The 103,121-nt window shown below is 56.3% G+C and carries 79 protein-coding genes and 3 tRNA genes; 44 read left to right on the top strand and 38 right to left on the bottom strand.

The genetic code is table 11. The features are described from left to right. From ACFE7X_RS07925 to accC, 9 genes are all read left to right on the top strand, one after another. On the top strand, positions 1-683 hold a 683-nt coding region (locus ACFE7X_RS07925), incomplete at its 5' end, for a PdxA family protein (protein ID WP_375435136.1). 335 nt (positions 684-1,018) lie between these two features. Continuing rightward, positions 1,019-1,387 carry a helix-turn-helix domain-containing protein gene (locus ACFE7X_RS07930; protein ID WP_375435137.1) on the top strand — a complete coding sequence of 123 codons (369 nt, stop codon included), beginning with the start codon at positions 1,019-1,021 and terminating at the stop codon, positions 1,385-1,387. Between the two features lie 77 nt (positions 1,388-1,464). Further along, positions 1,465-1,998, top strand: coding sequence for a DUF177 domain-containing protein (locus tag ACFE7X_RS07935; RefSeq protein ID WP_375435138.1), 534 nt, complete (start codon positions 1,465-1,467; stop codon positions 1,996-1,998). A 58-nt stretch (positions 1,999-2,056) separates the two neighbouring features. Beyond that, positions 2,057-2,284, top strand: a complete 228-nt coding sequence (rpmF, locus tag ACFE7X_RS07940; RefSeq protein WP_375435139.1) for a 50S ribosomal protein L32 — start codon at positions 2,057-2,059, stop codon at positions 2,282-2,284. Positions 2,285-2,395: 111 nt separating this feature from the next. Next, on the top strand, positions 2,396-3,337 hold the full coding sequence (gene plsX, locus ACFE7X_RS07945; RefSeq protein WP_375435140.1) for a phosphate acyltransferase PlsX: 942 nt from the start codon (positions 2,396-2,398) through the stop codon (positions 3,335-3,337). Positions 3,338-3,394: 57 nt separating this feature from the next. Continuing rightward, positions 3,395-4,408 carry a beta-ketoacyl-ACP synthase III gene (locus ACFE7X_RS07950; protein WP_375435141.1) on the top strand — a complete coding sequence of 338 codons (1,014 nt, stop codon included), beginning with the start codon at positions 3,395-3,397 and terminating at the stop codon, positions 4,406-4,408. A 191-nt stretch (positions 4,409-4,599) separates the two neighbouring features. Then, positions 4,600-5,163, top strand: a complete 564-nt coding sequence (efp, locus tag ACFE7X_RS07955) for an elongation factor P (protein ID WP_375435142.1) — start codon at positions 4,600-4,602, stop codon at positions 5,161-5,163. 25 nt (positions 5,164-5,188) lie between these two features. Then, a complete protein-coding gene (gene accB, locus ACFE7X_RS07960) occupies positions 5,189-5,668 on the top strand; it encodes an acetyl-CoA carboxylase biotin carboxyl carrier protein (RefSeq protein WP_375435211.1) in 480 nt (159 codons plus the stop codon). A 114-nt stretch (positions 5,669-5,782) separates the two neighbouring features. Beyond that, positions 5,783-7,129 (top strand): acetyl-CoA carboxylase biotin carboxylase subunit, encoded by a 1,347-nt coding sequence (accC, locus tag ACFE7X_RS07965; protein WP_375435143.1) that lies wholly within the window; start codon positions 5,783-5,785, stop codon positions 7,127-7,129. A gap of 110 nt (positions 7,130-7,239) precedes the next feature. Here accC and ACFE7X_RS07970 read toward each other — a convergent pair whose 3' ends face one another. Continuing rightward, entirely contained in the window at positions 7,240-7,815 is a 576-nt protein-coding gene (locus tag ACFE7X_RS07970; RefSeq protein WP_375435144.1) for a DUF3109 family protein, read from the bottom strand. Positions 7,816-7,935: 120 nt separating this feature from the next. Then, on the bottom strand, positions 7,936-9,159 hold the full coding sequence (locus ACFE7X_RS07975; RefSeq protein WP_375435145.1) for a glycosyltransferase family 4 protein: 1,224 nt from the start codon (positions 9,157-9,159) through the stop codon (positions 7,936-7,938). 215 nt (positions 9,160-9,374) lie between these two features. Here ACFE7X_RS07975 and ACFE7X_RS07980 point away from each other — a divergent pair, with 215 nt between their 5' ends. The 3 genes from ACFE7X_RS07980 to murA all read left to right on the top strand — a co-directional run bounded on the left by ACFE7X_RS07980 (position 9,375) and on the right by murA (position 14,041). Then, positions 9,375-11,627, top strand: coding sequence for an ATP-dependent helicase (locus tag ACFE7X_RS07980; protein ID WP_375435212.1), 2,253 nt, complete (start codon positions 9,375-9,377; stop codon positions 11,625-11,627). A 201-nt stretch (positions 11,628-11,828) separates the two neighbouring features. Next, positions 11,829-12,560 (top strand): DUF4290 domain-containing protein, encoded by a 732-nt coding sequence (locus ACFE7X_RS07985; protein ID WP_375435146.1) that lies wholly within the window; start codon positions 11,829-11,831, stop codon positions 12,558-12,560. A 176-nt stretch (positions 12,561-12,736) separates the two neighbouring features. After that, complete coding sequence (gene murA / locus ACFE7X_RS07990) at positions 12,737-14,041, top strand: UDP-N-acetylglucosamine 1-carboxyvinyltransferase (protein WP_375435147.1); 1,305 nt, start codon at positions 12,737-12,739, stop codon at positions 14,039-14,041. Between the two features lie 47 nt (positions 14,042-14,088). On the opposite strand, the gene ACFE7X_RS07995 is transcribed toward murA, so the two are convergent. After that, positions 14,089-14,631: a GAF domain-containing protein gene (locus ACFE7X_RS07995; protein WP_375435148.1), complete on the bottom strand. Its 543-nt coding sequence runs from the start codon at positions 14,629-14,631 to the stop codon at positions 14,089-14,091. Between the two features lie 96 nt (positions 14,632-14,727). On the opposite strand from ACFE7X_RS07995, the gene ACFE7X_RS08000 reads away from it, so the two are divergent. Next, positions 14,728-15,108 (top strand): hypothetical protein, encoded by a 381-nt coding sequence (locus ACFE7X_RS08000; protein ID WP_375435149.1) that lies wholly within the window; start codon positions 14,728-14,730, stop codon positions 15,106-15,108. On the opposite strand, the gene ACFE7X_RS08005 is transcribed toward ACFE7X_RS08000, so the two are convergent. From ACFE7X_RS08005 to ACFE7X_RS08040, 8 genes are all read right to left on the bottom strand, one after another. Then, positions 15,109-15,444: a phage holin family protein gene (locus ACFE7X_RS08005; protein WP_375435150.1), complete on the bottom strand. Its 336-nt coding sequence runs from the start codon at positions 15,442-15,444 to the stop codon at positions 15,109-15,111. It lies immediately after the preceding gene. A 204-nt stretch (positions 15,445-15,648) separates the two neighbouring features. Further along, positions 15,649-16,743 (bottom strand): agmatinase family protein, encoded by a 1,095-nt coding sequence (locus ACFE7X_RS08010; RefSeq protein WP_375435151.1) that lies wholly within the window; start codon positions 16,741-16,743, stop codon positions 15,649-15,651. Between the two features lie 131 nt (positions 16,744-16,874). After that, positions 16,875-17,543, bottom strand: a complete 669-nt coding sequence (locus tag ACFE7X_RS08015; protein WP_375435152.1) for a chemotaxis protein CheC — start codon at positions 17,541-17,543, stop codon at positions 16,875-16,877. A gap of 29 nt (positions 17,544-17,572) precedes the next feature. Next, positions 17,573-19,201 carry a chemotaxis protein CheA gene (locus tag ACFE7X_RS08020; protein WP_375435153.1) on the bottom strand — a complete coding sequence of 543 codons (1,629 nt, stop codon included), beginning with the start codon at positions 19,199-19,201 and terminating at the stop codon, positions 17,573-17,575. Continuing rightward, the gene (locus ACFE7X_RS08025; RefSeq protein ID WP_375435154.1) at positions 19,198-20,280 is read right to left on the bottom strand and encodes a chemotaxis protein CheB; all 1,083 of its coding nucleotides are present in this window, start codon (positions 20,278-20,280) and stop codon (positions 19,198-19,200) included. The genes ACFE7X_RS08020 and ACFE7X_RS08025 overlap by 4 nt, the downstream gene beginning before the upstream one ends. 83 nt (positions 20,281-20,363) lie before the next feature. Continuing rightward, a complete protein-coding gene (locus ACFE7X_RS08030; RefSeq protein ID WP_245124572.1) occupies positions 20,364-20,732 on the bottom strand; it encodes a response regulator in 369 nt (122 codons plus the stop codon). A gap of 80 nt (positions 20,733-20,812) precedes the next feature. Continuing rightward, positions 20,813-21,319 carry a chemotaxis protein CheW gene (locus ACFE7X_RS08035; protein ID WP_375435155.1) on the bottom strand — a complete coding sequence of 169 codons (507 nt, stop codon included), beginning with the start codon at positions 21,317-21,319 and terminating at the stop codon, positions 20,813-20,815. Between the two features lie 210 nt (positions 21,320-21,529). After that, positions 21,530-25,936 (bottom strand): HAMP domain-containing protein, encoded by a 4,407-nt coding sequence (locus tag ACFE7X_RS08040; protein ID WP_375435156.1) that lies wholly within the window; start codon positions 25,934-25,936, stop codon positions 21,530-21,532. Between the two features lie 347 nt (positions 25,937-26,283). Here ACFE7X_RS08040 and topA point away from each other — a divergent pair, with 347 nt between their 5' ends. The 4 genes from topA (at position 26,284) to ACFE7X_RS08060 (ending at position 33,862) form a co-directional block, all read left to right on the top strand. Further along, positions 26,284-28,785 (top strand): type I DNA topoisomerase, encoded by a 2,502-nt coding sequence (gene topA, locus ACFE7X_RS08045; RefSeq protein WP_375435157.1) that lies wholly within the window; start codon positions 26,284-26,286, stop codon positions 28,783-28,785. A 146-nt stretch (positions 28,786-28,931) separates the two neighbouring features. Then, positions 28,932-29,624: an NAD-dependent deacylase gene (locus ACFE7X_RS08050; protein WP_375435158.1), complete on the top strand. Its 693-nt coding sequence runs from the start codon at positions 28,932-28,934 to the stop codon at positions 29,622-29,624. Between the two features lie 156 nt (positions 29,625-29,780). Continuing rightward, positions 29,781-30,038 (top strand): hypothetical protein, encoded by a 258-nt coding sequence (locus ACFE7X_RS08055; RefSeq protein WP_375435159.1) that lies wholly within the window; start codon positions 29,781-29,783, stop codon positions 30,036-30,038. Between the two features lie 92 nt (positions 30,039-30,130). Beyond that, on the top strand, positions 30,131-33,862 hold the full coding sequence (locus ACFE7X_RS08060) for a hypothetical protein (RefSeq protein WP_375435160.1): 3,732 nt from the start codon (positions 30,131-30,133) through the stop codon (positions 33,860-33,862). Between the two features lie 23 nt (positions 33,863-33,885). On the opposite strand, the gene ACFE7X_RS08065 is transcribed toward ACFE7X_RS08060, so the two are convergent. The 3 genes from ACFE7X_RS08065 to ACFE7X_RS08075 form a co-directional block, all read right to left on the bottom strand. Next, the gene (locus ACFE7X_RS08065) at positions 33,886-34,515 is read right to left on the bottom strand and encodes an NAD(P)-dependent oxidoreductase (RefSeq protein WP_375435161.1); all 630 of its coding nucleotides are present in this window, start codon (positions 34,513-34,515) and stop codon (positions 33,886-33,888) included. 66 nt (positions 34,516-34,581) lie between these two features. Continuing rightward, the gene (locus ACFE7X_RS08070; protein ID WP_375435162.1) at positions 34,582-35,388 is read right to left on the bottom strand and encodes a DUF6597 domain-containing transcriptional factor; all 807 of its coding nucleotides are present in this window, start codon (positions 35,386-35,388) and stop codon (positions 34,582-34,584) included. A 258-nt stretch (positions 35,389-35,646) separates the two neighbouring features. Continuing rightward, the gene (locus ACFE7X_RS08075) at positions 35,647-36,378 is read right to left on the bottom strand and encodes a hypothetical protein (protein ID WP_375435163.1); all 732 of its coding nucleotides are present in this window, start codon (positions 36,376-36,378) and stop codon (positions 35,647-35,649) included. A 206-nt stretch (positions 36,379-36,584) separates the two neighbouring features. On the opposite strand from ACFE7X_RS08075, the gene ACFE7X_RS08080 reads away from it, so the two are divergent. From ACFE7X_RS08080 to ACFE7X_RS08100, 5 genes are all read left to right on the top strand, one after another. Then, positions 36,585-38,978, top strand: a complete 2,394-nt coding sequence (locus ACFE7X_RS08080; protein WP_375435164.1) for a TonB-dependent receptor domain-containing protein — start codon at positions 36,585-36,587, stop codon at positions 38,976-38,978. A 115-nt stretch (positions 38,979-39,093) separates the two neighbouring features. Beyond that, a complete protein-coding gene (locus ACFE7X_RS08085) occupies positions 39,094-39,363 on the top strand; it encodes an acyl carrier protein (RefSeq protein WP_375435165.1) in 270 nt (89 codons plus the stop codon). Between the two features lie 74 nt (positions 39,364-39,437). Next, the gene (locus ACFE7X_RS08090; protein WP_375435166.1) at positions 39,438-40,454 is read left to right on the top strand and encodes a sensor histidine kinase; all 1,017 of its coding nucleotides are present in this window, start codon (positions 39,438-39,440) and stop codon (positions 40,452-40,454) included. A gap of 105 nt (positions 40,455-40,559) precedes the next feature. Next, positions 40,560-41,363, top strand: a complete 804-nt coding sequence (locus ACFE7X_RS08095; RefSeq protein WP_375435167.1) for a LytR/AlgR family response regulator transcription factor — start codon at positions 40,560-40,562, stop codon at positions 41,361-41,363. A gap of 95 nt (positions 41,364-41,458) precedes the next feature. After that, on the top strand, positions 41,459-42,454 hold the full coding sequence (locus ACFE7X_RS08100; RefSeq protein ID WP_375435168.1) for a Ppx/GppA phosphatase family protein: 996 nt from the start codon (positions 41,459-41,461) through the stop codon (positions 42,452-42,454). A 36-nt stretch (positions 42,455-42,490) separates the two neighbouring features. Here the strand turns inward: ACFE7X_RS08100 and ppk1 are convergent, their stop codons facing one another. The 9 genes from ppk1 to ACFE7X_RS08145 all read right to left on the bottom strand — a co-directional run bounded on the left by ppk1 (position 42,491) and on the right by ACFE7X_RS08145 (position 52,167). Next, positions 42,491-44,821, bottom strand: a complete 2,331-nt coding sequence (gene ppk1, locus ACFE7X_RS08105) for a polyphosphate kinase 1 (RefSeq protein ID WP_375435169.1) — start codon at positions 44,819-44,821, stop codon at positions 42,491-42,493. Between the two features lie 67 nt (positions 44,822-44,888). Continuing rightward, complete coding sequence (locus tag ACFE7X_RS08110; protein ID WP_375435170.1) at positions 44,889-45,266, bottom strand: RidA family protein; 378 nt, start codon at positions 45,264-45,266, stop codon at positions 44,889-44,891. A gap of 253 nt (positions 45,267-45,519) precedes the next feature. Then, complete coding sequence (gene gyrB, locus ACFE7X_RS08115) at positions 45,520-47,496, bottom strand: DNA topoisomerase (ATP-hydrolyzing) subunit B (RefSeq protein WP_375435171.1); 1,977 nt, start codon at positions 47,494-47,496, stop codon at positions 45,520-45,522. Between the two features lie 644 nt (positions 47,497-48,140). Then, positions 48,141-49,574, bottom strand: coding sequence for a T9SS type A sorting domain-containing protein (locus tag ACFE7X_RS08120; RefSeq protein ID WP_375435172.1), 1,434 nt, complete (start codon positions 49,572-49,574; stop codon positions 48,141-48,143). Positions 49,575-50,024: 450 nt separating this feature from the next. Beyond that, a complete protein-coding gene (locus ACFE7X_RS08125; protein WP_375435173.1) occupies positions 50,025-50,861 on the bottom strand; it encodes a DUF1206 domain-containing protein in 837 nt (278 codons plus the stop codon). Positions 50,862-50,951: 90 nt separating this feature from the next. Continuing rightward, positions 50,952-51,560: a DUF4468 domain-containing protein gene (locus tag ACFE7X_RS08130; RefSeq protein WP_375435174.1), complete on the bottom strand. Its 609-nt coding sequence runs from the start codon at positions 51,558-51,560 to the stop codon at positions 50,952-50,954. A gap of 251 nt (positions 51,561-51,811) precedes the next feature. Continuing rightward, positions 51,812-51,885: transfer RNA gene (locus ACFE7X_RS08135), tRNA-Arg, on the bottom strand. A gap of 40 nt (positions 51,886-51,925) precedes the next feature. Further along, positions 51,926-51,999: transfer RNA gene (locus ACFE7X_RS08140), tRNA-Pro, on the bottom strand. A gap of 80 nt (positions 52,000-52,079) precedes the next feature. Further along, positions 52,080-52,167: transfer RNA gene (locus ACFE7X_RS08145), tRNA-Ser, on the bottom strand. Positions 52,168-52,367: 200 nt separating this feature from the next. Between ACFE7X_RS08145 and ACFE7X_RS08150 the strand changes: the two genes are divergently transcribed. The 6 genes from ACFE7X_RS08150 to ACFE7X_RS08175 all read left to right on the top strand — a co-directional run bounded on the left by ACFE7X_RS08150 (position 52,368) and on the right by ACFE7X_RS08175 (position 63,741). Continuing rightward, positions 52,368-53,339 (top strand): VWA domain-containing protein, encoded by a 972-nt coding sequence (locus ACFE7X_RS08150; protein ID WP_375435175.1) that lies wholly within the window; start codon positions 52,368-52,370, stop codon positions 53,337-53,339. Continuing rightward, positions 53,336-54,331: a hypothetical protein gene (locus ACFE7X_RS08155; protein WP_375435176.1), complete on the top strand. Its 996-nt coding sequence runs from the start codon at positions 53,336-53,338 to the stop codon at positions 54,329-54,331. Before ACFE7X_RS08150 ends, ACFE7X_RS08155 begins: the two co-directional genes overlap by 4 nt. Before the next feature lie 158 nt (positions 54,332-54,489). Continuing rightward, the gene (locus ACFE7X_RS08160; RefSeq protein WP_375435177.1) at positions 54,490-55,674 is read left to right on the top strand and encodes an acetyl-CoA C-acyltransferase; all 1,185 of its coding nucleotides are present in this window, start codon (positions 54,490-54,492) and stop codon (positions 55,672-55,674) included. Positions 55,675-55,944: 270 nt separating this feature from the next. After that, positions 55,945-60,471 (top strand): glutamate synthase large subunit, encoded by a 4,527-nt coding sequence (gene gltB, locus ACFE7X_RS08165; protein ID WP_375435178.1) that lies wholly within the window; start codon positions 55,945-55,947, stop codon positions 60,469-60,471. 160 nt (positions 60,472-60,631) lie between these two features. After that, entirely contained in the window at positions 60,632-62,101 is a 1,470-nt protein-coding gene (locus ACFE7X_RS08170) for a glutamate synthase subunit beta (RefSeq protein ID WP_375435179.1), read from the top strand. A gap of 191 nt (positions 62,102-62,292) precedes the next feature. Continuing rightward, complete coding sequence (locus ACFE7X_RS08175; protein WP_375435180.1) at positions 62,293-63,741, top strand: toxin-antitoxin system YwqK family antitoxin; 1,449 nt, start codon at positions 62,293-62,295, stop codon at positions 63,739-63,741. Positions 63,742-63,780: 39 nt separating this feature from the next. Here ACFE7X_RS08175 and ACFE7X_RS08180 read toward each other — a convergent pair whose 3' ends face one another. From ACFE7X_RS08180 to ACFE7X_RS08205, 6 genes are all read right to left on the bottom strand, one after another. After that, complete coding sequence (locus tag ACFE7X_RS08180) at positions 63,781-65,079, bottom strand: PAS domain-containing sensor histidine kinase (RefSeq protein WP_375435181.1); 1,299 nt, start codon at positions 65,077-65,079, stop codon at positions 63,781-63,783. Positions 65,080-65,147: 68 nt separating this feature from the next. Continuing rightward, positions 65,148-66,530, bottom strand: coding sequence for a sigma-54-dependent transcriptional regulator (locus ACFE7X_RS08185; protein ID WP_375435182.1), 1,383 nt, complete (start codon positions 66,528-66,530; stop codon positions 65,148-65,150). A 74-nt stretch (positions 66,531-66,604) separates the two neighbouring features. Then, the gene (locus ACFE7X_RS08190) at positions 66,605-67,804 is read right to left on the bottom strand and encodes an FtsX-like permease family protein (protein ID WP_375435183.1); all 1,200 of its coding nucleotides are present in this window, start codon (positions 67,802-67,804) and stop codon (positions 66,605-66,607) included. A 64-nt stretch (positions 67,805-67,868) separates the two neighbouring features. Then, complete coding sequence (locus tag ACFE7X_RS08195) at positions 67,869-69,140, bottom strand: ABC transporter permease (protein ID WP_375435184.1); 1,272 nt, start codon at positions 69,138-69,140, stop codon at positions 67,869-67,871. Then, complete coding sequence (locus ACFE7X_RS08200; RefSeq protein WP_375435185.1) at positions 69,130-69,720, bottom strand: RNA polymerase sigma factor; 591 nt, start codon at positions 69,718-69,720, stop codon at positions 69,130-69,132. The genes ACFE7X_RS08195 and ACFE7X_RS08200 overlap by 11 nt, the downstream gene beginning before the upstream one ends. A gap of 87 nt (positions 69,721-69,807) precedes the next feature. Continuing rightward, positions 69,808-70,554, bottom strand: coding sequence for an ABC transporter ATP-binding protein (locus ACFE7X_RS08205; protein ID WP_375435186.1), 747 nt, complete (start codon positions 70,552-70,554; stop codon positions 69,808-69,810). A gap of 772 nt (positions 70,555-71,326) precedes the next feature. Between ACFE7X_RS08205 and ACFE7X_RS08210 the strand changes: the two genes are divergently transcribed. Then, positions 71,327-71,749, top strand: a complete 423-nt coding sequence (locus tag ACFE7X_RS08210; protein WP_375435213.1) for a DMT family transporter — start codon at positions 71,327-71,329, stop codon at positions 71,747-71,749. Between the two features lie 57 nt (positions 71,750-71,806). Here the strand turns inward: ACFE7X_RS08210 and ACFE7X_RS08215 are convergent, their stop codons facing one another. The 4 genes from ACFE7X_RS08215 to ACFE7X_RS08230 form a co-directional block, all read right to left on the bottom strand. Continuing rightward, entirely contained in the window at positions 71,807-73,252 is a 1,446-nt protein-coding gene (locus ACFE7X_RS08215) for a TolC family protein (RefSeq protein WP_375435187.1), read from the bottom strand. A gap of 7 nt (positions 73,253-73,259) precedes the next feature. After that, positions 73,260-74,507 carry an efflux RND transporter periplasmic adaptor subunit gene (locus tag ACFE7X_RS08220; RefSeq protein ID WP_375435188.1) on the bottom strand — a complete coding sequence of 416 codons (1,248 nt, stop codon included), beginning with the start codon at positions 74,505-74,507 and terminating at the stop codon, positions 73,260-73,262. A gap of 225 nt (positions 74,508-74,732) precedes the next feature. Further along, the gene (locus ACFE7X_RS08225; protein ID WP_375435189.1) at positions 74,733-76,334 is read right to left on the bottom strand and encodes a family 43 glycosylhydrolase; all 1,602 of its coding nucleotides are present in this window, start codon (positions 76,332-76,334) and stop codon (positions 74,733-74,735) included. 107 nt (positions 76,335-76,441) lie between these two features. Then, on the bottom strand, positions 76,442-76,600 hold the full coding sequence (locus ACFE7X_RS08230; protein ID WP_375435190.1) for a hypothetical protein: 159 nt from the start codon (positions 76,598-76,600) through the stop codon (positions 76,442-76,444). Between the two features lie 1,334 nt (positions 76,601-77,934). On the opposite strand from ACFE7X_RS08230, the gene ACFE7X_RS08235 reads away from it, so the two are divergent. The 9 genes from ACFE7X_RS08235 to ACFE7X_RS08275 all read left to right on the top strand — a co-directional run bounded on the left by ACFE7X_RS08235 (position 77,935) and on the right by ACFE7X_RS08275 (position 90,142). Beyond that, positions 77,935-80,445, top strand: a complete 2,511-nt coding sequence (locus ACFE7X_RS08235) for a TonB-dependent receptor domain-containing protein (RefSeq protein WP_375435191.1) — start codon at positions 77,935-77,937, stop codon at positions 80,443-80,445. 535 nt (positions 80,446-80,980) lie between these two features. Next, positions 80,981-81,418, top strand: coding sequence for a carboxypeptidase regulatory-like domain-containing protein (locus ACFE7X_RS08240; RefSeq protein ID WP_375435192.1), 438 nt, complete (start codon positions 80,981-80,983; stop codon positions 81,416-81,418). Between the two features lie 142 nt (positions 81,419-81,560). Beyond that, on the top strand, positions 81,561-81,941 hold the full coding sequence (locus tag ACFE7X_RS08245) for a hypothetical protein (RefSeq protein ID WP_375435193.1): 381 nt from the start codon (positions 81,561-81,563) through the stop codon (positions 81,939-81,941). A 504-nt stretch (positions 81,942-82,445) separates the two neighbouring features. Next, entirely contained in the window at positions 82,446-82,796 is a 351-nt protein-coding gene (locus ACFE7X_RS08250; RefSeq protein ID WP_375435194.1) for a hypothetical protein, read from the top strand. A gap of 367 nt (positions 82,797-83,163) precedes the next feature. Next, positions 83,164-84,573, top strand: a complete 1,410-nt coding sequence (gene hisS, locus ACFE7X_RS08255; RefSeq protein WP_375435195.1) for a histidine--tRNA ligase — start codon at positions 83,164-83,166, stop codon at positions 84,571-84,573. A gap of 407 nt (positions 84,574-84,980) precedes the next feature. Continuing rightward, on the top strand, positions 84,981-86,483 hold the full coding sequence (gene hutH, locus ACFE7X_RS08260; RefSeq protein ID WP_375435196.1) for a histidine ammonia-lyase: 1,503 nt from the start codon (positions 84,981-84,983) through the stop codon (positions 86,481-86,483). 82 nt (positions 86,484-86,565) lie between these two features. Then, positions 86,566-88,506, top strand: a complete 1,941-nt coding sequence (locus ACFE7X_RS08265) for a gliding motility-associated C-terminal domain-containing protein (protein WP_375435197.1) — start codon at positions 86,566-86,568, stop codon at positions 88,504-88,506. Positions 88,507-88,698: 192 nt separating this feature from the next. Continuing rightward, complete coding sequence (locus ACFE7X_RS08270; RefSeq protein WP_375435198.1) at positions 88,699-89,028, top strand: YbaB/EbfC family nucleoid-associated protein; 330 nt, start codon at positions 88,699-88,701, stop codon at positions 89,026-89,028. A gap of 7 nt (positions 89,029-89,035) precedes the next feature. Then, positions 89,036-90,142, top strand: coding sequence for a glycosyltransferase family 2 protein (locus ACFE7X_RS08275; RefSeq protein WP_375435199.1), 1,107 nt, complete (start codon positions 89,036-89,038; stop codon positions 90,140-90,142). A gap of 121 nt (positions 90,143-90,263) precedes the next feature. On the opposite strand, the gene ACFE7X_RS08280 is transcribed toward ACFE7X_RS08275, so the two are convergent. Further along, on the bottom strand, positions 90,264-90,482 hold the full coding sequence (locus ACFE7X_RS08280; protein ID WP_375435200.1) for a PspC domain-containing protein: 219 nt from the start codon (positions 90,480-90,482) through the stop codon (positions 90,264-90,266). 153 nt (positions 90,483-90,635) lie between these two features. On the opposite strand from ACFE7X_RS08280, the gene ACFE7X_RS08285 reads away from it, so the two are divergent. The 3 genes from ACFE7X_RS08285 (at position 90,636) to ACFE7X_RS08295 (ending at position 93,991) form a co-directional block, all read left to right on the top strand. After that, on the top strand, positions 90,636-92,444 hold the full coding sequence (locus ACFE7X_RS08285; protein ID WP_375435201.1) for a tetratricopeptide repeat protein: 1,809 nt from the start codon (positions 90,636-90,638) through the stop codon (positions 92,442-92,444). Between the two features lie 13 nt (positions 92,445-92,457). Further along, the gene (locus tag ACFE7X_RS08290; protein ID WP_375435202.1) at positions 92,458-92,889 is read left to right on the top strand and encodes a hypothetical protein; all 432 of its coding nucleotides are present in this window, start codon (positions 92,458-92,460) and stop codon (positions 92,887-92,889) included. Between the two features lie 118 nt (positions 92,890-93,007). Beyond that, positions 93,008-93,991, top strand: coding sequence for a pyruvate dehydrogenase complex E1 component subunit beta (locus tag ACFE7X_RS08295; protein WP_375435203.1), 984 nt, complete (start codon positions 93,008-93,010; stop codon positions 93,989-93,991). A 96-nt stretch (positions 93,992-94,087) separates the two neighbouring features. Here ACFE7X_RS08295 and ACFE7X_RS08300 read toward each other — a convergent pair whose 3' ends face one another. Both ACFE7X_RS08300 and ACFE7X_RS08305 read right to left on the bottom strand, forming a co-directional pair. Further along, on the bottom strand, positions 94,088-95,488 hold the full coding sequence (locus ACFE7X_RS08300; RefSeq protein ID WP_375435204.1) for a hypothetical protein: 1,401 nt from the start codon (positions 95,486-95,488) through the stop codon (positions 94,088-94,090). A 133-nt stretch (positions 95,489-95,621) separates the two neighbouring features. After that, on the bottom strand, positions 95,622-97,085 hold the full coding sequence (locus ACFE7X_RS08305) for a hypothetical protein (RefSeq protein ID WP_375435205.1): 1,464 nt from the start codon (positions 97,083-97,085) through the stop codon (positions 95,622-95,624). Between the two features lie 133 nt (positions 97,086-97,218). Between ACFE7X_RS08305 and ACFE7X_RS08310 the strand changes: the two genes are divergently transcribed. Then, positions 97,219-97,767: a DinB family protein gene (locus ACFE7X_RS08310; RefSeq protein WP_375435206.1), complete on the top strand. Its 549-nt coding sequence runs from the start codon at positions 97,219-97,221 to the stop codon at positions 97,765-97,767. A 46-nt stretch (positions 97,768-97,813) separates the two neighbouring features. Here the strand turns inward: ACFE7X_RS08310 and ACFE7X_RS08315 are convergent, their stop codons facing one another. Together ACFE7X_RS08315 and ACFE7X_RS08320 are read right to left on the bottom strand one after the other, a co-directional pair. Next, positions 97,814-98,263, bottom strand: a complete 450-nt coding sequence (locus ACFE7X_RS08315) for an acyl-CoA thioesterase (protein WP_375435207.1) — start codon at positions 98,261-98,263, stop codon at positions 97,814-97,816. A 187-nt stretch (positions 98,264-98,450) separates the two neighbouring features. Then, the gene (locus tag ACFE7X_RS08320; protein ID WP_375435208.1) at positions 98,451-99,185 is read right to left on the bottom strand and encodes a class I SAM-dependent methyltransferase; all 735 of its coding nucleotides are present in this window, start codon (positions 99,183-99,185) and stop codon (positions 98,451-98,453) included. Positions 99,186-99,426: 241 nt separating this feature from the next. Here ACFE7X_RS08320 and ACFE7X_RS08325 point away from each other — a divergent pair, with 241 nt between their 5' ends. Both ACFE7X_RS08325 and ACFE7X_RS08330 read left to right on the top strand, forming a co-directional pair. After that, complete coding sequence (locus tag ACFE7X_RS08325) at positions 99,427-99,819, top strand: hypothetical protein (RefSeq protein ID WP_375435209.1); 393 nt, start codon at positions 99,427-99,429, stop codon at positions 99,817-99,819. A gap of 435 nt (positions 99,820-100,254) precedes the next feature. After that, a complete protein-coding gene (locus ACFE7X_RS08330; RefSeq protein ID WP_375435210.1) occupies positions 100,255-103,014 on the top strand; it encodes a family 78 glycoside hydrolase catalytic domain in 2,760 nt (919 codons plus the stop codon). Positions 103,015-103,121: the final 107 nt, after the last annotated feature.

A 103,121-nucleotide genomic window follows, 5' to 3' on the forward strand; every position in this document is an offset into this window, starting at 1 on the left:
AGGAAAACACGCAGGCTGACGACGTTTGCTACCCTGGCAACACGGAATTCCTCACCAGTTTCTTCGGTGGCTCCGAAAGTCTGATGCTGCTCACGAGCGAGGAATTGCGCGTAGCCACTGCCACGGGCCATATTGCTTTGAAAGACGTACCCAGCCGTGTTACGAAAGAGCTTCTGCTTACGAAGTTGCGGATTCTGCTGAAGTCGTTGAAGCAGGATTTTGGAATTGAGAAGCCGAAGGTGGCCGTGCTCGGCCTCAACCCTCATGCCGGCGAAAACGGCCTTCTTGGCACCGAGGAACAAGAAGTTGTGGCGCCCGTTATTCAGCAGTTGCTACAGGAAGGACACTTAGTGTTCGGCCCTTATCCCGCCGATGGCTACTTCGGTACTCGCCAATACCGTCAGTTCGACGCTACTCTTTCCCTCTACCACGATCAAGGTCTAATTCCATTTAAAAGCATAGCCTTCGAACGGGGCGTTAATTTCACCGCGGGCTTGTCTGTTATTCGCACCTCGCCCGACCATGGTACTGCGTATGGCATAGCCGGTCAATATAAAGCCGACGAAACTTCGTTTCGCGAAGCCCTTTACCTCGCCTGCGACTTGGTGCGGCAACGCGCCGCACTGGCCGCCATCAAGCCGCTGGTACCAAGCGCCGCCCCACGTGGCGGCAGGCATGAGTAAGTAGCTTGATGCGCCGTTGCTGAGCCTGGCAAGTTGCTAAACACCAGCTTGCAATGGCGATTTTTTAATAACAATTAACCCCACATTATCAGCTTATTATCCTCTTGTATATAAAGCCACTGTTCACATACTGAATAGTGGCTTTATATAGTAGGATCAGCACTAGCTAGGAAATATACTTGGGGTTTGAAAAGCCTGTCAAAGCGGTTTATAATTAGACCAAACTGAAACATTCTTTCCAAAACCGAAATTTACTTTGCGGTTTTAAAACTAGCGCTTAACTTTGCAGCCGCTAAATCACACTCCGGGGCCATTTTCGTTTTCTCTGCTGCTCTATGCTTCTTCAAACTCCATCTGACTATCGCACGGCTCTGCGCCGAATGGATGCGTTGGTTGCTGCTGGTTTTGAAGGCAATGCGGCACTAGAAGCCGAATTCCGGGAATTGATAGTCGCTCTCGACACGTACGAGGACAAGCTGGGCTTATTGCCAATACCTAACCTGCCCACTTCTCTAGCGGACATGATAGAGTTGAAACGGCAGCAAATGCGGCTCAAGCAGAAAGACTTGGCACAACTGCTAGAAGTGCCAGCCGGGCGCCTTTCGCAGATCCTTAGCGGCAAACGCCGCGTTACGCTCGACTTGGCCAAACGCCTCTATGAGCGGCTAGGAATTCCACCGGAGTTCATTCTTAAAAACGCTTAAAGCCAGCCCCGGTTTTAGCTCCTGCTTTCATTAAACGGCAAAATCTTTCTACTTTTGCCCCCTGCTATAAATTGACCGTGAAGAAAAACGTTGAATACGACCTGGCTATTGCCAAGCTAGCCGACAAAACGCATCACTTTGCGTACGAGCTAGGCCAAGCGTTTTTCGAGCAGTTCGATCAGCAACTCATCCCCGATGGCAAGCTCCACGCCGATGTTACGCTGATCAAGACGGACCGCTTGCTCACGCTGAACTTTGATATTGCGGGTACCGTGCGCCTAACCTGCGACCGGAGCCTCGATGAATACGACCAGGAGGTGGACGTGCACGAACAACTCTTAGTGCGCTACGGCGACCGGGAGATAGAGCTGGACGACAACGTGCTGCAAATCACCCCCGATACGCAGACCCTCCCTCTGGCCCAACATATGTTCGATTACATTGGGTTGGCGCTGCCGATGAAGAAGTTGCACCCGCGCTTCCAAAACGAGCCCGACGAAAACCCAGAATCGGAAACCAAGCTCATCTTTACCACCCGCCAGCCCGGCGATAACGACGATGACGATGAGGGCACCGACCCGCGCTGGAACGCGCTGCGCAACCTCAACTAAGCGCTTGAGTCGCTTTTAACTCAACAAGCAACACTTACCATTCAATATTTTCCAACTCATGGCACATCCTAAGAGACGCCAATCCTCGACCCGCCGCGACAAGCGTCGCACCCACGACAAGCTGACCCCAAAGGCAGTTACCCTCTGCCAGAATACGGGCGAGTTGCACCTTCGCCATAAGGCCTACGTGGTAGATGGCGACCTTTATTTGCACGGTAAAGTAGCCATCAAAGGCTACGCTCCGGTAGCTGCTCCTGCTGCCGCCGCCGACACCGCCGAAGAATAGCCGCGCAGCCGCGCTTTTCCCTTTCTTTCCTCCCGGCTTATTTTTTCTTTTGAAAGAGGCCGGGAGGTAAAGTAAGGTTCCTCTCCCAGACTCCTCCTTGATACCTCGTACATGAAGATAGCCCTGGACGCTATGGGGGGCGATTTTGCGCCCCAGGCCGCGGTCGATGGTGCAGTGCTGGCCGCGCAAGAACTAGCCGGCAAGGCGCAGATTGTGCTCATTGGCCAAGAAGCGGCCGTCCGCCCTCTCTTAGATCAGCACGGCGCTGCGGCTGCCAGTCTTGAATTGGTATCCGCTTCTCAAATCATTGAGATGGGCGAACATCCGGCTAAAGCGTACCAGCAAAAGCAGGATTCCAGCATTGCCGTGGGCTACCGGCTGCTACACACGGGCGAAGTCGATGCATTTTGCTCGGCTGGCAATACGGGCGCTATGCTCGTAGGGGCCATGTTTAGCGTGAAGCCGGTACCTGGGGTGTTGCGGCCTGCCATTGCCAACTTCGTTCCGAAACTGCACGGCGGCATGGGCATTCTGCTTGATGTAGGCGCCAATGCCGAGTGCAAACCCGAAATGCTGGAGCAATTCGGCGAGTTAGGTGCTTTGTACGCGCAGTACGTGCTCGGTATCACCAACCCCAAAGTGGGCTTGATGAATTTAGGTGAAGAAGAAGGCAAAGGCACCACGCTCACGCAGGCGGTGTATCAGCTGCTGAAAGTGAATCCACACGTTAATTTCATTGGCAATATTGAGGGGCGCGACCTGTTCAATGGCAAAGCCGATGTAATTGTTTGTGACGGCTATACCGGCAACGTGATGCTGAAGATGGCCGAGTCCATCTACGAAATCATGGCCGACAAGCAGATGCGTGACCCCTTCTTCGACAATTTCAACTATGAAGCCGTCGGGGGCTCGCCTATTTTGGGCATCAACGACAACGCTATTATCGGGCACGGCGTGAGTACGCCATTGGCTATCTGCAACATGTTGTTGCAAGGCTACCAAATGGCCCAATCCGGCATCTCCGACCAGATCAAAAATACCTTCAAGTCCTAGCGACTAAGTCCGGCCCCGGCCGGATTTTTTCTTGCCGCGTTTTCTGTTTTTTCGTCAATGAAAATTACCGCCGCTATTACCGGAGTGGGCTCCTACGTGCCCGATTACGTGCTTACGAATCAGGAACTCGAAAAAATGGTGGACACCACCGACGAGTGGATTACGTCACGAACCGGCATCAAGGAGCGCCGCATTCTGAAAGGCGAAAACCAGGGCACTTCGGTAATGGGCATCCAGGCGGTGCAGCAATTGCTTGCTAAAACAGGTACGCGCCCCGAAGAAATCGACCTGTTGATTTGCTCGACTACAACGCCTGACCTGATTTTTCCGGCTACGGCCAACATTATTTCAGCCGCCGTTGGCACCACCAAGGCATTTAGCTTCGATATGCAGGCGGCTTGCTCAGGCTTCTTGTTTGCGCTAGCTACCGGAGCGCAGTACATCCAAACCGGCACGTACAAGAAGGTAGTAATAGTGGGGGCCGATAAAATGTCGGCCATTATCGACTATACAGACCGGGCCAACTGCATCATCTTCGGTGATGGGGCGGGTGCCGTACTGCTGGAGCCTAGCACCGAAGGCTACGGCCTGCGCGACCAAGTTTTGTGCTCTGATGGCAGAGGGGAACAGTACTTGTACCAAAAAGCCGGCGGTAGCCGCCGGCCGCCATCGGCCGAAACGGTAGCCAACCGGGAGCACTACGTGTACCAAGAAGGCGCTACCGTGTTCAAGTTCGCCGTGACTAACATGGCCAACGTTGCCGCGCAGGTGATGGAGCGCAACCACCTCACCAACGACGATGTGGCCTGGCTGGTGCCGCACCAAGCCAACAAGCGCATCATCGATGCTACCGCGCACCGTATGGGCGTAGGGCCGGAGAAAGTGATGCTCAATATTCACCGCTACGGCAACACGACCAACGCCACCATTCCACTCTGCCTCGCCGACTACGAGCAGCAACTGCGCAAAGGGGACAACTTGATTCTGGCTGCTTTCGGTGGGGGCTTTACATGGGGCTCCATCTACCTTAAGTGGGCATACGACTCTAATTCTAGCCCGGTCACCATTTAACTACGGTGGCTCGGTTGCGGAAAACCTCTATACTTGCACTCCCGACGTGCCGCCCCGCGACTTTTCCGGGACGGCACTTCTTTTGAACTGAAAACTTACAAAATTGAAGGATTGAAAATTGGCTGTCTAACCTTGCTTCTCTGTGGCAGATAAGCCAATTAACAATTTCTAATTCCCCCTCTCACTTCAACATGGCTACAACCGCAGATTTCCGCAACGGACTTGTGCTCAACTACAATGGTGACTTGCACGTCATCACGGAGTTTCAGCACGTGAAGCCCGGCAAAGGTCCCGCTTTCGTCCGTACAAAGCTCCGCAACATCAAAACCGGCAAGGTTATCGACAACACGTTCAATGCCGGGGTGAAAGTGGAAACGGCCCGCGTCGAGCAACGCCCGCACCAGTATTTGTTTAAAGACGACTACGGCTACACGTTCATGGACAACGCCACTTTCGAGCAAGTGGTGCTGCCCGAAGCCATGTTACCCTTTGCCGATCTTATGAAGGAAGGCCAAGAAGCAACCATCCTGTTTCATGCTGAAACCGAGCAGCCGCTCACCGCTGAACTGCCGACTACCGTGGAACTGATGGTGACCTACACCGAGCCCGGCTTGAAAGGCGATACGGCTACCAACACGCTTAAGCCTGCTATTGTTGAGACGGGGGCCCGGATTCAGGTCCCACTGTTCATCGATCAGGACACTAAAATCCGCGTCGATACCCGCGACTACTCCTATGTCGAAAGAGTCAAGTAAGCAGTCCAGCAAGTCAAGCGCCGCCATGAAAGCCAAGGAACTCCAGGAACTTATCGATTTCATTGCGAAGTCGGGCCTCAACAAAGTCAACATCGAGACGGAGGAATTCAAAATCTCCGTACAACGTGAGCCTAGCTACAAGCCCGTGGTAGGCATGTCGGCCTCGGCGGCCCCCACCCCGGCCCCGGTGCCCACCACTCCAGCCCCTGCGCCCGCTACTCCGGCCCCTGCGGCAACACCTGCCGCGGTTCCAGCAGTTGAGAACTATGTAGCGCTGAAGGCGCCGATGATTGGCACTTTCTACCGTAGTAGCAGCCCCGATACGCCAGCTTTCGTGCAGGTGGGTGATTTGGTGGAAAAAGGCCAAGTGATTTGCATCATCGAAGCCATGAAATTATTCAACGAAATAGAAGCCGAAGCATCGGGCCGCGTCATGAAAGCCCTGGTCGAAAACGCCTCTCCGGTGGAGTACGACCAGCCGCTGTTCCTGATCGAGCCAATGTAATTCATTGGGGTCCTGGGGTCTTACAAGCTTAGAGGTTGGTTTCTATCAGCTCTAAGTTTGTAAGGCCCTTTCCTTTTGCCGTAAGACCCCAAGACCTTAAGCCTCCAAGACCCAATGTTCAAGAAAATATTGATTGCTAACCGGGGTGAAATTGCGTTGCGCATTATCCGGACCTGTAAGGAAATGGGTATCAAGACAGTAGCTGTCTATTCCACCGCCGATAAGGAAAGCTTGCACGTGCGCTTTGCCGATGAGGCAGTATGCATTGGCCCACCTCCCTCCTCGCAGTCCTACCTCAGCATCCCCACCCTGATTGCGGCAGCAGAAATAACCAATGCTGACGCCATTCATCCTGGCTACGGCTTCCTAAGCGAAAACGCGGAATTCTCGCGTGTGTGCCAGGAAAACGGCATCAAGTTTATCGGGGCTACGCCCGAGATGATCAACCAGATGGGCGACAAAGCCTCCGCTAAGGCCACTATGATTAAGGCCGGCGTGCCTTGCATTCCTGGCTCGGTGGGCTTGCTCGACTCGGTGGAGCAAGGCAAGAAGGTAGCCGCCAAAATCAAGTACCCCGTTATTCTGAAAGCTACTGCCGGTGGTGGCGGGCGTGGCATGCGCATTATTCCAACTGAAGAAGACTTCGAGAAAGCCTGGAACGATGCTCGCACCGAGGCCAAAGCCGCATTCGGCAACGACGGTGTATACCTGGAGAAGTTTGTGGAAGAGCCCCGCCACATTGAAATTCAAGTATGCGGCGACCAGTTTGGCCGCGTTTGCCACCTTTCGGAGCGCGACTGCTCGATTCAGCGCCGCCACCAAAAGTTGGTGGAAGAAGCCCCTTCGCCTTTCATGACCGATGAGCTGCGCGAACGGATGGGCACAGCCGCGGTAGCCGGTGCGTCGGCCATCGGTTACGAAGGAGTAGGCACCATCGAGTTTTTGGTGGACAAAAACCGGGATTTCTACTTCATGGAGATGAACACCCGCATTCAGGTGGAGCATCCCGTGACCGAGGAAATCGTGAACTACGACCTTATCAAGGAGCAAATAAAAGTGGCCGCGGGCATCCCCATTTCCGGCGACAACTACTACCCCAAGATGCACGCCATGGAGTGCCGCATCAATGCCGAGGACCCCACCAAGGACTTCCGCCCTTCCCCCGGCAAAATCACCACCCTGCACATCCCCGGTGGCCACGGCGTGCGCGTCGATACGCACGTGTACGCGGGCTACACCATCCCCTCGAATTACGATTCGATGATAGCCAAGCTCATTACGGTGGCGCAAACTCGCCAAGAGTGCATCGTGAAGATGAAGCGGGCCCTCAGCGAGTTTGTAGTGGAAGGTGTGAAAACCACTATTCCGTTCCACTTGGCCTTGATGGACAACCAGAAGTTTCAGGACGGAGACTTTACCACCAAGTTTCTGGAGACGTCGTTCGACTTCTCGGAGTTGTAACCCAAAGTATTCAGAAAGCAGAAGCGCCTAGCTGTTTAGTTAGGCGCTTTTGCTTTTCTAAATACCGGCTAGAAAACCATGTCGGGACAAGCTTCTTACAGTCAGCCCGGTTAGCTTTTCGTTTGGGGTTGCTCAATCTCCGTCACCAACTCTCCATACCAGTCTTCGCCATACTTGCGGATGAGGGGCTCTTTCAGGAACTGATACACCCGCACCCCTAAGTTGGCGCCGAAGGAGCAAGCGGGATTACAAATGCCCCACCGGTCGTAATTCAACGCCTCAAATCCTTCGTATTTAGTGATGCGGATGGGATACAGGTGGCAACTGACGGGCTTTTTGAAGCTAGTGGCACCGGCCAGATACGCCTGCTCGATGCCACATTTCAAGATACCTCGCTCGTCGTAGAGGGCGTAGGCGCACTCCCGGTCGTTGATGGTAGTGGTGCTGTAGTCGCCTTCCCAATCCTTGATGTAGAGACCTTGCTGCTCGATGGCTTGTTGGCCGGCTTCGGTAAGAAAGGGCCTGATGTTCTGGTATTCAGCTTCCAGAATTTTTAATTCTTGTTCTTCTAGGGGCGCACCTAGGTCGCCTTCCACGCAGCAGGCTCCTTTGCAGGCTTCCAGGTTGCAGACGAAAAAGTTGTCTCGAATGTCATCGGAGATGACGGTATTTTGGATGATGATCATAGTGAGTTCCTGCTCAGGGCCGCAGAGGTTTCATTACGGGTAACAGAGGCCGTTCCTTACAACTGCAAGCGTCAACTTCTGCGTTCCTCAGCCGCGAATAGTAGCTGCAAAGATACCCAATTACCACAGCCCAAACAGCACATCTTCCGTCAACTCGCACTGCCGATGATGCGAGTAAGTGGCCAACGCAACGGCCTGTGCCTGTCGGGCTAACGTTGCCGCCACTCCTGGGTCTTGCAGTAAACGCCCAATGGCCGCTTCGAAAGCAGCGGCATCGCGCAACGGGAAAAGCAGGCCCGTGTGGCCATCGTCTACTATCTCTAAGGTGCCACCGGTGGCCGTGGCAACTACGGGCAAGCCAGCCGCCATGGCCTCAATAGTAACCATGCCGTAGGTTTCGTTGGTAGAGCCGGTGACGGAGACATCGAGGGCACGATAGGCTATTTCGGGTTGCGGCGTGAACTCGCGAATGTGCACCACCTCTTCTAAGTCTAGCTCCCGCACCCGGCGGAGCACGGCTTCACGGTAAGTATTGCCCTCGTTGCGCGTCGACTCACCAACCAGCAGCAGGTGTAGTGGCACGGCGGGGTGCTGGCAGCGCAGAACCGCTAACTCTTCTACCAGAAAATCCTGCCCTTTGCCATCGTCGAATCGGCCGATGAGGCCCAGTAGTACGGCATTGGTGGGCAGATGCAGGTTCAGATGGCGCCGAGCGATGGTGCGGGTCAAAGCGGGATCAGCAAACTTTTCCAACTCGATGCCCAAGGGCACCACGTGCAAACGCTCCGCAGTAAAACGTGTTTTTTCGAGCACTTGGCGCGCTAGCCCTGGCAGCGGCGAGAGCCACGCATCCAGGGCCCGGTAGCGCAGGGTATGCACAACGCCGCGCTTAACTGGCCCGAGCTGCATGTGCTGCTGGTATATCAGCTTCAAAGCAGGCAAATGGAGCGTCTTGCAAAGTACCGCTAACCCCAGGTCGCCGTTGCGGGTGACGATGAGGACGCGCGTATTAAAAGCCCGCAGGATGCCGGCCAGCCGACTGGCAGCGGGAACGTCTAGGGCTTTCCAACGGTTGGTAAGATAGGCAACCGGCAGCTTCAGGGTCTCTGCCTGCGCTGCAACAGGCGAGTCGGCTAACGTAATTACCTGCACTGGCCAGCCGCGGCGGTGCATCCAATCAGCGAAGCGCACGGTGTTCAGCTCCAGCCCGCCCCAACTCGCCGACAAGCACAAGAGCGACAACGGGAATTTTGCGGCGGAAGTGGAAACGAAGGCAACAGACTCAGCAGGATTCACGCGGCGAAGATACGGCACGTAGTTTCCGCGTTGCGCAGGGTAAGGCATTTGCAGTTGCAGTGCGCTGTACTAAGGAACTGTAAACTCGATGAAACCTCGCGCCTGATTCAGCAAAACCTGGCCAAAAACAACGCCAGGGCACTATCAGAGCTGGAACTGGCACAAACCAAAGCGTGTGCTACATCCGGAATTTGCACTTCCTCACCCCGCCCGAAAGCCGTACCTTTGCTAATAAGTGAAAACGCTTAGCTTACCGAATGGCACTGGATTATCTCTCTCTTCTAAATCCCTCGCAGGCGGCTGCTGTGATGCAAATCGACGGCCCTTGCATGATTATAGCCGGCGCGGGCTCGGGCAAAACCCGGGTGCTTACCTACCGCATTGCCAACTTGCTCGAACAGGGCGTTGACCCGTTCAATATCCTCGCTCTTACCTTTACCAATAAGGCCGCCAAAGAGATGCGCGCCCGTATCGAGAAGGTAGTGGGCGGCGCGGCGGCCAAGAACCTGTGGATGGGCACTTTCCATAGCATCTTCGCCCGTATTCTACGCTCCGAGGCCGACAAAATAGGTTTCCCCCGCTCGTTCACCATCTACGACACGCAGGACAGCAAAACGCTGATCAGTCAGATTCTGAAAGAGCTGGAGCTCGACGACAAGCTGTACAAGCCGGGCATGGTGCTTGGGCGGATTTCGGCGGCCAAAAACAAGCTCATCTCGGTGCAGCAGTACCTCAACGACCCGGTCATTCGGCAGGACGATGAGGCGGCACTGCGGCCCAAGATTGGCGTGATTTATCAGCAGTACGCCAACCGTTGCTTCAAGGCCGGCGCCATGGACTTCGACGATTTGCTTTATCAAACCAACGTCCTGTTCAAAGACCACCCCGATGTGCTCAACAAGTACCAGAACTTGTATAAGTACGTGATGGTAGACGAGTATCAGGACACCAACTACTCGCAGTACCTGATTGCGCGCAAGCTGGCCGCCAAGGAGCGCAATATCTGCGTGGTGGGCGACGACGCGCAAAGCATTTACGCCTTCCGGGGCGCTGATATTCAGAACATTCTCAACTTCGAGAAAGACTACCCGGAACTGCAAGTGTTCAAGCTGGAGCAAAACTACCGCTCCACCAAAACTATTGTGAAGGCGGCCAACTCGGTTATTAAAAACAACCAGGCCCAGCTGCGCAAAGACGTTTTTTCCGACAACGAGGAAGGCCCGCTGATTGAGGTGCTGAAGGCCGCTTCCGACAACGAGGAAGGCAAGCTGGTTGCTAATTCCATCTTCGAGGACAAGATGAGTCATCATCTTTCCTACGATGACTTCGCCATTCTGTACCGCACCAACGCCCAAAGCCGGGCCATGGAAGAATCGTTGCGCAAGCTCAATATCCGCTACAAGATTGTGGGCGGCCTGAGCTTCTACCAGCGCAAGGAAATCAAGGACTTGGTGGCCTATCTGCGCCTCACAGTGAACCCCAACGACGAGCAGGCGCTGCGCCGCGTCATCAACTACCCCAAGCGCGGCATCGGCGACACCACCATTGCTAAACTTATCAACGCGGCCGAGGAAAGCAACCATACTATTTGGGAAGTGGTAGCCAACGCCGACCAGTTTTTGCCCACCCGCGCCGCCAACCCAATAGTGGACTTCGCCGAAAAAATCAAGGCCTACACGACGGTAGCAGCCAAAGAAGATGCGTTTGAAGCGGCCAAGTTCATTGCCAAAAACTCGGGCATGATCGAGGAACTCTATGCCGATAAAAGCATTGAGGGCCTTTCCCGCTACGAGAACATTCAGGAATTGCTGAACGGCGTGAAAGCCTACACCGAGGACCCCGAGCGCGAAGACAAAACGCTTGGCGCTTTCCTGCAAGATATTGCCCTCGTGACGGACGCCGACACCAAAGACGCGCAGCAGGAAGGCGAAGCCGTGACGATGATGACGATTCACTCGGCCAAGGGCCTGGAGTTTCGCAACGTGTACATCGTGGGCATGGAGGAAAACCTGTTTCCTTCGCAAATGATGATTACCTCGCGGGCCGATCTAGAGGAAGAACGCCGGCTGTTCTACGTGGCCATCACGCGGGCCGAGAAGAAGCTGACGCTGAGCTACGCTACCTCGCGCTACCAGTGGGGCAACCTGCGTAGCTGCGAGAAAAGCCGGTTTCTCGATGAAATTGACCCCCAGTTCGTGGACTTCAAGTTTGCCGCCACGCCAAGCGCCGGCCCCGGCGAGTCGCCGTTTGGGCACGTATTTGAGCGGCGCAGCAACCTCTTACCCACCCCGCCGCGTAAGACGGTAGCCAAAGGCTATACCCCCCCGGCCGACTTTCAGCCTTCCGACACCAGCAGTTTGCAAACCGGACAGCGGGTGGAACATCCCAAGTTCGGTTTTGGCCACGTAACGAAGCTGGAAACCGTTTCGGGCTCCACCAAGGCTGTTATCGAGTTCGAAGAAGTTGGCGAGAAAACGTTATTGCTGAGTTTTGCGAAATTGCGCGTGCTTGGCTGATGCAATAGTCACCGTATGGCTAGCTTTACGGTGCTACCGAGCAAGGGAACAAGCACCAGGCGGCCCACTGACAAGCGGAGTCGAAACCTCTCGCTCGCACTTTCTGGTTACTTTGCCAACTCCAGCCCGCGAGAGGCTTTGGCTTTGCTTAGCAGCACGCTGTTTCTCTCTGCGCACACTTTATCTAGAAATTTCATTTCAATGCCTTTACCTTCCCTTCACAAGCACGAGCTACTTCAGCGTGAGTACGGCCAAAGCACCTTTCAATTGGTGCAAGGCCTGCGCGATGTTGAAGACAAAACCGAGCGTACGCGCCGTGCCACTCAAATTGTGCAGCTTATTTTTCGGTTGCAACCCAACTTGCGCGACCAGCCCGATGCACAGCAACGCGTTTGGAACCATCTCTACGAGATGGCCGACGAGGACCTCGACATTGACGCGCCATTCGAGTTGCAAGGTCTGAGCCAACTCAACCAGCATCCCAAGCCCATTCCGTACCCGCAGCAAAATCTGAAACTGAAGGCCTACGGCAAGAGCGTAGAACTGATGGTTGAAAAAGCCCTGACCCTGCAAGACCCAACGGAACGCGAGCAAGCCACTATCACTATCGGGCGAACGATGAAGTTTCTGTACCGCTCGCACAACAAGGAAAACGCCAAGGATGTCACCATTCTTAAGCACCTTAAAGATCTATCGGGCGGACAGTTGACTTTGGACCCAGTACAGGTGGAAGCGCAGGGTTTGTTTGAATTTGCGGGCAGTTCAGCGCCCGTAACTACGGGTGGTGCTAGTCGGGCCGCTTTCATTGTGCCGCAACCGCGCCAGGAGCGCGAAGGACGCCGCGGCAATACCAGTGGCGGCGGCAACCGGCGCGACAAGCAGCGCCGCGGCGGCAAAAAGGGCCGCCAAGAACCCCAACAACCTCCTCAGTAATTTTTTGGAGGAGCTTGGAGTTGGAAGCTTGAAGTGAAAACGAACAGTAAGAGTTAAAAAGGCCAGAGTTGAGCCAAGAATATCGTAAATGCTATTCTTGACTTTCTACTTTTACCCCTCAACTCCTGCCCCGTCTTACTCTTCATTTCCAATTTCTCGCTCCTAACTTCTACTATATGGCCGCATTTGAAGTAATTGGCGGGAATCCGCTTAAAGGAGAAATTGTGCCTCAGGGGGCCAAAAACGAAGCATTGCAGATTCTCTGCGCCGTGTTGCTCACCTCGGAGCCCGTTACCATCTCCAATATTCCCGATATCCGCGACGTCAACAAGCTGATTGAGTTGCTGCGCGATATGGGCGTTAAAGTGGGCAAGCTCGCCACGGATACCTATCGTTTTCAAGCCGACGATATACACCTCGACTACCTCGATACGCCTGAATTCGTGGCGCAGGGCCGGGCGTTGCGCGGGTCGGTGATGATTCTGGGGCCCATGCTGGCCCGCTTCGGCAAATGCCAGTTGCCGAAACCAGGGGGCGACAAAATCGGCCGCCGGCCGCTGGACACGCACTTTGTAGGACTGGAAAAGTTAGGTGGTAAGCTCACACTCGAAGGGCTCGACTTCTACCGCATCAACTCTGAAGGCAAGCTGCGCGGCGCGTATATGCTACTCGAAGAAGCTTCCGTGACGGGCACCGCCAACATTGTGATGGCTGCGGCGCTGGCCGAAGGTACCACTACCATCTACAATGCCGCCTGTGAGCCTTACGTGCAGCAGCTTTGCAAAATGCTGGTGCGCATGGGTGCCCGTATCAACGGCATCGGCTCCAACCTGCTCACGATTGAGGGCGTGGAAAGCCTCGGTGGCACCGACCACCGCATGCTGCCCGACATGATTGAAATTGGCTCTTTCATCGGCCTGGCGGCCATGACTGGCTCGGAAATTACCATCAAAGACTGCCAGATTGCCGAGCTAGGAGTTATTCCGGATACGTTCCGCAAGTTGGGCATCCAGTTGGAATTTCGCGGCGATGATATCTACATCCCGGCGCAGGACCGCTACGAAATAACCACCTACCTCGATGGCAGTATCCTGACCGTTTCGGACCACACCTGGCCGGGCCTCACCCCCGACCTGCTCAGCATTGTGCTGGTAGTGGCCGCCCAAGCCAAAGGCACAGTACTGATTCATCAGAAGATGTTCGAGAGCCGCTTGTTCTTCGTAGATAAACTCATCGACATGGGTGCCCAAATCATTCTCTGCGACCCGCACCGCGCTACCGTAATCGGCCTCAACAAGCGCACCCAATTACACGGCATCACCATGACTTCGCCGGATATTCGGGCGGGTGTAGCCCTCTTGATTGCGGCTCTTTCCGCCGATGGCCGTAGCGTAATCGAGAACGTAGAGCAAATTGACCGGGGCTACCAACACATCGACAAGCGCTTGAATGCCTTGGGCGCGCAGATTCGCCGCTTGTAAACTAGTTGTTCACTAACCTGACAATAGGTGCTGCCGCTAAGCAGCACCTATTTTGTTTTTCTAGGGATTCTTACGCTGCTGATATATGCCTGAACAACCGATGCCAACGCCGGCAACACAGCCTCAATAGCGGCTCGCTCCTGCAAAGTCCAATGGCGCGGCTGCCCAAACAAGCAGGGCTGCAATATCCCCCATAGCTGGCCTTTTTCAACGATATGCGCGTGAATCAGCGCCCGATGGCCAAAAGTTTTATGCTCGAATTCGCGGTTGAGCACCTCCGGCGTTGCTGTTTCTACGTCCTCCACGAACACCGAGGGGCGAGCAGCCAGCGCGGCCCGAAACAGCGGGTCTTGCTGCGGCAAGTCGGTGGTATCTTCCTGCCAGTCGTGAATCGGGTTGGGCACCACGTCGTTTTTGCGCCAACAGAAGGCAATGCGCCCCTTCCCGACGGCTGGGTCCCGGACGTACAAGAAACAGCGGTCAGCATCTAAATACCTCCCCACTTGCTCTAGTACGCGGTTGATGGTAGCCGTAGGCGCTTCGTTGGCGGGCACCGTTACGAGTAGAGAATGATTGGTGGTTGAACTCATGCTGCACTTAGCCGGAAAGTATATTTCCTGTGAAACGGGGGCTGCAACGAATAGTTAGCGGTAGGTTATAGAATAAACTTTTGGCTTGCCGAGTGCATGGGGAGGCACGCCAATCCTGTTGAGCGCAGCGCCCACGCCAGCCTGCCCATGCTGGCGTGGGCGCAAGCTACACCAACTCCCAACCGGGCAGACGGCTACGGCGTCCTTAGCAGCGCCCCAAGCCTCGTTGATCCGGGCAACACTGACGAAACGGAAGTGAATATTCTGTCCAGCTACTACGAGCAGGATGGCAACTATGGCGCTGTGCAGGGAGGCGTTGGCACGCAGGAGCTAACCGACGTGTCGCCTACTATTATCCTGAATGTACCGCTGGATTCGGTTACGCGCCTTTCGGCCAACTTAACAGATTTCCTATCGTTCCACAAAAAAGCCCCCGCTATTGTAGTAGCGGGGGCTTTTTTGTGGAACAGCTACTAATTAGTCCACGACCATATCAACAACAGAAGTTACAACAGACAAGACGACGCTGAATAGCAGTGCGGAAAGAAAGCCATCAACTGCAAAGCCAGACAACAGCGCATCGGCAATCATAATGATGGCAGCGTTGATAACGAGCAGAAACAGACCAAGCGTAAGAACTGTGATGGGCAGTCCGAGTAGCTTCAGAATTGGCTTTAGCACGGCATTGAGCACGGCGAGCACAATAACCAGCAGAATAGCGTCGGTGAAGCCCCCAATGTGCGAGCCGGGTAGAAACTCAGCCAGCAGATAGGTGATAACCGCTGTGAGCAGAAATTTGAGAATGAATCCCATGCGTGTAAAGAGAAAGTTAGGTGAGGGAGAAAGTTGGGGGATGTACGCGGATATGGCAAAAAGGATAGCCTAAAGGCTATATCCGCTCCTCCTCTCTGTCCAGCCTTGTCTTACTAATGACAAGCGTCCTGGCAGGGCAGCATTCATTATTCTGTAAATGAATGCTGCCCTGCCAGGACGCTTGTCGTTTCGCTAGCGGATTGCTTATTTTTCAGCGGCTCTGTCGGTGAGGCGGCCTTGCGAGACGCCCATCCAGTTGGCCATGCTGTAGAGCAAACGTGCGCCAACAATTGCATTCCACTCGGTGTCGCCGGGTGCTACCTCGTTGAGGTCGCAGCCGATGATGGTGCGACCAGAGCGTACTACCTCACGAATCAGATAAAGTGCTTCTTCGAATTCGAGGCCGCCCGGTACGGGCGTTCCAGTGCCCGGACAGAGCTTCGGATCAAGGCCATCAATATCGAAGCTCAGATACACTTTCGGCGGCAGCTGCGCAATAATTTTACCACACACCTTTTTCCATGATTTCTTGGCAAACCGCTCGTCACTCAGGAAGCGGTTGTGAAACATAACAATACGGCCCTGGCTTTGCTCCACGGTTTCCGCTTCCTGCTGGCTTAAATCCCGAATGCCCACCTGCACTAGCTTCTTCACCTGCGGCAGTTTAAGCGCATTGTACATGATAGAAGCGTGCGAGTACTCGAAGCCTTCGTAAGCGGGGCGCAGGTCGCAGTGCGCATCGATTTGCAGAATACCAAACTCATCGTGGCGCTCGGCCAGCGCGTGCAGGTAGCCAAGGGGCGTGCTGTGGTCGCCACCGAGCAGCACAACTCCTTTGCCTGCATCGAGGTAAGCCCCGGTTTTCTCTTTGAGGTAGTGCAGCAAGTGCAAGCCCCGCTTGGTGATGGCCGCGGGCACACTCGCGTGCTTGGCGGTTTCAGCGGCGGGCTCTCCTGCTTCCAGCCATCGGATGTAAGCGGCAGCCTGCGTCCGCAGTTCCTGGCTTTCCTGGGCTACTTTTTCGTCGGCCTCTTCCATAGCCAGGCCCATGCGCCAAGCATCCGGCATATCCGAGTCGTAGAGGTCCACTTGCAGAGAAGCTTCCCGGATGGCATCGGGTCCTTGGGCAGTGCCAGCTCGGTACGAAACGGTAACCTCCCAAGGCACCGGCACTATCACCACTTGTGCTTCCTCCACGGTAAATGGCAAGCCGTATACGCCGCCTTGCGAGTCGCCTAAGGCATTGGGATCAAAGTTGGCTAGCTTCCGAATGAGGGCAGAGGAATGAGTTGAGGCCATAAAGCGAGATACTGTAGTGGTGAAATGGTGAACCAGCAAGATGGCAAAATGGTGAGTTCGATGTCCAAACCGCGCCGTGTGCGCAAGCGGAACGTCGAACTCACCATCTGCTACTCTCACCGCCTCACTTGTTAAGAGGGCTGGCCGTTCAGGAAGTCGTAGGTGCGGATGATATCGAGAATCTTCTCGAAAGTAGCGCGGTCGAAGAACAGCATCAAAGGCAACTCCACCGAATTATTCTTATCAGAAAACTGCGTGATAACTGAAAATATTAGGGGTTGTACCAGGGGCTGAGTTAGCAGCAGGTTGTGCAGGGAGGCCGCAATGTCGCCGCGAGGTGCAATGGGCGGCGCTCCGTAGATTTTGGCTTTGAGAATGTTGGCTAACTGCGTCACCAAAGCCCCCGTAATGATGTTACTGATTTCCAGCAGCAACGACTCCTGCATCTCATCAATGTGCGTGGACGCTGGCGTGTTCATGCGCAAACACACCTTGGATAAGCGCTGAATGTGCAGTCCCGAGAAGAACATCATGGTGGTGCCATTAAACTCGCCGCGAATATCAGACTGCACCGGGACGTGGTTTTGCTGAATGTCACGCACACGGTCCAGAATGCCAGTACCAGGCACCAAATCGAGGCTTGGCACTTCCAAAAGCACCTTCTCTTGGGCAATCACCGCGAACGAGTCGGCGGCGCGGGCCAGTCCTATGTTCAGAATTTCGCGGACCACGTCGCGCTCAAGTTCCGTCATGTGCAAGTCCATAATATTCATTCGATTGGCCTGTCGCGGCGGTAGCATGACCACAGCGGATTCAGCAGTACGTAAATTTAAGGTCGCCGGGCTAGAAACAGACGAGTTAAGGCGGGTACGTCGAGCACCAGGCAGACCTGTCCGCTACCAAGCAGCGTAACCCCCCCAAACAATTCAATGGTATCCAGCGGCTTACTCATGGGTTTAATGACAATATCTTGTTGACGCAAAAAACGGTCAACGATGAGTCCGAGTTTGCGGTTGTTGTAAGCAATGATGATGATATCCTGCCGGCCCTGCACGTCGGCGCGGGAAACTGGGAGCATTGGTCCGTCTCCATTTAGGAGCTGGTGCAAGCCGACTACGGGCACGTTTTCGCCTTGCACGCTAGCCATCAGCAAGCCCCCTATCACATGCAGTTGCTTGGGCCAGAGCGATACCACCGAATCGGTGTGCATAAGCGGAATGGCGTAGCTGCGCTGATCGAGTTCGAAAAGCAAAGCGCCTTTCACGGCAATAGACGTCGGCAACACCAGCGTAAAGGTGGTGCCTTCGCCCAGCTTCGAGTCCACTCGCAACTGCCCACCGAGCGAGTCAATGGCCAGCTTAACCACATCAAGCCCCACGCCCCGACCAGAAATTTCGGTTACTTCCTTGGCCATCGAGAAGCCGGGCTCGAACAAGAAAGCCCGCACCGCATCATCGTCGAGGGTTTTGGCAACCTGCTTGGCAACCAAGCCCCGCTCCACGGCCTTGCGGCGTACCTGTTCGATGTTGATGCCTTTGCCGTCGTCAATTACTTGAATTAGCACATCGTCGCGCTCGGTCTGGGCGGAAAGCCGCAAGTGACCTTCCGCTGACTTGCCGGCTTTCAGCCGCTCCGCGGGCGTTTCGATGCCGTGACCCACGGCGTTGCGAACCAAGTGCAGCAGCGCATCGGTGATGATTTGAAGAATATTGCGGTCGATCTGAATATCCTGGCCGCTGAGCGTCAATTCCACTTGCTTTGCCTCAGCGGTGGCTACATCGCGCACCACCCGGGGAAACTTGTTGAGCAAGGAGCCCACATTCACTAGGCGCGCATCCATCACGGAGTATTGCAACTCATCGGTGATGCGGAAGAGGTGGGCAGCCGTAGTTTGGAGCGCAGAATTACCGATTTCCTGGCTTAGCGTTAGAATCCGGTCCCGGTCGATGATTAGCTCGCCCACCAGATTAAGTAAATGGTCGAGCTTTTTGATCTGGATATACACCAAATCCGAAAGCTCTAGCTTGCGGTTGGCTTCCTCGTCGCTTAGGTCTTCTTCGGGTAGCTCTGGTTCCTGGCCCTGCACCAAGCGGTCGAGGTTATCGAGCAACGTGGTTACATCGGGCAAGGCCACTTCCTCGCCTACGGCCCGAATCATGGTGCCCAAAGTGTCAACTCCTGAGAAAAGCACTTTGCTTAAACTGCCGGCAAAATCTCGTTGCTTGTCCCGAATCAAGCCGAAGATGGTTTCCATATGGTGCGCCACTTCGCCAATTCCGGTGAAGCCCATGGCCCGAGAATTGGATTTCAGGTTGTGCATGAGCCGGAACAGCTCGTTGAGGGCGGGCTGGTCCTGTGGGTTGCGCTCTAGCTCGCTGATATGTCGGCTCATGGCATCGTAGTATTCGAGCGCCTCCGCCATAAAGATTTCCCGGTATTCCTGCTCGCGTGATTTCATAACTCAACCAAACGACGCGAGGAAGGAATAGATGAATTTGTACTGCGCCCACCGGCTACCGTCCGCCGGAATTGCCCAGCATACTGCATGATAGCTTCGGGCAATGCTGCCAGTGGCAGCACCGCATTGGCCCATCCCGCCTGAATAACCGAACTTGGCATCGAGAAAAGCACCGACGAAGCTTCGTCCTGCACTAGCACTGTGCCGCCCTGCTGCCGGATGGCCTGTGCCCCTCGCGTACCGTCGCAACCCATGCCCGTGAGTACTACCCCCAGCACGTTGGCGCCCACCGTTTGCGCTACCGAATGCATAAGAATATCAATGGACGGCTCATCACCGGAAGCACTGGTCTCGGCAGAGAAATCGGTTTGCCAGCACTGCCAGGGCGTACGCAGCGCGGCTTTCACTACAAGATTGCGGCCACCCGGCGCCACCAAAATGCAGCCGGGCGCTAGTTGGGTACCCACTCCGGCAGCCATGACTGGCAGCGAAGTAGCCCGCGTCAGACGCTTCACAAAGGACCCTAGAAAAGATGCCGGCAAATGCACGGCCACCAGCACTGCACAGGCTAAGGTAGCCGGCAAGGCCCGCACCAGTTGCTCGACTGCTGCCGGGCTGCCCGTAGAGCCTCCAATCACCACCACTCCTCCCGGCAGCCCCGGTACGGCCGCCGCGCCGCCTACTTCCCGCCACAATGAAACCGGCCGTAGTGGAGCTACCTGTAGTTTGCGCGTGATGGTGCGCGACCAATCTGACGCGGCGGCACCAGCCAGAATAAAGTCGAAAACGCCCCAGCGGCTAGCCTCTCGCAACATGCCCGGCAGCGGCTGACTTTCGCAGTACAGCAGCACTGGCAACACCGCATAGCGGCTAAGCACCTCCAGGTCACGCAGTTGCGCATCCCCTACAATCAATAGAGCGGGACGAAGACGGCGAACCTGCGTGATGAATTCAACTGAATTTTCGCTAATGCCACTTACGCGTAGCCCTAGCTGCTGTAGCAGGCGCGTGAGAGCAAGCCGCCCGGCGGTGGGCAAGCTACCAAGCAAAACAGTTTGTGAAACGAGAATATCAGGCACGAGAAAGAAAACCAATACAACTGGCAGGCCCACAGTAAGCCGAAAAGCCGGCTGGCTGCGTGGTAAGCAACTACAGCAATTTGCTACTCCGCGCTGAGCGCCCCTCCCACTATCTCTAGCACTTTCTCTTCCGAAAAAGGCTTCACGATGTAAGCGGAAGCTCCGCTTTCCAAGGCTTCATTTACAATCACTTCTTGGCCTACGGCGCTGCACATCACCACCTTTACATCGGGGTCATTTTCGCGAATACCTTTTAGTACATCAAGGCCAGTGTTGTCGGGCAGAATTACGTCGAGGGTAATGAGGTCGGGCTTGGTAGCAGCGGCCATTTCAATGGCCTGCTGGCCATTGGCGGCTTCGCCCACTACTTCATAGCCAGCATCAGTAAGCACATTCTTGAGCATCGTGCGCATGTAGAAAGAGTCGTCGACGATGAGGATGCGGTTTTTCATAGAGCGTATTTCAAAAATCCAGAAGGAGAGCAGAAAGGATAAAAGCTGGACGTTGTACGGCGGCCGGCAGGCAAAGATGTTCAGGAAGACTGCAATTGCATTATCTCGGAGGGAGTCAGCAGCTTCAGCATGTCGAGCACGATGATAATGCGCCCGTCTATTTTGGCAATGCCCTCGATGTACTTGTCGTTTATATTGATGTCCTGAATGAATTCCGGCGCTTTTTCAATAATGGAAATCGGAATCGATAACGGCTGCGGCACTTCTCGCACCACAATCCCAATGGTGTAGTCTTTGGCTTCGATGGCCAGCGTGTACGACGTAGCCGGCAGTTCTTGCCCCGCTGGTCGCAGCCCAAAACGCTCTTCCAAGTCAACGATGGCAATAATATCGCCGCGCAGGTTGGCAATACCTTTGATAAAAGGCGGCGTTTTGGGCATGCGCGCCACTTCGGGCGTTATCGTTACCTCTTTCACCTGCTCGATGCGCAGGCCATATTCCTCGTCGCCGAGCCGAAAGACAATCAATTGAATGATGGCGTCGGGCTTCGAGATTTTCTTGTCGCTGGTTTGTTCTGCGTCAGGCATCAAACAATAAAAACTTAGGTATGAGAGCTGCTACGTAAAACACCGGCAGGTACTGGCAGCTCATCGAGCAGTACACCAACCTCTCGGCTCCATTCAGTGTTTGCCTGCGGCAACACCGAAGTGCCTTGCCTGCCTTACTAGAACGGCATTTCAGACTTGCCGAAGCATGACATTCCAGTAAAGCAGACAAGGGGTTGACACGACGGCCTACTATTTCACTTTCTCTTTCGAACGGCCTTTAACTGGCTTTTGGTCGGGAGCCTTTGGTGCCGCAGGAGCAACCGTTCCATTGGAAGCCTTTGGTTCTTCGTTGCTAGCACGCCGGCTCACCTTGCGGCTGCGTTGCGCTTCGGCTTGTTCGGCGTTGGTGTGCTTGCGGTTTGGGGCGGGAGCTTCCGCCGTTGGCCGAGCATCACCCCGGCGAGTGGCTACCAGTGGCCGATTTGCTACTGCTTGCGCGTGCGCAGCATCGGTAGCGGCGTTGGTGCGGCGAGTGCTTGCTCGATCACGCTCCGGCGTAGCGGAAACCGGCTGCGGCTGCACGGCCGGCCGACGCATTACGCGCCGGGACCGAACAGGCTCTGGTTCGGGCTCGGGCTCAATTTCCTCCAGCAACTGGAAGTTGGAGAGGCCGAGCTGCAAGTCATCGGCAATATCGGTCAGGCGCTGGCTCGATACCGTCAGTTCATACATCGAGCTGGATAACCCTTTGGCCGTGCCAGCTACTTGCTGCGTGCCAGTAGCGGTTTGCTCGGCAATGGCTACCACTTCTTCCACATATTTCACCACGTCGCCAATCGAGGTTTTCTGAATCTCGGTGGCAGTCAGGATGTCGCGGGAGGTGCGTAGGGTTTCGCCCGAGCTAGTCGCAATGTTCTTGAAGGCCGAGCTGGCCTCAAAGGTGGCGTTCTTGCCTTTCAGTACCCGGCCTTCCATGGTGGAAATAGCGGTGGCGGCGCTCGTAGTATCCTTCTTCACGTCGTCAACCAGCGTCCCGATTTCCGAAGCCGAACGACGGGAACCTTCGGCCAGCTTCCGAATTTCTTCGGCTACTACCGCAAAACCACGGCCTGCTTCGCCCGCCCGCGCTGCCTCGATGGCGGCGTTTAGGGCTAGCAGGTTGGTTTGAGAAGCAATGTCGGTGATAACCGCCAGCGTCTTGCTGATATCTTGCGAGCGGTTGGAAAGCACTTCAATGGTGCGGGCCGTTTGGGCCGCCGCCGCCGAAATCTCTTCCATGTTCTTTACCACCTCGGCCACCGTTTTCAAACCGAGCTGCGAGGTTTGCTCTCCTAGAATAGCCGCCTTGATACCAACATCGGCCTTGCCGGCCGTTTCCTTGGTGGCCTGCATGATTTCTTCGATCAGCTTGAAGGCTTGGTCAGTCTTAAGAGCTTGGTTTTGCGCACCTTCGGCCATCTGCTGCATAGCCAAGGCCACGTCAACGGTAACCCGGCTCATCTCCTGCCCTTTCGCCGCCATTTCCTCCGACGATGTGCCCACTACCTGCGACGACTCGTTGATTTCGGCCAATAGGTCGTTGAGGTTGTCGACGGCCAGATTGAGGGCGTCGGCCATGGCTTGAATGTCGCCGGCGGTCTGGATTTCCACTTGCTGGGTGAGGTCACCTTCCGATATGGCCCGTACCACGCGGCTCACTTCCAGTACCGGTGAGGCAATGGATTCGAGCAGGTCGTTGAGCGTATCCACAATTTCCTTCCACGAGCCGCTCACGCCGCCTACCGTGGCCCGTTCGGTTAGTTTGCCTTCCACCCCGGCCACTTTGGCCACGCGGCTTACTTCCTGCGCCAAGCGGTTCAGGTCGTCCACCATGCGGTTGATGGTGTCGGCTAGCTCGGCTACTTCGCCCTTGGCTTCCAGCGTTAGCTTCTGCGTCAGGTCACCTTGCGACACGCCGGTTACCACTTTGCCGATGCCCCGCACCTGGGTGGTGAGGTTAGCGGCCATGGTGTTTACGTTGTCGGTGAGGTCTTTCCAAACGCCGCTCACGTTAGGCACTTCGGCCTGGCCACCAAGGCGGCCTTCGGTGCCTACTTCCTGCGCCACGCGGGTTACCTCGCCCGCAAAGATGTTGAGCGAGTCGACCATCCGGTTGATGTTGTCCTTGAGGTCGAGCAGCTCGCCTTTTACATCCACCGATACTTTCTGGCTTAGGTCGCCGCGGGCTACGGCGGTGGTGACGTTGGCAATGTCGCGCACTTGGCTGGTGAGCGAAGCGGCCATGAAGTTTACGTTGTCGGTAAGGTCTTTCCAGGTGCCGCGTACGTTCGGCACATCGGCTTGGCCGCCGAGCTTGCCTTCGGTGCCTACCTCGCGGGCCACCCGGGTTACTTCGTCGCCGAAGGTGTTCAGCGAGTCCACCATCTGGTTAAGGTTTTCCTTTAACTGAAGGAGCTCACCTTTCACATTTACAGTTACTTTCTGGCTCAAATCTCCTTTGGCAACGGCGGTAGCTACGTTGGCAATGTCGCGCACCTGACTCGTCAGGTTCGAGGCCATAGTATTCACATTATCGGTCAAGTCTTTCCAAGTTCCCATTACGTTGGGCACCGAAGCCTGGCCTCCCAAGATGCCTTCCGTACCTACCTCGCGGGCTACCCGGGTTACTTCGCCCGCAAAGATGTTGAGCGAATCCACCATCTGGTTGAGGATGTTCTTCAGGTCGAAGATTTCGCCTTTCACGTCCACCGTCATCTTCTGCGTCAGGTCGCCTTTGGCCACGGCGCTGGCTACGTTAGCAATGTCGCGCACCTGACTCGTCAGGTTCGAGGCCATGAAGTTTACGTTGTCGGTGAGGTCCTTCCAGGTGCCACTCACGCGCGGTACGGCGGCTTGGCCGCCAAGCTTGCCCTCGGTGCCTACTTCGCGGGCTACGCGGGTTACTTCGTCGCCGAAGATGTTGAGCGAGTCCACCATCTGGTTAAGGATGTTCTTCAGCTCCAGGATTTCCCCTTTCACATCCACCGTCATCTTCTGGCTTAAGTCGCCGCGGGCAACGGCGGTAGCCACGTTGGCAATGTCGCGCACCTGACTCGTCAGGTTTGAGGCCATGAAGTTTACGTTGTCGGTCAACTCCTTCCAGACACCGGCCACGTTCGGTACCAGTGCTTGTCCACCCAATTTACCCTCGGTGCCAACCTCCAGCGCCACGCGGGTTACTTCGCCGGCAAACAGGTTCAGCGAGTCCACCATCTGGTTGAGGTTCTGCTTCAGGTCGAGCAGTTCGCCTTTCAACTCCACGGTGATTTTTTGTGTCAAGTCGCCTTTAGCAACGGCGGTGGCTACGTTGGCAATGTCTCGAACCTGCAACGTCAGGTTCGAGGCCATGAAGTTCACGTTATCCGTCAGTTCTTTCCACACACCTGCCACATTGGGCACCGATGCCTGACCGCCAAGTTTACCTTCCGTACCTACTTCCAAGGCTACGCGGGTTACTTCGCCGGCAAACAGGTTCAGCGAGTCCACCATCTGGTTGAGGTTCTGCTTCAGGTCGAGCAACTCGCCTTTCACATCCACCGTCATTTTCTGGCTTAGGTCGCCCTTAGCTACCGCGCTGGCCACATTGGCAATGTCCCGTACCTGACTCGTCAGGTTCGAGGCCATGAAGTTTACGTTATCGGTCAGTGCTTTCCACACGCCTGCGACATTGGGCACGGAAGCTTGACCGCCGAGCTTGCCCTCGGTGCCTACTTCCAAGGCCACGCGGGTTACTTCGTCGCCGAAGATGTTGAGCGAATCCACCATCTGGTTGAGGATGTTCTTCAGCTCCAGGATTTCGCCTTTTACGTCCACCGTCATCTTCTGCGTCAGGTCACCCTTGGCCACGGCGCTGGCCACGTTGGCAATGTCGCGCACCTGACTCGTCAGGTTCGAGGCCATGGTATTCACGTTGTCGGTGAGGTCCTTCCAGACGCCGCCCACGTTGGGCACCGAGGCTTGACCGCCGAGCTTGCCTTCGGTACCTACTTCCTGGGCCACGCGGGTTACTTCGCCGGCAAACAGGTTCAGGTTGTCGATGGTCTTGTTGATGGTTTCGGCCATCACCTTGAAGTCGCCGGATACCGGAATCTGGAAGGTTTCGTCGAGGTTGCCTTTGCTGATGTTCTTAAGCACCTTGCCCACTTCCAACACCGGCACGGCAATGCTATCCACTAAGCCGTTGATGTTGTTGATCATGTCGCGCCAGAAACCAGCAGCGTTGTCGGCGGAAGCGCGGGCCTTTAGGTTGCCTTCTACGCCGGCCACTTTCGAGATGCGCGACACTTCTCCCCCCACGCCGCCTATCATCTCGACCATCGAGTTGTAGGCTTCGGCTATTTCCGCGAAGATGTCGTCGGTTTGTTTGGTGAGGCGCACTGATACGTCACCTTTTTTGAAGGCGTCGAGGGCATAAAGCACTCGGTTGAGTTGATCGTTGACGTAGTCGGGGTTTTGAACGGCTTCGTAGTTGCGGGTACTGCGTCCGGTTCCGCGTTTGCGCGTGCTTTCCCCGTTGGAAGTAACCTCGGTGAGTTGGCCGGGTTCAACAACGGAGTCGGGAGCAGCCGCAGGGGTGGCGCGACGGGTGGAGGGGGTAGTAGTCTTACCTGATGCCATAAAGTAGGAGTAGCGAGGCCCGTGGAAGTAGGCGAAGCAAACGAGAATACACCGAAAACGGCCTTTCTCTACTTGGCAAAGGTAACGAATACACTTGTTCCTTCGCACAGGATTCTGGGCTTGAAAGCAAGACAAGGAAAAGATTTCAGTGAACCAGTTGCCGGTGGTTTTCTGTTTACCTCATGCCAAAGTATTTGGCTGTGGCAGAGTTATTGTGCGACAGGCACTGGCACACCAGATTATTAAACCATCTTTGCGGCAAAATTCAACTTCTTGCCCATCGCCGCGTTTTCTATACCGAGTCTCCATCTTAGCTGGCCCTCTACCGTAGCAATTTTATCCATCCAATGGTCAAAAACCTAGTCATCGTCGAGTCGCCTGCCAAAGCCAAAACCATAGAAGGTTACTTAGGCAAAGACTATGTCGTTAAGAGTTCCTTCGGCCACGTTCGTGATTTGCCGAAGGACAACAATGCTATTGACATAGCCAACGGCTTCAAGCCTACCTACGTGGTATCGGCCGACAAGCGAGAGATAATCGCGCAGCTCAAGAAGCTGTCGAAGGAAGCGGAAACCGTATGGCTAGCGAGTGACGACGACCGAGAGGGCGAGGCCATTTCCTGGCACCTAGCTGAAACGCTCAATTTAAGCGGCACCGACAAAACCCGTCGGATTGTGTTCCGTGAAATCACGAAGAACGCCATCCTCAATGCTATTGCTAGCCCGCGCGAAATCGACCTGAACCTGGTGAATGCGCAGCAAGCTCGCCGCGTCCTCGACCGGTTGGTAGGGTTCGAGCTAAGCCCCGTGCTTTGGAAAAAGGTGAAGGCTGGCCTCTCAGCCGGCCGCGTGCAGAGCGTAGCCGTGCGCATTGTGGTGGAGCGGGAACGGGAAATCAACCAGTTTAAAGTGACGTCGGCGTACCGCGTAACGGCGCGCTTCGATGCGGGCCGCGGCGCGGTGCTGGAAGCGGATCTGCCCACCCGCTTCAAGACTCGGGACGAGGCAGAGGCTTTCTTGGCACGGTGCGTAGGCGCCGATTACCGGATTTCAACTCTGGAGAAGAAGCCCGGCAAGCGCAGCCCCGCGCCACCGTTCACCACGTCTACCTTGCAGCAGGAAGCCTCGCGCAAACTAGGCTTTTCGGTAGCCCAGACGATGAGCGTAGCGCAGAAGCTCTACGAAGCCGGTAAAATCAGCTACATGCGGACCGACTCGGTGAACCTCTCGCAGGATGCCCTGGATGCGGCCCGCGTTGAAATCAGCCGCGCCTACGGCCCTGAGTACGCCCAAACGCGCGTTTACAAAACCAAGTCAGCCTCGGCGCAGGAAGCGCACGAAGCCATTCGCCCTACCGATTTCGCGCTGGTGAAGGCTGGCGGCGACTCGCAGGAACAGCGTTTGTATGACCTGATTCGGAAGCGGGCCATGGGCTCGCAGATGGCTGATGCCGTAATTGAGCGCACCGTTGCTAGCATTGGCATTAGCACACAGCCCGGCGTTTTGCTAACGGCGACGGGCGAGGTTATTACGTTTGAAGGCTTTTTGAAAGCGTATGCCGAAAGCAAGGACGAAGAAGAGCTGGACGAAGAGCCTAATGCAGACTCGTCGTTTTCGCGCGGCTTGCCACCGTTGAGCGTAGGTCAGCAACTGCCCTTGCAACTGCTGCGGGCTATGGAGCGCTTCGCGTCGCCGCCGGCGCGCTATACCGAGGCTTCGCTGGTGAAGAAACTGGAAGAAATGGGCATTGGCCGGCCGTCCACCTATGCTCCTACTATCAGCACGATTCAGAAGCGCGGGTACGTGGAAAAGGATTCTCGCGAAGGCAAAGAGCGCAAGTTCCATGTGCTAACGCTGGACGGTGACACAGTGAAAACGGAAGTGAAAACGGAAACCTTCGGGGCCGATAAAGCCAAGCTCTTCCCCACTGATACAGCCATGGTAGTCAACGACTTCCTGGTAGAGCACTTCCCCGTTATCGTTGACTTTCAGTTCACGGCAAAAGTGGAAGACGAATTCGACCAGATAGCCAACGGCCACGAATTGTGGACTGATATGCTGTCGGGTTTCTACAGCACTTTTCACGCCACGGTGGAGCGTGGCCAGGATATCGAGCGCAGTACGCTGGGCAGCACCCGCGTCATTGGTATTCACCCCGAAACCGGCCAGAAGCTGACGGCCCGGCTGGGCCGCTACGGTCCGTACGTGCAGATCGAGCCGAAAGAGGGTGCCCCCGAAGGCGAGAAAGCTGTGTATGCGAGCTTGCGTAAAGGCCAGTTCATCGAGAACATTACCCTGGAAGAGGCGCTTGATCTGTTTAAGTTGCCGCGCATTGTGGGCCAGTTCGAAGACAAAGACATGACAGCGGCCTTGGGTCGTTTCGGCCCTTACATCCGGCACGACAGCAAGTTCTACTCGCTCACCAAAGAGCAGGACCCGCATACCATCACGGCGCAGGAGGCTATCGACCTCATCGAAAACAAGCGCAAAACTGATGCGGAACGCCTCATTAAAGATTTCCCGGAAAATCCGGATGTGCAGGTACTCAATGGTCGGTTTGGTCCCTACATCGTAGCTGGCAAGAAGAACGTGAAGATTCCGAAGGGAGAAGAGCCGGCCAGTCTCACGCTAGAGCGCTGCCTGGAACTGGCCGCTGCCACTCCCGATAAGCCCGCCAAAGGAGGCCGCTTCGCCAAGAAATCAGCACCCGAAGTTGACGCGGCCGATGCAGTTGATAAGCCCGCCAAGAAAAAGCCAACTGCTACGGCTAAGAAACCCGCCGCCAAAAAACCAGTAGCAAAAAAAGCGACGAGCACTGCCGCCAAGAAAGCAACGGCGAAAGCCAAGTAAGCTTTTAGAAAGTTGCTATGGACCGGCCTGCTGAGTAATCGGCAGGCCGGTTTTTTGTGTGGGAATAGGACAGTAGTTCTGGCTCTTCACAACTATTTCCAGTAGTACAATTAACCCCAAAGGGTACTTCACCCTACATTTAGCGCATGAAAAAGAAACTGGTGGCCCTAACCGGCGCAGGCATAAGTGCGGAAAGTGGATTGGCTACTTTCCGGGGTTCCGATGGACTTTGGGAAGGGCATCGGGTGGAAGATGTGGCCTCGCCAGAAGGCTGGGCTCGGAATCCGGAATTAGTGCTGGACTTTTATAACCAACGTCGGGCGGCCGCACGGGCAGCGCAGCCTAATGCTGGCCACCGGGCCCTGGTGGAATTGGAGGAGCAGTTCGAAGTAGTGATATTAACCCAGAACGTGGATGATTTGCACGAACGGGCTGGTTCTTCGCAAGTACTTCATTTGCACGGCAAGCTGTTTGAGTCGCGCAGCTCGCTGCATGAGGAACTGGTGTACCCCATGAAATCGGACCGGATTGAGTTGGGAGACATGTGCGAAAAAGGGCATCAACTTCGGCCAAACATTGTATGGTTTGGCGAGCAGGTGCCGCTGATGGAACTAGCCATGGATGAAGCGGCGACGGCCGATATCTTTCTGGTAGTAGGCACCTCCTTGCAGGTGTATCCTGCGGCCAACTTGGTGCATTACGCCCCTAGTTCTTGTCCTATCTACGTCATCGATCCGCACCAGCCGCCACTAGTGAGCCGGCCTAACCTGCACTTCATCACGGAACCAGCTACCACGGGAGTAACACGAGTGGCAACAGAGTTGCGAAGCAATTTGTAGGTGCTAGTACAAATCCTCGTTTTAGTATACTAAAACAACTATACATTGCGGGCGTTAACAGTATTCACTGCCTACTAACTCGCGAACCTCAGGCTCGCGCTAAAGCACCTTATATCCATAGCTTCGGTTTTCGGACATGCAGCACTGGGCACGACCATGGGTGTTGCTGCTCCATACCGTGTGCATGATGCCAAGATTACAGGTAGTTTGGGAGCAACTTTTTTCAGTCCGTTCGACCAGCCGCGTTACTTCTTTGGATGTTGTTTCATTCAAGCATTACCTACTGAGGTTCGCAATTTTGCGGGGCAATCACCACTATGGACACTTGCCAACGAAGCGGTTTGGCTGGGGCTGCCTTGCCTGCTGTTCCTTGCTGTTACGCTGGTTGTTGCTACCCAGGAGCCAACCTTTTGAGCATAGAGCAGTTTAAAAGGGCCAACCGAAATTAAATCTAGGTTAAATCTTTTGCCTAATCCCTGCGCATGCAGGTAGCTAGTTCGTTTCCTATGCATCCACACCTGCGCTGTCTGTTGCTAACTGCTTTTGGCTTGGCCACAACATCACCTGTTCTGGCTCAAACCTCAACCGCGGCAACCCACACGGTTTACTTGCTCGGCAACACGGCTACCGCCGACCTGCCGACCACCCATCTGCAAGCGTTGCGGAAGGCATTGGAGCAGCAAGCTGGCGCTTTCACGGTTGTCCACCTCGGGGATATGGTAGGGCCGCAGGGACTAGGCACCAAGCAAGATTCCAGTCGGACCGATGAAACTGCCCGCATTGACGCTCTTTTGGCTTTAGTAAAGGATCTGCCAAACGGTAAAATTTACTTTGTGCCCGGCGACCGGGACTGGGCCAATTCCGGCCCCGATGGCTTAAAGCGGGTGCGCCGCCTCGAAGACTATATCGAGAAGCGCTTACCTAACCAGAATGCTTTCGCTCCTACTGGCGGCTGCCCTGGCCCGGAGGTAATCGATGTGGCGCCCAATGTGCGCCTAGTAGCGTTGAACTCCCCTTGGTTTACGCACCCCTTCGACCGGCCCGAAGCCCCCGATACCGATTGCAAAACGCTTACGCAAGATGAATTTCGGGAACAGTTGCAGGACGTCCTCGACGATACCAAGGGCAAAAACGTGCTGCTGGTCGGCCACCAGCCTGTGGTTACCAACGGGGTATACGGCGGCAGCCAGCCACTAAGTCGGCACTTGTTGCCGCCGGTGGCGGGCAGCATCTACGCGGCGTATCGGCAGAACGTGGGCACCCCGCGCGACCTAGCCAATCCGGCTTATCAGGGTTTCCGCAAGGAGATGCTTAGTACGCTGCGTGATAACCCCGGCGCGATATACGCGGCCGCCCACGACTACAGCTTGCAGCTCACCCGCTTCGAAGACAACTACCATTTGGTATCCGGGTCTTTTGTGGAAAAGCAGCACGTTGGGGCCAATGCCCGCTCGCAGTTCAATAAGTCGGAGGAGGGCTTTTCCAAACTAGAGTATTACGCTGACGGCACCGTAAAGGCATATTTCTACACTTTTGATAACCCTGGCACCACCGTTAAAGAAGCTTATGCGGCCACGCTGTTTCAATCGGCGTGCCAGGAGCCACGGCTGCCCAACGTGCCCGTGAACAGCTTCGTCCCGGAGTGCCCCACGGCACCGAGAGGCGTGGCCGAAGTGAAGCCCGACGCTCCAACCCCACCCGTTCAGACGCTGGCGGCTGGCAAACAATACGCTGGCTCCGGTGCGGCCCGGTTCTTTTTAGGTCCACTCTACCGCTCTTCCTGGACCCAACCCGTGTCGGTACCTACCCTGGACTTGAACGCCGAGAAAGGCGGCCTACGGATTTTTGGGCGTGGTGGCGGACGCCAGACAACTTCCCTCAAACTAGTTGCCGCCGACTCGTCGGAGTACGTGTTCCGGTCCGTTGACAAGGACGTAACCAAAATTCTGCCGCCGGAGCTGCGTGTTTCCGTGGCGGCAAATGTGCTGCGCGGCATCACGCCCACGGCCCACCCCTACTCGGCGCTGGTGACGGGCTCTTTGCTCGACCAAACCGACATTCTGCACGCCCGCCCCCGCCTCTTCGTGCTGCCCGACAATCAGCAGCTCGGCCCCTACCGGCAGGAATACGCGGGTTTGTTTGGTACGCTCGAAGACCGTCCTGGGGACCCCAAACCCAACCTGCCCGGTTTTGGCGGGGCCGATGAGGTACGTCGCTCGTTTAGCTTTTTCCGCCAACTTTATAAAGACCACGACAACCGCATCGACGCCGTCGCCTTCGGCAAGGCCCGCGCTTTTGATATGCTGGTGGCCGACTTCGGCAAGCACGAAGACAATTGGAAATGGGCCGGTTACAAGGAAGGCAAAAACACCGTTTACAAGCCTATTCCGCGCGACCGGGACCAGTCGTTTACGCTCTGGAACGGCCTGCTAACGTACCTCGCCAACCGCGAATGGGCCGTGCCGAGCATCGAAGACTTTCAGAGCGAATTTCACGACTTAGAAAGCCTGAACTGGCCCGCCCGCAACCTCGACCGGTTCCTGCTCCAAAGCCTGACGCGGGAGCAATGGCAGGAAATCGGGCAGTACATGCAAACCAAGATTACGCCCGCCACCATCGACCAAGCCACCGCCCATCTGCCCAAGGAAATGATGCCGCTGTCGGGCAACGACTTGAACCGCAAGCTCAAAGCCCGCATTCAGGAGCTGCCCAAAGCACTGGACGAGTACTACCTGATGCTGGCCAAGCGGGTAGATGTAGTGGGCTCCAACAAAGCCGAAGTGTTCCAGGTTGACCGCCAGGCCGACGGCAACGTGCGGGTCCGGATGTTCGATAAAGCCAAGGAAGGCGACCAGCCTGAGGGCGCCCCGCTGTTCGAGCGCACGTTCAAACACAATGAAACCGACGAAGTTAGCCTGTATGGCCTCGATGGCAAGGACATCTTTACCGTGACTGGCGCGGCCAAAAACAGCGTGCTGGTGCGCATCATCGGGGGGGACGGCAAAGACCAGATTGCCGACAATTCGCAAGTGAGCGGGTTGCGCACTCTCACCAAAGTGTACGATGTGCCCGATACCAACCTCACGCTAGGACCAGAAAGTGACAACCGCACCTCCCCGAACCAAGCCGTCAACAGCTATGACCGGGAGGCGTTCAACTACGACGGGTATCGGCCACGCGCCACGCTCATCTACAACCAGAGCGACGGGTTCGGCGCGGGCATCGGGGTGGATATTGTGCGGCAGGGCTTCCGCAAACCTGGTTTCAAAAACCTTTACGGTTTTGATGTGCAAGGCTCCACGAACGGCAACTTCGAGGTGGCCCTCAATATGCGCCACCGCCACGCCATTGGCCTTTTCGATATTGGGGCTCGGGCCGAGTACGGTAATTTCTTCCAGTTCTACAACTTCTTCGGACTTGGCAACAATACCACCAAGAACGACGATCTGTACGACGACAATTACTACAAAGCCCGTTACAGAGGGTATAGGGGCAATGTGTTCACGGAGCGAGTATTCTTCCAGCGCAGCCTCTTTCGCTTAGGTGCCGGCTACGAGCAATATGAAACCAATTTCAGCCGCAACACTTACTTAGGCCAACTAGTTAGCAATCCGCCTCAGTCTGATGCACCAGTCCCGAACACCTCTTTGCAGCGGCTAGCGGGGTTGAATGCGCTAATTGACTTGGATTTGCGTGACCGGCAGCAATTTGCCCGGCGCGGGGTCCGGCTGCGAGCTCAACACGATACTTACTTCCAACTCAACAACGATAAGAGCAACTACGGCCTCACGCAAGGCTTCGCCGAATACTACGGCACCGCCCGCCTGCTGATTCCGGTAACGCTGGTACTCAAGGGCGGCGGGGCCAAAACGTACGGCAAAACCGAGGAAATTCCGTTCTATAAGCTGGCCTACTTAGGCCAGCGCGAAAACCTGCGGGGCTACGTGCGCAACCGCTTTACGGGTGATGCCAGCCTGTTCTTCAATTCCGAAATACGTTTGGCAATCGGTCAAGTGAAAAATAACTTCTTGCCCTTCTCCTACGGCCTATTTGGTTTCTACGACAAGGGCCGGGTGTACTACAAGGGCGCCTCGCCGGGTGGCTGGCACGACGGCTACGGCGCCGGCTTCTACCTGGCTCCCGTCACCGACCAGTTGGCTTTGTCGGTTTCCTACCAAGTGTCACCCGAAGAAAGCGGCTTGATTCAGTTTGGCTTAGGCTTCCGCATCGACCAATAGTGCCAGCTTGATCCGTATTGAAGCTAGTACGACAAAGACGCGGCTTTGCGCAGGTAGGCGTGGTCCTGCACTTGCCGGAGCATGAAGTCGGCTACATCGGCCCGCGAAATCTTCATCTTCAGGCCCTTTTCGGAGGCAGGAAAACCGTGCCGGTACTGGCCGGTGCGCTGGCCGTTGGTAAGCGTGCCGGGGCGGGCAATGGTCCATTCCAAAGCGCTCTGGCGGATATATTCTTCTTGCCGTTCCGAATCGGCAAACGCCTGACGCAAAAAGAGCGGCACAAGCAAGTACTTGTAGGCGAAGGGCAGCGCCTGCTGGCTGTCGCCTATGCCTAGCGTGGTGAGGCAAATAAAGCGGCGCACCCCGGTTTGTTCCATGGCCCGGATGATGTGGCGGGTCCCCTCCGACCGCACTGCGTCCTTTTGGGAAGCAGGCGCCCCGAGCGCCGACAGCACCACTTCTTGGCCTTGCATAACTCGCTCAACCGAAGCAAAGTCCAGCACGTCGCCCTGCCCGACGTGCAGATTGGGGTGCTGTAGATCAAGGTTGCGGGGGTTGCGGGCAAAAGCCGTAACGATGTGGCCTTGCGCAAGAGCCTGCTCTACTAGTTGGCGGCCGGTACCGCCCGTGGCGCCGAAAATGAGTGCGTTCATAGCTAATTGTTTTTCAACAAAGTACGAGCGCCCCTTCGCGGCAAAATAGAACAAAACCGACAGTTGCTACTGAACAAGCAGCGGGAAGTTTTCTACGAGTTCGTTCACTTGTTTCTGGTATTGGAAAGGAGAGCAACCGGCAAATTCCTGAAACGAACGAATGTAATGCGACTGATCCCCATAGTCGTTTTCAAAAGCAACATCAGAAAGCTTGCGGTACTGGTGGTTTCGGAGTTGGTTCAGAGAAACCTGAAAACGACAGATTCTGGAAAACAACTTGGGCGGTATCCCTACGCACTGCTTGAACTTGCGCTGAAAGCTTCGCTCCGTCACCCCAAGAGTTTGGTGCAGGTCGCGCAGGCAGATGCCCCCGCTTGACTTATCTATCTGCCTAAGGGAATACTGAATATCCTTGCTCATAGCCGCCTTGCTTTTTTGGGCCATTTCAAACAAATAATTCGAGAGAAGCTCTATCTGCTTAGGCACTGATTGGGTGTTTATCAGTCGTTCAGCTAGGCTTGGTGCTAGTAAATCAAGGCCGACACAGGAGTTGGTTAGCTCGTCGGCATTAAAGCCGAAAATGGCAGGTAGCGCACTTGGGTGAAAATAGACGCCTAGCGTACGGAACGGCCCCGGTACGGATATGTCACCTGCTGTGGTAGTTTGGCCATATAAGAAAGCCCGCGGCCACTGCTTTTGCGTCTGGTCACGAAAGAGTTGCTGCTCGGCTTGCTGAAGAATAAACCCCGGATAACCGTCGGCAATCATCCGAAAGGTTCTCATTTCCACACAATCACTGGCACTTTCCAGCACCCAAAAGTATCGGACGTATTCTTGCAGATAGTCGGGCGGGAAAAACTGCTGAAAGCGCATAACGAGTGGTTGTTAGAAGAGCCAGAAAGAGGCTTCTGCAGGGAAGCCGCCTGCTTGCAAGTAATCGACAGTTAGCCAAGCAACTAGTGCACTTAATATACGCAACCACTGAGCGTACGTCTCATAATAGGGTGAGAGGCAGTTCGTAGCCGATTTATGCTGTTCAATTTAAGTGCGTACCGGCTTTAGGTTCGCCCTTTTCAGCTAACCTTTTTCTGAATTTTCCCGAAATAATATAAGGAGCGGAGTACCTAGTTTTTAAGCTATTGAACTTGCCTGCCGGTTTGCACTCAGCAGCCTACGAAGCGCTACCCAGTGAGTGAAACCTACCACTGGCACTACAAAAACGGGTAGCCACACGAATGGAAACTGCACCACTGCTACGTTGGGCTGCTCGAAAGCCAGTTGTTGAAGCGGCGTGGGTGCCGACAAAAGCGCCAGTATCACAATAGTTAGCAGCAAGCCCAGCGCCACCAGATGCCACGCCAGCAAACTGCCGCGCCCGAGCCAGCCACGTTGGTAGCCATACGCCACTAACGGAGCAGTCAGCCCGGATAGGATATCAAAGTTGAAGCCTTCGAACGTCATTAGTTCCGGCACCAGATGCTGGCTTGCCAGTGCGTATAGCACGATTTCTACGGGCACCCGCACTACGCTCAAGGCAGTAAGGCCTACCACACTCAACCGATCAGTTAACGCGCGGCCGCGCTGGCTGACCATCAGATACCCCATTACCACTAACGCCGGCAGAATGCCAAACAGCACTAGGCGCGGGGGTACGTGCTGAAGCTGCTGGTAGAAACCACTGCGCGCCAGCAGAGCCTGCCCCACCAGCCACAAGGCTATACCAATCAGCCATGTGGTAGTGGCCGCGCCTGCTGCTCGCAGCAGGCGCACGAGTAATCCGGCCGTAAGCAATGTGGTGACCACAAACCAGGCGCTTACCCATGGCGCGGCCGACACAGTTAGATATTCCAAGGTTGGCGTCATAAGCTGAGATAGAAGCAGTTAAAGCAAAGTAGCCAGTAACCCCAACAGTAGCAACTTTGATTTCCACCTACTTCCCCAGCCACCAGCATACGGTTCGGGCGGGGCTCCCGACGGTTGGGGCGCGGCTAACGACGGTTCACCGGCATTTGCGTTTCCAGGGCTGCTCTCAGGTGCCACCTTTAGCTTATAACTAACTGCTAAAGGCTATGCGACACTTGCTTTACCTCGTTCGGGCTGTGCTACTTACCGCCGTTCTTATGCCATCGGCGCAGGCGCAATCCTCGACTCCGCTCACCACCCAAACCGTGCGGGGCACCGTACTGGATGCGGCGGCAAAAGCGCCCGTTGTCGGGGCTACCGTGGTGGTGGTAGGCGTAGAGCCCGCTTTGGGCGGCACTACCGATACCGATGGCCGCTTCCGGCTGGCGGGCGTACCGGTGGGCCGCGTGAAGCTCCGGGTGACGTCCATCGGCTACGACGACTTGCAACTCAACGAGGTGACCGTAACGGCCGGCAAGGAAGTGGTGCTCAGCCTCGGCCTTACGGAACGCCTAACCAAGCTCGATGAGGTGCAAGTGGTGTACCGCCGCAGCGAAGACCGCACCGTGCCCAACAACGAAATGGCCACGGTATCAGCCCGGCCCTTCTCCCCCATCGAAGCCAACCGCTACGCTGGCAGCCTCGGCGACCCGGCCCGCATGGCGCAGAACTTTGCCGGCGTGAGCGGCGCCAACGACACCCGCAACGACATTGTGGTGCGCGGCAATTCGCCGGCCTCGCTGCTCTGGCGGCTGGAAGGCGTCAACATCCCGAATCCCAACCACTTCGGCTCGCAGGGCACCACGGGCGGGCCCGTGAGCATGCTCAACAACAATTTGCTGGCCAAGTCTGATTTCCTGACGGGCGCTTTCCCGGCCGAATATGCCAACGCATTGGGGTCGGTGTTTGATTTGCGCTTACGCAAAGGCAACGACGAGAAACAGGAATTTTTGGGCCAAGTCGGTTTCAACGGTGTGGAAGTGGGCGCCGAAGGACCGTACAGTCAGAAGTCAAAGGCCTCGTACTTAGTCAACTATCGTTATTCCATTTTCTCGCTGCTGGAGGCCGTGGGCTACAATATTGCCGGCACGCCCAACTACCAGGACTTCACGTTCAAAACGGATATTCCCGTGGGCCAGCGCGGCAACCTGAGCGTGTGGACCATAGCCGGGCGCAGCAACATTGCGTTCCTGGGCAAAGACGTGGACTCGACCGAAGCCGACGTGTACGGCCAGGAAGGCGTGAATCTGCGGGTGAAGTACGCCACCGGCATCGGGGCCGCTTCCTACGAGCATCGCTTCAGCAACCGCACAGTGGCCCGCTTCACGCTCTCGGCCTCGCGGGCCAAGCAGCAGTTCGACCAGGATACCATTCTGTACGCCCGGGGGCGCGAGGTGCTGGCCGAAATTCCGGCCGACCGTAACGATTTCACGCAGGAGAAGCTGTCGGGCAACTTGCTGCTAAGCCACAAGTTCAGCGCCCGCGACCAAGTAACGGCCGGTGCCATCGTCGACTTGATTCAGTACAACTACCTCAGTCTGAGTCGCTACCCCACCAGCGAAACCGAGCGCGACGCCAGCGGCAGTACCGCTTTTTCGCAGCTCTACGCGCAGTGGAAGCACCGTTTCAGCGAGCAGCTTACGCTCAATGCTGGCCTGAGCGCCTCGCGCTTCGAGCTGAACGGCAGCTCCGTACTGGAGCCGCGCCTCGGCTTGCAATACCAACTGACGCCGGCCAGCACGCTGAGCGCCGCCTACGGCTTGCATAGCAGCTTGCAGCCACTGCTCACCTACTTCTACCAAACCCAACAGCCCGATGGTGCATACGCCCTCACCAACCGCGACTTGGGCTTCACTCGCAGCCATCATTTGGTGCTGGCCTACGACCGGCAGCTTTCCGATAATCTGCGCCTACGCGCCGAGGGCTACTACCAGGCGCTGTTTGACGCGCCCGTGGAAAGCACGCCGAGCTACTATTCCGGCCTGACCGAAGGAGTGGATTTTGCCCCGGTCAACAAGGCCAACCTCGTGAACGAAGGCACCGGCCGCAACTACGGCGTGGAGCTAACTTTGGAGCGCGCCTTCGCCCAAGGCTACTACTTCCTGCTTACCACTTCCCTGTTTGACTCCAACTACACGGGCAGCGACGGAGTGGAGCGCAATACCCCATTCAACACCCGATTTGTTGCCAACGCCTTACTAGGACGCGAGTTCCGGGTGGGCCACAAATCCAATACGTTCACCGTGAGTTTGAAAGCAGCTACCACGGGTGGCCGCTACGTTACGCCCCTCGACTACGAAGCCTCCAGCCAGGTTCGTACCGCCATCTACCGCTACGACCGGGCCTTTAGCGAGCAACAGGCCAACTATTTCCGGGCCGATGTCAAGCTTGGCTATAAAATCAACCGCGCCCGCCTCACCCACGAAATAGCCATCGACCTGCAAAACGTATCCAACAACGACAACGTGTTCGAGCAAGCTTACAACCCGCGCACCAACCGCATCGGCACGGCCTACCAGCAAGGGTTCCTGCCTATCCCGTTCTACCGCCTCACGTTCTAGCTCAAGTTCCGCAAGAACGACCTGCTCATCTGGCGTCCGCCGCGCCGATGCATTCCGCGCGCTGATCAACAGGTTTTTGTGCGTCTTTTCGCTCTACTCTTCTTTTTATTCTGCTATGATTTCTCTAACGGCTGTTGTCACTAAATCTTTTTTCCAACTGGCATTGCGCCTTGTCAGCCAGTACAAATTCAGTGAGCTAAAACAACTGAGTTTCAACCTGCGCCCAACCCGCGAAATAGGCCTCGACTTACTTGACGTCGTTGATTGCCTGCTTGACTTGGAAGGCAGCTTCCATATTCCCATTCCCGACGAAGTGCCACTCTTCACTTTCGGCGACTTAATGGAATACCTGGAATCCACCCTACGCTTCCGGATTCCATTCTGATTCAGTAGCTTAGGCGAGCAGCTTCCGCTCCGGCTTAGCTTGTTGCATCCTCACCTCTCATCAGCCCTCCTGCCATGAACGATAAATGGATTCGCCTTGTGGGCATCCCGCTGATAGCAGTGATTATGCATATAGTGTCGGACGGATTTCCGACGGGGCAAAACGCAGGCTGGTGGCGAGGCCTCTGCGTTGCGTTTTCCATTACCATCACTATTTGGGAAGGCAACCGGGCGCTTTTCAAGCTCCTGCGGCATTGGTATCCGGGCTACGACCTCACGGCGCGGCGGCTGGTAATGCAAACGCTGGTAAGCGTGCCGCTCACGTTCGCCGCTACCGTCGGCCTCGATTTTGGGTGGGGGTTGTTGGGAATTGAAGTCTGCAACCAAGGAGAGCTACTCGAAGACTGCCTGCGAAACCTGCTGCCTACGCTGTTTGTGACTTCCATTTATGAAAGCGTCTACTTTTTCGGGGAATGGAAAAAGAACTTGCAACGCTCCGAGGCCCTGGCCCGGGCCGGCATCCAGTCGGAGCTGGAGACGCTGCGCAGCCAGCTCGACCCGCATTTTCTGTTCAATTCCTTGAACACGCTGGCCGCCTTAATTGATGACGACAACGAGCCGGCCCACACCTACTTAGAGCAGCTCGCCGACGTGTACCGCTACGTGCTGGTAAGCCGCGACAAAATCACCGTGCCGCTGCGCGAGGAAATGGACTTTGTGGAAGCCTACCTCTACCTCAACAAAACCCGCTTCCGCGACGACCTCCAAGTGGAGCGCGACATTGCCCCCGCCGCTTACACCACCCAAGTCGCGCCGTTGAGCCTGCAAATGCTGATTGAAAACGCCATTAAGCACAACGTTATTTCTCCGGAAAACCCATTGCGCGTGCTCCTGCGCGCCGGTGGGAGCCCCGAAGGCTACTTCAGCGTGATGAACAATGTGCAGCCCAAAACCGGCCTCGAACAATCCACCAAAGTAGGCTTGCGCAACATTATCAGCCGCTACCGCCTGCTCTCCACCCGCCCCGTGGAAGTGTTGCGCGAAAACGGCCTGTTCACCGTCAAGGTACCCCTGTTGACAGTAAACAGTTGATATAGTATCGTTTAGTGGGTCTAGTTTTAGCAGAAAAGTATGGTTTGCGTGGTGGTAGCCTACTTGCTCCGGGAAAATGTTGATTGCTAACTGTTCACTGCCGACATGAATCTGCTGCTTATCGAAGACGAATACCCCGCCGCCGAGCGGCTGCAACGGTTGCTGCGGCAAGCTGACCCCACAGCCGTAGTGCGGGATGTGGTGCGCAGCGTAGCAGCGGGCCGGCAGTGGTTTGCCCAAAACCCGCCGCCCGACCTTATTTTGTCTGACATCCAGCTAGCCGACGGTCTGAGCTTCGAGATTTTCGACCAAGTAGGCCTCACCAGCCCCATCATCTTCACCACTAGCTACGACGAATACGCCATCAAGGCGTTTCGGGTGCGCAGCGTCGATTACTTGCTCAAACCCATCAAGCTCGCTGATTTACGGGCCGCCCTAGCTAAGTACCACGACTTGCGCGCTGCCTTCTCCGCCGTGGAAAATAGCCAGCGCCTAGAGCGCCTGCTCGACAGTTTGCCGCTGACAGGTCGGCCCTACAAAACCCGTTTTCTGGTGGCCAGCGGCGAGCAGTTGCTGCCCCTGGAAGTCGACCAGATTGCTTACTTCCAGATGCGCAACGACTTGGTGTACCTCGTCGGCCGCGACGGCCGCCGCTTCGTGCTCGACTACACGCTAGAGCAGTTGGAGCGCCTACTCGACCCGCTGCACTTCTTCCGGGCCAGCCGGCAGTTGCTCACGCACCTGAGCGCCGTGCGTCGCCTGCACCCGTATTTCAATGGCAAGCTGAAACTGGAGTTACACCCTGAGCCACAGCAAGAAGTGGCTATCAGCCGCGACAAAGCCAGCGCGTTTAAGGCGTGGTTGGAAGGCGAAGCACCCGTGAGCAAAGCCGTACGCAACGCGTTGTAGTGCGTAGCCGCAGATGGGAAAATTTCAAGAAAAGATGGTCTGCTTTCTGCAAACGGCTATCTTTGACCCGATTTTTCACCTCTTCCGCCTTCCTGATGGAGTATCCCCTACTGAAACTGGCCGCTATTGACATTGGCTCCAACGCCGTCCGTTGCCAGATTTCAGCAGTCCTCCATTACGGCGACCGGTACCGCCTCAAACGAGTGGAATACGTGCGCTACCCGCTGCGGCTCGGCGAAGACGTGTTTGCCACCGGCACCATTTCCGACAAGAAGCAGGAGAAGTTCATCAAGTTTCTGCACGCCCTCAAGCTGTTGATGGAAGTGCACGACGTAGCCCCGAATCATTATCTGGTTTGCGCTACCTCTGCCATGCGCACCGCCTCCAACGGCGCCGAAGTAGCAGCTCGCATTCAGCAGGAACTAGGCATGACGGTGCAAGTAATTGATGGGCAAGCGGAAGCCGCTTACATCAACCGCGTCATCGAACATCTGCTCGAAGACAAAAAGCACTACTTGCACATCGACGTGGGCGGCGGCAGCACCGAGTTCAACATCTACCACGACCGGCGCAAAGTGGCATCGCAGTCGTTCGAGATAGGGTCTATCCGGCGGATGCAGCAAGAGGAAAGCGGGTTAGCCTCCACGAGCGCTCAAAACGATTTGTGGCAGCGCATGGAAGAGTGGGTGAAAGAAAATGCCCGCCGCTACCACGTAACGCGCGCTATCGGGACGGGCGGCAACATCAACAAGCTCTACAGCATTGCGCAAACGCAGCTCGATAAGCCCGTCACGCGCCGCCGCATTGCCACTGTGCTCCACAATCTCACCAGCATGAGCATGGACGAGCGGGTGAACGTGGCCATGCTCAACCCCGACCGCGCCGACGTCATCGTGCCCGCCGGTCACATCTACCTCTCCGCCATGGAGTGGGCCAACGTGCACCAGATGATCGTGCCCGACATTGGCTTGAAAGACGGCATGCTTCAAACCTTGTTCGAGGAGCATTTCGACGAAATCCGCTCCCGCCAAGACCACTCCAAGCGCATCCCCTTCCCTGCCGTTGAAAACAGCATAACAGAGTTGGAGTAGCAAGGTGGGCAGCGGGGCCCGCGCTGCTATTTCACCCTACACGTTCGGCACGTTCAATCCGCTGTCCTCGCCATCCGCAACAACTGGATAGGCAACGCCCTCTTGCTCGGCAACTTCTTCACCCGTGAAGTCCACTTCAATTCCATCAACTTCACACTCAATTTCTGCCGCTGTAACCCCGCTACCTACACCCGGCGCATCCTCTTGCTCCTGGGCATGCACCGTTGCCTGTTGCAACAGATCGAGCAATCCTTCTGGGGTGGCGGCGGCCAATCGTTCCTCGTCGCGGCGGTAGAAGTCGCGGTGCACGTTGACGTTGGGCTCGCCGGGCGCGGGATGACGGCGGATGTAGGCGCCGTCTTCCCGCATGGTGTAAGAGTTCTGATTATCCAGCAGATTGAGCATCAGAATGCTGATGGCCTCGCGCTTAAGCTGCGGATTTACAATCAGAAACAGCGCCTCGATGCGTCGGTCGAAGGAGCGTACCATCACGTCGGCCGAGCCGGCGTACATCTTGGGCTGACCGGCTTGGTGGAAGTAAAACAAGCGCGAGTGTTCCAGCAAGTCGCCGACGATGCTACGCACCTCGATGTTCTCGCTTAGGCCAGACCGGCCGGGCCGTAAGCAGCAGATTCCGCGCACAATAAAGCGAATGGGTACCCCCGCCTTTGATGCTTTGTAGAATTCATCAATCATCTCCTTGTCTTCCAAGGAGTTCATTTTCATTACGATACCGCTCGGCAAGCCTTTTTTGGCGTGCTTCACTTCCTCCCGGATAAGGTGGATAAGCTGCTGGCGCATGTCTTTGGGCGCCGTAATAAGGTATTCGTAGTCGTCGGGCTGGGAGTGGCCGGTGATGACGTTGAAGAATTCCGACACGTCGTGGCCGTACACGTCGTTGGTGGTAAGCAAACTCACATCAGTGTAAAGCTTGCTGGTTTGCTCGTTGTAGTTGCCCGAGCCGATGTGCATGTACCGCGTCACCTTCTCTCCTTCCTTGCGGATAATCATGAGCATCTTGGTGTGCGTCTTGTACTTCGACACGCCGTAAATGACGAAGCAGCCCGCCTTTTCCAGCCGCGCCCCTTCCCGAATATTGCGCTCCTCATCGAAGCGGGCCTTGATTTCAAACAGCACCGATACGTGCTTGCCATTCTCGGCCGCTTTCAGCAGGGCCGCCGACACCCTGGAATCTTCGGCGAGGCGGTAGATAGTTTGCTTGATGCCGAGTACTTGTGGGTCCTCGGCGGCCTGCTCCAACAGCCGCACCATCGGCTCGATGCTGTTGTAGGGATGGTGCAGCAGCACGTCGTGGTGCTTGAGGTACTCGAACAGGTTCTCGTCGGCCCCTTCCGGCAAACTCAACGGAGCAACCGGCGCGGGCAGCCGGGAGCCGCGGCCGCGGAAATTAGGATGCTTCAGGATCTGGAGCAGCCCTTTCAAATCAATTAGCGAGTTGATAACGAACACATTACCGTTATCAATCTTCCAGCGTTCTTTCAATACCGACATCAACAGAGCCGACATGTTGGATTCCACTTCCAGCCGCACCACCCGGCCGCGTTTGCGCGTCTTGAGTCCCTGCTGAAGCTCCTTGATAAAGTCGGTATCAATGTCTTCCGATTCTTCCAGCGTGAAATCACCGTTGCGCGTGATGCGGAATAGGTCGGCCGATTCGATGCTGACGTTGCGGAACAGCTTAGGCAAATTGGCCCGTACAATTTCCTCGATGGGCACGAACATCACCTTGTCTTTGCGGCTCAGCTCGAAAAAGCGCGACAGGTTTTGCGGAATCTGCACAAACGTGAGGCGCTCCTGCCCTTTCTCGGTTTCCAGGTCGCCGCTGCCGGTCCGCGTTACCACCCCCAGAATCAGCATCTGGTTCATCATCAGCGGGAAGCCGTGGTACGAGTCGTAGACCATAGGCGTGAGCAGCGGGAAGATGGTGTTTTTGAAATACCCATCCACCTTCTTCAACTCCACCTCCGTCAACTCCTCCATTTTCAACACATTGAAGCCGTTTTTTTCAAATTGCGGCTTCAATTCATTGATATACGTCAGCGACTGGTCGTTCACGAAACGGTGGGCGAAGTCGAGCAGTTTGCGCCGGAACGGCAACTCGCGCAACCCCGAATAATCGACTCGCTCCTTGCCATAATCGAGGTAGTTATAAAGCGACCCCACCCGAATCATAAAAAACTCGTCGAGGTTGGACGACGTGATGCTCAGGAACCGCAGCCGGTCAAACAGCGTCCGGCCCGGGTCTTTGGCTTGGTCGAGGACACGATAGTTGAAGCGCAGCCAACTTAAGTCGCGGCTGATGTATTTGCTTTTACGGATGAGGTCGGCGGATTTAAATAGCTTCATGGTAGTAAGGCAGAGCGGAAAAACGGGGTAAGATACGGGTTTACAGCCCGGAAAGGGCATTACAAGGTTAAGAAATGATGGCCGTTGCCTCAATTTCCACCAGTAGCCGCGCGTCAATCAAGGCCCGGACTTCCACCATGCTCGACGCCGGCCGGATATCCCCGAACACTTCCCCGTGAGCCCTGCCAACGCTTTCCCACTGCGAAATATCGGTTACGTAAATCCGGGTCCGCACAACATCGGTCAGCGCCGCCCCTGCTTCATCTAAAGCTGCGGCCATCTTCTCCAGTATACGTTTGGTTTGCGTGTAGGCGTCGGAGCCCGTTACCACGTCGCCGTCCTGCGCTGTAGTGCCGGCCACTTCCACTACGTTGCCTACCCGCACGGCCCGCGAGTAGCCTACTATCGGCTCCCATGGAGCTCCAGACGAGATATTTTGACGCATACTTAAGTTATGTCTTCCTGTGTTGCCGCATTTTAGCCCCTCCTGTTGCCTTGCGGCTGCTTATCTTACCAAAGTAACGGTCTGCGGAGCCGTCTTTTGGTTTCGTAAAAGCCTTTACGGGCTCTATCCTAACACGTAGACTTCTGCACGGAGGAAAGACAGCTTCAGCTGTTGAGCACCAACCTCTGCTAGGCGCCTTCGCATAAGACTAACAACAAAAAAGGCCCACTTTGCGGTGGGCCTTTTCTTTCAATTATACATCAAGCTTGGCGTATTTAGCGTTTTTCTCGATGAAGTCGCGGCGGGGTGGAACTTCGTCGCCCATCAGCATGGCGAACAAGTGGTCGGCTTCGGCGGCCGATTCCACGTCCACGCGCTTTAGGGAACGGGTAGCGGGCTGCATGGTGGTGGTCCAGAGCTGCTCGGCATTCATCTCGCCGAGTCCTTTGTAGCGCTGCACGTTCACCGTTTCGGGCTTGCCGCGGCCCATTTCCTCTTGGGCGGCCATCCGCTCGTCCTCGGTCCAGCAGTAGCGCTCTTCTTTGCCACGCTTAACGAGGTAGAGCGGTGGCAAGGCAATGAAGATGTAGCCTTTGTCGACCAACTCACGCATGTAGCGGAAGAAGAAGGTCAAGATCAAGGTCCGAATGTGCGAGCCGTCGATGTCGGCGTCGGTCATGATGATAACCTTGTGGTAGCGGAGCTTGTCGAGGTTTAGCGAACGGGAAGTGCTGCCGTCATCTTCGTCGGTTTTCTTCTCGAAGCTCACCCCGAGGGCCGTAATCATGTTCCGGATTTCCTCGTTTTCGTAGATGCGGTGCTCCTGCGCTTTTTCCACGTTCAGGATCTTACCGCGCAACGGCAGAATAGCCTGGAACGCCCGGTTGCGGCCCTGCTTGGCAGTACCACCGGCCGAGTCACCCTCGACCAAGTATAGCTCGCAGATTTCGGGGTCCGATTCCGAGCAGTCGGCGAGCTTGCCGGGTAGAGAGTTGGAGCCGAGCACGGTTTTGCGCTGCACCATTTCGCGGGCCTTACGGGCTGCAATACGGGCCCGAGCCGCCAGAATCACCTTCTCGATAATGATGCGGGCTTCCTTGGGGTTTTCTTCCAGGTACTGGTTGAGGATTTCGCCCACCACCGTATTCACGGCGCCGCTCACGTCGGAGTTGCCGAGCTTGGTTTTGGTTTGGCCTTCAAACTGCGGCTCCTGCACCTTCACTGAAATAACGGCGGTCAGCCCCTCGCGGAAGTCGTCCCCTTGAATCTCCACCTTGGCCTTCTCCAGCATTCCCGACTTGTCGGCGTAGGCCTTTAGGGTACGGGTCAGGGCCGAGCGGAAACCGGCTACGTGCGTGCCGCCTTCAATGGTGTTGATGTTGTTGACGTAACTGAAGATGTGCTCCTGGTACGAATCGTTGTACTGCAAGGCCACTTCCACCGGTGTGCCGCCCTTTTCGCTGATAACGTGGATCGGGTTGGGCATGAGTACTTGCCGGCCCGCGTCGAGGTATTGCACAAACTCGCTCAGGCCTCCTTGCGAGTAAAATTCCTCGCCAATGAAAGTACCGTCGTCGTTTTTCTCGCGCCGATCCATGAACGTGATGCGGATACCCTTGTTGAGGTAAGACAGCTCGCGCAGGCGGTTGGCTACGGTTTCGTATTTGTAGACGGTTTCGGTGAAGATGGAATCGTCGGGCAGAAACTCCACCTCGGTGCCATGCTCCTCGGTGTCCCCAATTTGCTTGACGGCATATTGCGGAACCCCAATTTTGTATTCCTGCTCGTAGATGTGGCCGTTGCGGCGCACGGTTACTTTGAGATCTTGGCTGAGTGCATTCACGCAGCTGACGCCCACACCGTGCAGGCCGCCGGATACTTTGTAGGAGTCTTTATCGAACTTGCCGCCGGCGTGCAGCACAGTGAGTACCACTTCCAAAGCGGAGCGGCCCTCTTTCTGGTGGAAGTCGACGGGTATACCCCGGCCGTTGTCGCGGACGGTAACGGAGTTGTTTTCGTTGATGGTTACTTGAATTTGGTCGCAGTGGCCGGCGAGGGCTTCGTCGATGGAGTTATCAACTACTTCCCATACCAAGTGGTGCAGGCCTTTGACGCCGGTGTCGCCGATATACATGGAGGGGCGCTTGCGCACGGCCTCCAACCCTTCCAGTACCTGAATGCTATCGGCAGAGTACTGATCGTCGGCTCTTTTCTCTTTCGTTTCGCTCATGTTTCGGGCGTAAGTTTAGCGGTTGTGCTATCCTACAAAAGTACCGATTTTATTGCGTTTTTACCAGCGTTTGCCACAATTATGCTATATATATACTGCAAAAAATCCACTCGAAATCACTCACAAAAAAAGCCTTCTTTCCCAACCGACAAAGAGACCTTTCAAGTGGCTGACAACGTTCAGCTTTTCCAGCTACTGCACCACTAGCCTCTGCCCAACGGGCCATTGAGAAGGTGAAGTTTCAGCTCGTGTACGCCCGCCAAGCGGCCACTCAAATTTGCTTGTAAAGGAGTTGTCTGAGAGGTCTACCGCGCCTGTTGCAACACTGCGCGTCCAACTCATTCAGCACGCGCACGGCACTGAGCACCATAAGGCTTTTGGCTTGCCCCATAAAGCGCCCGCAGCCGATGGATCGGATACTACCCTCGCGTAAGTCGAGGCGGCGTTGTTTGCCTTGAAGGCCAGTTGGTTTGCTACTGAAAACGAGGGAGCCGCCCCGCCAGCAGGTTGTTCCACAACGACACGCAGCCTGCTGCGTATCTGCTCTACTTTACTGTCTCAAAAGGCAGCTATCCTCTTTGTGGCCACAAAAAAGGCCCTCATCCGCGTGAATGAGGGCCTTTTCGTGTTGTAGTGAATCAGCTTTATTCCACTACCAGCTTCTGTTGTGCTACGCCAGCATCAGTGCGAAGTTCGAGCATATAGATGCCTGCCTTCTCTTTGCTTAAATCCACAGTCGTGGCGTTGGTTGCAATGGCCGTAGCATTTAGTTGCTGAGCAACTACTTGGCGGCCCACCACATCCACTACGCGCACCGAAGCTCCGGCCTTCATCCCGGCCTTTAGCTGCACCGTGAACACGCCATTGCTGCTAGGATTGGGGTAGACGGATAAAGCCTTCTGCAACTCTGGGTTACGATTGGACAAGATGTTACCGCCCGTGTATTTGCCTACTGCACCCGTAACCGTTCCGGTCGGGGTAGTACTAGCAAAACCACCGGCGTAGCCAATCGTACCGGAAGCAAAGCTAACGGCCGTGTACTGAGCAGCGTTGTCGATAGTGGTCCAGGTGGCGCCTAGGTCGCGGCTGATCGACGTTCCGATGTCGGCGGCCGTTGGAGAAGCAACCCGGGCATCGGTGCCTACGCACACGAATATGTTGCTGCCCGGAATAGCCGCCACGTCGCTGGCCCGGAAGGCTGTGCTGTATGGGCGGTCGGCCCAGGTAGTACCGCCATCAGTGGTTACGGCTAAGCTTTCTAGCTGCCAAGCCAAGCCATTGGTTGCGCTGGAGAAGGCAATGCCAGAAGCTTGCTCGATGAAGGGAGTAGGGCCACCCGACGTCCAGGTTAAGCCCCGGTCGGTTGAACGTAGCACCTTCACTGAATTGCTTAGCCCAGTATCGTAGCCGGTTAGAAACCAGATGTTATTACCAGACGCGTAGAACTGATTTACTACGCCATACTCCCCGGTAACACTGGTAATGGCCGTGGTGCGGGGCAGGCGAGTCCAGGTGGTGCCGCCATTCGAGGTGGTATAAATCTCGAAGAACGGAACGGTGCTGGTTCCCTGCGCGGTGGGGTCGCCCATGCAAACTCCGTTGTTGGCATCAAAGAAATGCACCCAGTTGGTGAAAGCCCCCGAAGCCGAAAACGCAGCCGTAGTTTGCCGCGTCCAAGTCTGACCGCCGTCCGTGGTTCTCACGATACCAGACGAACCACCCGCTGCAACCGGATAAATAGAAGCCCAAGCCGTTGTGGCACTTACTGCTGATATGTTAGCCACGCCGTAGTTGGTCAAACCAGAAGTTGTAACCAGTCCTTGCGTCCAGGTGGTGCCCCCGTCGGCGGTGCGCACGTAGCGGGTAGGATTGAATGTGGTGGTGGTGCCCGAGGTAACCGGAGTTCCTGCTACGCCCCAAGCCGTATTAGCATCTATCGCCTGAATAGAACCGAAGCGGTTTCCAGTGGGCAGGTTGGAGTTTTGTGCCTGAAACGATACTATAGGTGGTGAGCCTTGGCTGTAGCCATGCAAACTCAAACCTAGCAATAAGGAAAGAGCTAGTAGTGTTTTTTTCATGGTAAAAAGAGGTAGGTGGAAGATGATGAAATGGAGCTTCAAGAATCAATGTAACTATTTTCCTAATTTTTTGGCGAATAGACCAGTAAAAAGTCCCTGTATCTTTCCATAAACCAAGCTTAAATCAAGGTAGACATTGCGTTATTCGTCCTAACCCACTTGACTTTAGTTTTGCTTGTCCTACTCTTGACTATCTATCGAATCCCAACCAGGCCTACACGACTACGCTTGGCCTGTCAGCTCAGATACAGAGCAACACGAAGTTGGTATAGAGCAGTGCTCAAACCTGCTTTGGCACCTGCTTCCATACTTGGTTTCCTTACTATAATGCCACCAACTGCAAGCTACCAACGCTGGCTTGGCTATTAGCCAAAATCTTAAGTTACTTCTTGCTGAAGTAAGAGTTGCTGGCAGTGTCCGCTGTTTGCAGTAAGCTACCGGGCTTGGCTACTATGCTGTGTGGCTATGCTGCGTGAGTTTGAGGGGGAAGTAGCGAGCCATGACGAACATAAACAAACCAAACAGGAAAATACCTCCCGCTAATAGCAGCAGCCACGTTGTGCCGTGGGGCATATGCCCAACTAGTTCCAGCAAATCATCAATGCTTTTTACATAGCGGGGGTTCTTCAGCCAAGCGGCTCGGAGCAGGTAGTAACCCATTCCTGCAAGCATGGAGGACTGCGTGATAAATCCGACGGCTCCTACTAAGTGAATCAGGCCGCGCCAGAAGGCCGGCAGGTCATCAATTTCCAGGCTTTTATAAAGTCCTTGGGTTAAGGCTTTTTTAAGTTGCACCAGTGCCCAGGTGAGCATAACAGCTCCTGCTACGACTACCAGCCACTCCCCTCCTTCCCGGTGCAGAAGTTGGGCCACCCAGAGCTGATTGGTATTTTCACCTCCTGCCTGGTTGCCGAACACCAGCTTGAACGTGGTGACGGCCAAGCTGCCGTAGGTAATACCACTGAGCAGATACGTAAACCGATGCAACAACCCACCGGGGCTTGTGCCTTTTTGGTACGGGTCTTCAATCGTCTCCACTACCCGCCACAGCGTGTGAGCCGATAACGCCAGAGCAACCACCAGCAGCATAAGTTGCCCCAATGGTTGCGAGAACAAGGTCTCTAGTACTTGCCGTTGATTTGGCTCTTTGCGACTTAGCCCTAGTGCCATGCGCACAGCAAACACGGCCACGCCACAAAATAATATACCCTTTACCACGTAACTCCAGCGGGCCATCACCTGCACAGTTTTCTTTACGGGAGGTGACAGCTTTACTTTGGTGGTCATAGAAAAAGACGGCGATACGGCTAGTAGAGTACTCTCATACTCTATTACGCATACTGCGTTGGAGCAGCCGTTCTTTGCAGTGCATCCGTGCTACCAGTCTTGAGCGGTAGATGTAGCTAGGGCATTGTTCAGCGACTTTACTATTTCCGCCATTTGCTCCTGCACAGCACTTTTGTATTGTTGGAGTGGATCAATCGGAAGGGGTTGCTTTTTGCGGCTAGCGCTAGCCTTAGTGCTTAGAGTAGGTGCGCTTGCTGCTTTTGCACTAGGTACTGGGGGTTGTGCTGGCAAATTGTACGCCGCCATTGCAGTGGTAGTATCCGTCTGGTTTTGCAGATCCTTCAACTGATACCGGTATAGCCCATCGTTTGCTTCCAGCGTGAAAATAAACCAGATCCGGTGGCTTCGGCTCTGCTCACTACCTCCCAATTTCACCCGGGTAGATCCTTTGCCTATAAGCGAGCCGTTTGTTGTGTTGGTGAGCATGAGCGGGTTTGCTGCGTCGATGAAGTGCGCGGCAAACCAGGTTTTTGCCCGGTTCTGCAACTCCACCCGCGTAATACCGGGCACCTGCACCACGCCCTCATACTTAACTTTGTGGCCGGTGCTGTCCAGCGCCGTTGGGGCCGTTCTGGCTTGGGTTTGTGCCTGAGCTACAAAGCCGCTCAACACACATAGCGAAAGCAAAATTGTTTTCATAGTGGCCAAATCTACAAAAACAAAGAAATAAACCTATTCCTTATAGCTATCCTGCAAAATACTAGTGATGCCTGTTAACCACTTTAGTTGGTTACCTAAAAGGTTGTTGCCCTGACGCAGGTAGGTGTGCAGTAGCCACTTTAGCATTGGTTTCTATTCGTACCTTCCTCATCAACCATAGTTTTTGCACCCTATAAAATAGGGCACAAAAAAACCACTTAGCAGTAAAGCCAAGTGGTTAATCATGAAAGTGGCCCCGATTGGATTCGAACCAATGACCGGCTGCTTAGAAGGCAGCTGCTCTATCCAACTGAGCTACGGGGTCAGAAGCCATGGGCTCCGGCCCAGCGGCTGGGTTACTTCTGTCGGGGTGGCAAGATTCGAACTTGCGGCCTCCTGCTCCCAAAGCAGGCGCGATACCGGGCTACGCTACACCCCGAAAAAATGATGAACTACAAACGTTGAAGGTTGGATGATGGTCATGTAACCTTCAACATTCGTAGTTCAACGGTCGAAAAGTAGAGAGAGGGGGATTCGAACCCCCGGTAACCTTTAGAGCTACGGCAGTTTAGCAAACTACTGGTTTAAGCCACTCACCCATCTCTCTATTTCTGTTCCCTTCCGGCTGAAGAGTGCGCAAATATACAAGGCAAATAGATATACAACCGCTTTTCAAGAAAAATTTCTTGCTTGCACACCCGTATAGATGGCAATGCCACCCAACAGCAAGGCCTTATCTTTGTCGCGTTGCTCTGGCCTTAAAACTCGCTTCGTTATGATTCTCATTTTGTTGCCTTTTCCAATTACGTGCTAAACTGGGCGTATCCTATAGCGTGGCCGGAGGCCTTGGCGCTAGGTATTTTTTTTGTGTTCTACATGGGCTTCGCGTTGCGGACGCGGCGGTTGGCGGCTCCGCTAGGACAGCGGGGGTGGCGCTTGAGCTGGAAACTAGCGCTACGCCTAACCTACTTTGGACTACTTGGCGTGGCTCTACTAGGTCCCGCCTACGGCGTTACGCAGCGGCCGGTCCGGACAACGGGCAAGGATGTGTGGCTGCTCGTCGATTTGTCGCGCTCTATGGATGCGCCGGATGTCGCCCCTACTCGCCTGCAAAAAGTGAAAGCTCAATTATCCACCCTCATTAGCCGCTTTCAGGCCGATCGGATTGGGCTTGTCGTGTTTGGGGCTGATGCGTATGTGCAGTGTCCGCTTACGTATGACCAGAGTGCGTTGCAGCTCTTTCTTAGCACTCTTCAAACCAGCTTATTGCCGGCGGGCGCCACTGATTTCACACCGCCATTAGAATTGGTACTGGACCGTTTGGGGAAACTCCCTTCTACTGCTACTCCCCGCGCTACCGCCATCGTGCTGGTGAGCGACGGCGAGGATTTCGGCGAAAATCTGGAGCCTACATTACGGGTCCTCGCCCGGTCAGGGGTACGGCTTTTTACGTTGGGCGTAGGTACGCTGGAAGGCAGTCGGCTGCCGCGGCCGAAAGGGGGTTACCTGCGCGATGCGCGAGGCCGCGACGCTGTGACCCGCCTAACGCCCGCGCCTCTGCAACGGCTGGCCGAGCAAACCGGCGGCCGGTATTTCGAGTTATCGGAACGGCGTGATGAATTTCTCTTGTTGGTGAATGCGCTAAACCGGCTGGAGGGACAAACCGAGCAAGTACGCTCCGTAGCAGTTGCCGACAACCGCTACCGCTATCCGTTGGCTATGGCTTTGGCACTGTTAGCCCTTGATATTTTATTGACGGCACGGGTAATCAAACCATGAAAACCGGCATCCAACTTTTCTTTTTAGCGTTACTCGGCGGCTGGGGCGGCTTGAGTGCTATCCACAACCGCAACGAGGCCGTGCAGAAAGCGCAGGCCGACTACCAGCGCGGCAACTATCCGGCGGCGGCCACTCTTTATAGGGAAGCCGTGGAAAAGCTAGGAGCTACAGATGAGGCTGTGGTGCTGAACTGGGGCCATGCCAGCACCCGGGCTGGGCAGTTAGCTGCCGCGCGAGTTGCTTATGGCCGACTGCTGACTAGCCGCCAACCGCAGGTGCGCAGCGTGGCCCGGCAGCAGTTAGGCGTACTCGCCGCCGACAAAGGCGACTATGCCCAGGCGTTGCGCCTGCTAAGAGAGTCGCTGCTGGCCAACCCCAACAATGCAGTGGCGCGCTATAACTATGAATTGATCAGTGACTATCTGCGCCGCCGACGCGACGCCCCCGGTATTCCGCCCCCGGCCACTGCTGGCACTCCTCCGACTACCGCCAATAAACGTGATAATCAGCAAGAACCAGCCAACCAGCCCCCACCCCGCCCCGGTCAGGATCAGCAAGGGGAACTCAACGACCCTAGTCAGTTGAATGAACCACGCAATTCCCCTCAGTCACGCCCCGACCAAAACGGCCAGCGCGACCCGAACCGTCCATCAGGGGCACCCGGTAATTCGGCCAACGGCAGTTTTAAGCCGGGCGAAGGAGCGGAGCGCAACGTCGCCCAGGGCTCTCAACCAGGCTCCACCCTCGGATTGAGCGACAGTGAAACGGGCCCTGAAGCCAACTCGGGTGTCAGCAACCGAGCCGGCACGGAAACTGCCACGCTGGATGAGGCCCAATTACAGACCCAACGCGCCCGCTTGCAGCAAATGAACATCAGCAGCGGACAGGCGCGCCAGATACTGCAAGCCCTGGAAGCAGCAGAACAGCAGTATTTGCAACAGCTACCTCGCAAAAGCACGCGCAAGCCGGAATCGGGCAAGCCAACGTGGTAAATGGGAAGTGGTGGCGTAACGAAATGGTAGTTTCGATATGCTACTAGCCTCGATTGCATGGATCGAAGGCCAAACTCACCATTTCGTTATCTCACCACTTCACCACTCAGAGCACTTACCTTTACTCCTCGTTTCAACCAATTCCCACCACCCTTTTTATGCAAATCAAAGAAGTAGTAATAGTGGCTGCGGTTCGTACGCCGATTGGCTCGTTTGGCGGTAGTTTGGCCTCGTTGTCGGCTACCGAGCTCGGAGCCATTGCGTTGAAGGGCGCATTGGAAAAAGCCGGTGTCCACCCAGGCGAAGTAGATCAGGTGATTATGGGCAACGTTATTTCAGCCAATTTGGGGCAGGCACCGGCTCGGCAAGCTGCCCGGAAAGCTGGTTTGCCCGATACCGTGGAGTGCACTACGGTAAATAAGGTGTGTGCTTCGGGCACGAAGGCCATCATGTTTGGGGCGCAGGCCATTATGCTCGGTCAGTCGGAAGTGGTGCTGGCCGGCGGCATGGAAAGCATGAGTAATGTGCCGTATTATCTCGATAAAGCCCGTTTCGGGGCGAAGTATGGCCACGGCCAGATGATCGATGGCCTTGTGCGTGACGGTTTGTGGGACCCCTACCACGATTACGCCATGGGCAACGCGGCCGAAAACACGGCCAAGGAAATGGGCTTCACTCGCGAGATGCAGGACGAATTCGCCATCGAATCGTACACCCGTAGCGCCAAGGCCGCCAAAGCTGGTAAAAAGAAAGACGAAATCGTGCCGGTAAGCGTCGAAAGCCGCGGCAAAATCACGGTAATCGAAGACGACGAGGAGTACCTGAAAGTGGACTTCGCTAAAGTCGCGGGCTTGAAACCAGCCTTCCTGAAAGAAGGCGGCACCGTAACGGCAGCTAATGCCTCTACCCTCAACGATGGCGCGGCGGCCGTGCTGCTGATGAGCCGGGAGAAAGCCGAGGCGCTAGGCGTTACGCCCCTGGCACGCATCCGGGGCTTTGCCGATGCCGAGCAGGCTCCCGAATGGTTTACCACTTCGCCGGCGCTGGCTATTCCGAAGGCTCTGAAGCACGCAGGTCTGGAAGCTAAAGACGTTGATTTCTACGAAATCAATGAGGCCTTTTCGGTGGTATCGTTGGCCAATAATAAGCTACTGAGCTTGGAAGGCACCAAGGTGAACGTGTACGGTGGCGCGGTTTCACTGGGCCACCCACTGGGTGCTTCTGGTGCGCGCATCATTACCACGCTGGTGAACGTGCTGCACAACGAAGGCGGCAAGATTGGCGTGGCCGGCATCTGCAATGGCGGCGGCGGAGCGAGTAGCATCGTAATTGAGAAACTCTAGGACAGTTCTTAGAAATAATTATATAGGCCCTGATGTCGCAACGAAAAATCTTGATTTAAACGCTGTTAGGGCACTTTTTTAGGCTTCCAAAGAGATTTAGAAATAACACGAAAAGCTCCGGTCCTTTTTTGGATCGGAGCTTTGTTGTTGTTATTGTAGATTCAGTTTGGGCAGCGTCTGCCATTGGCTCTGCATATTGATTGTGATGCTTTTGATTTCACAGCCCCCTGCCAGCCACAAGTACCACTGCCCCACATCCTCTACACCGTTATGGAAACTTTCGCTCCTGGCCAATCCATGGGCCTTTACCGCCCCGAGTTCGAGCACGATTCCTGCGGCACTGGCTTTGTAACCAGCATTCATGGCCGCCGCTCGCATCAAACCATTCCTGATGCGCTGACTATTCTGGAAAATATGGAGCACCGCGGGGCCTGCGGCTGCGATGCCGATTCTGGCGATGGCGCCGGCATCCTGCTCCAGATTCCGCACGAGTTTTTTATGGAAGAATGTTTGGCGCTGGATACGCACCTGCCCGAACCCGGCTACTACGGCGTGGGCATGGTTTTCCTGCCCAAACGCATTGCCGCCAAAGCAGCCTGCCACGGCCTCATCAACAAGGCCGCCGAGCGGCTAGGTTTGCGGGTGTTGGGCTACCGCAAGGTGCCAGTAAATCCGGTGGGCATTGGCGCTACGGCACTGGCGGCCGAACCGGATATGGAGCAGGTGTTCGTGGCCAAGCCGACTGGTATGGCCGTGGGCGAGGATTTCGAGCGTAAGTTGTTTGTCTTGCGCCGGCTAATTGCCAAAACGGCCAAGGAAACCCTCAAGGACGATGCCAGCGACTTTTACTTTGCTTCGCTCTCCAGCCGCGTTATCGTGTACAAGGGCCAGCTGACTTCGTTGCAAGTGCGCGGCTATTTCCCCGATTTGTCGGACGAGCGGGTGAAATCGGCTTTTGGAATGGTGCACTCGCGCTTTTCCACCAACACGTTTCCGTCGTGGAAGCTGGCGCAGCCGTTCCGGATGCTGGCGCACAACGGCGAAATCAATACCCTGACCGGCAACCTAAACTGGTTTTACTCGGGGCTCCGCTCCTATGCTTCGCCGTTTTTCACGGCCGAGGAAATGGAAATGCTGCTACCCGTTATCGACGATGGGCAGTCGGATTCCGCTTGCCTAGACAACATCATTGAGGTGCTAACGCACTCGGGCCGCTCGTTGCCCCACGTGATGATGATGCTAGTACCCGAAGCCTGGGACGGCAACGAGCAGATGGATCCACTCAAGAAGGCCTTCTACGAGTTCCACGCCACGTTTATGGCGCCCTGGGACGGCCCCGCGGCCCTCACCTTCACCGACGGCCGCATCATCGGGGCCATGCTGGACCGCAACGGACTGCGGCCCCTGCGCTACGTCATCACCGATGATGGCCGCGTGATTATGGCCTCGGAAGCCGGCGTGCTGGCTATTCCCGAGAAAACAGTGTTGCAGAAAGGCCGTTTGCAGCCCGGCAAGATGTTCTTGGTTGATACGGTAGCCGGTCAAATCATCACCGATGAAGAAATTAAGGCCGACTTAGCGGGCCGGCAGCCGTACGGGCAGTGGCTAGAGAACTACAAGATTCGGCTGGAAGAGTTGCCCGAGCCCCGGCAGGTGTTCACGGACCTGGCCGCCGATTCGGTGTTCAAGTACCAGCAGGTGTTCGGCTACACCCGTGAGGATCTGGAAACCATCCTCAAGCCGATGGCGCTGGATGGCAAGGAACCTATCGGCTCGATGGGCACCGACGTGCCACTAGCTGTGCTTTCCGACCAGCCGCAGCACTTGGCTAGTTACTTCAAGCAATTCTTTGCGCAGGTAACCAATCCCCCCATCGACCCGATTCGGGAGCGGCTGGTGATGAGCTTGGCCACGTTCATTGGCAACAACGGCAACACCTTCGACGAAAACAAGATGCACTGCCACTGCGTGGCCTTGCGCCAGCCGGTGCTGACCAACCACGAGCTGGAAAAGCTGCGCAGCATCGATACGGGGCTGTTTCATGCCAAAACGCTACAGACTTATTTCAAGGCCGACGGGCAGCCGGGCTCCTTGCAAAACGGTCTGGAGCGGCTTTGTCGCTACGCCGAAGATGCGGTGCACGACAAGTTCGAGGTACTGATTTTGTCGGACCGGGCCATTGACTCCGAGCACGCGCCTATTCCGTCGTTGTTGGCGGTGTCGGCGGTGCATCATCACCTGATTAAAAAGGGTTTGCGCGGCGCAGTAGGACTGGTAGCCGAAGCGGGCGACGTGTGGGAAGTACACCACTTTGCTACGTTGCTGGCGTTCGGCGCGACGGCCATCAACCCGTATCTGGCCCTGGCTAGCTTGCGCACTATGCTGGAAGCGGGCAAGCTGGAAACAACGTTGAATTACGCGACGCTAACCAAAAACTACCTGAAGGCGGTGTGCGACGGGCTGCTCAAGATCTTCTCGAAGATGGGCATTTCCACCTTGCAGTCCTACCACGGGGCGCAGGTGTTCGAGATTCTAGGCATCAACCAAAGCGTGGTGAACCGGTACTTCACCGGAGCTGTAACGCGCATAGGCGGCTTAGGACTCGATGAAATTGCGCGCGAAACGCTTTATAAGCACTTCAAGGGCTTCGTCGATGAAAGGGCGGACGTGCCGCTGCTGCCCGAGGGGGGCCTCTACCAGTGGAAACGCCGCGGCGAAGCGCACCTGTTTAACCCGCAAACGGTACACCTGCTGCAACTAGCTACCCGCACCAACAACTATACCACCTATCAGCAGTACGCCAGCATCGTGAACGAGCAGGCCGACAAGCTGTTTACATTGCGGGGCTTACTCGGCTTTGCCCGCCACCGCGAACCAGTGCCGCTCGAGGAAGTAGAGCCGGCATCCGGCATCATGAAGCGCTTTGCCACCGGGGCCATGTCGTTTGGCTCGATTTCGCACGAGGCGCACAGCACGCTGGCCATTGCCATGAACCGCATTGGGGGCAAAAGCAACACCGGCGAGGGCGGCGAAGACCCACTACGCTACGAGAAAATGGCTAATGGCGACTCGATGCGCTCGGCCATCAAGCAAGTAGCTTCGGCCCGCTTCGGCGTAACGGCCAACTACCTCACCAATGCCGACGAGTTGCAAATCAAGATGGCGCAGGGCGCCAAGCCCGGTGAAGGCGGCCAGTTGCCCGGCCACAAGGTAGACGAGTGGATTGCGCGCGTGCGCCACGCCACGCCCGGCGTAGGCCTGATTTCGCCCCCACCCCACCACGACATCTACTCGATTGAAGATTTAGCGCAGCTGATTTTCGATTTGAAAAACGCCAACCGCGCCGCCCGCATCAACGTGAAGCTAGTGAGTAAGGCGGGCGTCGGGACCATTGCGGCCGGGGTGGCCAAAGCCCACGCCGACGTGATTCTGATAGCCGGCTACGACGGCGGCACGGGTGCCTCGCCACTTAGCTCGATCAAGCACGCGGGGTTGCCGTGGGAGCTAGGCTTGGCCGAAGCGCACCAGACGTTGGTGCGCAACGGCCTGCGTAGCCGCGTAGTGCTTCAGACCGATGGACAGTTGAAAACCGGCAAAGATTTAGCCGTTGCGGCTCTGCTCGGCGCCGAGGAATGGGGCGTGGCCACGGCTGCGCTGGTAGCAGGCGGCTGCATTATGATGCGCAAATGCCACCTCAACACCTGCCCGGTGGGCGTGGCTACCCAAGACCCGGAACTGCGTAAGCTCTTCAGTGGGCAGCCCGAGCACATTGTGGCCTTGTTCCAGTTCCTGGCCGAAGACTTGCGCGAAATCATGGCGCAGCTTGGTTTCCGGACGGTGCACGAAATGATTGGTAAGGCGCAATTTCTGAAGGTGCGCGAAGATCTGCTGCACTGGAAAGCCAAGCATGTCGATTTGAGTGGCATGCTGCACCCTGCTCCTTCTCCCGCTGGCACTACTGTTTATCACAGCGAAGACCAAGACCACGGCCTCACCAACGTATTGGATTGGAAGCTGCTAGAAGTTGCTCAGCCCGCTCTCGAAGAAGCCACGCCGGTTTCCGGCCGCTTCGAGGTTCAAAACACCGACCGCACCATTGGGGCGCTGCTCTCCAACGAGGTGTGCAAGCGCTACGGTGCGCCCGGTCTGCCCGACGACACCCTCAACTTCAGCTTCCGCGGCTCGGCCGGTCAAAGCTTCGGCGCTTTCTGCGCCAACGGCTTGACTTTCAGTTTGGAAGGCGAAGCCAACGACTACGTGGGCAAAGGCCTCTCCGGGGCGCGCTTGGCCATCTTCCCCGCCGCTGACAGCCGTTTCGAGCCCGATCAAAACATCATTATCGGCAACGTGGCGCTGTATGGGGCTACTTCCGGCGAGCTGTTTGTGCGCGGGCAGGCTGGGGAGCGGTTTGCGGTACGCAACTCGGGCGCCACGGCCGTAGTGGAGGGCATCGGGGACCATGGCTGCGAGTACATGACCGGGGGCCGCGCCCTGATTCTGGGCGAAACGGGCCGCAACTTTGCGGCCGGGATGAGCGGCGGCATAGCGTGGGTGTACGACCCGCACGGCACGTTCCCAGTGAATTGCAACCAGGAAATGGTGGATTTGGAAGGCCTGGAGGCAGAAGACGAGAAGGTTATCCGGGCTCTGTTACAGCGCCACGTGCAGCTGACGCAAAGCCGCCGGGCCGCTTTCCTGCTCGACAACTGGGCCACCGAAGCCAGCAGATTCGTCAAGGTGTTCCCCATTGAATACAAGCGCGTGCTGCAAGCCGCGCAGAAAGTGGCGGTGCAGTAGCCTGTTCTTGGGCAAACCGGAATGTAGAGACGCGACACTTCGCGTCTCGTGGTTGAACGACTCTAACTGCTCCTTGTAAATAACCTCAGCAACGAGGAGACGCGAACCGAAGGTCGGTAAAGCCAAGTGCCGCGTCTCTACATATTAACAACTACACGTCATGGGACACGTCACCGGATTCAAACAATTCGACCGGGAGCTGCCGGCCAAGGTGGCCCCAACCGAGCGTATTACCAACTACAACGAGTTTGTGGGGCTGTATTCGCCCGAACAACTCAACCACCAGGCCGCGCGCTGTATGGACTGCGGCGTGCCGTTTTGCCACTCGGGCTGCCCGCTCGGCAACATCATTCCCGAGTTCAACGACGCCGTGTACCGGCAGGATTGGGAGGAAGCCTACCGCGTGCTGATTTCCACCAACAACTTCCCCGAATTTACGGGCCGGATTTGTCCGGCGCCTTGCGAATCGGCTTGCGTGCTCGGCATCAACCGGCCGCCGGTGGCCATCGAGGAAATCGAGAAGCACATCATCGAAACGGCGTTTCAAAAAGGTCTGGTTCGGCCTTCGGCCCCGTTGCTGAAGTCGGGCAAAACGGTGGCGGTAGTAGGCTCCGGGCCGGCCGGTTTGGCGGCGGCGGCGCAACTCAACAAAGCGGGCCACACCGTCACGGTGTTCGAGCGTGATGATATGCCGGGCGGCTTGTTACGCTACGGCATCCCCGATTTCAAGCTGGAGAAGTGGGTGGTCGAACGCCGCATCAACCTCATGGAAGAAGAAGGCGTACTTTTCCGTTGCAACACCGAAATAGGTAAGGATCTGCCCGCCAATGCGTTGTTGAACGAATTCGACGCCGTAGTCCTGACGGGCGGCTCCACCATCCCGCGCGACTTGCCGCTACCGGGCCGCGAGCTGCCGGGTATCCATTTCGCCATGGATTTCTTGAAGCAGCAAAACAAGCGCGTAAGCGCGCGGGCAGTCGAGCAAGAACCGATTGTGGTAACTGGGCAGGACGTAATCGTAATTGGCGGTGGCGACACGGGTTCCGACTGCGTAGGCACCTCCAACCGGCAAGGGGCGGCTTCCGTCACGCAGTTTGAATTGCTAGCCCAACCGCCCAAGGAACGCACCGCGCACATGCCCTGGCCCAACTACCCCATGGTGCTCAAAACCACTTCCTCGCACGAAGAAGGCTGCCAGCGCTACTGGGGCGTCAATACCAAGGAGTTCTTGGGCGACGAAAACGGCAACCTGCGCGCCCTGCGCATCTCCGATGTGACCTGGGAAACCGACGTACTGGGCCGCCCGATGAAGTTTCAGGAACTAGAAGGCTCGGAACGGGAAGTGCCTTGCCAGCGCATTTTCCTGGCCATGGGCTTTCTGCATCCGCAAGCTAACGGTATGCTTCAGCAGCTTGGCGTGGCACTGGATGGACGCGGCAACGTGCAGGCCACTGAAAAGGCGTACCAGACCAGCGTAGCACGGGTATTTGCCGCCGGTGACATGCGTCGGGGCCAGTCGTTGGTGGTGTGGGCTATTTCGGAAGGCCGGGAGGCGGCGCGGCAAGTAGACAAGTTTCTGATGGGCAAAACCGTTTTGCCAACCAAGGATGCCGAGCCGATGTTCGCGTAGCCACGCGGAACCTACAAGCACAAGGAAAGCCGCAGCGCGGCAACGAGTTGAGTAGCACTATCGAGTTGTGCTAGCCAATTCGTTGTCGCGCTGTCGTTTCGCTGAAGCTGGTCCTAAAGTGACCTGTGGCACGAAATCAGCTAGAGTGGTGCGCTCTGCACTTTGCCGAGATTTCGTGCGTTCTTGTTGTCATGATACGAATTACGCTTGTTCTGCTTCTCTTTTCCACCGCCGCTCAGGCGCAAAAGCTGCGGCGCTTCACCACCTATTTCGATTCCACCAACACCCACAAGCGGGAAATCTACTCGGCCGTAGTAGCGGGCGACACGGTTATGGAAGGCCCGTATAAGCGCTTTTACTATACTGGCAAGCTGGAGGCGCAAACCCGCTACGCGGGCGGCAAGCGCGATTCTGCCTACGTGGAGTTTCATCCCAATGGTGGGCGGCGGCTGGAAGTAACCTACGCTGATGGCGTCCGCCAGGGTCCTTTCAAAACGTACTACGAAACCGGCAAGCTGGCCCAGGAAGGCACGTACGAAAACGACCAGCCCACGGGCCTTTTGCGCTATTTGTTTCCGGATGGTCGGGTGAAGCTGGAAACTACGCTCACCAACGGGCAGCCCGCCGGCGCCGTGCGGGAGCTGTATCCGTCGGGCAAGCCCAAGGTGGAAATCACTTACCAAAACGGGCAAGCCAACGGCCCCGTAAAAACCTACTACGAAAACGGCCAGTTGCAAAGTGAGGCCACCTTCGCCAAAGGGTTGCTAGCCGGCCCCTACACCACGTATTACGACAACGGCCAGAAGGAAACCGAAGTGCTGACCGACAAAACTGGCAAGGGCAGCTACCGCAGTTACTACCGCTCGGGCAAGCTGCGCACCGAAGGCACCTCCATAGCTGGCAATTTCGCGGGCCGCGCCGTAAAAAACCCCCTCGGCGACGACCTCACCAAGCAGGCCCGCAACCTAACCGGCGGCTCTTCCATGCTCGATGGGCCGGCCAAATCATATTATGAAAGTGGGGCTCTCAAAAGCCAGCAAACTTTCCGTCAGGGCGTACTGGTAGGCACGCAGCAAGACTTCTACGAGTCGGGCAAGCCAGAACAGAAAATCGAGTACGCCAACCAAGGCAAGGACCGAAAAATCACCACGTATTTCGAAGACGGCTTCCCCCGCGGGGAGCAGCAGTACAAAAACGGGCAGCCGGTTGGGCAGTGGCGCACCTTCCATCCCGGGGGCAAGCAGGTGGCGAGCCAGGAAACCTACGTTAACGGGCGCTTGGGCGGCGAAAAGCTGGCCTACTACCCTACCGGCACCATCCAAAGCAAGGTGCTCTACGAAAACGGCAAGCCCACCGGCCTGGGTCAGGAATTCTATGCGTCGGGCAAGCTGAAAACCGAAACCACCTACGTAAAAGGCCTGAAAACAGGCGCCTATCGCTTACTTCGCGAAGATGGCACGCCCGAAGCTACCGGCTTCTACCGCAACGGCAAACAGTCGGGCGTGTGGACGTATTTCGGACTCGATGGCAAAACCGTGCAAGAGAAAAAGAACTTCCGCAACGGTCAGCTAGTGGCCGAAGGGGCTACCGCGCCAGTTAGTAGGCCTACGCCAGCCCGCAAGCCGCCAATCAAGCGTTGATACTAAAGCTAGCTCTCTAGTTCTGTATCAACGCTTGAGCTAGAATCTTATCATAAACGCTGTGCGGCCGTTTTCCTGGGTATGTAGGCTGAAGGTGAAGTTGTGCTGCAAGAGAATGTCGCGGATGAGGGTGAGGCCGACGCCCTGCCCGTCGCGCTTGGTGCTGAAGAAGGGCGTGAACAAACGCCGCTGCACGTCGGGCGGGATGCCGGGGCCGTCGTTTTCGATGACAAGTTGCGCGGGCTGTTGCGTGGTGCGCACCCACAGGCTACCCCCTTCACCAATCGCCTCCAGGGCATTTTTACCGATATTGAGTAACGCCTGCTCTAGTTGTTGAGCGTCTAAGTCAACTACCAACGGGCCGGGCGCAAGTTGCATGTGCCAGTTGATGCGCCGTCGCTCGGCCTGTACGTGGAGCAGCCGCTCGGTGTGGCGCAGCAACTCGTGTACGTCGGTGGGCTGGCGCGTGGGGAGCCGCAAGCGCACGAGGTTGGCGAAATTGGCAATGAAATTGGCTAGGTGCGTATTGCGGCTGATGGATACCTCCAAGGCTTCGGTGAAGTCGGGCTGGTCGGCGGCGCTGAGTTGGGAGGCGTAGTGGTGGAAGCTTTGCAGAATGGAGTTGATGGCGCCAATAGAGTTGTTGATTTCGTGCGATATCATCCGGATCAGGGTGGAGTACGCCTGCTTTTCCTGCCGAATAAGGTCTTGGGTTAGCTCTTCCAGCACAATGAAATGGCGCGTAAACCCCCGATCCACAAAGTGCGAACAACTGGCCCGGTACGTTTGAATGCCGGAAAGGCGTACTACCTGCGGCTCTTGCTCGGAAACAGTACCCAGCGCTGCTCCCCAGTCACCGGGTAAGCGGGCAGGTGTTTGCCCCAACAAGCTGGTTGCCGGCAAGCCAAGTATGCGCTCCGCCGCCGGATTCACGCCTTCGATGCGGCCATCGAACGTGAGGAGCAGCACGCCGGCCGGTGAAGCCTGGATCAGGCTTTCGAGCAGGAAGCTTTTCTCGTGCTGCGTAATCCGTTCCTTGCGCAATTCATCAATCATGTGGTTGTACACGTCAATGAGTTGATCCATCTCCCGTTGCCCGACGGGCACAAATTTCATGGAGAAGTCCTTGGCTCGAATAGCTTCGGTGCCAGCGGCAATCAACTGGAAGGGCCGTACAAAACTTTTGTAGAGCTGAACCGTGAGGGAAACACTAATCAGCAGCAATACTTCCAGCCCGATGAAGAGCGGCGTATTCGTGCGCATCACCTGCCCCGCCAACACAATCAACACAGTATGAATGATGGCAACGAACAGGATAAACTTAATGCGCAGGGACATGAAGGGTGATTTGAGGAGGAGCTAGCTTCTTGGCCTTCTAGTTACATATACTTAGTTCCCGCTGCTCCCTACTCGGCATCAAACGGAATAGCGTACTTTTCTAGGCGCCGATAAAGTGCTCCGCGGCTCAAGCCCAAAGCCTTGGCGACCCGGCTGATATTGCCGCTGTAGTGCTCTAGGGTGCGCCGAATCATGTGGGCTTCGAGTTCATCGAGCGTCATGGTGCCGGGTTCGGGCAACTCGCCGGACTCGGAGGGCCGGGCGGAAGCACGTTGGAACTGAGCCTGGAAATCTTCGGGGCCTAGCTCGTCTTTGCCGCTGACCAGCACCGCCCGCTCCACCAGGTTTTTCAGCTCCCGGATGTTGCCCGGCAGGGGCTGCTCTTGCAGCCAGTGCTGAGCCCGCGTGTTCACTTTGAGCGACGGGCGGCTGTAAGTGGCGCGCAAGCCGTCTACGAAGTGCTGCACCAGCAGCGGAATATCCTGCGGCCGTTCGCGCAGGGCGGGCAGGCGCACGGTAATCAGGTTGATGCGGTAAAACAAATCTTCGCGGAAGCGGCCCTGCTGCACCATGTCGGTCAGGTTGCGGTTGGTGGCGCAGATAACGCGGATATCCAGGCGGCGGGGTTTGCTGTCGCCGAGCACTTCGTAGGTGCGGTCTTGCAGCACGCGGAGTAGCTTCACTTGGCTGCTCAGGTCCAGTTCACCTATTTCGTCGAGGAAGATGGTGCCGCCGTTGGCTAGCTCGAAGCGGCCCACCCGGTCGGTTTTGGCGTCGGTGAAGGCCCCGCGGCGGTGCCCGAACATTTCGCTTTCAAACAACGACGCCGAGATTCCGCCCAGGTTCACTTTCACGAAGGGCTGGCGCCGGCGGTGGCTGTTGTGGTGCACTGCCTCGGCAATTAGCTCTTTGCCCGTCCCGCTTTCGCCCTCAATCAGCACCGAAGCATCGGTAGCGGCCACCTGGCCTACGTTGCGCAGCACGTGCAGCAACCGCATATCCTGCCCCACGATGTTTTGGAAATTGTACTGCTTATCGAGTTGGCGGCGGCTGAGGGCGGCGGGGTCGGTTTCCGTTTCCACCTCGCGCAAGCTCAGGATGGTGCGAATCGTTTGCAGCAGGGAATCGTTGTGCCAGGGTTTGGTCACGAATTCGGCGGCTCCCGCTTTCTTTCCCTCCACGGCCAGCGTGATGGACCCCCACCCCGTAATCAGAATCACAGGGACTTGCGGGGCCACTTGCTTTACTTCAGCCAGCAGTTGCAACCCGTCTTGGCCGCTGGTGTCGAGGGAGAAGTTCATGTCCATGAGCACCAAGCGGGGCGCAACTTCCTGCACCAGGCGCAAGGCTTCGGCGGGCGTAGCTACGCCTTTCGCCGGGTAGCCGGCCTGCTTCAACAGGAGCCCCAGCGAGGTGCGCACGGCCACATCGTCGTCAACAATCAGTATCATAGCTTCGAGCGCGAAGAACGGAAATAGCAAATCAAGTTGCTGCGCCGCAGCGCAGACTTTGTACGCCAGGCTTCCTACTCCTCGCGCAGGGCCACTGCCGGGCGAATTCCGGCGGCCAGCCGGCTAGGGTAGAAAGCACACAAGGCCGTGATGAGATACACCAGCAGCGCCGCCGCCGCAATAGCCGCGACATACAGCGTCGGGGGCAAACTAAACGCTCCTAACAAGGGAAACTGCGCCGCCAACAGCCCACCCAACACGACGCCCAGGGTGGTGACCATGGCCATTTCGCCCAGAAATTGCCGGCTGATAGCGGCCCCCGTGGCGCCCATTGCCCGCCGCAGTCCAATTTCGGCCCGGCGCTGGCTGATGTTGTACCACAGCACGCCAAACAACCCCAGCGCAACATTTACAACCAGGAAACCTCCTATCAAAGCTAGCCCGACCAGTGGCGTAAGGGTGTAGCGGCGCTTGTTGAGGCGGTCGTCTTCCATGGTCCGCACTTCCGTGGTCCACTGCCGCGTAACGCCTGCCACCGTTCGGGTTATTTTCTGTTGTAGCTCACCGCCTTCGCCGGGCCGTACGCGCACCAATACGGTGGCTCCTTCCCAGCGGGTAGTGTCGTAGGGCAGCAGACGTTTCCACACCGAAGGCGTTGCCGGTCCGAACTCGTTGTCGGTACGCACGGCCTCCACTACGCCTACCACCTGAAACTCGTCTTTGGCGTCGCTGACATGGTTGACATCCCCCCAGGCAAAGGTTCGGCCTACCGCTGGCCCGGCGCCAAATAAAGCTTCGCGCATATCCCGCGTAATGACGGCCGGGCGGCGGGTAGAGGCATTGTCGAGGGGCTTAAACCAGCGGCCTTCCCGTAGTTGCAGCCCCATGGCCGCCGCGTAGTCGTCGTCGGCGTCGTAGTGGTTGACATCAGTTATCTCGTTGTTGCCGGCATGGAAGCCCCCATTCATCGTGCTGAAGGTGAAGGGCGTATTGAAACTAGAAAGGGCCACCGTTTGCACGCCCGGCAGCGCCCGCACTTGGCGTAGCACGTTGTCGAGTTCGGTGCGGGGCATTTTCTGGCCCTGCCCGGCGGCAATCTGCAACCGCCAAACCTGCTTATGGCTGAAGCCATGCGGCTCCAAGTAATGCTTACCGAAAGTAATTAGCACCGTGCCTACTCCGAAGAGCACAACAAAGGAGAAGAATATCTCGCTTATAAGCAGCAGGTTAGACTGCTTACGGTTCCAGATCAATTTGAAAATATGACGAAGCATGGCAGTTGAAAACAAGAAGTGAAGCGAAACCGCACGGAATATTCCAGGGCCTTAATGGTCGCAATTACTTGGTTTGGTCGGCAGAGCCGCGCAGGGCGGCAACCGGGTTCAGGCGCGACATTTTCCAGGCCGGGTAAACGCCGCTCATCAGCCCGAACACCAGCGTCAGGAGCATACCCCAGGCAAACACCCGCCAACTCAGCGTAAACTGCGCGTAGGCTATCACGTGGTTGTCGTTGAGCATAGCCAGCACCGCCGCAGCCAAACTCAAGCCCAGCAGTCCGCCCAGCAGGGCCAGCACCACATTCTCGACCAGAAACTGCCCTACCAGCATGTGGCTGGAAGCGCCGAAGGCCTTGCGTACCCCAATCTCAGAAGAGCGCTCCAGAATGCGCGTCACGTTCAGGTTCACCAGATTTAGGGCGGGCAACAACATAAAAAGCAAGCCCAATACGGTCACAATAAGGTAGAAACGCCCCAACTGATTGTCACCCTTCCCAACTCCGGGCTTGTAATCCTGGATTTGCCGCGTGATGCCCGCCAGGATTGGATCGGCGTAGGCATACACCGCTTTCACTTCCTTCGGATTCGGAATTTGTACCCGCCGCATCACCTGCTTGAATTCATCTTGCATGGCCGCTACCTCGTGGGTGGAAGGCGCTAATAGCAGCGGGATGAACTCCCCAGCAAGGCGGTTGTCTTTGAAATAGTCTCTGCTTAGGGTGTAGGGAACCCACACATCGGCATAGGAATAGAGGTGCGAGGCGGACACGTTGGGCACCACGCCGGCCACCCGGAACCGTTTCAAATCTATTTCAATGATGCGGCCAACCACGCCCGTCGTGGTGCCGAAGTAGGCCCGGGCAATATGCTCGTTCAGCACACACACCAGTTGCGCTTGTTTCACTTCGTTTTCCGTGAACCCCCGCCCGGCCAAAAAGTCGAAGTCCATAACGCGCCAGAAATTGCCATCGGTGTAGCGGACATCCAGTGGCATAAGGTGGTTGTTGGAGAAAGCGGTAGCATTGCGCACGGACGAGGTAACGCCCACCAGCTCCGGCGTTTTCATCGTCCGCACATAGTCGTCAATGAAATGGATGCTGACGGGTGAGTTCATCCAGCCACCATCGTTGTGCATTTCGTGCCCTAGACTATTTACAAACAACATCCGGTCGACGCGCTTATCGGGCGCATGGGCTCCGGCTACATGGTCGAAAAGCGCAAAAACGACCAGCAGCACAAGCAAGGTGAAACTGATACCGAACAGGCTAATGAAGGTGAAGAACTTGCGACGCAGCAAGACCTTCCAGGCGATTTTGAGGTAGCTAAGCAACATGAGCGGAGGCGTAGAGAGAAGTGGAAAATGAAGAGTGGAGTACCGCTACCTGCCGTTGCAGCACAGCCCGGGCCTTGCTAAGCTGCGACTTGCTGGTGCCCTCCGAAATACCAAGCAACCCGGCTACTTCCAAGTGGCTGTAGCCCTCCAAAGCGTAGAGGTTGAACACCGCCCGGTACCCAGCAGGCAACGCCTGCACCAGTTGCAGCAGGTCGGCGGCCTGTAGCTCCACATCCGCCGCCGGCAGGTCGGTGGCGAGGTGGTCGGTGGGGAAGTCTTCAAGGCTAAGCGTAAAGGATTCCCGGCTGCGGAGCACGCCCAAGGCTTCGCGCACCATAATGCGACGCACCCAGCCTTCCAGGCAACCCTTGCCCTCGAACTGGCCGAGGCTGCGGAACACCTTCACAAAACCGCGGGCCAGCGTATCCTCGGCATCAAACTCGTGGCGAACGTAGCGCAAGCACAAAGCCAGCATCTTGGGGGCGAAGCGCTGGTAGAGTTGCTCCTGCGCCGCCGCGCTGCCTAAGCGGCAAGCAGCCACCAACTCGGCATCAGGTAGTGGAAAGGAAAGCGTTTTCATGGAAGAGAGCTAACGCCAGGTTCCCGCTTGGCGAATCGTTGGACGATAAGGTAGTGAAGCACACAGTTGCTAAGCAGGCACTTAGCCTTACTGCACCTGGCTGCCGTCGAAGAAGCGAATGAGCCGCTCGGTCCGGCGGGCTTGCTGCTCGTCGTGGGTTACCATCACGATGGTGGTGCCCTCCTGCCGGTTGAGGTTGAGCAGCAGGTCCATGATTTCCTCGCCCATCACCGAGTCGAGGTTGCCCGTGGGTTCGTCGGCCAGAATGATTTCGGGGCGGCCGGCCAGGGCGCGGGCAATGGCTACCCGCTGGCGCTGCCCCCCCGAAAGCTGGCTCGGGAAGTGGTTGGTGCGCGCGCTCAGTCCTACTCTGTCGAGGGCGGCGTAGGCCCGCTGGCGCCGCTCTTTGCCCCCTACGCCGGGCCGGTAGAGCAGCGGCAGTTCCACGTTGTCGATTACCGATAGGTCGTTGATGAGGTGGTAGCTCTGGAAAACGAACCCAATTTTGTGGTTGCGCAACGAAGCCAGCTCTTTGTCGGAATACGAGTGCACCGGCCGGCCATCCAGCTCTATTACGCCGCTCGTGGGCTCGTCGAGCAAGCCAATGATGCTGAGCAGCGTCGACTTCCCGCAGCCCGATGGCCCCATAATCGACACGAACTCGCCCTTGTTGATGGTCAGGTTCACGCGGTTCAAAGCCACTGTTTCAATGGTTTTGGTTTGGTAGACTTTCTCGATGTCGCGCAACTGAATAACGGGCTGGCTGGCAGCAGTAGGAACTGCGCCGGGGGAAGCCTGCGGCCGGGCGGCCGATTGAGAGAGAATGTTTTCCATGAGAAGGGCGAAGAGTAAGAAGAATGGCAAAAGAAGTTGTCCGGATTCGAGCAGTGCGCCCCTCGGTTCACCGTAGGATATCCAAGCGCCGTGCCATTGTTATAAGTTATTCACTTTCAATTATTTATATAGATAACGGCAAATGATTCATCTATAAAATCTGTCCGAAAACGGACAGTGTGTTCGAAAATAAATAGCTGAGCCACCAGGAGCATAGGCCTGTACTTGGCCCGTCCTGCGGCGGAAGCTAATATCTTGCTTGACTTCCGCGCTAGCTAGTTCAACGAGGCCATATCAACCCACAGCGGCCTCGATCTACATCTTATGCCCAACTCTTCGCGTTTTTCACTGCCCGCCGTACCTGCCGTGCTGCTCTCCATCGTTAGCGTACAGGGTGGCGCGGCCATTGCCAAAGGCTTGTTTCCGCTGCTTGGGGCAGCCGGCACTACTAGCGTCCGCATAGGCTTGTCGGCGCTGGTGTTGCTGGCGGTGGTACGGCCCCGGCTTGGGCGGTTGCGGCCGGCGCAGTGGCGCGCCGTGGTACCCTACGGCCTAGCGCTGGGCGCCATGAACTTTCTTTTTTACTGCGCCTTGGCCCGCGTGCCGCTCGGCTTAGCCGTGACCCTGGAGTTTGTCGGCCCGCTGGGTTTAGCCTTGGCCGGTTCGCGTCGCTGGGTGGACGTGGTGTGGGTGGTGCTGGCCGGGGCGGGCATTGCCCTAATTACTCCCTGGAGCGGGCACGGTGTGGACCTAGTGGGAATGGGGTTTTGCCCTGGCCGCCGGCGCGTGCTGGGCCGTGTACATCGTGCTAGGTCGGCGGACAGCGGCTGTGCTGCCAGGCTCCCTGGCTGTCGCCGTCGGCATGCTGTTTGCCGCCTTGCCCGTGCTGCCCTTTGGCCTAGCCAGCGGCAACTTGTTGGCCCTGACTCCGCATTTGCTGCTGCTGGGCGGGCTGCTGGCGGTGTTTTCCAGCGTGCTACCCTTCACGCTGGAAATGCAGGCCCTCAAGTCTATGTCCACGCGCACCTTCAGCATTTTAATGAGCCTGGAACCAGTGGCAGCGGCACTGTCTGGTTGGCTGTTGCTCGGCGAACAGCTAACCCTCGGCCAATGGCTGGCGGTAGTTTTCATTGTGGTGGCCAGTGCCGGTTCCACTCTCACGGTTGCTCCCCAGCCGGTGGCAAGCAGCGAGTAGATACCGCTGACGGACACAGCTCGTAGTCATCTAGGCAAAGCCATTTCGGACCACGTTTTACTTCGCGGCCAACGGCATTTGCCGCTCGAAATCATAGAGCGTGAGGGCCCGCAGGCGGTAGTGCGCCACCCAGGCAGCGCGCAAAGCCAAAATGTAGGCGCGGCGAGCCTGGTCCTTTTCAGCAGAAGCAATAGTGAGGTCGGTGAGGCTGATGCGGCCGACTTTGTAGGTGGCTTGGGCAATATCGTAGCGCTGCTGGGCCAGTGAATCGGCGCGAGTAGCCAGGGCCAGCTGCTCGCTCAGCGTGTTGATTTGGGTGGCTTGCACCTGCACATTCTGCTCGAAGCTCAACTCCTCCTGTGCTACATCGTTCTGCACTTGGCGGCGGGTTAGCTCCGCCGTTTTCATAATAGACCGTTGCCGGCCCCAATCCACGAGCGGCAACGAGAACGTGAGTTGCACCTGCTGCTGATTTTGCAAGGCCGCATACGTGTCCCACAGGTTGCTGGCTTGGTTTACGTAGCCTAAGTTGGCCGACAGCGTGGCCTGCAAGCCCGTAGTGCCGCGGGCTAGCGCCACCTCCCGTTCTGCTTGCAGCAGCCGGCGGCGGAAGCTCAGTACCACACTTCGGTTTTGGCGGGCTTGGGCCAGGGCCAGTTCAGCGGGCACCACTAGGCGCGGCGCCGCAACGGGCACGCTTAGGTGCAGGGTTTCAGCGCGCAGGCCGGTATAGCTTTGCAAGCTTACGGCCGCATTTTGGGCGTCGAGTTGGCCTTGGGCCATGGCTTGGCGGGCATTCAACAGGTTCAGTTCCAGCCGCAACAAGTCACTTTGTGAGAGGTAGCCCAACTGGTAACGCTCTTTGCCGAGGCGCAGCAGTTCCTCGTTGGCACGCACGTTTTGGCTGGCTACTTCGGCATTCACTTGCTGCTGAAGCACATCAAAATACAGTTCTGTAATGCGCTGTGCTATGCCTTCGCGCTCTTCCACGTATTGGCGCTGGCTTTCCTGGTAGCGCAACGGCTCAATCCGGTTTGCCCAGCGCAAGTTGTTGAACTTGCCGATAGGCTGCATCAGGCCAATGCTCACGGGCTGGTTGTTGTAGCGCTTTAGGCCGCCATTGAAATCGTCGAAACGCTGTACTTCGGACGCTATAAATACTTGACCACCGGTCAGGCCGATGTTCTGACTTACTGCCAACGACAGGTTGGAATTGTTGATGCGCACGGCGCGGAATTCGGTGGTACCATCTTGTTGCACCACGGGCGTAACGGCGCGGCTGAAACCGGGCAAAGTGCCTTGCAAACCTAGCTGCGGCTTGTAGTTAGCTTGGTAGGTGCGCCACTGCCAGTAGCTTTGGTCGCGGGTGGTTTGTGTCTGCTTGGCCACCGCCGACTGGTTTAGTGCCAGTTCAATAACTTGTTCCAGCGTCTGCGTTGTGCTCGGGACTTGGGCCGCGGCGGTACCTCCGGCCAGCAACAGAAAAGTAAGTATCCGTTTCATCGGGCGCTTAGTTGTTGAGGGTGAGTTCGGGCGTGTCGAGGTAGTCCTTCATGTCGGACAAGACGATTTCTTCGCCGGCCCGCAGCCCACTCTTTATTTCCACGAAGTCGAAGTTGCTGTCGCCGACCTGCACCGTCCGCCGAACGAGCTTGCCGTTGGTTACCACAAACACCGGCTGCTCTTTGCCACCTTGGTAGAAAGGGCCGTTCTTAACCCGCACCACGTTGTGATGCGCCTTGGTCACCACAAACACGTCGGCCCGCAGGTTGGAGCGCAACGCCGGATGGTGGTCTTTCGCCAAGGAAGCATAAAAGGACACCACACCTTTGTCTACGGCCGGACTCACGGTGCTGATGGTGCCGCGCAGGTCGGTATCGTTGATGCGGACCACCACCGGGTCGCCGAGGTGCAGGGCATCGGCGTAGTTGTCGGAAATGGTAGCGCGCACCCGGAACCGGCTTAGGTCGGCAACCCGGGCCAGCGCATCACCGGCCTGCACGGTGGTGCCCAGGTCTTCGTTCACCCAGGTAAGCACGCCGGGCTGCTGGCTGCTGATGTTGGCTTGAACCAGTTTGCCAGCCAGTTCCGCAATGCTGCGGTCTTGGATTTGCATAGTAAAGCCGAGTTCCCGCACGTCGGCGGCGTTGGCGGCTCGCTGGTTGCGGATTTGCTCTCCCAGGCGCTGCAACTCTAGTTGCGCCACTTTCAGATTTAGTTCGGCCTGCCGTACGCTTTCCGAGGTACCGCCCCCAATCTTCAGCAAATACTGCTCGTCGCGCAGCGTTGACTGCAAGCTGCGGACTTTCACCTGCTGCACCTGCTCCTGGGAGCGAAGGTCGTTCAGCGCTTTTTCAAGGGTTAGTTGCAGCTGACTGTTCTTGATGCGGTTTTGCTGCTGTTCGTCCTGGAGCTTGGCTAGGGCCGAGGTAGTTAGCTCTTTGTCTAACTCCAAGATGGTTTGCCCCGGCTGCACCTTGCTGCCCACTGCCACGGCTACCTGCCGAATGGTGCTCTGGATGGGGCTGGTAATGACGGCTTCGTGGGCCGGAATAATAAGGCCCGATGCTGTAAGGGAAGCCTCCACGTCGCCGATTTCGGTGGTAGCCGTAAGGATGCTGCTGCGCTTCAGACTTGGCTTTAGGGCGCTCCGAAAAGCCAGCAGACCAGCCACCAACAGAAGTACTAAGCCGCCTCCGACAAGCCAGTTGCGGCGCTGGCGCCGATTTAAGATAGAAGTTGAAAGTGCTCTGTCCATTTTCGTACAGGAGAGGAAAGGTTTCCTATACTGTCAGCCAAGGGGCGTGCCATTCTCACAAGTAATTATTGCTCAAATACTTAAATGCACTTATACCTATTCAGCGGTCTGGAAACCTGTCCATAAATGGACAAAGTGTTCGGCGGCGAAATACTACAAAGCAAAAAGCCCGGCCACCTAGGTGGTCGGGCTTTTTGAGTATATCAGGCGAAATTTTTACTTATTCTAGCGCTGGTTGCGGATGGTAAATTGGTTGAAGGCAACCGTGGACGTGGCCGAACCTTGCGCAAACAGGCCCACGCGGATACCCCGGTCCCAAGGCGGCAGATAGGTCCCGTTGAGAGCGAAGCTGTCGAGTACAACGGGCTGCCAAGAGTTACCATCGACGTTGTAGGTGAAGCGGAAGCGCTGGCCACCCCAGGACTCTAGCCGCAGATTGAGGGTTTTACCAGCTGGCAAATCAATCTTGGTGATGCTTTCGCGCTTACCTGCCTTCACCGACCATACTTGCAGCATGCCGTCACCGACTACCAGCGCTAACGCGTTGTTGGGGTCACCGATGGCCGATAAACCAGCAAAAGTAGCCGGCTCCAACGAGCCTAGTTCCACGGCGGTAGTCACCTTATACGTGGCCGTAAACGTGCGCTGAGCTACAATAGAGCCCATTCCGGTGGGGCTGGCGGTGAGCAACAGTTGCCCGTCGCTTACGCCTACCTCTGGCTCGCGCCCGATGGGCCACTGCCAAGTACCCGCCAGGCAATTACCTTCGAAGTTGTCGGTTACGTTCAGAATGCTTACGTCGTGCAAGGGCGCAGCCTGCGGGCTTTTGCCTTCAAACTCAGGCCAGCCTTCCTCGTTCCAAGTGAACTCGCTCAGGATGCCCTGCCGTCCCACAAACTCGTGGCTCTGCACATGATACGCGTGGTGCAGCAAAAACCAGCGGCCTTCGTATTCGGCTACTGTGCCGTGACCGGGGCACTTCCAGGTGGTATTTTTCTTGAGAATCGGGTTTTCGGGGCACTTCTCCCAGGGGCCTAGCAGACTCTCCGCGCGGGCCACACCAGTAGCATAAGTGCAGCACTTGCCGCAGCAGCCGTTGCCAGCGTAGAACATGTAGAAGTACTTGTCGTGCCGCACAATGGCGGAGCCCTCAACCAAGCAGCCTTCCCACGGCGCATCGTTGCGGAACAATTCCACTTTTTTGCCCACCAGTTTGGTATGGGTGGCGTTGATGCGCTGTGCCCAGATGGGGGTTGGCTTCTTGTAGGCGTTGCCATCTTCCTTCCACACCAGGTACAAATTCCCCTTCTCGTCGCGCATGGGGAAGCCGTCGATGGAACCGTAACGTTGCGCCACTAGTGGGCCATGGTCGGTGTAAGGGCCAGCCGGATCGTCGGCGCTGGCCACACCTACTGCTAAGGGGCCGCCTTTCTTGCGGGCGGTATAGTAGACGTAGGTTTTACCGTTTTCGTGGAAAATCTCGGGAGCCCAGAAATTGGCCTCTGTCCACTCCGGCAATGAATCATTGGTTGGGAAGACGTGGCTAACCAACTGCCAATCCACTAGGTTAGTGGACTTGAAAAGCGGGAATACCGGACCCCACTCTGCCGAAGTGGCGCTGGCCCAGTAGGTATCCCCAATTTTGGCAATGGTAGGGTCGGGAAAATCACCGGGCAACACAACGTTAGCATAAGAAGTAACGGGCGTCGTGGCAACATCGGGCGCCGCACTAATGGCCGTGTTGGTCGCAGTAACGGGAGCACAATCCGTTGGGAGAGCGGTAGCTGGCGTTACGATCTGAGCTGGTGTTTCTACTTCGAAAGACACAACAGAAGAGAACAAAGAGTGAGAAGAGTGAGAAGTGCTAGATAGCACTGCAAGAAGAAGCCGCTAAATAGTTTGCAGCCAGATCTTTAAGTGAAATAGTCGGAAGGTTACGCTAACCCAATGGTTGGGGTCCACACGAGTTCGAGCGTAGGAGTTAAAAGGCGAATACCGCTGGGAAGAGCCAGAATAAGGAATTCATTGACGCTGGTCAAGGCATTCCAGTTGATTTCCGTTCCTTGAAAATATCTATCTGCTGTAAGATTCATAAAGTTAGATTTTTCCAAAGTCCACAATATCCTTTCCTCACTTCCTACACCTATATTCCCAACAACTCTGTTTCGTTTTTCAAAGGTAAACATTTACCTATAATAGCCTAACAGCAAGCAATGACGGCATATTTCTACTCCTATCGCATTCTTAGAGTTATCTGCATAATTCGGGCCAATCCAAATCGAATTGAATAATTCTACTCATAAAAAATTATAATTTTACCTATATTATCAGGTTCAAGGCCAAGATTCAGGGGTAGTATCCTGTATTTAGACCCTGAAAAAAAATTCGGGCATTCGAATAATTCTCTTCTGAATTAGAGTCACACTGGCGAAATATCACGCAAAACTTATAGTATAAGTCGCTGTAGGCATAGCAATACACTTTATCATTGCCTGCCGAATAGAAGCTCTAAAAATGCAAACCTTGATTACTACTATTATGGTATTGAACACGCTTTCTGTTGCTAGGCGGATCTGATGTCTATTGTGTTCGTTTAGCAGTTGAGGAGTTGCATAAGGCAGACTTGCAGAAAGCAAAAGCATTTAGCAGTGAGAATACTCGCTCTTCTACACGGCGCAGTTGCGTTATGCTTTACTAAATGGAGGTTATGAGATCCTAGGCAATTGCTGTCTACCCCGTCAGCCTACTGTGAGAGAAACGAACAACTCTATGTTCTATACATAAGAAGGCGCGATACGGGAGGCTGTGCATCCTGTGTGCAAAGCATTCGGGAAGAGCAACTCTAGGCTAGTGTAGGGAGCCTATAAGTGACACTCGCTTTATAGCCTACATCTGACAAGCAAGCCTATATATAGCAGTGGTATTTTGGTGGTAGATAATCCAGATCAACAGTTTACTTGATAGAGAAAATAAAATATTTCGGGTTTGTCCTTTAATGGTAGTGCTATTTGTACAGCTGCAAAGAGGCTCAGAACACCTTTGCAAGTCTTTATAGTTCAAAATATCTCTCATGACTTGTCAGCGCTATTAAATTTTTTTCGAAGGTACCTTGCGTTACATAGTACCTTCTGTTACCTTTGGGTCATTAGATAGATAATCTCTCCGCCGTGTCACTGGCCTCTAACGGGGGCCGCCACGGCAAACGCCGGACACCACCTCACCAACCGGGTTAGGTGCCGGGCGGCCCGACAGAAACAGCTGTTTCGATCCGCCGCCCTCTGTGCTTTGGCCGCTTGATGCCTGGTTTTATGCCAAACGCATCCGTTCTCACTGTGCTTGAATTTCTGCAAACAGTCACCCAGCGGAGCCGCGGCCGCCTGGAATGGCACTTCTTTGCCTGATTCGTCCACTTCACTCACCACTTCCAATGACTTTCTTTCCTGCTAACCAAGCACTTCAGTGCCTGGGGGTCCTCACTGTGTCTGCCCTTAGCTTCTCTCCTCTGGAACTGCGAGCCCAGAACGGGGCCTCTACTAAGGTTGCGGCAAGCACTGCTACTGGCTCTATCTCGGGTACGTTGCTCGATCAGAAAACCGGGCAGCCCCTTTCTTTTGCCAGCGTGGTGCTGCTGCAAGCCCACGGCGACAGCAGCTTTGTAGCTGGAGCCCAGACCGCAGACAACGGCACCTTTGAGATGGCGAAAGTAGCGGCCGGACAGTACCTACTAAAGGCCACCGTACTCGGCTATAAGCCGCTGCGACAATTGGTTACTTTGACGGGAACCGCGCCTATCGCTCGGTTAGGCACCCTAAAGCTCCTCCCTACGGCCACCCAACTGGCCGGCGTGACGGTGCAGGGCGAGCGGGCCACCGTGGAGGAAAGCCTGGATAAGAAGGTAATCAACGTAGAGAAGGATTTGAGCAGCGTGGGCGGTACGGCCGTGAACGTGCTGCAAAATGTACCTTCCGTAGCCGTATCGCCCGACGGCACGGTGAGTATGCGGGGCAGCAGCAACATCACCATTCTTATTGACGGCAAGCCGACCAACACGGCCACGGGTGGTAACCGGCTAGAGCAAATCCCGGCCAGTTCCATTGAGAAGGTGGAAGTCGTGACTAATCCTTCGGCCCGCTACGATGCGGCGGGTGGGGCCGGAGTGATTAACATTATTCTGAAAAAGCAGAAGAAAGACGGCTGGAACGGCCAAGCCACCCTCAACCTGGGCACCCGCGATAAGTACAACACCAGCCTGAGCTTGAACCGCCGGGCCGGCAAAATCAACTGGTTTGGCTCGTATGATTTCCGCGACGACCGATACCGCAGCTTGATGAACACCCAGCAAACCACCACGCTGGAAGGCCAGGAACTGCGCATCAACCAAGACGGCACCAACCGGCGCCACAACGTGAACCACGCCGCCCGCCTGGGCTTTGACTACACCATTTCGCCGGAGCAAAGCCTGACCTTGACCTTGGAACCTAACCGCAACAAAGGCCTCAACACGGGCAATCAGCTAGCTACGCTGACAGATGCCGCGGGCACCAACCGCATCAGCAGCACTTTTGGGGTGACGGAAGACATCCGAAACTCGGAAGCATCCGTGGACTACCGCCACACCTGGGAAGCCCACAAGGGCCGCGAATGGACGGCCAATGTCGCCTACAACAACCTACTTGCCGATGTAGAAGTAGGGCAGCGCAACACGGAAGGCTCGGCTGACCTGCGCGAGTGGAAACAAGATCTGGACGTAACGCTGAATGCTGCTTCCTACCAAACCGATTATGTGCACCCCCTTGGCGACAGAAGCCGTTTCGAAGCCGGCCTGAAAGGACAGCTAATGCGCAACGATGGTACCGATGACTTCCTACGCCAAGCCGCCGACGGCCCGGCAATGGAGCGGATTGCCGACCGGTCGTATGCCTACGAGTTTCGCGAGTACACGCAGGCGGGCTACGCCACAACTCAGCACGAAATGGGCAAATGGCGGGTACAAGGCGGCGTGCGGGCCGAATATACCAACACCAGCGGCCAGGTGGAAGGTGGCACCGGTAAGTTTCAACTCAACTACCTCAACCTGTTTCCGTCGGCTACCGTCGTGCGGACGCTGCCCACCGCCGACCAGCGCGTGCAACTGAGCTACTCGCGCCGCCTCAACCGGCCCGGTTTCATGCAGCTGCTGGCCTTCCCGCTCTACCAAGACCAGCGCACCTACCGCATCGGCGACCCTACGCTACGGCCCGAGTATATCAATGCTTTCGAGTTAGGGCACCAGGTGACGATCGGCAAAGCGTCGCTCAACTCCACGTTGTTTTACCGCCAAACCACCAATGCCATTCAGCGCTTGGTGCGAGTAGACACGACGGCTACTCGCCTCTACGGTAACGGCGCCGTAATTACGGCCACCTACGCCGATAACTTCGGCCAAGCCACTAGCTTGGGTGGTGAGGTATCCTACAACCAGCCCCTCACGAGCTGGTGGCGCCTGACGGCCAGCGGCTCGCTGTTTGAAACCAACGTAACCGCAGCTACGGGCAACGAATCGAGCCGGCGCACGGTATCCGGCACGGCGCGCCTGATGAACAGCTTCACCCCTACTCCGAAGCTGGATATGCAAGTGACGGGCAACTACCGCGCCGCCGTGATTACCACCCAGGGCCGCCTCGCGCCAGTAGGCTCCGTTGATGTAGCGTTGCGCCAGCGTTTGTTTAACGACCGGGGCGCCTTAACGCTGCGGGTGAGTGACTTGTTTAACACCCAACGCAACCTGACAGAAGTGTACACCACGGATGCTACCGGCACCACTTTCCGCGCCCGGTATTACAACAAGTGGGAGTCGCGGGTAGGCTACGTAGGCTTCTCGTGGTACTTGGGCTCCAACAAGCCGCCCAAGAAGATTGAGAACCAGCCCCAGGGTGGCGGCGGTGGCTTCGGCGGTTAAGCGGCTAATTGGAGAGTAACAATACCGCTGCGGAAAATAATTTCCTTGTTCTCTGTAACGTCCCCTGCGTTGGACGGTATCCACATCAGAAACCAGCTATTAAAGGTGACCTCATCTTGCTACTGGCCCCAGAAAATAGCCCGATTACGTTTGCTTCACCAATTCAATTAGACTGTAGCGAGGTGTTGAAAATATTTTTTGTCACGCAGGCATCTTTTCCGCAACTGCTTCCATCTATATAGGCAGTTGCGCATTTCCCCGGCAGACAGCTAGCTACTTCCGCCGTTCTTTCCCGCTCCTGCTTCGGCCCGCGGCGACTTTTACCTCCCGGTAAGGTCACGGCCACCCGCCCGCCGAAGATGTTCCACCGCATGAGGTGGAGCTTTTGTCCCAGGTAGCTTGCAGGCCAAGCAAGTAGTTTCCTCGGGCCCGACTCTCCTAAATTTATTTGGTATTGCTCCTGTTTTTTCGGCAGGCCTGCGACGTCAGGCTGGTCGGCAGGCGGCTCTTTGCGCTCTTTTTTGCCAACATCCTCATGAAAACTTCCTTTGTAAACCGCTCTTTAGTTGCTTTCATTTTTTCGATGACCGGGCTGCAACTCTCGGCTCACCTGCTCAGCTCGGGCACCCTTTCTGGCAGCTTGCGCGATGGTGACACGAAAGAGGCCATTCCGCATACCAGCGTGGTATTGCTCCGCGCCACCGACCACCGCCTAGCCGCAACCGGCACCACCGATGCGCGTGGCAACTTTCACTTTCGCAAGGTGCCCATTGGCAAGTACGTGGTGCAAACTACCGTGCTCGGCTACCAGCCCCAGCAGCCTACTATTGCGCTCCGGGCACTGCACAACCGCCACCAAATGGGCGTGCTTACGCTCCGCTCCTCAACGGACCAGCCCACGGTTACGGGTAGCCGGAACGTAGTAGCACAGCAAGACAAGGCGAAACCTGCGGCCGTCAAACCAGCTGCTTAGCACCTGCTGCCCAAGGCCCTAGCCGGGCGCCTCCCCAACTTCATCTATCTTATTTTCAAGTGCTTGCCGGTTTGCCCCGGCTTAGCCTAGTGTTCTGTTTCCAAATTTTTCCTTTCCACTTCTTTCTTACGTCTCTCCCCTCATGAAAACCTCCCTGCTTTCCCGTTTGAGTTTGGTGTGCTTGCTGCTCATACTCTCCGCTACTATGGCTATGGCCCAGCAAGTTGTGTACACCGAATCGCCTGTAATAGCTACGTCGGGCTACTGGAACTTGATAACCGACCAAAGCAACCGCGACCATACGGTAGTGCGCTTCTACAACGACCAGCACGAACTTTTGTATGAAGAGCGTTTGGAGGGTTTGTGCCTCGACCCCTGCAAGAGCCGTGCTGCTCACCGCCGCGTAGCGCGGATGCTCGGCGCCACGCTACAGCAAGTACAGCGGATGCAGTCCAACTCGATGGTTTCAACAAAACTAATTGCCCTGAATCGTCATACCCTGCGGGCATACGCCGCTCGGTAAGTGAAACCAGCATAGGTACTGCTGGCCTTCGCATCGTCGTAGCCAGGTAGTAGCACTGAAAGCCCCGTCCAGCAACCTAATTCGTCTAACGATTAGGTTGCTGGACGGGGCTTCCGTTTCTATCGCAACTAGAACACTGGGGTTCAGCCTCCTTTTGGCTGTGTGATTATTCAGAACTACTAATGTTGAGCTTCACAAGCAAGCCTGTATTGTATTAACAGCCAGCACAATGGCTAGTCTATACTGGCCTCACTAGGATATATTCTAATTTCATCAGGCTAATTCGTCTTTTATCGACTGATTAGGGTCTTGTTATTATCCTTGAGCAATAAAAAGTATAAATGCTATTAGAATATACATTTAACAGGTAACTAAAGCTGTTAATACACGGTAAAATCCTCAATCTTAGCAGCCGGATGACGGTTGAAATCGAACCTATGCTTCCGGATAAGTTCAATAAGATTGGTTTAGTGCGGTTCTTATTCAAATCCTGTTATCTCGCGAATGCTTGACGTCTACCGGGAAATGCTCCCTAACGGGTTTCTGCTGATTCTCTCACCTGATATTGCCTGCCAGCAAGGCGAAGTAAAACTTACCCGCGCGCTACACCGAGCCAGCCGAAGCGAAAAACGCGCTGTTCTAGTGGATTGCAGTTTAGTGGAAAGGCTAACCGAAGAGGCCGTGGATTTGCTGTTGGCTTACGCCTTCATGCTTCGAACTCAAAGCCGGCGGTTGGTGCTATGCCACGTTCCCAATGCGGTGAGTCACCATTTTCTTAACCTCGATGCAGCCTCCCAGCCCGTACTCGTGCCCTCCCTGCTAGATGCCGTAGATGAAATAAATTCTCCTCACTAACTCAAAGCCCTTCATACATAAGGCACAAGCTGCTTACGCTAATAACCGTTTGGTTGTAGAGACGCGACACTTCGCGTCTCGGCGTTGCTGAGGTTGTTTGTTAAGGGCGGTATTGGTCATTCGACGCCGAGACGCGAAGTGTTGCGTCTCTACACCCCGGCACGCAATAGACTCTTACCTCTCTATTACCCGGCAACACGGCAAATTAGGTGAGGCTATCGAGGCCTCACCCGGCTGGCCAGATCCCTAAAACGCCGAGGCATGGATAGAAAAAAGCGGCGTCCGACTCCACATGATCAGGTGAGGCCGGGCACCGCCGCGCGGTTTGCGTAGTTTTACGCTCTGATCTGCTTCTATTCATTTCCTGATGAGCACCCCAAAACCTAGCATCCCCAAAGGCACCCGCGACTTTGGCCCGGCCGTGGTGGCCCGCCGCAACTATATCTTCGGTAGTATCCGCCGGACGTTCGAAAAGTTTGGCTACGCGCCCCTGGAGACGCCCACGCTGGAAAACCTGTCAGTACTGACGGGAAAATATGGCGACGAGGGCGACCAGCTCTTATTCAAGGTTCTTAACTCCGGTGACTTTCTCAAAGACGTAACCGCGGCTGATTTAGCCAACGAAGACGGCAGAGCTACCCGGCGCGTGCTGCCGAAAGTAGCCGAGAAAGGTTTGCGCTACGACCTCACCGTGCCGTTTGCCCGGTACGTAGTGATGAACCGCAACACACTGGTTTTCCCGTTTAAGCGCTACCAGATTCAGCCGGTATGGCGCGCCGACCGGCCCCAGCGCGGCCGTTACCGCGAATTCTACCAGTGCGATGCCGACGTGGTGGGAACCAACTCGCTGCTGTGCGAGGCGGAAATCGTGCTCATGATGTGCGAGGTACTGAACACGCTCGGCCTAACGGATTTCACCATCAAAATCAACCACCGCGGGGTACTGCGCAATATCTACCAGGCGCTTGGCGGGGAAGGCACCGAAGTAGACCTGTTCACTGCCATCGACAAGCTCGATAAGATTGGGGTGGACGGCGTGCAAAAGGAACTAGCCGACCGGGGTTTCTCGGAAGAAGCGATGGGCAAGCTGTTTGCCCTGCTAGGAGTGGAAGGCAGCTTCGGGGAAAAGCTAGAGCGCCTGCTAGCCGGTTTCGTAACGGCCGGCGTCGATACCGACAGTGCCGACAACGACGGCTACAAGGGCTTGCAGGACTTGCAGCGGGTGTACGAATATTTGCAGAGCTTTGAATTCACGCAGTTCGACCACCTGGATTTCGACGTGACGCTGGCCCGCGGCCTGAGCTACTACACGGGCTGCATCTTCGAAATCAAGATCAACAACGTGAACATGGGCAGCGTGAGCGGCGGCGGCCGCTACGACAACCTGACCGGGGCTTTCGGGCTGCCGGGAGTGTCGGGCGTGGGCTTCTCGTTTGGCGTAGACCGACTCTATGATTGCCTGGACGAGCTAAACCTATTTCCGGCCGCCGTGGCTACTACCACGCGCTGCCTGGTAGCCAACTTCGATGAGGAAGCCGAGCGGGCCGTGCTGCCCGCCTTGCGCCAACTGCGCGAGGCCGGGGTGGCCAGTGAGTTGTACCCGGAAGCGGGCAAGCTCAAAAAACAATTGCAGTACGCCGACCAGAAAGGCATTCCGTTTGTGCTCCTGCAAGGCTCAGAAGAGCGAAATGCCAATAAGTTCAAGCTCAAAAACATGGGCTCCGGCGAAGAAAAACTGCTCTCGCTAGAAGAAGTACTGATGGAGTTGGTAAGCTAACAAACTTAGAGCGATTCTTGGGTTGAGAGGCTGTAGCGCGAAGCCTGCGCTGCGCGTATCGGAGAATGTTGGCGGGGAAGGTGGCCTGGCAGTCAGCAACGATACGCGCAGCGCAGGCTTCGCGCTACAGCTTCTGCTTCAATTCCCAAATCGTTCGGCGCGTGTTTAGCTTGCTAGGGCGTGCGACTAGTTAATGTTTTAAAGCGTGGAAATCCGTTTCGCGACGAACGAAGCGAGTAGTTGGCGCCGCGCCTCGTGGCCCTCCTGCCTCAGAACTCGCGCTGCTCGGCGCGAAACGGATTTTCGCGTTAGGCTCCACTCAGCCAAGACCGGTATTGCCTTTTCTAGTTCTCTGGCAAAAGCTCACTTTTGAAACTCATCCGCTTACCCGCTGCATTTTTCCACCCATGCCCCACCACGACGATTACGCCCTTGCCCCTTCCGTCCACCTCGACCTCGCCACAATCCGGCACCTGCTGCGCGACAACCCCCGCCTAATACTTTCCGCGGAAGCCCGCCAGCGCATTGAGGTCTGCTACAGTTACCTGCACGAGCGCCTGGCCCACTCCGACGCGCCGGTATACGGCATCAATACGGGCTTTGGGGCGCTGTGCAATACCAGCATTTCGCCCGCCGACCGGAGCCAGTTGCAAATCAACCTGATGATGTCGCACGCCTGTGGCACCGGCGCTGAGGTGCCACCCGAGGTAGTGCGGCTGATGTTGCTGCTGAAAGCCCAAAGCTTGAGCTACGGCCACAGCGGCGTGCAGTTGGCTACGGTGCAGCGTTTGCTGGACTGCTACAACCGCGAGATTCTGCCGGTGGTGTACCAGCAAGGTTCGTTGGGCGCCAGCGGCGACCTGGCACCGCTGGCGCATTTGTGCTTGCCTCTGATTGGCCTCGGCGAAGTGAACTATCAGGGCTACCGCTTAGCTGCCGCCGACGCCTTTAGTTTGTTTAGCTGGACGCCGCTCACCTTGGAAGCCAAGGAAGGGCTAGCCCTGCTCAACGGCACGCAGTTTATGTTGGCCTACGGCGTGCATTGCTTGTTGCGCGTGCAACGCCTGCTCGATGCTGCCGATGTACTCGGCGCTCTGTCGTTAGAGGCTTTTGATGGGCGTAGTGAGCCGTTTGATGAGCGCCTGCACCGCATCCGGCCCCACGCCGGGCAGCAGTTGGTGGCCCAGCGAATTCGGGAGTTACTCAGCGGCAGCGAGTTGCAGCAGCAACCTAAAAAAGTTGTGCAAGACCCCTACTCCTTCCGCTGCCTGCCCCAGGTACACGGCGCCTCCCGCGACGCGCTGGCCTACGTGCAGCAAGTGCTGGAAACGGAATGCAACTCGGTTACTGACAACCCCAACCTCTTCCCCGACGACGACCTGATTCTGAGCGGCGGCAATTTCCACGGGCAGCCGCTGGCTTTGGCCTTGGATATGCTGGCTATTGCCACCGCCGAGTTAGGCAGCATTTCGGAGCGGCGCACTTACCAGCTCCTGAGTGGCCAACGGGGGCTGCCGCTCTTCCTCGTGGCCGAGCCCGGCTTGAATTCAGGATTGATGATTCCGCAGTACACGGCCGCCGGCATCGTGAGCGAGAACAAGCAGCTGTGCACCCCCGCTTCGGTGGATAGCATTGTGAGTAGCAACGGCCAGGAAGACCACGTGAGCATGGGCGCCAACGCGGCCACTAAGGCGCTGCGCGTGGTTGCAAATGTCGAGCAGATTCTGGCTATTGAGCTACTCACCGCCGTTCAAGCGCTGGCCTTCCGCCGCCCCGCTCGCACTTCGGAGGCGCTAGAGGAGGTGCTAACCGCTTTCCGCACGCAAGTTACCTTCGTGAGCCGCGACCGGGTGCTCTACCCCGACTTGCACGCTGCCACTGCTTTTGTGCGTACGTACGAGTGGGTATAATATTTTCGTTACTTGAAACAAACAGCTTCACTACCATTTACCAACGCCTACTTACTACCGAAACCAGCTTTCCATGCTCTTTGTGAAATCGTTACTTTTCTGGCTGTTTCTAGGCGGCGGTCTACTGCTACCGGAGGTAATGCTGGCGCAGTGCCCAGTTACTTTGAATGCTCCCGCGTGTACTTTCGAGGTTGTGGATGCGCAAACGGGCACCAAAGTAGAACGGCTTTGCGTGGGCCGCGCAGTACGTTTCGTCCCTTGCTCTACCCGCGACCTTAGTTTAGGCTACACCTACCAGGTATTACAGGGAAACGGTGTACTACCTTCTCAATGTGGCCTAGGCTTTCAACCGGCCTCGGCAACCTATATGCCTACTCAAGCTGGGCCTGTCACAGTAACGGAAAATACTCAGGCAAGGCCCGGCGCTATTCCGACCATCTATTACCGAGTCTTTCAGGTGTCGGATAGCCCGGTGCCCAACTTCACGCTAACCGCCTGCGCACCAGGTTCGGTACAAGTAACACTGCCCGGCACTCCCTACAACACTTACGAGGTGCAAATTGGTGCTGGCGCGCCCGTTTCGGCGGCGCCAGGCGCCGTGGTCAGCTACCCGGTACCCGCTGGCGCTACTTCCGTTACGGTTACGGGGCGCTACACCGACAACACATTGTGCATCAACGCCGCAACCAAGCCCATTTTGCAGCTTGCCCCAGTTAGCGCACTCGTCATTCAAAGCATTACCCTGCAAGGCGCCGATGCTCTGCTCGACGTGGCACCGCTGGCCACGGGCTACCGCTACCTTGTAGAGCGCGAAAACAGTTCGGGCGTTTATCAGCCCTTGCCTGCTGCGGTACAGAATAGCCCCACCTCGTTTACGGTGCCCAACGCACAGCCCGGCCGCTACCGGCTCCGCACCACCGATGCCTGCACCGAAGAGTTGCGTACCTCAAGCCCGATTTCTACCCTGACGCTCACAGTTACGCCCACCGAACGCCGGAACGAGCTAACCTGGCAACTGCCTGACAGTCCCGCTTCCTACGAATTGACCCGCAACGGCATGCCGATGGCCGTACCGCTCCCGCCTACGGCCCGCGCCTACACCGATACGTCGGTGGCGTGCGGCGTGCAGTACACCTACCGCCTCACGGCCCGCTATGCCGGCGCCGTTACCTCGGTTTCCGATGCGGTGCAAGTGCGAGCCACCGCTTCCCAGCCCCCCGCCACGCCCCGCTTATTTGCGTCATTCGACCTGCGCAACCGCATAATCCTGACGGCCAGCGTGGCGCGCTTTCCTTCCACCGGGCAACTAACGTATGCCAGTGGCACCCGCACCCTAGCTACCACGCCGAGCCGAACCCTGCGCGATTCTTCACTTACCAGCCTCAGCCCCGGCGCGGCCCCTTGCTTTCAGGTAAGCTTCGTGGATGACTGCTCTAACCGTTCCGCCGCTAGCGCCCCTTTCTGCCCCGCCGTGCTGGCCGCCGAGCTTACCGATTTCCGCGGTTCCTCGGTGCGCCTCACTTGGTCGGCGCTGAGTGGGGCTCCTGGCGCTGCTCAGAGTTTAAGTTACCGCCTGCTCGTGCTCAACCCCGACAACACGGTGCTGCGCAGCCTGCCCGTAAGCTCGGGCACCGCCTACGTGGATGCCGCCCCGCCCGCCAACTCGCAGCAAGTGCGCTACCGCCTCGAAGTAACGGGGGCGGGCCTGCCCGAGCCGAGTTACTCCAACGTTGCCAGCGTAACACGCCGCCTCGAAGCCTACGTGCCCACGGCCTTCACCCCCAACGGCGACGGTCTCAATGACGTGCTGGAAGTGAAAGGCCGCTTCCTGAAAACGTACCGTTTCACGATAGTGGACCGCAACGGCCAGCAAGTATTTCAAAGCACCAATCCTTCCCAAACCTGGGATGGCCGCGTCCGTAACCAGCCCCCGGTTCCCGGTGCCTTTGTGTGGCGCTTCGAGGCAATCGACGAAGCCGGCCAGACGGTGGTCCAGCGCGGCACCGTCACGATAGTAAAGTAAGCGGCGGTGGCGGCGGTTCTGAGTTAGCGCGTTCAGCAACACCGTAAACCACCAAACCGCCCTGGTTTTCATTCGGTGCTCCTGCCGCATACGCCTATATAGTGCGGGGCACACATCCTCGGCGGGCCGCTGACGTACCTTTGTTCTGTGGGAGGCTTGGCTTTCTTTCAATCACTCTGAAAAAGACGACTTATGTTTGATATGATGGGCATGATGGGCAAAATGAAAGAGCTGCAAGAGAAAATGCAGCAGGCCCAACAGGAGATGCAGTTTGTAACCGCCGTCGGCGAAGCTGGCGGCGGCTTGGTGCGGGCTACCGCCAACGGCCACCACCGCCTTGTAAAGCTGGAAATCGACGATTCATTGCTCTCCGACAAGGAAATGCTGGCGGACTTGGTGGTAGCGGCCGTGAACAAAGCACTTACCGAAGCCGGTGAGAAAGCCAAAGAGGAAATGAAAAATAAAACCAGCGGCCTGATTCCTAACATCCCCGGCCTCGACCTTGGCGGCTTTGGCCTCTGATTTGGCAGTGCCCCTCCCTGCCCTCTGTGCTGATGTAGCGGTTGTTATCCTGAATTGGAACGGCGCGGCTTGGCTGTGCCGTTTTTTGCCTTCGGTGCTTGCCTGCTCCGATGGGGCCCGCATAATCGTGGCCGACAACGCTTCTACCGACAACTCGGTGGCGCTGCTGCAACAAGAGTTTCCGCAGGTCCGCCTTATCCGGTTTTCTTCTAACCTCGGCTTTTGTGAGGGCTATAATACCGCCTTTGAAGCGCTACGCACGCCGCAACCTTCTCTCGCCACACCCACCACCAAGTTGGAAACCGAGTTCCGCTACTACGTGCTGCTGAACTCCGACGTGGAAGTAACGCCCAACTGGCTGCGTCCCCAACGCGACTTACTGGAGCAGCGCCCAAACGTGGCAGCTTGCCAGCCCAAAATTCGTCAGCACAGCGACGACCCGGCCCAGCGCCAACTATTTGAGTATGCCGGAGCAGGCGGCGGCTACCTCGACCGGTTCGGCTACCCTTTCTGCCGCGGCCGCCTCTTCGATACCTTGGAAACCGATGAAGGCCAGTACGACGACCCACGCCCCGTAGCGTGGGCTACCGGTGCTTGCCTGATGATTAGGGCCGAGGATTGGCACGCGCTAAACGGCTTCGAGCCAACTTTCTTCGCCCACATGGAGGAAATTGATTTGTGCTGGCGGCTCTGGAACACCGGGCGCGAGGTTTGGTATCACGGCGGCAGCGTGGTGTACCACGTAGGGGGCGGCACGCTGCACAAGTCGAATCCGCGTAAAACCTACCTTAACTTTCGCAACGGGCTGGCTTTGATCTACAAAAACACCACTACCCCGGAGCTAACCGGCGTGCTGCTTACGCGCTTGGTGCTGGATTGGGTGGCTGCCCTGCGCTTCCTGCTGCAAGGCGCCACCCCCGACGCCCGCGCTATTCTCCGGGCGCATTGGGACTTCTACCGCAACCGCGACTATTGGCAACAGCAGCGGCGCGCGTTTCCTCCACGCCTGCTGGCTTCTCAACGGCCTGCCGTGTACCAGGGCAGCTTGGTGTGGGCGTATTTTGCCCGAGGTAAGCGGCGATTTTCAGAGTTGGATAGTGCTTTAGTTAAGTAGCGACATTGCTCTTTCCGGTCCTACTTGAGCTGGTGTCCTGCTACTCGACTCGGTGGCTAGAAAAAGAAAAACCCGCCTCCAATGGAAGCAGGTCAACAAGCTTACCTAGAAACCTCAGGTCCTACAAATCCCAAACAGTGCTGCGCTGCTGACGCATGGCGCGGCGCACATTCATCCAAAAAGCCAAGGCGAAGTACAGAACGATGGGCGAACCAAATGTGAAAAACGAAGCATACACAAACGATAGCCGCACGCTGCCCGAAGAAAATCCCAGCCGATTGCCGAGGGAATTGCAGACGCCGAAGCTCTGCTTCTCGATGTAGTCAGTAATTTTTTTCATAGCTATTGGTCGTTATGTTCGGTGGCTAACTCAGTGCAAAATAAGCAGATACGCTAGGCGAAACAAGCTTGTCTGCGCAAATTCCGTTTAATATACCTCTTCCCCGGCTAGTTTTTCGTTTGCTTGCGGAAGTTCCGCCCGCTTGGTTTGCCTATGAGAAGTTCTTTGCCTTCTATTTCATTTTCGCTGCTAGTGGTTCTGGCAGGCGCTCTGCCTAGTTGTACGTTGCCCCGGATGCTGAAGGTTGCGGAAGCCGGACAACAAGTGAGCGTGCAGCCGACTGTGCTGGAAACCAACGGTGAAAACGTGCTTTTCGAGGTAACGGCCCGAGTACCCGTCAAGCACTTAAAGAAAGGCGCCGCCTTCGACTTGAATCTGCGCTACCGCTACGACAATGGCCTGCGCGAAGACACGCTGGGGCGCCTCTCGTTCCGGTCGGGCGAGTACACCTACGACGAGGTTCGGAAGGATCTGCTGGTTATCAGAAAGCAGGTTTCCTTTCCTTACACCCCCAACAAAAGCCCCGGCGAACTACTGGCGCAGGCCGAAGTGCGCGAGCTAAAACCCAACGGCAAGCAACTCAAAGGCAAGGAAACCCGCGTGGCCCGCGGGATTGTGAGCACCGGGCAACTAGTTGTGCGGCAGGACACGGCCATTACCTTGCTCGCCGAAACCGCCGAAAACAACATGGGCGGCACCCGCGTGCTGCCTTTCTTTTTCGACAACGGCAAGTCGGAAATCCGTAACTACTTAGGCACCAACGTGGCCGCGCTGGAAGACTTCATCGAGGCCAACCAGCACACCGACAAGGTGATGATAGTAGCGGGCCACTCTCCCGATTCCATTGACACCCGCGACGCCCGCCTGGCCGACAAGCGCGTGCAGGCCCTGCTGCGCTACTACAAAAAGCGCGTCGATACCGATTCCTACCTCAACAAAGTCAACGAAATCGACTTTGAAACCGAGGCTTACCATCGTCGTTGGGACTTGTTTCTGAGCAAGGTGCAGCAGTCGGCGCTGAAGCCGCAGCAGGTTGATTCGGTGCTGTTGCTTGTCAACGATACGCCCGGCACCTACGCCCAGAAGGAAAAGAGTTTGCATAAGCTCACCTACTTCGATTACCTGGAGCAATACATCTACCCGGTGTTGCGCTTCGGGACGGTGGCCGTGCAATACACGGCCCCCAAGCGCTATGACTCCGAGATTTATCTGCTCTCGAAAAAGATAGTGGAAAAGCAGGCGGAAGTGGATGTGCTGACGCCCGAGGAACTGCGCTACTCCGCCACGCTCACGCCGCTGCTGGCCGAAAAACAGCGCATTTATGAAACCTCGGTGGCTGCCACGGGCCGCTGGGAAGCCTACCACAACTTAGCCGTGGTGCTGCTCCAGCGCTCCGAAAAAGAGGTGAGCGAAAAAGTGCAGCGGGCCTATCTGCGCCGCGCGGGCGTCAACTTCACGCTGGCCGCCCACCGCAACCCTACGGCCACCATGTTCTACCGGGTGGCCACCGCCTACCACCGCGCCGGCGACAAGCTGGAAGCCCTCCAGAACTACGATTACGCCATCAAGCTCGGCGGACCGCGGCCGGTGCTGGACAAGATTTTTGCCGACAAGGCCGCCCTGGAAATCGAAATCGGCCAGCTCGATGACGCCATAGGCAGCCTCAGCTACAGCTCGAAAAGCTACCAGAACACGATGAATCGGGCGCTCATTTTCATGCTGAAAAGCAATTATGCGGGCGCCCACAACATATACGAAGAAGCGCTAAAACTGAAGCCCAACGACCCGCTAGCCTATTACTGCTTGGCCGTAGTGGCAGCTCGCCAGAAAGACGAAGCCCAAATGGGCGAAAACCTGCGCCGCGCTGTGCAGCTAGACCGCAAGTTCGCTCAGCGCGCCGTCGAGGACCTGGAGTTCATGGACATGGCCCGTAGCAAGACGTTTCTGGAGGTGTTGCGGTAGGATTGCCAGTTTTATGCAACTTATAAACTTCGCAATTGGTGGTCAAAATATTGATTTAGAATGGGCTGATGGTGGCTATGCTGACTTGCACAACGATTTCACGTTTGACAAGTTCCTTTTTGAACCGAGCGTTGCTAAAGCCACTTTAGAATGGAGGAAATCTGAGGGAGAGTGGGCTCAGAACGTAACCATTTCCTCACTTGGGCTAATTTTTTTAGGTGTTTCTTTTTTGCGGATCAGAGAAAGAGATAGTGAGTATACTTTCCCCGATGATGCTTGTCTTGCGGAAGTTGGGTGGCTTCCGCAAGACGAAAGAGACAATTTTGACAGCTTCTGTCTAACTCAGGATGCTGAGTTAACTTATGATCTGCTATTCTACTTTGAAAGTGGTTGGGCAATCAAACTCAATGCAGATACTGTTGAACTAGCCCTTAAAATGATCTAGAAGCATACCAACCAGTGGTCTCATTTGCCCAACCGGGCTGCTCGTCGTAGCTTTACGCGCCGGCTCGGGCCGGTTTTTTGTTGTTTTCAACTTTTCGACTTTCTGCTAACTGACATCTATGCGGACCATTCAATTCCGGGAAGCCCTGCGTGAAGCGCTATCTGAAGAAATGCGGCGCGACCCGCGCGTGTTTCTAATGGGCGAAGAAGTAGCCGAGTACAACGGGGCCTACAAAGTAAGCCAGGGCATGCTCGATGAATTCGGCCCGGAGCGTGTAATTGACACGCCGATTGCCGAGTTGGGCTTTGCCGGTATCGGCGTAGGCGCCGCCGTCAACGGCCTGATTCCGGTTATCGAGTTCATGACCTTCAACTTCTCTTTGGTGGCCATCGACCAAGTTATCAACTCGGCAGCGAAGATTTATTCGATGTCGGGTGGGCAGTACTCTTGCCCCATCGTGTTCCGTGGCCCAACGGGCAGCGCCGGTATGCTTTCCTCGCAGCACTCGCAGAACTTCGAGAACTGGTTCGCCAACACTCCCGGCCTGAAAGTGGTGGTTCCCTCGAACCCTTACGATGCCAAAGGTTTGCTGAAAAGCGCCATTCGGGACCCAGATCCAGTGATTTTCATGGAGTCGGAGCAAATGTACGGCGACAAGGGCGAGGTGCCCGAAGAAGAATACTTGCTGGAAATCGGCAAAGCCAATGTGGTACGGGAAGGCAAATCAGTTACGCTGGTGAGCTTCGGCAAGATGATGAAAATAGCCCTGGCTGCCGCCGACGAGCTAGCCAAGGACGGCATCGAAGCCGAAGTAATCGACCTGCGTTCCGTACGCCCTATCGACTACGATACGCTGATAGCCTCGGTGAAGAAAACCAACCGTATGGTGGTGGTAGAAGAAGCTTGGCCGCTGGCTAGCATCAGCTCCGAGCTGGCCTACATCGTGCAGCGCCGCGCCTTCGACTACATGGACGCCCCCGTAGTTCGCGTAACCTGCATGGACGTGCCCCTGCCCTACGCGCCGACCCTCATCGAAGCTTCACTGCCTAACGTAGCGCGCACGGTACAGGCGGTGAAGGAAGTAACGTATCAGAAAGCTTAAATCACGAGCTTTAGGAACAGTAAAAGCCCCGCTGGCATCTGCCAGCGGGGCTTTTTCATGAATCGGCTTTAAGATTTGGCAATCTTGCGGTACCTTCTACCACAGCGACCTAGCGCCAAATTCCAAAGAAGCTTGCGCGGCGGCGGAAGCATAAAAGCACAGCGCGACAAACACCACATAGGCGGCACTTACGGCCAGTAGTTTGCCCCGGCCAACTGCTGCGGAACGCCAAGAGGACGGCCAGCCAAAGCATACCATTGCACAAAGCAACAGATGCAGAGGCAACAGAAAGCGGCACTCCATGCTCATGGGCAGCATAGGCAGGCATGGCACCAGCAGCGCCGCCAGCACCAGCCATTGGCGTACAGACCAAGTGCGAACCTTAGTGCGCAAAAGCATCAGGCCGGCCCCGAACCATACAGTGTAGTTCAGCCAAGCTAGCCCCAGGGTCGACACATAAATGTTGCGGATATAGGGCGTAGGGTACTGGATATCGAGGCCGTTGAAGAGGCGGCGGGCATATATGCCGGTGAAGGTGAGCGGATGGCGCATCACCAGTTGGAAATAATCGGCGTAAGAATCCAACCATGTGATATGCTCATTGCGCACTAATTCCTCGCCAGCTACGTCGCGGAAAACCATCATCTGGTCGGGGTAGCTGCGGTCGAGTGTGGTTTCGAGTTTCTGGTGCAGCAGGCCCCACTTCATCTTCTCGCGGTAGAGGTTGTTGGTTTTCAGCGCTTTGATATACGACAGCACTACAGGAGTATTCTGCCCGAACTGATGGCGGTTGATTGCCCACTGCGGAGCCATTATTAGTGCTGCCCCCAGCATCAGTGCCGCTAAGCCCATTAGACGTCGTTGGAAATTAACAGAGGGGGCCAGCAATTGGATTGCCAGAAAAAACGGGGCCGCAATGCTGTAGCTCGGGCGAATATTGTAGGCCGCCGCCATGCATGCTCCGGCGGCCACAACCCAACTTAGCTTCTGGGGTCGGTGCAGGAATAGCAAGCCTAGACCTAACAGCCAAAGAGCCGGAAAATCGGAGAGCGTAAAGTTGAAGTAGTCGCGCCAGAACGCGAAGCCCAGTGCTGCAAACGCTAGCCGCCGGGGCCAGTGCAGCACTTCGGCCTTGCCTTGCACCACTTGCCAAAGTGCGGGCGCCAACCAGCCAAAGCCCAATGCCGCCGACACGGCCCCTAGCACCCGCCCAAATACTATGGGCGGCACGTCCGTGTAAAATTGGATTACTCGGAAAGGAAACAGCAACAGGGGAAACAGATAGCCCCGCAAACTATTATGATAGTTCAGGAAGGAAACAGTCCCTTTGTGATGGAAATAGATGGAGATAAACCAGTAGTCTATAGCATCATAATACATTCGGGCATATCCTGAAAAAGGCAGGTAGACCAGATAGACAATCAAAATTATCAGCACTTGAAACCGGTAAGCACGAAACGAGTGCCCGGCAGTTGGGGGAGAAGCAGCGTGTAACAAAGACAAATTGGGTTTCAAAAGCGACGAGCCAGTTGAAGTAGCAAATAAAGGGAACGGACACCCCCGCTCTACTTCTCCTTCGGATTCTGGCCCAACAGAGCCTGTTAAGCTGCGAATTTCCCGTGTTGCGGCCTCAATCGTCAACCAACGATTTGCCCCGATCCGGCACCAGGGTACGAGTGGTAGATGACGACAGCCAAAAACATCCTCCGAGCCATAAGGCTACCACCAGCACCAGAACAAGCGCGCGTAGTGGCTGGCCTTGCAGCCAATGCTTGACGCGCTGTGGCTTGAACAGGAAGGAGGTAATTGTGAGCAGCAGTAAGTGAAGCGGCAGTAAAAAGCGGCCTTCCATGGCCATCGGGACGGCAATAAGGCAGGGCAAGAGTAAGGCTAGAAGCGCCCAAGCCCGAGGCCGCCGGAACCAACGCCCAAGCGGAGCCGACAGCCATACGCCCAGTCCCAGACCTAGTGTGCTGTAGTTGAGCAGTTGCAGCCACGGCCGCTCCGAGCCATAATCGCGCAGCAAATAAAGCGAGGGCTGCAACACATCTAGCCCGTTGAAGAAGTGCCGGACGTAGCGCCAACTATAGTCGAGGGGGTGTCTCGCGACGACACCGAAAAACTGCCGGTAGGAGGTGTATTCAGGTATTCCTTCGCGGCGTAGCACTGCCAAACCTGCCGAATCGGCGTAGATCAGGCGCTGGCGCAGATCGGTATCGTAGCGCAGTACGCGGGTACCCCAGGTGAGCTGTTTGAGGTAAAGCGGCACGTGCTGAACGCTGGATACCTGGGCTGCAACCAATGGGCTATTGCTCTTGAAATGCAGGCGGTTGATGGCCACTTGCGGCCCCATTGCCACGGCGGCACCTAGTAGCAACGCCAACCAGCGCAGCCAAGAGCGGGTGTGCCGCCGACTCCACCAGGCAGCTAGCAACAAGGCCGCCGGCACCGCTGCCAGGTACATAGGGCGGCAATTAGTTGCGGCGGCCAAGCTTAACCCGGCCACCAGCCACCAGCCTACCTGTAAGCGGCTGACGGCCCAGAGCGCCAGCAGCAGCAGCGCCAATGCGGGTACATCGGAGGCCGTGAAACTAAAATGGTCACGCCAAAACCCAAAGCCGAGAAGCACCAATATCAACCAGCGGCCGCCCCTCACGCGCTGGCCTGCAAGGCTTTGCCATAGCTCAGGAATCAGGAAAGCGAAAAGGAATGCCGCCCAGCCCGTGCCCGATACTTTGGCTGCCGTGGGCATGGTGCAATTGGTCAGATAACGCACGATTAGCGCCGGAAACTGAACGAGAGCAGTTAAATACCCACGGGTGGGGTCCTGGAAATTCAGCAACGAAAACGAGTGATGCTGGCCCTGAAAGCCTACAGCTAGCTCCCAATAGTGGCCCGCATCGTAAGGCATTCGCTCGCCTTGTAAGCCACCACCCAGCAGAAAGTAACCGCCATACAGCGCCACGACCACCACTACCCGCACCGCCACCGGCCACGGCTGCTCGAAAGCACTCAACACAAGCGCGTTAGCTGGGCGTTTGCCGGCTAGTGCTTTGGCATTACCTGCCTGGCGTGTGAATTCCGGAGTGCGCAACAGTGGAAGGCGTTTGAATAAGTATGAAAGGATACGACACCCTAAATCCAGGAGCTCCGGCACGCAAGCTCGGCTGGCAGCAGCTATTTTGCGTACCTTTTGTTTAAAGCTACGCCACTTCCACCCTCCCCTCATGAACCACCGTTTGCATCTTCGTTTCGAGCAGTTGGAACACGCCACCAATCAGCTCTTTGAGGCTGCCGAAGCACTTGGGGAGCAGGCGCATCAGGTTCCCGCCCCGGGCCAATGGTCGGCGGCGCAGGTGGTGCATCATTTGTTGGTATCCGAAACCGGCATCAATCAATACATCGATAAAAAGCTGCGTAGTAGCGCAGAGTTGCAGAAAGCTGGGCTAAGCCACCACCTAAAGTCGCTGTTGTTGCGCGTACTGCTGCGCGTGCCGGGTTTCAAGTTCAAGGCCCCGGCCAGGCTCAAGGAGCTTACTCCAGATCAAGTCCCGCCCCTGTCTCAGCTCCGGCAGGAGTGGGACGCGGTGCGTCGCCATCTAGAGCAGATTCTCAGCGAATACCCCGATAAGCTGCTGAGTCACGCCATTTTCAAGCATCCGCGCTCCGGCATGCTTACCATCTACCAAACCCTGGACTTCATGCTCGACCACATCCTGCATCACCAGCGCCAAGTCGAGCGAATTTCCAGAGCGGTGCAGAAAGCAACAAAGTAAGTTGCTCGTAAAACCACCTACTTCGTTGCCCTCAGCCGTTGTTGTTTTATTCTTTCCGCTCCCGCACGATGTCGGCGTAGCTGGTGTGGCGGGGGAAGTCGGTGAAGGCGTCCATGAGTTCAGTGGACGGCACGGTTAGTTTGCGCAAGTTCAAATCAAGCCAGGCGCCGTCTACGGTTACGGTGGCGGCTTCGCGCCCATCGGCTTTGTAGATGGTATGGATGATGCGCCACCGGGAGCCGTCGGCACTGATGCCCGCTAGCTCGGCCGTCACCCGAATCGTTTCGCTCATGCCAATTTCTTTCAGGAAGCGGGTGTCCTCCCGAAACAAAATGGGGCCAATGTTCAACTGAGTGAACTTCTCCATCGAGAAGCCTTGATCCGCTAGATACTCAAGGCGTACTTGGGCGGCATAATCGGTGTAGGCCGAGTGGCGCATGTGCTTGTTGGGGTCCAAGTCGGCCCAGCGTACCGTGAACGTCTTTTCGTAAGACATAAGGTTGAGTGTTGGTTGTCGTGTGGTTGATTGAAGGCTCCTTGACAGGAGCTAGTTGTTCTCAGCGCAGTATAGGCTATAAGCACAAGAGGCTTTTCTTCTTCAGAATATGGTCTTTACTGACCGAAGCCTTTGCAGAAAACAGGCACGAACCAGCAATGCCCAAGCAAGCGCCGGGCATCGATAATCAGCCCTGGTAAGTGAGGCGCACAAGGTACTGTTGCTGCTCGTCCTCGCCCAGAAATTCCACCTCGTAGCCGGCTTCCTGAGCATAATCCTGCACGAGGCTGGCGTCGGCAAACAGCCAGTTGAATTGATGGCCCGTCTGGTCGCCGTAGTTCATCGTGTATTCCACTTCGCCGTAGTACGGGCCATTCAGGTCGAATACGAGGGCGCCGTCCTCGTCTTCGTAGAGGTAGCTGATATCGGAAGAGGTAGCCAAAATCTGGCCGCCGGGCGCTAACAACGTCGGCGCGTACTCCAGAAACCGTTTGAGGCCGTCGAGGGTACCGACCAGCCCCAGGCCGTTCATGAGCATGAGCAGCGTATCGTACTTGCCCGACTCATGCGTTAGCTCGAAAATATTGTGGCGCGCTACTTCGCGCACCCCGCGGGCCTGCATCACCCGCACGGCCCCTTCCGATACATCCACGGATTTCACATCGAAACCCCGGCTTTGCAATTCCAGGGCGTGGCAGCCGGCCCCGCCCCCCAAGTCGAGCACCCGACCCCGGCATTCTTCCAGGGCTTGGCGTTCCAGTTCGGGCATCTCCCACAAACTGCGAAAAAAATAGCTGGCCGGCAGCGGCTCTTCCTCGGCTACGTTGCTGAAAACCGTAAGCGTAGCATCCTGTTGGCCCTGTTGGTAATCGAGTAGGGCGTGACCCAGCGGATCGGGCGCCGAAGTTTGGGAAGTGGACATAAACCAGTGTAAATCAAAAAAGCGACAACTAAAGTCGCGCTGCAAGTTAGGCAGTGATGAATTTGGGTGGCAGCGAAGTAACGAACCAGGGAGGTGATAGAGGGGTGAGTTCGACGTTCTGCTAGCGTCTTTGCATAAGTTCATTGCCCCACAACCTCCCCATTTCACTGCCCTAGTACGCATCCTTCCACGGCCGGGCTGCGTTGTGGGTTTCAGACTCCACTATTTCTTCTCGCTCCCTATGTCCAGCAACCTGAATTACCTTGATCCGGCTCTGCAACCCCTCGAAGACAAAATAGCCTCCTACCTGGCCGCCGAAAAAGAGCTGGAAAGAGCGAAAATTGAAGCGGCCAATCTATCCGCGACCAACGCCCAAGAAACAACATCGGCCAACGGATTCGAGCAGCGCCCCCCTACTGGCAGCTACGATCAGCACCCCGACGAAGTACAGCATCAGCTAGAGAACCTCCGCGACGACCTGGTTCTGCTGCGCCGCGAAATCATTGGCATGCTGCCCGCCCACGACGAATGGGTGAAAGTAAACCTGGGCTACGGGCCGAGCCGCGTAGGAGCCTTCCGCATAGCAGGTTCTCCTGATGAGGAGCCGCAATACGAGTTGCGCGTAATACAATAAGCCAGGCGGGGCGAAGCGTAGCTTGTCCTGCTTTGTTTTGATTCACTGCAAAGGTCCGGCCACCGGATGAAGTACTGCGCGCTGCGGTATCTCATCCGGTGGTTTGGTTTGCGGCCGGTGTCCTGCCAGCCTTGCGCTAGCCTCTCTGTAAGATGTTAGGCAGGTAAGACGGCTAAGCTGGAGTATCTCTGCTAACATCCTACAACAAGATGCTAAAGGCCAGTACAGGCGCAGCAACAGAGAATTTAAATTTGTACATACCTCCGTTACGTCTGCCGAAGTTGGCTTGAACAGCCTTTCAAAGACTTGGCATAGGAACCGAAACAGAACGCCTGCGACTGCCACTACCCGCCCAATGACTTTTGTTCAGCAACCGAAAAAGTAATGCAGCAATCTTTTTCAACATGCTGGTGCTTTATCTCCCGCACGGTATGCGTGCTTCTGGTTTTCGTGTTCCTTTGCTCCTGGGTTTCGGCGCAGCAGTTGGCCGTCAGCAACTTGAAGTGTGAGTACCAGCCCAACCCTTGCGGTGTGCAGCGCTCCGCCCCCATTTTTAGCTGGGAGTTGACTTCCGACCAGCGCGCAACCAAGCAAACCGCCTACCGACTGCTAGTAGCCGACAACGAAAAGCAACTCCGCAACAACGTTGGCAACATTTGGGACTCGCAGAAAGTAACGTCTAACGCCTCCATTCAGGTTACCTACGCTGGCGCTCCGCTCAAGGCCACCAAAACCTATTACTGGAAGGTGATGGTCTGGGACCAGGCGCAACGGGCTTCGACTTGGTCGGGGCCGGCGCGGTGGCAGATGGGTTTGCTGACTGCCGCCGACTGGCAGGGCGCCCAGTGGATTGCGTACGAGAAACTACCCGATGAACACGTCAACGTACTGCCGACCGACGGCAAGAAAGACGTGTTGGTCGGCAACAACGTGCTGCCGCTGCTGCGCAAAGATTTCACGGTTCAAAAGAAACTGCAACGCGCCACGGTTTTTATCTGTGGCCTCGGGCAGTTTGAGCTGCACCTGAACGGGCAGAAAGTGGGCAACCATTTCCTGGACCCCGCTTGGACCAAGTACGACAAGCACGCCCAGTACGTCACATTCGACGCAACCGAGCAACTCCGCAAAGGAACCAATACCGTGGGTGTGATGCTAGGCAACGGCTTCTACTACGTGCCCCCGGTAAAGGGCAGGTTCCGCAAGCTCAAAACCGCCTTCGGCTACCCGAAAATGCTGTGCCGCGTGGTGCTCGACTACCAGGACGGCAGCACCGATAATGTACTGAGCAACGCCACCTGGAAAACGTCAACTGGCCCCATAACCTTCAGCAGCATTTACGGGGGCGAGGACTACAACGCCACGCTAGAGCAGCCCGGCTGGGACACGCCGCGCTTCAACGCCCAGGCCTGGAAACCGGCCCTGCAAGTAAGCGGGCCGCCCGAGCTAGCCTCGCAAATGGCCGAGCCGCTGAAAGTACACGAAACGTTTGCAACTCAGAAAATCACGCCGCTACCCGCCAACAAGTGGGTGTACGACTTCGGCCAGAATGCCTCAGGCATCATAGAGCTGCAAGTGCAAGGCCAAGCCGGTGACACGGTGCGGATTCTGCCTGCCGAATTGCTGAAAGACGACAACGCCGTAACGCAAAAGAACAGCGGCGGCCCTTACTATTTCACCTACGTGCTGAAAGGCAAAGGCGTGGAAATCTGGCGGCCGCGCTTCAGCTACTACGGCTTCCGCTACGCGCAGGTGGAATGCGGCGTGCCCAAGGGAGAAGCAAATCCCAACAACCGGCCCGTGGTGTTGGCCCTAACCGCCTTGCACACGCGCAACGCGGCACCTCGGGTAGGTGAGTTCAGCTGCTCCAACGACTTGTTTAATCGTACCAACTCCCTGATTGACTGGTCTATCAAGAGCAATATGGCCAGCGTATTCACGGATTGCCCGCACCGCGAAAAACTGGGGTGGCAGGAAGAAACCCACCTCATGGGCTCGTCGGTGCGCTACAACTACGACATTGCCTCGCTCTGCCGCAAGGTTATCGAAGACCTGCGGGTGTCGCAGACGCCGGAGGGACTGATTCCGGAAATTGCGCCCGAGTACGTGAAGTTTGAGTGGGGCGGCGACATGTTCCGCGACTCGCCGGAGTGGGGCAGCAGCAGCATTATTCTGCCCTGGTACGTGTACCAGTGGTACGGCGATGAGCAGGTACTGCGCGCGAGCTATCCCATGATGCAGCGCTACATAGCCTACCTCGGCACCAAAGCTCAAAACCACATCCTGAGCCAAGGCCTCGGCGACTGGTACGACCTGGGCCCCAAGCCGCCTGGCGTATCGCAGCAAACTCCAATGGGCGTAACCGGCACGGCCACCTACTACTACGACCTCACCATTCTGGCCAACATTGCGCGGCTACTAGGTAAACCCGAAGATGCCGCTGGCTACAAGCAGCTAGCTGCCGAAGTACGGGCTGCTTTCAACGCGAAGTTCTTCAACAAAGACACCAAGCAGTACGCCACCGGCAGCCAAGCGGCCAACGCCATGGCAGTATACATGGGCTTGGCAGAATCCGCTGACAAAGCTGCCGTGGTGGAAAACATTGTGTTAGACATCAGAAGCCGCAACAACAGCCTGACGGCCGGTGACATTGGCTACCGTTACCTGCTGAAAGTGCTCGACGACGAAGGCCGCTCCGACGTTATTTTCGAGATGAATAACCGCGCCGATGTGCCCGGCTACGGCTACCAACTAGCCAAAGGCGCCACCGCCCTCACCGAATCGTGGGCGGCGCTGCCCTCAGTATCCAACAACCACTTCATGCTGGGGCATCTGATGGAGTGGTTCTACGGCGGGCTGGCGGGCATTCGGCCGGCCGAAGATGCGGTGGCGTTCAACAAAATCGACATCCGGCCAGAACCAGTCGGCGACGTGACGTCCGCCAAAGCAAGCCACCATTCGCCTTACGGACTGATTGCCAACGAGTGGAAAAAGACGGGTACCAGCTTCGAGTTGAAGGTGACTATTCCGGCCAATACCACCGCCACCATCCATTTGCCGGCCACGGCGTCGTCCACCATCACGGAAAGCGGCCAGCAACTCCATCAGCACAAAGAACTGACCAGCTTAGGATTCGACAAAGGCAAAACCCGCGTCCAAGTTGGGTCAGGCACCTACCATTTCATAGTTACGCCATGACTAGAATGAGATTAAAAAAAACGTCATGCTGAGCGCAGCCGAAGCATCTCGCTCGTGTGGTAAACTCATCTAGCACCACTACACCAGCACGCGAGATGCTTCGGCTG

Source organism: uncultured Hymenobacter sp., assembly GCF_964242765.1.
In the GTDB taxonomy this organism is placed as follows: Bacteria; Bacteroidota; Bacteroidia; order Cytophagales; family Hymenobacteraceae; genus Hymenobacter.

Bases quoted from the DNA above. Each gene is read 5' to 3' on its own strand.
- ACFE7X_RS07930 (WP_375435137.1), top strand. From the start codon at position 1,019: ATGCTTCTTCAAACTCCATCTGACTATCGCACGGCTCTGCGCCGAATG.
- rpmF (WP_375435139.1), top strand. From the start codon at position 2,057: ATGGCACATCCTAAGAGACGCCAATCCTCGACCCGCCGCGACAAGCGT.
- plsX (WP_375435140.1), top strand. From the start codon at position 2,396: ATGAAGATAGCCCTGGACGCTATGGGGGGCGATTTTGCGCCCCAGGCC.
- ACFE7X_RS07950 (WP_375435141.1), top strand. From the start codon at position 3,395: ATGAAAATTACCGCCGCTATTACCGGAGTGGGCTCCTACGTGCCCGAT.
- efp (WP_375435142.1), top strand. From the start codon at position 4,600: ATGGCTACAACCGCAGATTTCCGCAACGGACTTGTGCTCAACTACAAT.
- accB (WP_375435211.1), top strand. From the start codon at position 5,189: ATGAAAGCCAAGGAACTCCAGGAACTTATCGATTTCATTGCGAAGTCG.
- accC (WP_375435143.1), top strand. From the start codon at position 5,783: ATGTTCAAGAAAATATTGATTGCTAACCGGGGTGAAATTGCGTTGCGC.
- ACFE7X_RS07970 (WP_375435144.1), bottom strand. From the start codon at position 7,815: ATGATCATCATCCAAAATACCGTCATCTCCGATGACATTCGAGACAAC.
- ACFE7X_RS07975 (WP_375435145.1), bottom strand. From the start codon at position 9,159: ATGCCTTACCCTGCGCAACGCGGAAACTACGTGCCGTATCTTCGCCGC.
- ACFE7X_RS07985 (WP_375435146.1), top strand. From the start codon at position 11,829: ATGCCTTTACCTTCCCTTCACAAGCACGAGCTACTTCAGCGTGAGTAC.
- murA (WP_375435147.1), top strand. From the start codon at position 12,737: ATGGCCGCATTTGAAGTAATTGGCGGGAATCCGCTTAAAGGAGAAATT.
- ACFE7X_RS07995 (WP_375435148.1), bottom strand. From the start codon at position 14,631: ATGAGTTCAACCACCAATCATTCTCTACTCGTAACGGTGCCCGCCAAC.
- ACFE7X_RS08000 (WP_375435149.1), top strand. From the start codon at position 14,728: ATGGGGAGGCACGCCAATCCTGTTGAGCGCAGCGCCCACGCCAGCCTG.
- ACFE7X_RS08005 (WP_375435150.1), bottom strand. From the start codon at position 15,444: ATGGGATTCATTCTCAAATTTCTGCTCACAGCGGTTATCACCTATCTG.
- ACFE7X_RS08010 (WP_375435151.1), bottom strand. From the start codon at position 16,743: ATGGCCTCAACTCATTCCTCTGCCCTCATTCGGAAGCTAGCCAACTTT.
- ACFE7X_RS08015 (WP_375435152.1), bottom strand. From the start codon at position 17,543: ATGCTACCGCCGCGACAGGCCAATCGAATGAATATTATGGACTTGCAC.
- ACFE7X_RS08020 (WP_375435153.1), bottom strand. From the start codon at position 19,201: ATGAAATCACGCGAGCAGGAATACCGGGAAATCTTTATGGCGGAGGCG.
- ACFE7X_RS08030 (WP_245124572.1), bottom strand. From the start codon at position 20,732: ATGAAAAACCGCATCCTCATCGTCGACGACTCTTTCTACATGCGCACG.
- ACFE7X_RS08035 (WP_375435155.1), bottom strand. From the start codon at position 21,319: ATGCCTGACGCAGAACAAACCAGCGACAAGAAAATCTCGAAGCCCGAC.
- ACFE7X_RS08040 (WP_375435156.1), bottom strand. From the start codon at position 25,936: ATGGCATCAGGTAAGACTACTACCCCCTCCACCCGTCGCGCCACCCCT.
- topA (WP_375435157.1), top strand. From the start codon at position 26,284: ATGGTCAAAAACCTAGTCATCGTCGAGTCGCCTGCCAAAGCCAAAACC.
- ACFE7X_RS08050 (WP_375435158.1), top strand. From the start codon at position 28,932: ATGAAAAAGAAACTGGTGGCCCTAACCGGCGCAGGCATAAGTGCGGAA.
- ACFE7X_RS08055 (WP_375435159.1), top strand. From the start codon at position 29,781: ATGGGTGTTGCTGCTCCATACCGTGTGCATGATGCCAAGATTACAGGT.
- ACFE7X_RS08060 (WP_375435160.1), top strand. From the start codon at position 30,131: ATGCATCCACACCTGCGCTGTCTGTTGCTAACTGCTTTTGGCTTGGCC.
- ACFE7X_RS08065 (WP_375435161.1), bottom strand. From the start codon at position 34,515: ATGAACGCACTCATTTTCGGCGCCACGGGCGGTACCGGCCGCCAACTA.
- ACFE7X_RS08070 (WP_375435162.1), bottom strand. From the start codon at position 35,388: ATGCGCTTTCAGCAGTTTTTCCCGCCCGACTATCTGCAAGAATACGTC.
- ACFE7X_RS08075 (WP_375435163.1), bottom strand. From the start codon at position 36,378: ATGACGCCAACCTTGGAATATCTAACTGTGTCGGCCGCGCCATGGGTA.
- ACFE7X_RS08080 (WP_375435164.1), top strand. From the start codon at position 36,585: ATGCGACACTTGCTTTACCTCGTTCGGGCTGTGCTACTTACCGCCGTT.
- ACFE7X_RS08085 (WP_375435165.1), top strand. From the start codon at position 39,094: ATGATTTCTCTAACGGCTGTTGTCACTAAATCTTTTTTCCAACTGGCA.
- ACFE7X_RS08090 (WP_375435166.1), top strand. From the start codon at position 39,438: ATGAACGATAAATGGATTCGCCTTGTGGGCATCCCGCTGATAGCAGTG.
- ACFE7X_RS08095 (WP_375435167.1), top strand. From the start codon at position 40,560: ATGAATCTGCTGCTTATCGAAGACGAATACCCCGCCGCCGAGCGGCTG.
- ACFE7X_RS08100 (WP_375435168.1), top strand. From the start codon at position 41,459: ATGGAGTATCCCCTACTGAAACTGGCCGCTATTGACATTGGCTCCAAC.
- ppk1 (WP_375435169.1), bottom strand. From the start codon at position 44,821: ATGAAGCTATTTAAATCCGCCGACCTCATCCGTAAAAGCAAATACATC.
- ACFE7X_RS08110 (WP_375435170.1), bottom strand. From the start codon at position 45,266: ATGCGTCAAAATATCTCGTCTGGAGCTCCATGGGAGCCGATAGTAGGC.
- gyrB (WP_375435171.1), bottom strand. From the start codon at position 47,496: ATGAGCGAAACGAAAGAGAAAAGAGCCGACGATCAGTACTCTGCCGAT.
- ACFE7X_RS08120 (WP_375435172.1), bottom strand. From the start codon at position 49,574: ATGAAAAAAACACTACTAGCTCTTTCCTTATTGCTAGGTTTGAGTTTG.
- ACFE7X_RS08125 (WP_375435173.1), bottom strand. From the start codon at position 50,861: ATGACCACCAAAGTAAAGCTGTCACCTCCCGTAAAGAAAACTGTGCAG.
- ACFE7X_RS08130 (WP_375435174.1), bottom strand. From the start codon at position 51,560: ATGAAAACAATTTTGCTTTCGCTATGTGTGTTGAGCGGCTTTGTAGCT.
- ACFE7X_RS08155 (WP_375435176.1), top strand. From the start codon at position 53,336: ATGAAAACCGGCATCCAACTTTTCTTTTTAGCGTTACTCGGCGGCTGG.
- ACFE7X_RS08160 (WP_375435177.1), top strand. From the start codon at position 54,490: ATGCAAATCAAAGAAGTAGTAATAGTGGCTGCGGTTCGTACGCCGATT.
- gltB (WP_375435178.1), top strand. From the start codon at position 55,945: ATGGAAACTTTCGCTCCTGGCCAATCCATGGGCCTTTACCGCCCCGAG.
- ACFE7X_RS08170 (WP_375435179.1), top strand. From the start codon at position 60,632: ATGGGACACGTCACCGGATTCAAACAATTCGACCGGGAGCTGCCGGCC.
- ACFE7X_RS08175 (WP_375435180.1), top strand. From the start codon at position 62,293: ATGATACGAATTACGCTTGTTCTGCTTCTCTTTTCCACCGCCGCTCAG.
- ACFE7X_RS08180 (WP_375435181.1), bottom strand. From the start codon at position 65,079: ATGTCCCTGCGCATTAAGTTTATCCTGTTCGTTGCCATCATTCATACT.
- ACFE7X_RS08185 (WP_375435182.1), bottom strand. From the start codon at position 66,530: ATGATACTGATTGTTGACGACGATGTGGCCGTGCGCACCTCGCTGGGG.
- ACFE7X_RS08190 (WP_375435183.1), bottom strand. From the start codon at position 67,804: ATGCTTCGTCATATTTTCAAATTGATCTGGAACCGTAAGCAGTCTAAC.
- ACFE7X_RS08195 (WP_375435184.1), bottom strand. From the start codon at position 69,140: ATGTTGCTTAGCTACCTCAAAATCGCCTGGAAGGTCTTGCTGCGTCGC.
- ACFE7X_RS08200 (WP_375435185.1), bottom strand. From the start codon at position 69,720: ATGAAAACGCTTTCCTTTCCACTACCTGATGCCGAGTTGGTGGCTGCT.
- ACFE7X_RS08205 (WP_375435186.1), bottom strand. From the start codon at position 70,554: ATGGAAAACATTCTCTCTCAATCGGCCGCCCGGCCGCAGGCTTCCCCC.
- ACFE7X_RS08215 (WP_375435187.1), bottom strand. From the start codon at position 73,252: ATGAAACGGATACTTACTTTTCTGTTGCTGGCCGGAGGTACCGCCGCG.
- ACFE7X_RS08220 (WP_375435188.1), bottom strand. From the start codon at position 74,507: ATGGACAGAGCACTTTCAACTTCTATCTTAAATCGGCGCCAGCGCCGC.
- ACFE7X_RS08230 (WP_375435190.1), bottom strand. From the start codon at position 76,600: ATGAATCTTACAGCAGATAGATATTTTCAAGGAACGGAAATCAACTGG.
- ACFE7X_RS08235 (WP_375435191.1), top strand. From the start codon at position 77,935: ATGACTTTCTTTCCTGCTAACCAAGCACTTCAGTGCCTGGGGGTCCTC.
- ACFE7X_RS08240 (WP_375435192.1), top strand. From the start codon at position 80,981: ATGAAAACTTCCTTTGTAAACCGCTCTTTAGTTGCTTTCATTTTTTCG.
- ACFE7X_RS08245 (WP_375435193.1), top strand. From the start codon at position 81,561: ATGAAAACCTCCCTGCTTTCCCGTTTGAGTTTGGTGTGCTTGCTGCTC.
- ACFE7X_RS08250 (WP_375435194.1), top strand. From the start codon at position 82,446: ATGCTTGACGTCTACCGGGAAATGCTCCCTAACGGGTTTCTGCTGATT.
- hisS (WP_375435195.1), top strand. From the start codon at position 83,164: ATGAGCACCCCAAAACCTAGCATCCCCAAAGGCACCCGCGACTTTGGC.
- hutH (WP_375435196.1), top strand. From the start codon at position 84,981: ATGCCCCACCACGACGATTACGCCCTTGCCCCTTCCGTCCACCTCGAC.
- ACFE7X_RS08270 (WP_375435198.1), top strand. From the start codon at position 88,699: ATGTTTGATATGATGGGCATGATGGGCAAAATGAAAGAGCTGCAAGAG.
- ACFE7X_RS08280 (WP_375435200.1), bottom strand. From the start codon at position 90,482: ATGAAAAAAATTACTGACTACATCGAGAAGCAGAGCTTCGGCGTCTGC.
- ACFE7X_RS08285 (WP_375435201.1), top strand. From the start codon at position 90,636: ATGAGAAGTTCTTTGCCTTCTATTTCATTTTCGCTGCTAGTGGTTCTG.
- ACFE7X_RS08290 (WP_375435202.1), top strand. From the start codon at position 92,458: ATGCAACTTATAAACTTCGCAATTGGTGGTCAAAATATTGATTTAGAA.
- ACFE7X_RS08295 (WP_375435203.1), top strand. From the start codon at position 93,008: ATGCGGACCATTCAATTCCGGGAAGCCCTGCGTGAAGCGCTATCTGAA.
- ACFE7X_RS08310 (WP_375435206.1), top strand. From the start codon at position 97,219: ATGAACCACCGTTTGCATCTTCGTTTCGAGCAGTTGGAACACGCCACC.
- ACFE7X_RS08315 (WP_375435207.1), bottom strand. From the start codon at position 98,263: ATGTCTTACGAAAAGACGTTCACGGTACGCTGGGCCGACTTGGACCCC.
- ACFE7X_RS08320 (WP_375435208.1), bottom strand. From the start codon at position 99,185: ATGTCCACTTCCCAAACTTCGGCGCCCGATCCGCTGGGTCACGCCCTA.
- ACFE7X_RS08325 (WP_375435209.1), top strand. From the start codon at position 99,427: ATGTCCAGCAACCTGAATTACCTTGATCCGGCTCTGCAACCCCTCGAA.